The following is a 95,013-nucleotide window of genomic DNA, read 5'->3' as shown; positions in this document are numbered from 1 at the left end:
AGAAAAAGTAAGTGCGACTGAATTGAAAGCAACGGTTTCAAAAGAAGCAAAAGATCTTGTATTTACAAACAAATACACTCCGAGCTAAGAAAGTTCTTGAAGGTAAAGATCTTGAAGCTGGTAAATATAGCTTTGTTCTGAAAGAAGGCGATAAAGAGCTTGAAACAGTGACAAACGCTGCTGATGGAACGGTGACCTTCTCACCAATCTCATATGATGAGAGCCAAGTGGGAACTCACAAGTACACTATCTCAGAAGTTGTTGGATCTGAAGCAGGAATCACTTACGATAAGACAGTTCAAGAAGTTGAAGTAACGGTTGAAAAAGTAAGTGCAACTGAATTGAAAGCAACGGCTTCAAAAGAAGCAAAAGATCTTGTATTTACAAACAAATACACTCCAGCCAAAACTTCAGTTTCTGTGACGAAAAAATGGGATGATAAGGACAACCAAGATGGTAAACGCCCATCTTCTGTCACAGTTAAATTGCTTGCAGACGGTCAAGATACTGGTAAAACACTTGAACTCAATGCCGCAAACGGTTGGACTGGAAGCTTCACAGACCTTGATGCTGATAAAGGCGGCACACCTATTAAGTACACAGTAGTAGAAGTAACTGTTCCTGGTTACACTTCTAAGGTTGCTGGTGGCGCTGCATCAGGATTCACTATCACAAATAGCTATTCACCAGAAACAGTTGATGTAAAAGCAACTAAGAACTGGGATGACGCTAATAACCAAGACGGCAAACGTCCGACTAAGATTACAATCAATCTTTTAGCAGACGGTCAGAAAGTCGCATCAAAAGAAGTTCAAGCAGCCACAGACGGAACTTGGACTGCTACATTCGAAAAATTAGCAAAATATAAAGCTGGTAAAGAAATCAAATACACTGTAACAGAAGAAGCCGTAGCAGAATACGAATCAACTATTACAGACTTTACCATCACAAACAAATATGCACCAAAAGAAATCGACTACAAGGTAACAAAAGTATGGAACGACGCGAACAACCAAGACGGCAAACGTCCTGAGTCCGTAACGGTTCAACTTTTCAAATCTGTAGATGGATCTAAACCAGTAGCCGTTGAAGGTAAGAAATTGACCTTGACAGCTAAGGATAAGACAGACGCTAACACTTGGGTAGCATCCTTCACCAATCTTCCACAATACGAAGCTGGAAAAGAAATCACTTACTCAATCAAGGAAGTGGATGTACCAGCTGGTTATGAATCCTCTGTGACTGGTCAAGTAGTGACAAACACCTATAATCCAGATACAGTTATCCTTTCAGGAACTAAGGTGTGGAAAGATAACAACAACCAAGACGGCAAACGTACAACATCTGTGAAAGTTCAAATTCTTAACGGCGACAAAGTCGTTCAAGAAATTGAAGTTTCAGAAAAAACTGGCTGGAAGTTCGAATCTAAAAAACTTCCTAAGTATGAGAATGGTAAAGAAATCAAGTACACTGTCAAAGAAACTGCTATGACAGAATACAAAGCAACCATCACTACAGATAAGGATGGCAAGTACACCATTACCAATGAATATACACCAGAAAAAATTGCTGTAAGTGGACAAAAGACTTGGATTGATAATAACGACCAAGATCGTATCCGTCCAGCATCTATCACTGTCGCTCTTCTTGCCAATGGTAAAGAAACTGGCAAGACAGCAATCGCAACAGCTGAAACAGGTTGGAAGTATGAATTCACTGAACTGGACCGTTACCAAAATGGTAAAGCAATCGAGTACACAGTCAAAGAAGTTGGTGTTCCTACAGGTTACACAGCTACTGAAACTGGTATGAATGTGACCAACACCCACACACCAGAGAAAACCGCTGTAAAAGGTCATAAGATCTGGAAAGATGAAGATAACAAAGATGGCATCCGTCCAGCATCTATCACCGTAAAACTTCTTGCAGATGGCAAGGAAACTGGTCAGACAGCTACAGTGTCAGAAACAAGTGGCTGGACTTATGAGTTTACAGGTCTTGATCGTTATCAAGAAGGTAAGGAGATTGCCTACACTGTTGAAGAAGTGAATGTTCCAGATGGTTATACAGCTTCAGTAGAAGGTTACAACATTACAAATACGCACACTCCTGAAAAACCAACACCTGGCAAACCAAATGAACCAGGAAAACCAGGACAAAAACCTCAACTTCCTAACACTGGTGAAAAAGCATCTAATGTAGCAGTAGTTGCAGGACTTGCTTTGATGTCAGTGACTAGTGGATTGTACTTTGTAAGCCGTAAAAATAAATAATCTAGCGTGAGAAAGATAGTTTCCATTTGTTTTTCTTAGGTTTAATCTGTGATAAAAAGGCCAGAGGATTCCTCTGGTCTTTTTTAGATATAAGAGTAAAAGAAAGACCCAGCATTTAATACTGGGTTGGTAATTATTTTACCATCATCAATTCGACAATCATTGCTATATAGATGATTAAGGTAAGGAGAAAACCGGCTCTCCAGAAGAATTTGATGAATTTAGGGTAATAAAAACTTCGTTTTTTGACAAGGAAAAAGATTACAAGGAGGATTGCTAGGAGAGAAAGTGCGACACCAAGTCGCGGTAGAAAGTTGTGGGTAAAGGCTTTAGCAGTAATCAGATAGTACTCAAATACCAAAAGTGGAAAAGCTAGATCCGCGAAATTAAATCCTATTTTCCTAAGTCCGAAAAGCTTGGTGACAATAAAGCAAACCACCAAGGTTAATATCAATAATAAAATAGATGCTATTTTCATTAAAATCATACCCATATTGTATCATAAAAAAACGCTAAAGGAAATGAGAAACAAGGGAATTTGTAGGAAAGTCAGGCTTTTGAGATTGTAGGTGTTTTTTGTTATAATGGAAGTTATGAAATCTTATAATACCTTGAATGATTATTATCGAAAACTTTTTGGAGAAAAGACTTTCAAAGTTCCTATTGATGCGGGATTTGACTGTCCCAATCGGGATGGAACTGTAGCTCATGGTGGTTGTACTTTTTGTACAGTTTCAGGTTCGGGAGATGCTATCGTGGCACCGGATGCTCCTATCCGCGAGCAATTTTATAAGGAAATTGACTTTATGCACCGCAAGTGGCCAGAAGTTAAAAAGTATCTGGTTTATTTTCAAAACTTTACCAACACCCATGAAAAGGTGGAAGTGATTCGGGAGCGATATGAGCAGGCTATCAACGAGCCAGGTGTAGTAGGGATCAATATCGGAACACGGCCAGACTGTTTACCCGATGAAACCATCGAATATTTGGCTGAGTTGTCGGAGCGTATGCACGTGACGGTTGAATTGGGCTTGCAGACTACTTTTGAAGCAACCTCTGACCTGATTAACCGTGCCCATTCTTATGAATTGTATGTGGAAACGGTCAAACGCTTGAGGAAATATCCTAAGATTGAGATTGTTTCCCATTTGATTAACGGTTTGCCCGGTGAGACTCATGAGATGATGGTCGAAAATGTCCGTCGCTGTGTTACGGATAATGATATTCAAGGAATTAAACTGCACTTGCTTCACCTCATGACCAATACACGGATGCAGCGAGATTACCACGAAGGACGCTTGCAACTGATGAGTCAGGATGAGTATGTCAAGGTCATTTGTGACCAACTAGAAATCATTCCCAAGCATATCGTCATCCATCGAATTACAGGAGATGCGCCTAGAGATATGCTGATTGGTCCCATGTGGAGCCTCAATAAATGGGAAGTTTTGAATAGCATAGAGAATGAGATGCGACGCCGCGGAAGTGTGCAAGGATGCAAGGCTGTAAAACAGGAGTTTAAAAATGAAAAGACCACTTGAGATGGCACATGATTTTTTGGCGGAAGTTGTGACAAAAGAGGATATCGTAGTGGATGCGACCATGGGCAATGGCCATGATACCCTTTTTCTAGCCAAGTTAGCCAAGCAAGTCTATGCCTTTGATATTCAGGAGCAGGCTTTGGAGAAGACGCAAGAGCGTTTGGATCAGGCTGGAATGAAAAATGCCCAGTTAATCTTGAAAGGTCATGAGACACTAGACCAGTTTGTGACAGAAGCTAAGGCAGGGATTTTTAATCTTGGTTATTTACCTTCTGCTGACAAATCCGTCATCACCCAACCTCAGACTACTATCGAAGCCTTAGAAAAGCTGTGTCACTTGCTTGTCAAAGGGGGACGGATTGCAATTATGATTTACTATGGTCATGAAGGAGGAGACACCGAGAGGGATGCTGTATTGGATTTTGTTAGCCAGTTGAACCAACAAGAGTATACAGCTGCCATTTATCGGACTCTCAACCAAGTTAATAATCCACCGTTTTTAGTTATGATTGAAAAATTAGAAAGGTATAGACATGGATAAACAATACCTTCGTGAGAAGCTTGAGGCAATGCGCCAAAATTTTGTCGAGTCAACGCATCACGAGCGAGCAGTCGGGGTGCTCGACGAAGCACATATGAGCAAGAAAATGCTTAAAATCAAGAAAAAATTAGTGGCTCTTGAAATGGAACGATGCCAGAAAAAAATTGAGCACAAAGACTGTTCTAAGATTGATCAGAAAATCCAAGAGCAAAAGGAGATTTTTGAATCTTGTTGTAAAAAAGATTAAGGAGGAATTGTGTGGAATTACTCATTTACTTGATTCTATTTTTATTTGTCTTAATCATTTCAACTACGACCAATAAACTTCTCCCTTTTTTGCCCCTTCCTCTTGTGCAAATCCTTTTGGGGGTTGGGATTGGTTTATTCGTTCCCGATGCGGACTTTCATCTCAATACAGAGCTGTTTCTGGCCATGGTTATTGGTCCCTTACTTTTCCGGGAGGCAGAAGAAGCGGATATTACGTCCATTTTGAAGCATTGGCGGATTGTCGTCTTTCTGATCTTTCCTGTGATTTTTATCTCGACCTTAAGCTTGGGGGGCATGGCTCACTTCCTTTGGATGACTCTTCCTTTAGCTGCCTGTTTAGCAGTTGGAGCGGCACTTGGGCCAACAGATTTGGTTGCCTTTGCATCTCTTTCTGAACGTTTTCGTTTTCCTAAACGGGTTTCTAATATTCTAAAAGGGGAAGGGCTCTTAAATGACGCTTCTGGGTTGGTTGCATTTCAGATGGCCCTGGCTGCTTGGACAACAGGAACTTTTTCTTTCAGCCAAGCTGGGACTTCCCTAGCACTTTCCATCCTTGGTGGTTTTGTAGTCGGTTTTGTGACGGCTATGGTCAATCGTTTCTTGCATACCTTTTTACTGAGTGTGCGAGCGATAGATATAGCCAGTGAACTATTGCTAGAGCTAAGTTTGCCACTCATGACCTTTTTCATCGCAGAAGAGTTTCATGTTTCAGGGATTATCGCAGTAGTGGTTGCAGGTATTTTGAAGGCTAGTCGATTCAAAAAAATTACGCTCCTTGAGGCTCAGGTTGACACCGTGACGGAGACCGTCTGGCACACCGTGACCTTTATGCTAAATGGATCAGTCTTTGTTATCCTGGGAATGGAATTAGAGTTGATAGCAGAGCCAATCTTGTCTAATTCTCTCTACAATCCCCTTCTTTTACTGATTTCGGTTGTCGTTCTGACCTTCTTGCTTTTTGCGATCCGCTTTGTCATGATTGCTGGTTTTTACTTTGTGAGGACGCGTCGACTTAAGAAAAAAATTCATAAGTACATGAAAGATATGCTTCTTTTGACCTTCTCTGGTGTCAAAGGGACAGTATCTATCGCGACCATTCTCCTCATACCAAGTCATTTGGAGCAGGAATATCCTTTATTACTCTTCCTTGTAGCAGGCGTTACACTGTTGAGCTTTTTAACGGGTTTACTAGTCCTCCCTCACTTATCTGAGGAACAAGAGGAAAGCAAGGACCATTTGATGCATATTGCGATTCTGAATGATGTGGCTGCAGAATTAGAAAAAGAGCTGGACCATCACAAGAACAAACTTCCTCTTTATGCAGCTATTGATAATTATCATGGTCGGATTGAAAACCTCATCCTTAGTCAGGAAAATAAAAGAGTCCAAGAGGACTGGGAGTCCCTCAAGCTTCTTATCTTGAGTATTGAGAGTGACGGTTTGGAGCAAGCCTACGAAGAAAATAGAATCAGCGAGCGTGGCTATCGAGTTTACCAACGTTACCTAAAAAACATGGAGCAGAGTATCAATCGGAATTTCGCTTCTAGAGTGACTTATTATTTCCTTGTTTCTTTACGGATACTGCGCTTTCTACTCCATGAAATGTTTACCTTTGGCAAAACTTTCCGTAGTTGGATGAATGAAGAATCTCGTAAACTACTAGCAGTTGACTATGATCAGATTTCAGAGTTGTATTTGGAAAATACAGAGCTGATTATCGAGAGTTTGGAAAACCTCAAAGGGGTTTACAAGAGTTCTCTGATTAGTTTTATGCAAGAGTCTCGTCTACGCGAGACGGCCATTATCGGAAGTGGTGCCTTTGTTGAGCGGGTTATCAATCGCATCAAGCCAAACAATATCGATGAAATGCTACGAGGCTACTATCTCGAACGTAAGGCAATCTTTGAATACGAAGAAGCTAAACTGATAACAGCCAAGTATGCCAAAAAACTACGCCAAAATGTGAATAATTTAGAGAATTATTCTCTGAAAGAGGCTGCAAATACTTTACCTTATGATATGCTAGATTTAATCAGAAGAACTTAGATGATGAAGAAAATGACGGAGGATGGAAGATGAAAAAGTGGTGGAAAGAGCTGATGGACAGGCCCTTATTGAAAGCTTTTTTGCATTATTATCAAGCATCTGATAGTGAGTTGACCAGTGTTGCGGTTGCCTACTATTGGTTGATTTCAATCTTTCCTTTGCTAATGATAATGGTCAATATTTTGCCTTATTTTCAGATTCCGGTCTCAAATTTCTTACTTACGATCAAGGAATTTTTGCCTGATACGGTGTATGATGTGGTCGCCAAGATTGTCCGAGAAGTTCTGACTCAACCATCAACTGGTTTGTTGAGTTTTGCCGTTTTATCTGCACTCTGGACCTTTTCAAAATCAATGGATTTCCTTCAAAAAGCCTTTAATAAAGCCTATGGAGTGACCAAGAGTCGAGGGATTATCTCCCATCAGTTGATGAGTTTGCTTGTTAGCCTTGGCTTGCAGATTCTTTTTGCCCTAGCCTTGTTTTTGAGTATGTTTGGTCGCATGTTGCTCAACCTCCTCAAAACTTACTGGCAATCAGACAGCCCGCTATTTTCCTACCTGCAAGATTTTACAGGCCCTCTGGTCTATGCCTTGATCTTTGCCATTCTAGTCATGATTTACTATTTCCTTCCAAAAGTAAAAACACCACGAATCCGCTATGTTTTACCAGGAAGTATCTTTGTTTTGCTAACTCTTATCGGTTTATTGAATATCTTTTCTGTTTATTTTAATAACTATGTTAATCACCTAGTTGATGTCCGTTTTTTCAGTTCCATTATCGTGGTAGTCATGATGTTCTGGTTTATTCTTATTGCTAAGATTTTGATTATCGGAGCAGTTATCAATGCCAGTGTTCAGAGTTTGAAAGATCCAAAGTTTAGTATGGAATGATTAGAAAAATCCCTATTAGGTTTCCTAATAGGGATTTTCTTAATAGATAAACATGGCATCACCGAAACTGAAGAAACGGTAGCGTTCTTGAATAGCGTGCTGGTATGCATCTAGGACTAATTCACGGCCTGCAAAGGCAGAAACCAACATGACGAGAGTTGATTTTGGCAGATGGAAGTTGGTTGAAAAGGCGTCCACAACCTTCCATTCGTAACCAGGTTTGATAAAGATATTGGTCCAGCCAGAATCAGCCTGGATTTGCCCGTCAAACTTGGAACCAATAGTCTCTAACGTGCGGATAGAGGTGGTTCCGACAGCGATGACGCGTCCACCATTTTCCTTAACAGAGCGAAGAGTGGCTGCTGCTTCCTCAGAAAGTTGGTAGAATTCGGAGTGCATTTCGTGTTCGTCCAGATTGTCCACAGAAACAGGTCTAAAAGTTCCTAAACCAACGTGGAGAGTCAAATAAACCAAATGGACACCCTTGGCTTGGATTTCTGCTAGCAGTTCTCTGGTGAAGTGGAGGCCAGCAGTCGGTGCTGCAGCAGAGCCACTTTCTTTAGCGTAGACGGTTTGATAACGTTCACGGTCATCCAGTTTTTCATGGATGTAGGGTGGTAGTGGCATTTCACCTAGACTTTCCAAGACTTCTAGAAAAATTCCTTGGTATTCGAAGCGGACAATGCGGCCTCCGTGGGTCAATTCTTCCGTAACGACAGCGCTGAGGCGACCATCGCCAAAGTTGACACGAGTGCCAACTTTGAGGCGTTTGGCAGGTTTAGCCAGAACTTCCCACTCATCACCACTAGTATTTTTGAGTAGGAGAAGTTCCACATGGCCTCCTGTCTCTTCTTTTTGGCCATAGAGGCGGGCAGGAAGAACGCGGGTGTCATTCATAACGAGTGCATCTCCAGGTTCCAGCATATCAATAATGGAGTGGAAGTGTTTATCCTGCATTTCTCCCGTTTCCCGGTTTACGATGAGGAGCTTGGAGGCATCTCGTTTTTCAAGGGGTGTTTGGGCAATCAATTCCTCTGGTAAGTGGAAATCAAAATCAGCTGTATTCATTTTTTCATCATTCTTTCTAAGTTCTAATCTTATCCATTATAACATGTTTCAAGTTTGGGCGCTCTTTTTTTAGAAATTAAATCGTTTTCACTTGACAAAAATTGGTCTATACCATATAATGAATATAGTTTAAAACGGAGGATGAAAAGATGAAAGTTATTAAAGTTGAAAATCAAGTTGAAGGTGGAAAAGTTGCTTTTGAGATTTTGAAGGAAAAATTGGCCAATGGTGCTCAAACATTAGGACTTGCGACAGGGAGCAGTCCGCTTGAGTTTTACAAGGAAATCGTTGAGAGTGACCTTGATTTTTCAAATCTAACCAGTGTAAACCTTGATGAGTATGTAGGACTTGACGGAGACAATCCTCAGTCTTACCGCCACTTTATGCAAGAACACTTATTCAACCAAAAACCATTTAAAGAGAGTTTCTTGCCTCGTGGGATTAAGGACAATGCTGAAGCAGAAGTAGAACGCTACAATCAAATTTTGGCTGACCATCCAGTTGACCTCCAAATCTTGGGAATCGGTCGCAATGGACATATCGGATTTAATGAACCAGGAACTGCCTTTGATAGCCAGACACACCTTGTAGACCTAGACCAGTCTACCATCGAAGCCAATGCTCGCTTCTTTGACAAGATTGAAGACGTCCCAACCCAAGCCATTTCAATGGGAATTAAAAACATCTTGGATGCCAAGTCAATTATTCTCTTTGCTTACGGTGAGTCGAAAGCAGAGGCCATTGCTGGCACAGTATCAGGCCCAGTGACTGAGAACCTCCCAGCAAGTAGCCTACAAAACCACCCTGATGTGACTATTATTGCGGATGCTGAAGCGCTCAGCTTGCTTGAAAAGTAAAATGACAAGAACCACTTGCTCTTTGGAGTGAGTGGCTTTTTACTTCAAATGTTCACTATCCTGCTAAAGTGGTATAATATAGCTATACGGGGAGGCTCGAACTTTGATTTATATAATCGGTTTTATTTGTTTTTTACTTTTAATGTTTCTGTTTAGTCGCTTAATTCAGCAATCAAAGAATCCTTCGGGCTTTCTAGGAAAACGAATGATGAAATTGTGGGATCGAGCCTATCTCCCCATGTTTGTATGGGCAATTCGTCATCTAGATAGGACATTTTACCCTGTAATCTTAGATGTAGGAGTTGGGAATGGTCGTTCAACCATCCTGCTGAAAGAAACTTTTCCGCAAAGTACCATAACTGGAATCGATATTTCAGATACTGCAATAGCTCAAGCCAAACAGGTAGAGATGACTAATCTAAATTTTGAACGAAGAGACGTTAGGGAGACAGGCTTTTCTGATGAAAGTGTTGATTTAATCACAGCCTTTCAAACTCATTTTCATTGGCAGGATCTAGAGGCTTCTTTTATGGAACTTCGAAGAATACTCAAATCAGACGGGATGCTCTTACTGGTTTGTGAATATAACAAGTTGTCTTACTTTTTACCAGAGGTTCAAAGCGAAGAAGCATTTAGACGATTCTTGTTATCGGTAGGGTTTGAGCTCGTAACTAGTCAAAGAAAGGGATCATGGATCCTTTATAAAATTGTTAAAAATTAATGGAGGTACATCATGAAACAATTATTTTTATGTTCATACTTTGCTGGAGTCAAAAAGCTTTTTAGCGATTATGCAAAGGAAAAGAATCTAGAAAACAAGGTTTTATTTATTCCTACCGCTGGGAACAAAGAGGATTATACTGCCTATATCGATGAGGCTCAGCAAACATTCAAAGATTTAGGATTTGAGATAGAGGTTCTAGATATTGCTTCTTGTGATCGAGAAACTGCACAGGCAAAGATTTTCCAAAGTAAGATTCTTTATATCTCAGGCGGAAATACCTTTTATTTATTGCAAGAATTAAAGAAAAAGCAACTTCTATCTCTCATCAAAGAGCAAATAAGAGATGGGCTGATCTATGTGGGAGAATCAGCAGGGGCTATCATTACAGCCAAGGATATTGACTACAATAAACTCATGGACGACAAGACGGTAGCGACAGAGTTATCTGATACAACGGGATTGGATGAAGTGGATTTTTACATCCTTCCACATTATGGTGAGGAACCTTTTACTGATAGTAGCAAAAATACCTTTGAAATGTATAAAAAGCAGCTTGAATTGCTACCGCTTCATAACCACCAAGCAATTATCGTTAACGATGAGCAAATAGATATCTTGACAATAGAATAAAAGTGTGGTTGGAAGAACATTGATATTTTACCACTAAAACGATTAGCGGTTGATAATTCACTTAGTGGGAATCTGCCATGGATAGATTAATTTTATGAATTCAAGAAGGGAAAAGTTATGAAAATAAAAACGTTAGATAAAATAGGTGGGATTGTTTTCTTGTTTCTAACGATTGCTACCATTGTCGTTTTTTTATCAGATACGAGCTTCTTTGAGTGGGCGTTTACTAGACACCAGAATACTCTGAGTTGGTATATTCGCCCTCTCTTTATTATTCCAATTGTAATGGGAGCTTATAAAAAATCCTATAGCCTGATTTTCTTTTCTATATTTTGCCTATTTACTAGCATGTTTTGGTTCCCAAAGCCGGAAATAGTTGATGTAAAAGTAATTGAGTTTTTGAATTTTGAGAAGACTTATTTTACGAGCGGATGGAGTATTGAAAAAGTTATCATTCTGGCGACGATTCTAGCATTTTTTACGGCGATTATATCCTTAACATGGAGTAGACGTTGGTATGGATTATTAGCAACAGTAGTGATCGGAGCGTTTCTGAAGGTTGCCCATAGTCTTTTATTTAGTGGAGGAAGTGGTATATCGATTGTAAAACCAGCTGTTTTGGGCTTGATTCTCTGCATCTTAGTGATTTATTTCATCTTCAAAAGAAGAAAGTAAAAATAATAGAAGTTTATGGTTGCTTTTCTCTTGACAATTATTCACTTTGTGTGTAGAATGGAATAGATCTTGAACTTGAAGGGAGTGAAAAAAATGTCTAAAACAGTAGTACGTAAGAATGAATCTCTTGACGATGCACTTCGTCGTTTCAAACGTGCGGTTACTAAAGCTGGTACTCTTCAAGAAACACGCAAACGTGAATTCTATGAAAAACCTTCTGTAAAACGTAAACGTAAATCAGAAGCAGCTCGTAAACGTAAAAAATTCTAATTTGAAATGAAAGGCTAGACTTGTCTAGCCTTTTTTCTTTCCAAATAAATACTGTAAATCCTGCAAAAAAAGGAAACTTCCTACCACAATTTGATATAATAGTAGGGAGAACTCGATTGAAGGAGGAAATTATGTCGGTTTTAGTAAAAGAAGTCATTGAAAAGCTCAGATTAGACATTGTTTATGGTGAAGGCGATTTACTTGAAAAAGAAATCAATACTGCGGACATTTCTCGACCAGGTCTTGAAATGACAGGCTATTTTGATTACTATACTCCGGAGCGACTTCAGCTGTTGGGAATGAAGGAATGGTCTTATTTAGTCTCCATGTCTTCTCACAACCGTTATAAGGTGTTGACCAAGATGTTTCAACCAGAAACACCAGTGGTTATTGTTGCGCGTGGTTTAGTAGTTCCAGAAGAAATGTTGAAAGCTGCCAGGGAATGTAAGATTGCGATTTTAACCAGTCGAACAGCTACTAGTCGCCTGTCAGGAGAATTATCTAGCTATTTGGATTCTCGTTTGGCAGAACGGACCAGTGTTCATGGTGTCTTGATGGATATTTATGGCATGGGTGTCTTGATCCAAGGGGATAGCGGTATCGGTAAGAGTGAAACTGGTCTGGAACTTGTGAAACGTGGACACCGTTTGGTGGCAGATGATCGTGTAGATATTTTTGCAAAAGACGAAATGACCCTTTGGGGAGAGCCAGCTGAAATTTTGAGGCATTTACTTGAGATTCGTGGAGTGGGGATTATTGATGTGATGAGTCTCTACGGAGCAAGTGCAGTTAAGGATTCTTCACAAGTTCAACTAGCAGTTTATTTGGAAAATTATGATACGCATAAGACCTTCGATCGCTTAGGAAATAATGCTGAAGAAATCGAGATTTCTGGTGTAGCCATTCCACGTATCCGCATCCCAGTAAAAACAGGACGCAATATTTCTGTTGTCATTGAGGCGGCTGCCATGAACTACCGTGCTAAGGAAATGGGCTTTGATGCGACACGTTTATTTGAAGAACGCTTGACAAGTCTGATCGCTCAAAATGAGGTGAAAAATGATTAATCCAGTCGCATTTGAAATCGGTCCTTTTTCTATTCGTTGGTATGCTTTGTGTATTGTGGCTGGTTTGGTTTTGGCAGTCTACCTTGCCATGAAGGAAGCTCCTAAAAAGAAAATCCTGTCAGATGATATTTTGGATTTCATTCTGATTGCTTTTCCAGTTGCGATTTTAGGTGCTAGACTATACTACGTACTCTTTCGCTTAGATTATTACCTGCAAAATCCAGGTGAAATCATTGCCATCTGGAATGGTGGTTTGGCCATTTATGGAGGTTTGATAGCGGGCGCTATTGTCCTTTATATCTTTGCAGATAGAAAGTTGATCAATACTTGGGATTTCTTAGATATTGCAGCACCGAGCGTCATGGTTGCCCAGAGTTTAGGACGCTGGGGGAACTTCTTTAACCAAGAAGCCTACGGTGCAGCAGTAGATAGTCTGGATTATTTGCCAGGCTTCATTCGTGACCAGATGTACATTGATGGTAGCTACCGTCAGCCGACCTTCTTATATGAGTCGGTTTGGAATCTGATTGGATTTGCTTTGATTCTGATTTTTAGACGAAAATTAAAGGGAATCAGACGTGGTCATATTACGGCATTCTACTTGATTTGGTATGGCTTTGGTCGTATGATTATCGAAGGCATGCGGACGGATAGTCTCATGTTCTTTGGTCTGCGAGTTTCCCAGTGGTTATCAGTTGTTCTTATCGGACTCGGTATTTTTTTCATACTTTATCAAAATCGAAAGAAAGCCCCTTTCTATCATACTGAGGAGGAAAAATAAATGTTAGAAGTTGCATATATACTTGTTGCGATTGCTTTGATTGTCTGTTTAGTCTATTTGACAATCACGATTCAAAAAGCCGGTCGTATGATTGATGAGACAGAGAAGACCATCAAAACATTGAGCTCAGATGTGGACGTTACCTTGCATCAGACTAATGAATTGTTGGCTAAGGTTAATGTGTTAGCAGACGATATTAACGACAAAGTTGCGACTATTGATCCACTCTTTACGGCGGTGGCGGACTTGTCTGAGTCAGTATCTGACCTCAACCAACATGCACGTGTCTTAGGCAAAAAAGCTTCATCTGCTGGTTCAAAGACCATTAAAACAGGTGCAGGCTTGTCCGCTCTTCGTGTCGCAAGTAAATTTTTCAAAAAATAAAAAAGGAGAAATCTTATGGGAAAACTATCCTCTATCCTTTTAGGTACGGTTTCAGGCGCGGCTCTTGCTTTGTTTTTGACGAGTGACAAGGGTAAGCAAGTTTGTAGTCAAGCTCAGGATTTTCTAGATGATTTGAGAGAAGATCCAGAATATGCTAGAGAGCAGGTTTGTGAGAAACTAACTGAAGTGAAGGAACAGGCAACGGACTTTGTTCTGAAAACAAAGGAACAAGTAGAATCTGGTGAAATCACTTTTGATAGTGTCCTTGGCCAAGCTAAAAACTGTGCTCGACAAGCGACAGAAGCGTCAAAGGAAACCTTTAACAACCTCAAGGAGCAGTGGCAGGAGCAGTCAGAAACTCCAGACGTCGCTGAAAGCCAAGAAGAAATTATCATTGATATTACTGAAATATAATGCATCACCATCTCTGGTTTTTGGAGATGGTGATTTTTATCTGCAAGCCTGTCTTTGTGGTATAATAAGTACTATGCAGAAAAAACCAACGTCCGCCTATGTGCATATTCCCTTTTGCACACAGATTTGTTATTATTGTGACTTTTCAAAGGTCTTTATCAAGAATCAACCAGTAGATAGTTACCTGGAGCATTTGCTAGAGGAGTTTCGTTTTTATGATATCCAAAAGTTACGAACTCTCTACATTGGAGGTGGGACGCCAACGGCTCTGTCCGCTCCGCAATTAGAAGTACTCTTAGATGGCTTGACTAAAAACTTGGACTTGTCAGTTTTGGAAGAGTTGACTATTGAGGCCAATCCTGGTGATCTGGACGCGGATAAAATCGCGGTTTTGAGGCATTCGCCAGTCAATCGTGTTTCCTTAGGTGTGCAGACTTTTGATGACAAAATGCTGAAAAAGATTGGGCGCAGTCACTTGGAGAAGGATATTTATGAAAATATCGACCACCTCAAACTGGCCGGTTTTGACAATATTTCCATCGATTTGATTTACGCTCTACCTGGTCAAACTATGGATCAGGTCAAGGACAATGTCGCTAAGGCTATCTCGCTTGATATTCCTCATATGAGCCTTTATAGCTTGATTTTGGAAAACCATACGGTCTTTATGAACCGCATGCGACGAGGGAAGTTGCCCCTACCCAAGGAAGAGTTAGAAGCAGAGATGTTTGAGTACATCATCGCAGAACTGGAGCGAGCTGGTTTTGAGCATTATGAGATTTCCAATTTCTCTAAGCCTGGCTTTGAAAGTCGCCATAATCTCATGTACTGGGATAATGCCGAGTATTATGGTATCGGTGCGGGTGCTTCAGGTTATGTGAACGGGGTGCGTTACAAAAACCACGGCCCTATCCGCCACTATCTCAATGCGGTAGAGGCAGGAAATGCTCGGATAACAGAAGAACACCTGAGTCAAAGGGAGCAGATGGAAGAAGAAATGTTCCTAGGCCTCCGGAAAAAATTCGGGGTTTCTATGGCGCGATTTGAGGAAAAATTTGGACGGTCCTTTGATGGACTTTATGGCGAAATCATCAGAGACTTGGTTCAACAAGGACTCATGCAGATCGACGGTGATCGTGTCCGAATGACAAAGAGGGGTCTCTTCTTGGGAGACACTGTAGCAGAACGATTTATTTTGGAGTAGTACAATGGGCTTAACTTATCAAATGAAAATGAAAATTCCTTTTGATATGGCGGACATGAACGGTCATATCAAACTTCCAGATGTGATTTTGCTGTCCTTGCAAGTATCAGGTATGCAGTCCATTGAGCTGGGAGTCAGTGACAAGGACGTCTTGGAATGTTACAATCTGGTCTGGATTATTACAGACTATGCGATTGACGTGGTTCGCTTGCCTCGCTTTGCTGAGGAGATTACGATTGAAACAGAAGCATTGACTTACAATCGTCTTTTTTGCTACCGCCGTTTCACTATCTATGATGAAGCAGGTCAAGAAATCATTCGCATGGTAGCAACCTTTGTTCTCATGGACAGAGATAGTCGTAAAGTTCATGCTGTCGAACCGGAGATTGTTGCGCCTTACCAGTCTGAGTTTGATAAAAAACTCATCCGTGGGCCAAAGTATGCTAACCTAGAAGACCCGATCAGTAAAGACTACCATGTTCGTTTTTACGACTTGGATATGAATGGTCATGTCAATAACAGCAAATATCTGGATTGGATTTTTGAGGTTATGGGAGCAGACTTTTTGACCAAGTATATTCCAAAGAAAATCAATCTCAAATATGTAAAAGAAGTGCGACCAGGTGGCATGATTGCTTCAGCTTATGAACTCAAGGGACTAGAAAGCAAGCATGAGATTATCAGTGATGGCGAGATAAATGCCCAAGCTATGATTACGTGGCAAGAAATTGAAGGCAATTAGAAAGGGCGATATGGCTTATAAAGGTTATTTAATTGATTTAGACGGAACCATTTACAAGGGGAAAGACAGAATTCCCGCGGGTGAGGCTTTTGTCCATGAGTTACAAAAAAGAGAAATTCCCTACCTCTTTGTGACCAATAATACAACCCGAACTCCTGAGAGTGTTCAAGAGATGTTGGTTCAGAATTTTAATATCAACACGCCTCTATCGACTGTATACACAGCAACCTTGGCAACCATCGACTATATGAATGACTTAGGACTGGAAAAGACAGTCTATGTCATCGGCGAAGCGGGGCTCAAGGAAGCTATCAAGGCTGCTGGTTATGTGGAAGACAAGGAAAGTCCAGCCTATGTGGTAGTTGGACTGGACTGGCAAGTTGACTATGAAAAATTTGCGACAGCAACTCTAGCCATTCAAAAGGGGGCTCACTTTATCGGAACCAACCCTGACCTCAATATCCCGACGGAACGAGGTCTCTTGCCTGGTGCTGGTTCACTAATTACACTTCTTGAAGTCGCTACACGGGTCAAACCAGTATATATCGGAAAACCGAATGCGATCATCATGGAAAAGGCCGTGGAACATCTGGGTATAGATCGAGAAGACTTGCTCATGGTCGGGGATAACTACTTGACTGATATTCGAGCAGGGATTGACAATGGCATTCCAACGCTCTTGGTGACCACAGGTTTTACCAAAGCAGAAGAAGTGGCGGACTTGCCAATCGCACCAACTCATGTAGTTTCTAGCCTTGCGGAGTGGAATTTTGATGAAAACTAAACTGACCTTTTGGGGAAGTATGCTCTTTCTCCTCTCCCTGTCTATTCTCTTAACCATTTATCTGGCATGGATTTTCTATCCTTTAGAAATTGAGTGGCTGAACTTAGCGAATCGAGTCTATCTAAAGCCCGAAACCATTCTGTATAACTTTCATATCTTGATGAATTACCTGACCAATCCCTTTAGTCAGGTCTTGGAGATGCCAGATTTTCGTTCATCAGCTGCAGGCTTACACCATTTTGCGGTGGTGAAGAATCTCTTCCACTTGGTTCAGCTAGTTGCCCTAGTGACATTACCAAGTTTCTATTTCTTTGTTAGAAAGATTGTGAAAAAAGGATTTCTACCCCTATATCGTAAAAGTATCTTGGCTCTAGTGCTACTGCCTCTAGTCATTGGGCTTGTAGGAGTGTTGATTGGTTTTGAGCAATTCTTTACTCTTTTCCATCAGATTCTCTTTGTGGGAGATGATACCTGGCTTTTTGATCCAGCAAAGGATCCCGTTATTTGGATTTTGCCAGAGACTTTCTTTCTCCATGCCTTTGTACTTTTCTTTGTTTTATATGAAGGAATGTTTGGTTTCCTTCTTGCTAAAGCTTCAAGGAAATAGTGGAAAAAGTTCTGTATTTTTAATAAAAAACGAGAGAAGTTGCCCTGCTCCCTATTTATTGTTAGGTTATCCTAAAGATAAGCTTGTAAAACAGGTAATTTTTACAGAAAACAGTCTATTTTCTATGAAAAAATAGGCTTTTTTTCTAAAAATACCTAGTCAAGCGCTTTATTTTTTTGTATAATAGAAATAGCAAGTATAGATAAAAGAAGAGAAAAGCATGATTACACTATTTTTATCGCCGAGTTGTACATCATGTCGTAAGGCAAAGGCTTGGTTAGAGACGCATAAAGTGCCCTTTCAAGAGCATAATATTATGACTAGTCCTTTAACAAGAAAAGAATTACAACATATTCTTTCCTTGACCGAAAATGGTACTGATGACATCATTTCAACTCGTTCAAAAATCTTTCAAAAATTAGATATTGATGTAGAGAGTATCTCGGTATCGGAGTTGCTTCAGTTGATTGAGCAATATCCTAGTCTTTTGCGTCGCCCAATTATTACAGATACCAAACGCATGCAGATCGGTTTTAATGAAGATGAGATTCGTGCTTTTCTCCCTCGTAGTTATCGTAAACAAGAATTGAAAGAAGCAACATTGAGAGCTGGTATTGGATAGATGAACAAACAGTATAGTTACCCACTAGATTTGTCGTGGAGCACTGAAGAACTTGCTTCAGTGCTTTCTTTTTTTAATGATGTTGAAGCTGCTTATGAAGATAAGGTAGAAGCAAAAAAACTGCTAGATTCCTATAAGGAATTTAAGTCTGTGGTTCCAAGCAAAAGTGAAGAAAAGCGCCTAGGTCGCGAATTTGAGACGGTTAGCGGTTATTCCTTCTATCATGCGGTTCAATTAGCAAAAGAAAAAAGAGAAGGGAAGATTTCTCTTGGAAACTAAATTTGAATTTGCCAAACAGATTGTGCAGGAAGCTGCTGCCTATATTTTGGCTCACATGAAAGAAGATTTGCAGGTTGAGCGCAAGTCTTCGCCTACAGACTTGGTGACGCGTTTGGACAAGGAGGTTCAGGAACTCTTGGTTGAACGGATCAAGTCCTCCTATCCTGAGGACTTGATTTGCGCGGAAGAGGGTTGTTTACGTGCTGCAGTCGGTCAAGGTTCCGTTTGGGTGATTGATCCCATTGACGGGACCAATAACTTTGTCGCCCAGCAGGAAGATTTTGCCGTGATGTTGGCTTATTTTGAGAATGGTGTGGGCAAATTTGGCATCATCTATGATGTTATGAAAGGTGATTGTTACCATGGTGGTGGTGCCTTTCCTCCTTGTCGCAATAATGAGCCCTTACCGCCTTTTAAAAAGAAGCCCCTCAGAGAATTCCTGGTTGCTGGTAACTCAGGTATGTTTGAAAGCAATGAGTGGGGCCTGGCGGATTTGGGGCGAGCAGCGTTGGGAGTTCGTGTCTACGGCAGTGCGGCCATTAGTTTTGCCAAGGTTTTATCGGGTCGTCTTCTGACTTATATTACCTACTTACAGCCATGGGATTACGCTGCGGCCAGTATCTTAGGGGAAAGTCTGGGTTATCGTCTTCTTACAGTATCAGGTGAGCCCGCTGATTTTAAAACGCGTCAGCCTGTCATGATGGTGCCAATCGAGATGCAAGAAGTGATTCAGTCTTATATCTACGAAAGGAAAGAGAACTAAATGCAATTTCCAGAAGGATTTGTTGAAAAATATGAAGCGATACTAGAAGATGAGGCAAGAGACTTTCTTGCCTCTTTTAAGCGGGAAGCGGTTTCGGCTTTTCGAGTCAATCCCTTAAAAGAAAGTCAATTGTCGTTTGCGGATGCTATTCCCAATACACCTTGGGGGTATTATGGTAAAGTTTCTGGGAAATCTCCAGAGCACGCGACAGGTCTTGTTTATTCGCAAGAGCCTGCAGCCCAAATGGTGGCCCAGGTAGCTCAACCAAGTCCTGGCATGAAGGTCTTGGACTTGGCGGCAGCACCAGGTGGAAAATCCACTCAACTAGCAGCTTATCTGGTTAATCAAGGAGTCCTTGTCTCCAACGAAATTTCAAGTAAGCGGGCTAAGATTTTAGTGGAAAATATGGAGCGATTTGGAGCGACAAACGTTGTCGTAACCAATGAATCTGCTGACCGCTTGGCCAAGGTTTTTAAAGGTTACTTTGATGTGATTGTCCTTGATGCACCTTGCTCGGGTGAAGGGATGTTTCGTAAGCAGCCAGATGCCATGGATTATTGGAGTACCGATTATCCTAGCCAATGTGCTAGTCTCCAAAGAGAAATTTTAGAAGATGCAGTGACCATGCTTGCAGAAGGTGGCCGTTTAGTCTATTCGACCTGTACTTGGGCACCAGAGGAAAATGAAGAAATCGTCCACTGGTTGCTGGATACTTATGAATTTGAATTGCTTCCAGTCGAGCATGTGAACGGTATGGTAGCAGGAATTGATCTTCCTGAAACGGCGCGGATGTATCCTCATCATTTCAAGGGAGAAGGTCAGTTTGTTGCCCACCTGCAGTTTAAGGGAGAAAATCCAGCACCCAAATTCAAAGCTAGCAAGAGCAATCTCAGTCGGGAACAGCAGAACTTGTGGCATGATTTTGCCCAAAAACATCTCAAAAGGTCCTTAACTGGTATCTTGCAGACTTTTGGAGATCAACTCTATCTCTTGCCAGAGATGCTACCTGATCTAGGGAAACTCAAAATTGCCCGAAATGGGCTCCATCTGGGGACGTTTAAGAAGAAACGTTTTGAACCAAGCTTTGCTCTCGGTTTGGCCTTGAAACCAAACCAAGTAAAACAAAGTGTCGAAATCAATGATGAGGACTTTGTAAAATATGTGGCTGGTGAGACCGTTCAATTGTCTGAAGCTCGACCAAATGGCTGGTACCAAGTTGTGGTTCAAGGAAACGGATTAGGCTTTGCCAAGGTAACGGGAAATGTTTTGAAAAATTATTATCCAAAAGGGCTCAGATTCAAGTGAAAAAGCTAGTCAAAGAGCCTATTCTATGTTATAGTGGAAGTATGAGTTTTTTCTGATAGTCTTTCATTATTGCTTATATTATACGATGGAATTGTCCGCTCCTAAGAATGTCTAGATAAAATAAAGCGGGACAATCATTGATGATAATTGGATGATCAGGACAAACGGAAGAAATCAGAACATTTATCATTATGTTCAAGGAGAATAACAGTGAAAAAAAGAAAAAAGCTCGTCATGTCTCTTGCAGCTCTTTTGATGGCAGGTTCTCTAGCAGGATGTGCTAGCTGGATTGATCGTGGAGAATCCATGACAGCTGTTGGTTCAACAGCTCTTCAACCTCTTGTTGAAGCAGCAGCAGATGAATTCGGTTCTAGAAACATCGGAAAAACAGTCAATGTTCAAGGTGGAGGATCGGGTACAGGACTTTCCCAAGTCCAGTCTGGAGCAGTTGACATCGGGAACTCTGACGTCTTTGCAGAGGAAAAAGAAGGAATCGATGCTTCGGCTCTAGTAGACCACAAGGTTGCAGTGGCTGGTCTTGCAGTGATTGTAAACAAAGAAGTGGATGTTGAAAATCTCACAACCGAGCAACTTCGCAAAATCTTTACAGGTGAAGTGACCAACTGGAAAGAAGTTGGGGGCAAAGACCTGGCAATTTCAATCATCAACCGAGCAGCAAGTTCTGGTTCACGAGCGACGTTTGATACGGTCGTTATGAATGGCCAAGCGGCAATGCAGAGCCAAGAACAGGATTCTAACGGGATGGTCAAGTCCATTGTATCCCAAACTCCTGGAGCCATTTCTTATCTAGCCTTTGCCTATGTAGATGATTCCGTGAAAAGCATGAAACTGAATGGGTATGAACCTACGTCTGAAAATGTAACGACCAACAACTGGCCTTTGTGGTCTTATGAACATATGTACACACTCGGTCAGCCAAATGAGTTAGCTGCTGAATTCCTGAACTTCGTCCTCTCAGATGAAGCCCAAAATGGGATTGTTAAGGGAATGGGCTATATCTCTATCAATGAAATGAAAGTCCAAAAGGATGCTTCAGGTACCGTTACAGCAGTAGAAGGAGGTCAATAATGAATCAAGAAGAATTATCTAAAAAATTACTCTCTCCTTCAAAGAACTCTCGCCTTGAGAAGTTTGGTAAAGGTTTGACCTTCACTTGCCTTTCTTTGATTGTCATCATTGTGGCGATGATTTTGATTTTTGTAGCCCAAAAAGGCTTATCGACCTTCTTTGTCAATGGGGTCAACATCTTTGATTTCCTCTTTGGACAAACTTGGAATCCTTCTGGGAAACAATTTGGTGCCCTTCCGATGATTTTGGGTTCCTTTATTGTGACGATTTTATCAGCCCTCATCGCAACACCCTTTGCTATCGGAGCTGCAGTCTTTATGACAGAAGTATCACCAAAGGGGGCAAAGATTTTGCAACCGGCTATTGAACTCCTCGTCGGGATTCCTTCAGTCGTCTATGGATTTATCGGTTTGCAAGTCGTGGTGCCTTTTGTTCGTAGCATCTTTGGTGGAACTGGTTTTGGGATCTTGTCAGGGATTTTCGTTCTCTTTGTCATGATCCTACCAACTGTAACCTTTATGACAACAGACAGTTTGCGTGCTGTTCCTCGTCATTACCGTGAAGCCAGTTTGGCTATGGGAGCCACTCGCTGGCAAACCATCTGGCGTGTGACCTTGAAAGCAGCACGTTCAGGTATTTTCACTGCAGTGGTCTTTGGGATGGCGCGTGCCTTCGGTGAAGCCCTTGCCATTCAGATGGTGGTCGGGAACTCAGCAGTTATCCCAACTTCGTTAACAACACCAGCTGCGACCTTGACATCTGTTTTGACAATGGGAATCGGAAATACCGTTATGGGAACGGTTGATAATAACGTTCTCTGGTCACTGGCCTTGGTCTTGCTCTTGATGAGTTTGGCCTTTAACAGTGTGATTAAATTGATTACGAAAGAAAGAGGAAAGAAAAACTATGCACGCTAAGAAATTAGATAAACTTGCAACAGCTGTCCTCTATACCATCGCGGGTATCATCGTTGCCATCTTGGCATCCTTGATTCTCTATATCTTGGTGAGAGGGTTACCGCATATCTCTTGGTCTTTCTTGACTGGGAAATCCTCCTCTTATCAAGCAGGTGGGGGTATCGGGATTCAGCTCTATAATTCCTTCTTCCTTTTGGTCATTACCTTGATCATTTCTGTTCCTCTGTCTATTGGAGCTGGCGTTTTCCTCGCTGAGTATGCCAAAAAAGGACCTGTGACAAATTTTGTCAGAACCTGTATTGAAATCTTGTCTTCTCTACCATCAGTCGTTGTAGGTCTCTTTGGTTACTTGATTTTTGTAGTCCAGTTTGAGTATGGATTTTCAATCATTTCAGGTGCCTTGGCCTTGACGGTCTTTAACCTCCCTCAGATGACTCGAAATGTTGAGGACAGTTTAAAACACGTTCACCATACACAACGTGAGGCTGGTCTGGCCCTTGGAATTTCTCGTTGGGAGACTGTAGTTCATGTTGTCATTCCAGAAGCCCTTCCAGGTATCGTAACGGGTGTTGTCTTGGCATCTGGCCGTATCTTTGGTGAGGCCGCCGCTCTTATCTATACGGCAGGACAATCCGCTCCAGCCCTTGACTGGTCTAACTGGAATATCCTCAGTGTTACCAGTCCTATCTCAATCTTCCGTCAAGCAGAAACCTTGGCGGTCCACATCTGGAAGGTCAACAGTGAAGGAACCATTCCTGATGCTACCATTGTATCTGCTGGTTCTGCCGCTGTGCTCCTCATCTTTATCTTGATCTTTAACTTTGGAGCACGCAAACTCGGAAGCTATTTACACAAGAAATTAACCGCTGCCTAAAGGAGAAGCCATGTCAAAATATAACTGGGATGAAAAGCATATCATCACCTTCCCTGAAGAAAAAGTGGCCCTCTCTACTAAGGATTTACATGTTTACTATGGTAAAAATGAATCCATTAAGGGCATCGATATGCAATTTGAAAAAAATAAAATTACGGCCTTGATTGGTCCTTCTGGATCTGGGAAATCTACTTATCTTCGCAGTCTCAATCGGATGAATGATACCATTGATATTGCCAAGGTCACAGGTCAAATCCTCTACCGAGGGATTGACGTCAATCGTCCAGAAATCAATGTCTATGAGATGCGCAAGCATATCGGAATGGTCTTCCAACGTCCAAATCCATTTGCCAAGTCTATTTACCGCAACATCACTTTTGCTCATGAACGTGCAGGTGTTAAGGACAAGAAAGTACTTGATGAAATTGTAGAAACCTCTCTAAGACAGGCTGCCCTTTGGGATCAGGTCAAAGACGACCTCCACAAATCAGCCTTGATGCTTTCTGGTGGGCAACAACAACGTCTCTGTATCGCTCGCGCCATCTCTGTCAAGCCAGATATCCTCTTGATGGATGAACCGGCGTCAGCCTTGGATCCGATTGCGACAGCCCAGCTGGAAGAAACCATGTTGGAATTGAAGAAGGACTTTACCATCATCATCGTTACCCACAGTATGCAACAGGCTGCGCGTGCAAGTGACTACACAGGATTTTTCTACTTGGGTGATTTGATTGAGTATGATAAGACATCCAATATTTTCCAAAATGCCAAGCTACAGTCTACCAATGACTATGTAACGGGACACTTTGGTTAGAAAGGAAGCAGTATGACAGAACCGATTTTGCAGGTTAAAGACCTGTCCGTTTATTACAATAAAAAGAAGGCTTTGAATAGTGTTTCCCTTTCTTTCCAACCTAAGGAAATAACAGCCTTGATTGGTCCTTCTGGATCAGGAAAGTCCACCCTGCTCAAAGCCATCAACCGCATGGGCGATCTAAATCCTGAGGTGACAACAACTGGAACAGTGATTTATAATGGTCACAATATCTACAGTCCGCGTACCGATACGGTTGAATTGCGTAAGGAAATCGGTATGGTCTTTCAACAGCCCAATCCTTTCCCTATGTCTATCTATGAAAATGTTGTCTACGGCCTACGTATCAATGGGGTCAAGGATAAACATGTTTTGGATGAAGCAGTAGAAAAAGCTTTGCAACGTGCTTCTATCTGGGATGAGGTCAAGGATCGCTTGCATGATTCAGCCATTGGTCTCTCAGGTGGCCAACAGCAACGTGTTTGTGTTGCCCGTGTCTTAGCAACCAGTCCCAAGATTATTCTCTTGGATGAACCGACTTCAGCTTTGGATCCTATCTCGGCTGGTAAGATTGAGGAAACCTTGTATGGTCTGAAAGATAAATACACCATGCTCTTGGTAACACGTTCGATGCAACAGGCCTCTCGTATCTCTGATAAAACAGGATTTTTCCTAGATGGGGATTTGATTGAGTTTAACGATACGAAGAAAATGTTCCTAGACCCACAAAACAAGGAAACAGAAGATTATATTACAGGAAAATTTGGATAAGGAGTTGAATGATGTTACGATCTCAATTTGAAGAAGATTTGGAGAAATTGCACAACCAGTTCTATGCCATGGGACAAGAAGTGCTCTCACAAATCAATCGTACAGTGCGTGCCTTTGTCACACATGACCGTGATTTGGCAAAAGAAGTTATTGAGGAAGATGCAGAAGTAAATGGATATGAAGTGAAACTCGAAAAGAAATCATTTGAAATGATCGCGCTTCAACAACCTGTTTCTCAAGACCTCCGTACTGTATTGACCGTTCTTAAGGCAGTATCAGACCTGGAACGCATGGGAGACCATGCAGTGTCAATCGCAAAAGCAACTATTCGTATGAAGGGGGAACAACGCATTCCTGCAGTTGAAGAAGAGATCAAAAAGATGGGACGCGATGTGAAAAACTTCGTCGAAGCGGCTCTAGATCTCTATCTGAACGGTTCGGTGGATCAAGCCTACGAAGTAGCAGCGATGGACGAAAAAATCAACCATTACTTTGATAGCATTCGTGATTTGGCTACAGAGGAAATTAAGAAACATCCTGAAGCCATCGTTACAGGTCGTGATTACTTCCAGGTCATTTCCTTCTTGGAACGTATCGGAGACTACGCTAAAAATATCTGTGAATGGGTTGTTTACTTTGAAACAGGGAAGATTGTCGAGCTATAAGAAACGGTTTAAATATACAGAATAAAAGGCTGATTGTGATAAATCAGTCTTCTTTTTATGAAAAGAATTATTTTACATTCAAAATCTCTAAAAGGGTTGACAAGTATTTTTAAAAGAGTTATAATTATTCAGAAATAATAGAAAGGTCGTTTATTTATGAAAATTAAGAAATGGATATTAGTTGTGTGTAGCATGCTGGCCAGCATGGTTTTGGTAGCTTGCCAGTCAGGAACGGATAGCTCCCAGTCTGCTGTGGACGCTATCAAACAAAAAGGAAAGCTAGTCGTTGCGACCAGTCCAGACTATGCACCATTTGAATTCCAATCCTTGGTAGATGGTAAAAACCAAGTGGTTGGGGCAGATATTGATATGGCTCAAGCGATTGCGGATGAGCTTGGGGTTAAACTTGAAATCTCTAGCATGAGTTTTGACAACGTTTTGACCAGCCTTCAAACTGGAAAGGCTGACTTGGCCATTGCGGGAATTAGTGCCACAGATGAGAGAAAGGAAGTCTTTGACTTTTCAATCCCTTACTATGAAAACAAGATGAGTTTCTTGGTTAGAAAAGCCGATTTAGACAAGTACAAGGATCTTTCAAGCCTTGCAAGTGCCAATATCGCAGCTCAAAAGGGAACCGTTCCAGAAACTATGGTGAAGGAACAATTGCCAAATGCCCAATTGACATCCTTGACCAATATGGGGGAAGCAGTTAATGAATTGCAGGCTGGGAAAGTGGATGCTGTTCATATGGATGAACCAGTTGCTCTTAGCTACGCAGGTAAAAACTCAGATCTTGCCGTTGCAACTGTTAATTTGACAATGAAAGATGGCGAAGCCAATGCTGTTGCTATTAAGAAGAATCAATCAGACTTGAAAGCAGTAGTCGATAAGGTTATCCAAAAACTAAAAGATGACGGAACCTATCAAAGCTATCTAGAAAAAGCAGCGAAACTAACAGAAGTTGAACAATAAGAAAAGAGCAGAGTTGGACTTTAATCCAATTCTGCTTTTAGGTATTCTAATAACTCTTCTAGATTTTCGAGAGAGACTTTGGCAAACTGATAAGGACAGGCGTCCAAATAAGCCTTCTCAAAAAAGTCTAGTTTGAGTGAGCTGTGTTTTAAACTGGTGATTTTAGGATAGTCTCTCAAATCAAGCAAAAGACCATCATGTAGAGGATAGTAAGGCAAGGGACAGGTGTTTTTTTCAAGTAGCTCCTTCATCCGAGTCTGATAGTTCTCTTGAAGGGTAAGACGGGCCAGTCGATTTTTTTCAAATAGCTGGCTATCGATGTAAAGAGAGAGAGCCTTTTGCATGATGAGATTGCTGTCATAGTCTAGGATATTTTTGTAGGAAACAAAGGCCTTTTTTAGGGCATTTGGGAGAATGAGAGCGGTAATACGAAGGGCTGGAAAGAGGCTGGTTGAGAAGGACTTGATATAAATGACCCGATCCTCAGTGTCCAGATAGTGGAAGGTCTGCCCTTTTTTAGGGTCTAAATCTCCTAGATAGTCATCCTCTACGATGTAAACACCATACTGGTTTGCTAGATCTAGAATAGCCCTTTTTTCCTGATCAGAATAGGAATGACCTAGGGGATAGTGGAAGCGAGGAATGGTATAGAAAAACTTGATTTTTCCAGATTTAAACTGTTCTTCCAGTTCTTCAAGGTTAATGCCATCAATTCGGCGTTCAATGGTCTGGTAGGCTAATCCCTGAGCGACCAAGAGGCGGTTCATCCGGTGGTAAGTCGGCTGTTCAACCAAAATCTCAGCTCCCTCGCTCGGAAAGTTAATCTGAGAAAGGATAAAGAGAGCTTGCTGGGTGCCAGAAGTTAGAACCAGTTGGTCGGGTTTGCAGTAGAGGGCTTGGTCAAAGAGGAGTTGATGGACAGATTGTCTGAGTTCCTCAAGGCCTTCTTGGTTATCATAGTAGTTGAAGAGGTAGTTTTCTCGGCCTATCAGGGTTTCGTTGACGCAGAGTCGGAAGTCGTCATAGGCACTAGCATGCTCGTCAGTGACTTCAATTTCCAAGTCTTGGTGCTGTCCTTGTTCTAGAACATAGTAGCCACTTTGGGGTTTGGCATAGAGGTATTGTTCATGGCGTAATTCCAGCAGGGCTCGTTGGATAGTGTCCTTGCTACAGTGAAAGTCTTGGCTCAGTTGACGGATAGAGGGAAGCCGGCTACCTGTTGGAAATTTTCCTGATTCGATACCTTTTTTGAGAAAGGAAACGACTGCTTGGTATTTACTTTCTTTCTTCATTCCAGACCTCCCTTGATTTTGTTACATTGTACCTTTTTTTTGCTTCCTTTGCAATGGGAAAAGTATTTCTCCCTTTCACAACTAGGAGCAAATGTGGTATACTTAGAAAGTATGATGATTCATTGAAAAGAAGTTAAGAAAGAGAATGGATAGAAAAGTGCAGGAACCGGTTAAATTATTTCAATACAATACTCTAGGTGCCCTAATGGCAGGTCTCTATGGTGGAACCATGACAGTGGGAGAATTACTGGAACATGGTGACCTCGGTTTGGGAACCCTTGATTCGATTGATGGGGAGTTGATTGTCCTTGATGGCAAGGCTTATCAAGCCAAGGGGTCTGGTCAAACGCCTGAAATCGTCGAGGTGGCAGCGGATGCTCTTATTCCCTATGCAGCAGTGGTCCCTCATCAGGCAGAAGTGATTTTTCGTCAGCGCTTTGAGATGACGGATAAGGAATTGGAAAAGCGAATTGAGTCCTACTATGATGGGGAAAATCTTTTTCGTTCCATCAAGATTCATGGTGAATTTTCACAAATGCATGTGCGGATGATTCCCAAATCCACACCTGATACCAAGTTTGCTGATGTCGCGACTCACCAACCTGAATATAGCCGTGAAAATGTATCGGGAACTATTGTTGGATTTTGGACACCAGAGATTTTCCATGGAGTGAGTGTTGCAGGCTACCATTTGCATTTTATCTCAGATGATTTGACCTTTGGTGGGCATGTGATGGACTTTGTTATCAAAGAAGGAATGATCGAGGTTGGGGCAGTCGACCAGTTGGACCAACGTTTTCCAGTCCAAGATCGCCAGTATTTATTTGCGAAATTTAACGTTGACGAGATGAAGAAAGATATTGATAAGTCAGAATAGGAGAAAAAGATGACAGTACATATTATCCTCACCATGATCGCTTTAGTTCTCATTCTAGTAGGTGGAACTTGGTATGCCAAAAAACGGTTTAAAATCTCTCTTGCAGTGATGGGCTTGGGGGCAATCGCATTTTTTGTTTCTTCTCAAGTGTTAGAGAAGATGGTTCATCTTCTGGTACTCCATCCGCAAAAAGATGGAGCCATTCCGCTCATGCAGGAGCAGCCTTTCTTATACGTCCTTTATGGAATCGCTATGGCAGCCCTCTTTGAGGAAACAGCTCGTCTTGTCTTTTTTAAATGGTTGGAGAAAAAGAGAAAGTTGGAAGATAGAGATGCTTTGGCTTATGGTTTGGGACATGGGGGCTTGGAAATGCTCTATCTCGGAATGGGAAGCTTGATCAGTCTTTTGATTCTCTTTTCACTCATCCAGTCTTCAAATACTGATGTAGCCAATCTCCTTCCAAAGTCTACACTCGAAACGGTTCAGTCTCTTTCTGTATGGCAGGTTTATCTACTAGGGGTTGAGCGTGTGCTTGCTCTGGTTCTCCAAATTAGCCTTACTGTCTGGGTCTATCAAAGTGTCCGTCAAAAGAAATGGATCTATCTCATTGCTGCCTATGGATTACATGCCTTGTTCGACTTAGCTCCAGCTCTATCTCAAGTGGGCTGGATTGCAAATCCACTTCTAGTGGAGGGCATTCTTCTTGTAGAAGTACTTGCCTTTGTCTGGCTTACAAAATCTACATTTTGGAAAAAATCATCATAAAAAGAGGTTCACCTCTTTTTTTATGCAATGCTTTGATACTTCCATTTTTCGGTTCGTCAAAAGCCTTTAAAAATGGTATAATGAAATGACTTTACAAAAGGATGAGAGATATGACATTAGTAACTAAAATACAAGAACAATTAGAAGGAATTGATATTCGTTTCAAGGAACCCTTGAAGACCTATACCTATACCAAGGTCGGAGGTCGAGCGGATTATCTGGTTTTGCCACGCAATCGCTATGAGATGGCGCGTGTCGTTCAATTTGCCAATCAAGAGAATATTCCTTGGATGGTGCTAGGAAACGCCAGCAATATTATCGTTCGTGACGGTGGAATTCGTGGATTTGTCATCTTGTGTGACAAGCTCAATAACGTTTCAGTTGATGGTTATACCATTGAAGCGGAAGCTGGGGCCAACTTGATTGAAACGACACGTATTGCCCTTCGTCATAGTTTGACTGGTTTCGAGTTTGCCTGTGGCATTCCAGGGAGCGTCGGTGGAGCAGTCTTTATGAATGCGGGTGCCTATGGAGGAGAGATTGCTCATATCTTGCAGTCTTGTCAAGTTTTGACCAAGGGAGGGGAAATCGAGACCTTATCTGCCAAGGAATTGGCTTTTGGTTACCGTCATTCAGCTGTTCAAGATTCTGGAGCTGTTGTTTTGTCAGCTAAATTTGCCCTATCTCCAGGAAATCATCAGATTATCAAGCAAGAAATGGAACGCTTGACGCACCTACGTGAACTTAAACAACCTTTAGAATATCCATCTTGTGGTTCAGTCTTTAAGCGTCCAGTCGGGCATTTTGCAGGTCAGTTGATCTCAGAAGCTGGCCTGAAGGGCTATCGAATCGGTGGTGTGGAAGTATCTGAGAAGCATGCCGGTTTTATGATCAATGTTGCTGACGGAACGGCCAAAGACTACGAGGACTTGATCCAATCTGTTATCAAAAAAGTCAAGGAACACTCAGGTGTCACTCTTGAAAGAGAAGTCCGAATCTTGGGTGAGAAGGAATAAGGTTGGGGTAGAAAAGTTGCTGCTATAACCATTGTAAAGGGGGTGAAAGCCTATCGTGAGTGAAGATGTATGTAGGCAGTTTAATCTCCTACACGAGGTAGTAGCGGCCTGACAGAGCCATGATCTGTTAATTTATGAAAAAGAAGGAATTTATGACAATTGAAAAAACCAATTATTGAATTCAAAAACGTCTCTAAAGTTTTTGAAGACAGCAACACCAAGGTTCTCAAAGACATTAACTTTGAGTTGGAAGAAGGGAAGTTTTACACTCTTTTGGGTGCATCTGGTTCAGGAAAATCAACCATTCTAAACATCATTGCAGGTTTACTGGATGCGACGACAGGGGATATTTTACTGGATGGGGTGCGGATCAATGACATCCCAACCAACAAGCGAGACGTCCATACGGTCTTCCAATCCTATGCCTTATTTCCACATATGAATGTGTTTGAAAATGTTGCCTTTCCACTCCGCTTGCGTAAAATCGACAAGAAAGAAATCGAACAACGCGTAGCGGAAGTTCTCAAGATTGTTCAGTTGGAAGGTTACGAGAAGCGTTCCATCCGTAAACTCTCTGGTGGACAACGCCAGCGTGTAGCCATTGCCCGTGCTATCATCAACCAACCCCGTGTGGTCTTGCTGGACGAGCCCTTGTCAGCGCTGGACTTGAAATTGCGAACAGACATGCAGTACGAACTGCGTGAATTGCAACAACGATTGGGAATTACCTTTGTCTTTGTCACTCATGATCAGGAAGAAGCTCTGGCTATGAGTGACTGGATTTTCGTTATGAATGATGGCGAGATTGTTCAGTCTGGAACGCCTGTGGACATCTATGATGAGCCAATCAACCACTTTGTTGCCACCTTTATCGGTGAGTCAAATATCTTGCCAGGAACCATGATTGAAGACTACTTGGTTGAGTTTAACGGCAAACGCTTTGAAGCGGTCGATGGGGGGATGAAGCCAAATGAGCCTGTTGAGGTTGTCATTCGTCCAGAAGACTTGCGCATTACCCTTCCTGAAGAAGGCAAGCTCCAAGTCAAGGTGGATACTCAGCTTTTCCGTGGGGTTCATTACGAGATTATCGCCTATGACGAGCTCGGAAATGAATGGATGATCCACTCGACTCGTAAGGCCATTGTGGGTGAGGAAATCGGTCTGGACTTTGAACCAGAAGACATCCACATCATGCGTCTCAACGAAACCGAAGAAGAGTTCGATGCTCGTATTGAAGAATACGTAGAAATCGAAGAGCAAGAAGCAGGTCTGATTAACGCGATCGAGGAGGAAAGAGATGAAGAAAACAACCTCTAAACTCTTTGTAGTGCCCTATATGCTTTGGATCGCCCTCTTTGTTCTCGCACCCTTGGTCTTGATTTTTGGACAATCCTTTTTCAACATCGAAGGCCAGTTTAGTTTAGAAAACTATAAATCCTACTTTGCGTCACAAAACTTGACCTATCTCAAAATGAGCTTCAACTCTGTGCTCTATGCTGGGATTGTGACCATGGTGACGCTTCTCATCAGCTATCCAACAGCTCTCTTTTTGACCCGTCTCAAGCACCGTCAACTCTGGCTCATGCTGATTATCTTACCAACCTGGATCAATCTGCTTCTTAAGGCCTATGCCTTTATAGGAATTTTTGGTCAGAATGGGTCTATTAACCAATTCTTGGAATTCATCGGAATTGGTTCGCAACAGTTGCTTTTTACGGATTTCTCCTTTATCTTTGTCGCAAGCTACATCGAGCTTCCATTTATGATTTTGCCGATTTTCAACGTCTTGGACGATATGGATAACAATCTTATCAATGCCAGTTATGACTTGGGGGCGACCAAATGGGAAACCTTCCGCCATGTTATCTTCCCTCTATCGATGAATGGAGTGAGAAGTGGGGTTCAATCTGTCTTTATCCCTAGTTTGAGTCTTTTTATGTTGACACGTTTGATTGGGGGGAACCGCGTGATCACGCTGGGAACGGCTATTGAGCAGAACTTCCTGACCAATGACAACTACGGTATGGGTTCTACCATCGGTGTGATCCTCATCCTGACCATGTTCATCACCATGTGGGTGACCAAGGAAAGGAGAGAACGATGAAAAAATTTGCCAATCTCTACCTAGCCTTTGTCTTTATCATCCTTTATTTGCCAATTTTTTACTTGATTGGCTATGCCTTTAATGCTGGTGATGATATGAACAGTTTTACTGGTTTTAGCTTGAGCCATTTTAAAACCATGTTTGGTGATGGTCGTCTCATGTTGATCCTCACTCAAACCTTTTTCTTGGCCTTTCTATCAGCCTTAATTGCGACCATTATCGGGACTTTCGGAGCTATCTATATCTACCAGTCTCGTAAGAAATACCAAGAAGCCTTTTTATCACTGAATAATATCCTCATGGTTGCGCCTGACGTTATGATTGGTGCTAGCTTCTTGATTCTCTTTACCCAGCTTAAGTTTTCACTTGGCTTTTTGACGGTTCTATCTAGTCACGTGGCTTTTTCGATTCCTATCGTAGTCTTGATGGTCTTGCCTCGTCTCAAGGAGATGAATGATGACATGATTCATGCGGCTTATGATCTTGGTGCTAGCCAGTTTCAGATGTTCAAGGAAATCATGCTTCCTTACCTGACTCCGTCTATCATTGCAGGTTATTTCATGGCCTTCACCTATTCGCTAGATGACTTTGCCGTAACCTTCTTTGTGACAGGGAATGGCTTTTCAACCCTCTCAGTCGAGATTTATTCTCGTGCTCGTAAGGGAATTTCGTTAGAGATCAATGCCCTGTCTGCACTTGTCTTTCTCTTTAGTATTATCCTAGTTGTAGGCTATTACTTTATCTCACGTGAGAAGGAGGAGCAAGCATGAAAAAACTCTATTCATTTTTAGCAGGAATTGCAGCGATTATCCTTGTCTTGTGGGGAGTTGCTCATCATCTAGACAGTAAAATCAACAGTCGAGATAGTCAGAAATTGGTTATCTACAACTGGGGAGACTACATTGATCCCGAACTCTTGGAGCAATTCACCGAAGAAACAGGGATCCAAGTCCAGTACGAGACCTTTGACTCTAACGAAGCCATGTATACCAAGATCAAGCAGGGTGGGACAACCTACGACATTGCCATCCCAAGTGAATACATGATCAACAAGATGAAGGACGAAGACCTCTTAGTTCCTCTTGATTATTCAAAAATTGAAGGAATCGAAAATATCGGACCTGAGTTCCTCAACCAGTCTTTTGACCCGGGCAACAAATTCTCCATCCCGTACTTCTGGGGAACCTTGGGAATTGTTTACAATGAAACCATGATAGATGAGGCGCCTGAGCATTGGGATGACCTCTGGAAACCAGAATACAAGGATTCCATCATGCTCTTTGATGGGGCGCGCGAGGTGCTGGGACTCGGGCTTAACTCACTTGGTTACAGCCTCAACTCTAAGGATCCTCAGCAGTTGGAAGAAACAGTGGATAAGCTCTATAAACTGACTCCAAATATCAAGGCCATTGTGGCGGACGAGATGAAGGGTTACATGATCCAGAACAATGCTGCTATTGGTGTGACCTTCTCAGGAGAAGCCAGCCAGATGTTGGAGAAAAATCCTAATCTCAAGTATGTCGTTCCGACTGAGGCTAGCAATCTCTGGTTTGATAACATGGTCATTCCAAAAACCGTGAAAAACCAAGATGCAGCCTATGCCTTTATCAACTTTATGTTGAAACCCGAAAATGCTCTGAAAAATGCCGAGTATGTAGGCTACTCAACACCAAACCTACCAGCCAAGGAAATGCTCCCAGAGGAGACTCGTGAGGACAAATCCTTCTATCCAGACGCTGATACCATGAAACACCTAGAAGTTTATGAGAAATTTGACCATAAATGGACAGGAAAATATAGCGACCTCTTCTTACAATTTAAAATGTATCGGAAGTAGAGGTTAGCAGTTATGAAACGAATCAGTTAAGCTGGTTCGTTTTTGTGTTGGTAACTATAATTAAAAACAACTTATAAAAGTTTGACCCTAACTATGCTTTTTTGTATAATAACATATGAGAAATACAAATTTAATTAAATATAATGAGGTGTTAAATTTTATTATGGATTTAAAGTTAAACGATATTTTGAATATAAGTGAACAAAATCAATGGAAATTCAAGGTAAAATTTAATAATTGGACGGGCGAAAATCCAATTCAGACCTATTTGAGAGACGAAGAAATAATTAATAACTACAACTTATTTTGGAGAACAAATAAGCGATATTTCAATGTTGGAGATATTGTCATAAATTTCATTAAGATTGATAATAACAAATGGTTATTAACTACTATAAAAGAAGTGAGTAAGGAACTTTTTGTTACTGGAGGACAAAATTATGAAGGAATTGAACTAAAGGAATATTCAGCCCTTTTTGGTCGTCTAATTATTCGGTACAGAAAAGAATCTAGAGGTTCAGTTCTAAAGTATACAACTTGTAAGGAAAAACTTGTGATAGAGCAATTGTTATCAGATTCATTTGGAGGAGAAGAATTTCCAGGATATGATAATATTTCTTTATCTTACAAAGAATTAGAATTGAGTTTACGTTTGAGAAAAAAAGATTGGATAACTGCTTTAGAAAATCAAAAAGCTGTTTATCTTATTACGGATAAGCAGAATGGTAAATTATATGTAGGCTCAGCAACTTCAAACTATGGTATGCTTTTACAACGTTGGCAATCCTATGTGGATAATGGACATGGTGGCAATAAAGAACTTAGGATTTTGGTTGAAAAACAAGGGTTGAATTACGTTAAAGAAAATTTTCAATACTCTGTATTGGAAAACTATAACGGTAAAATAGATGATAAGTTTGTTTTAAAACGTGAATCCTGGTGGAAAGAAGTTTTAAAATCTAGGGAACATGGTTATAATGCGAACTAGGAGGGAATATGAATAATCTGAATGATTGGGAAAAAGCTCGTCGAGAAGAAGAATTGAATCAAGAGCTAAAAAGACAGAATAACTTGTTGGAACAACAGAGATGGGAACAGCAATTTTCTAACCAAAAACAACAGGCAGCACTAGATGAACAAAATCGTCTTGCTTGGAAGCAGAATGAGGCATTACAGGAGAGAAATGAACTAGAACGTCAGCGCCAATGGGATGAGAAATTTAGACATGAAAGAGAGTTAGAACTACGTAAAGAGCAACAATATAAAGATAATATATTTGATTTAAAAAAACTGTGGGCCAAAGCTGAAACTGAAGATGAGAGAGGAAGAATTCAGATACTCCTAGCAGAAGCAGAAGCTGACTGGAATGAGTATTTGTTGGAGAAAGAAAGAGAAGCAGAAAGACAACGATTAGCTACAGAGCAATTTCAATTAAAACAACAGCAAGAAATAGAACAGAATGAATTATTAGAGCGTCGTAGACAGAAAATAAGTAGAATAAAGTGGTTTTTCGGAATAGCTATAAGCTTACTTTTATTAGTGATAATTGGAACTTTTTTCATAGGTATGAGCAGGTCTAAATCATCTCATAACAGTACTAAGCAATCAACTCAATCATCTAATTCAGCAACCTCCACAAGTTCTACAAAGCAAGCTTCTCTTGGTGGAAATAAATCTAAAGATAAACAAACTTCATCTACAAGTTCTGCCTCTTCTAGTTCACAGGTATCAAAAGTATATATTGGAAACTACATTGGTCGAAAAGTCTCGGCTGCTATAGATGAATTGAAGAGTAAAAAAATTACTGAGGATCATATAAAAGTTGAAGAAGAGGAAAGTGATGAATATTCTCCTGGTACAATTTTACGTCAGAGTTTGTTAGAGGGGACTTTATATGATTTGAATGATTCATCAGATATTACTTTTACTGTTGCAAAAGAGCGAACTAGTGCTACAATGCCAAATTATGCAGGTTCAAGTTTAGAGTTTACAAAAAATAATTTAACTAACATTGTAGGTATAAAAGAAGCTAATATTGAAGTAGTAGAAGTTTCCAGTGCTCCTGAGGGTACTGCTGAAGGAACAGTAGTATCTCAAACCCCAAAAGCTGGAGAGAAAGTTGATTTGAAACGTACACGAATTAAAATTTCAATTTATAAGCCCCAAAATACTCAAACATCACAAAGTAGATCTAGATAAATTAAGAGGTTAATGCAGAAGTTTATGATTCGTTGTCATCAACCTTGACGAACTCCTCCAAAAACGATATAATAAGAAAGTTGAGAATTGATTTTCAATCAACTTAGCCCAGAGAATTGGCGGTGCTGCGAGCCATCTAAGCTAGGAAATCATGCTACTCAATCAGACAATTGCATAAGAACAAGAGAATGACAAGTTCATTGAATGAAGGTGGTACCGCGGTTTTTCGCCCTTCGTGATATGGACTTGTCTTTTGATTTTTGGAGGTGTTTATGAAGACATTTCTTGTCAAACAAAAGTTTCGTCTTGGAGGCGAACGCTTCGATATCAAGGATGATAGAGGAGTAGTGAACTATCAGGTGGAGGGATCATTTTTCCAAATTCCTAAGACCTTTACCATCTATGACGCCTATGGTGAGCAAGTCAGTGAGATTAGTAAAGAATTTTTCACTTTGCTTCCTCGCTTTACTATCCAGTTACGAAACGGTTCCAATTTCGTCATTCGCAAGAAGTTGACCTTCTGGCGAGATAAGTATGAGTTTGACAATCTAGGGCTTCGTATCGAGGGCAATATCTGGGATTTGAATTTCAAATTGCTGGATGACCGCGACCAAGTGATTGCCGAGATTCGGAAAGAAATTTTCCATTTGACCTCAACCTACACCGTAACCGTCTATGAAGACTCGTATGCAGATTTGGTCATTTCCCTTTGTGTCGCGATTGACTATGTGGAGATGCTGGAAAGCCAATCAAATTAAACAAGTAAATAAGGAGATATTATGAAACAACTATCTAGTGCTCAAGTTCGCCAAATGTGGCTAGATTTCTGGGCAAGCAAAGGTCACTCTGTAGAACCATCAGTGAGCTTGGTTCCAGTAAACGACCCAACTCTTTTGTGGATTAACTCTGGGGTAGCAACCCTTAAGAAATACTTTGACGGAACCATTATCCCTGAAAATCCACGTATTACCAATGCGCAAAAAGCTATCCGTACTAACGATATTGAAAATGTAGGGAAAACTGCGCGTCACCATACCATGTTTGAAATGTTGGGGAACTTCTCAATCGGAGATTACTTCCGCGATGAAGCCATCACTTGGGCTTATGAGCTTTTGACAAGTCCTGAATGGTTTGATTTTCCAGCTGATAAACTGTACATGACCTACTATCCAGACGATAAAGATTCTTACAACCGCTGGATTGAAGTAGGAGTGGATCCAAGCCACTTGATTCCAATCGAAGATAACTTCTGGGAAATCGGTGCTGGACCCTCTGGACCTGATACAGAAATCTTCTTTGACCGTGGAGAAGCCTTTGACCCAGAAAACATCGGTATTCGCCTGCTTGCAGAAGATATCGAAAACGACCGTTACATCGAAATCTGGAACATCGTTTTGTCACAATTTAACGCTGACCCAGCCGTACCTCGTAGTGAGTACAAGGAATTGCCACACAAGAACATTGATACGGGCGCTGGTTTGGAGCGTTTGGTGGCCGTTATTCAAGGGGCTAAGACAAACTTTGAAACAGACCTCTTCATGCCAATCATCCGTGAAGTTGAGAAATTGTCTGGTAAGGTTTATGACCAAGATGGCGACAACATGAGCTTCAAGGTCATTGCTGACCATATCCGTTCTCTTTCATTTGCCATCGGTGATGGTGCCCTTCCTGGAAATGAAGGTCGTGGTTATGTCCTTCGCCGTCTCCTCCGTCGCGCGTCTATGCACGGTCAAAAATTGGGCATCAACGAGCCTTTCCTTTACAAACTCGTTCCAACTGTTGGAAAAATCATGGAAAGCTACTACCCAGAAGTGCTTGAAAAACGGGACTTTATCGAGAAAATCGTGAAGAGCGAAGAAGAGTCATTTGCTCGTACCCTTCACTCAGGTCAACACTTTGCAGAAACCATTGTAGCTGACTTGAAAGCTAAAGGACAAAGCGTTATCGCTGGTTCAGATGTCTTCAAACTCTACGATACATACGGATTCCCAGTTGAATTGACAGAAGAAATCGCTGAAGAAGCTGGGATGACTGTAGACCGTGAAGGTTTTGAAGCAGCCATGAAAGAGCAGCAAGAACGTGCGCGTGCGTCAGCTGTCAAAGGTGGCTCAATGGGAATGCAAAATGAAACCCTTCAAAACATTACAGTGGAAAGTGTCTTCAACTACAATGCCAGCCAATTGCCTTCTAAGTTGGTGGCTATCGTAGCTGAAAACGCTGAAGTAGAAGCTGTGTCAGAAGGAACTGCCTCCCTGTTCTTTGCGGAAACTCCATTCTACGCTGAAATGGGTGGACAAGTAGCGGACCATGGTCAAATCTTGGATGCTGCAGGAAACCTTGTTGCTACAGTGATAGATGTTCAAAAAGCGCCAAACGGACAAGCTCTTCACACGGTTGAAGTTCTTGCACCACTTGCTTTGAACCAAGAATACACCTTGGCCATCGACACCAATCGTCGTCACCGTGTCATGAAAAACCACACAGCAACTCACTTACTCCATGCGGCCCTTCACAATATCCTTGGAAACCATGCGACACAAGCAGGATCTCTGAACGAAGTCGAATTCCTTCGCTTTGACTTCACACACTTCCAAGCAGTAACTTCTGAAGAATTGCGCGCCATTGAACAACAAGTCAATGAGAAAATCTGGGAAGCAATTGCTGTAGAAACTGTTGAGACAGATATTGATACCGCTAAAGAAATGGGAGCTATGGCCCTCTTTGGTGAGAAGTATGGTAAAGAAGTCCGTGTTGTTACTATCGGTGACTACTCTATCGAGCTTTGTGGTGGTACCCACGTTGGCAATACTTCTGAGATTGGTCTCTTCAAGATTGTCAAAGAAGAAGGAATCGGTTCAGGAACTCGCCGTATCTTGGCAGTGACTGGTAAGGAAGCCTTTGAAGCCTATCGTGAACAAGAAGACGCTCTGAAAGCAGTCGCAGCAACCTTGAAAGCACCTCAACTCAAAGAAGTACCTCATAAGGTTGAAGGACTTCAAGAACAACTTCGTCAGCTCCAAAAAGAAAATGCTGAGTTGAAAGAAAAAGCAGCGGCAGCGGCAGCAGGTGATGTCTTTAAGAATGTTCAAGAAGCAAACGGTCACCGTTACATTGCAAGCCAAGTTTCTGTATCAGATGCAGGTGCCCTTCGTACCTTTGCGGACAAATGGAAACAAAAAGACTACTCTGATGTGCTTGTCCTAGTTGCCGCTATTGGTGACAAGGTCAATGTCCTCGTAGCAAGCAAGACTAAAGATGTACACGCAGGAAACCTGATCAAAGAATTGGCTCCAATCGTCGATGGACGTGGTGGTGGTAAACCAGACATGGCCATGGCAGGAGGAAGCAACCAAGCAAAAATCCAAGAACTCTTGGATGCAGTAGCTGGTAAATTATAAGACAATAAAGATCTATCCATTTGGGTAGGTCTTTTTGTGCATACAAAAAAGCCAAATCCGGTTGGATTTGACTTGTAACTGATAGGTTTATTTTGTTGCCCAGACACTGACTGAACCCGCGGCTACCGGAAATTCTCCATAACCTTCAGCATCAATTGTGACTTGGTCTTGGTGATTTCCAAGTAAATCTACAAAGGTTTGGTTAGCCCATTCTTGACCAACAAACATAGACTTGCTGTTTTCTTGGTCATTTGAGATAAGGACAGCGATTGGGGATTGATGTTCAGCACCTGAACGGACCCATCCGATACAGTGAGTATCATCAAAGTAGTCTGTTTGCTCTCCATAGGCCAAGTCTTTTCGGATGGCTAGGAGACGATCAAGAACTTCTTTGAAATCTTGTTGAGCATATTGCCCTGAAATACCGTAATAATCTCCGTAAAAGACACATGGAAGCCCATCTTTGCGTAATAGAATAAGAGCATAGGCTGCTGGTTTGAACCATTCTTCAACAGTAGACTCAAGGGCTTGTCCTCGTTGAGTATCATGGTTGTCAACGAAAGTGACAGCCTTGTCAGGCTTGAGTTCAACCAAGCTATCAGTAAAGATAGTACGGAGGTCGTAGCTTGCTCCAGCTTGACTGGCTTCAAAGAGATTCTGGTGGAGACGAACATCGACAAGGTCAAAACGTTCCTCTGTTTTTTCGAGATAGTCTAGGTTGGCTTCTTTATCTGGATTCCAAAATTCACCAAAAACATAGAAATCTTGACCATATTTTTCCTTCATATCACGGATGAAATTGCGCATAAAGAAAGAGTCGATGTGTTTGACGGCATCTAAACGGAAACCAGCAATACCAGTCGTTTCCATGAACCAGTCAGCCCAGTCATAGATATTTTGGATGACTTCAGGATGCTTAAAGTCTAGGTCAGCGTACATGAGGTAGTCGTAGTTTCCGTTTTCATTATCGACCAATTCCTCATTCGCCCAACCTTTATTGTCTCCTTGTATCAGGTAAATGCCAGACTTACGACGTTTGGCATCATAGTCTGTGCCAGTAAAGTGGTACCAGTGCCAGTGGAAGTCATTGTAGGTGTCTTGGCGACCATCGAAGGTGAAGTGGGTCCAGCCATTGATAGTAAATGGCTCACTTAGTTGAACGGTACGATCCTCAGGGTCCACTTCAATAACCTGAAAGGCTTCCATGTGATCGGCAGCAGCCTTGTGATTGAGCACCACATCGGCCATAGGTTGAATTCCCTGAGCCTTTAGGGATTGAATGGCTTGAAGATAGTCTTCTTTAAACCCATACTTGGTGCGGACAGTCCCTTTTTGGTGAAATTCACCTAGGTCAAATAGGTCATATACCCCATAACCCACATCTTTTTCATTTGTAGCCTTGAAGGCTGGTGGCATCCAGACGTGGCTAATTCCCAGATGGGCTAGGTGCTCTGCATCATTTGTCAGTCGCGTCCAGTGTTGGCCGTCGTGAGGCAGATACCATTCAAAGTACTGCATAAGTGTCTGATTTTGCATTGTTTTTCCTCTTGCTTATCAATGTTGTGTTTTATTCTACCATAAAGTTTAGAACTAGGCAAACGTTTGCGCAATTTTCTATACTCATTTCTAGAATTGTCTATTTTTAGCGAATAGAATCTCTCCTTCCATTATAAGGGAAAAGATGTTTTGGTGAAAAAGTAAATGGAATAAACTTGTTTTAACAAAAATGGCACTTAGTAAACTAAAGTAAAAATGGATAAGCGGTTTCTTTTTTGAGAATTGTCATAAAATTTGCTATAATAGTAGCTATGAATAGAATTAGGGTCAGCAGACGTGTTGAAAAAAAGCTAGCTAAGGGTCTAGTTCTTTTGGAAGCAAGTGATTTAACAGATATTGATCTGACAGATCAGGCAGTAGAAGTTCTTAGTCAAGACGGGAAGTTTTTAGGGAGTGCCTATCTTTCTCAGCAGAACAAAGGCATCGGCTGGATGGTCAGTAAAGAAAAGGTTAGCTTTAACCAAATCTTTTTTGAAGCTCTGTTTCGTAAGGCCAAGGAAGTTAGAAAGCCTTATTATCAGGATGACCTGACTACTGCCTTTCGCCTTTTTAACCAAGAGGGGGATGGCTTTGGCGGTCTGACTGTTGATCTCTACGGAGATTATGCTGTCTTTTCGTGGTACAACTCCTTTGTTTACCAGATTCGGAAGTTGATAGTAAAGGCTTTTAAGGAAGTTTTTCCTGAGGTCCTGGGGGCTTATGAGAAGATTCGTTTTAAAGGTCTAGACTACGAGTCTGCCCATGTTTATGGTGAGGAAGCGCCAGACTATTTTACTGTTCTTGAGAATGGCGTGCTCTATCAAGTCTTTATGAATGATGGCTTGATGACAGGTATTTTCCTAGACCAACATGAGGTCCGTGGGAGTTTGGTTGATGGTCTAGCCATGGGCAAATCCTTACTCAATATGTTTTCCTATACGGCTGCCTTTTCAGTTGCTGCAGCTATGGGAGGTGCCAGTGAGACGACTTCTGTCGACTTGGCCAAACGGTCCAGAGAGCTATCAGAAGCTCATTTTCAGGCAAATGGACTCAGCACGGACAATCATCGTTTTATCGTTATGGATGTCTTTGAATATTTCAAGTATGCCAAGCGAAAGGGTTTGACCTATGATGTGATTGTTCTAGATCCGCCGAGCTTTGCACGGAATAAAAAACAAACATTCTCTGTAGCTAAGGATTATCACAAGCTGATTTCTCAGAGTCTTGAGATTTTAAATCCGGGAGGGATTATCATTGCCAGTACTAATGCTGCCAATGTTTCCCACCAGAAATTTACAGAACAAATTGATAAAGGTTTTGCAGGAAGAAGGTATCAGATCTTGAACCAATATGGTCTTCCAGCAGACTTTGCCTATAATAAAAAAGATGAAAGCAGTAATTACCTCAAGGTGATTAGTATGAAGGTTAGTAAATGAAATTAGTCGTCTCAGTAATGCCAAGAAGTTTAGAAGAAGCGCAAGAACTGGATGCCACTAGGTATGAAGATGCCGATATCATTGAGTGGCGTGCGGACTTTCTTGCAAAGGACGCTATTTTACAGGTAGCACCCGCTATCTTTGAGAAATTTGCAGGACGCGAACTGGTCTTTACCCTTCGGACTCGCGCTGAGGGAGGAGAAATCGAACTTTTCTCAGAAGAGTATGTTCAAATTATCAAGGAAGTGGCGCAACTCTATCAACCAGACTATATTGATTTCGAGTACTACAGCTACAAGGATGTTTTTGAGGAAATGTTGGATTTTCCAAATCTCGTATTGAGCTATCATAATTTCCAGGAGACACCTGAAAATATGATGGAAATCCTGTCGGAGTTGACCAGTCTCTCTCCAAAGGTGGTCAAGGTATCAGTTATGGCCCATACGGAGCAGGATGTTTTAGACCTGATGAACTACACACGAGGATTTAAGACACTCAATCCTGAGCAAGAGTACGTGACCATTTCCATGGGGAAAATGGGCAAGGTATCGCGCATTACTTCAGATGTGACGGGTTCAAGTTGGTCATTTGCTAGTCTGGATGAAGCGAGTGCCCCAGGTCAGATTTCATTGGCTAACATGAAAAAAATCAGGGAGATTTTGGATGAAGCTTGATGGCTATACACGTTTAGCTGCAGTTGTTGCCAATCCCATCAAACACTCTATTTCACCTTTTATCCATAATAGGGCCTTTGAGGCGACAGCTACCAATGGTGTCTATGTGGCTTGGGAGATTGAAGCGGGTGACTTGGCAGAAACAGTCGCCAATATTCGCCGTTACCAGATGTTTGGAATTAACCTGTCTATGCCTTACAAGGAGCAAGTGATTCCTTATCTGGATGAGTTGAGCGATGAGGCTCGTTTGATTGGGGCGGCCAACACAGTTGTTAATCAAGACGGAACGTTAATTGGATATAATACAGATGGCAAGGGATTTTTTAAGAGCTTGCCTTCTTTTACAATCTCGGATAAGAAAATGACCATTCTGGGCGCAGGTGGTGCGGCCAAATCAATCTTGGCACAAGCCATTTTGGATGGCGTCAGTCAAATTTCAGTTTTTGTTCGTTCAGTTTCTATGGAAAAAACAAGACCTTACCTAGATAAGTTGCAGGAACTGACAGGCTTTAAAGTGCACTTGTATGCTTTAGAAGATGTTTCTGAACTGCAATCAAGGATTGCCGATTCGCACTTACTAGTCAATGCCACCAGTGTGGGCATGGATGGCAAATCATCCCCAGTTCCTGAAAGCATAGTCTTACCAGAAACTCTCTTGGTGGCAGATATTATTTACCAACCCTTTGAGACGCCATTTTTGAAATGGGCTAGAAGTCAGGGCAATCTAGCCGTCAATGGCCTGGGGATGTTACTCTATCAAGCTGCTGAAGCTTTTCAACTGTGGACAGGTAAAGAAATGCCAACAGACGAGATTTGGCAGTCCTTAACAGAAAAATATAAATAGTGAAAAGGAGACCCTACTATGAAAATCAGAATCGATATTCCGCATCATCCTTATGATATTCAAATTGAAAAAGGTTGTCTATCGCAAGCAGGTCAGTGGTTGCGAGAACTCTGGCAACCGCAAAAAGTGGTTATCGTGACTGATAACCATGTAGCTTCTCTCTATGCAGAGAAGGTTAAACTCAGCCTAGAAGATGCTGGTTTTCAGGTAGCAGTATTTGACTTTTTAGAAGGCGAAGAACGAAAAAATTTAACAACTGTTCAGAAGGTCTATGAATTTTTAGTCAAGCAAGGTCTGACTCGTAGCGATGGAATCGTGGCTCTAGGTGGTGGTGTCGTTGGGGACCTGGCTGGTTTCGTAGCCTCTACCTATATGCGGGGGATTCACTTTGTTCAGATTCCGACTAGTTTGACTGCTCAGGTTGATTCTTCTATCGGCGGAAAGACAGGTGTCAATACTCCTTTTGCTAAGAATATGGTGGGGACCTTTGCCCAACCGGATGGGGTTCTGATTGACCCGCTTGTCCTTGAAACACTCGGGAAAAGAGAGTTGATTGAAGGGATGGGTGAGGTTATCAAGTATGGCTTGATTGAGGATCCAGAACTTTGGGCTCTCTTAACGAACCTGGATGGTTCTGTTGAGAGTATACTGGAACATGCGGAGACTTTGATTGAACATTCTTGTCAGGTGAAGCGCAAGATGGTGGTTGAGGATGAGTTGGATAACGGTGTTCGCCTTTACCTCAATTTTGGGCACACTATTGGCCATGCTATCGAAGCAACGGCCGGTTATGGCAAGGTCATGCATGGTGAGGCCGTGGCCATGGGAATGGTGCAGATTTCCAAGGTTGCTGAGGAAAAAGGTCTTATGCCAGAAGGAATAACCCAGTCCATTAGAGAGATGTGCCAGAAATTTGGTTTGCCAGTTGACTATGAGAACTGGGATGTTAAAAAGCTCTATCAGGCTTTGACTCATGATAAGAAAGCGCGTGGCAACACCTTGAAACTGGTCTTGGTACCAGAGCTTGGTTCAGCGACCATTCACCCAGTTTCTCTGGAAGAGATGAAAGACTACTTGGTAAAATAAGGAGAATGTATGAGATATTTAACTGCAGGAGAATCACATGGTCCTCGATTGACGGCTATCATTGAAGGAATTCCAGCTGGACTTCCTTTGACAGCTGAGGATATTAATGGAGACCTTAAACGCCGTCAGGGTGGCTACGGTCGTGGTGGTCGTATGAAGATTGAGAGTGACCAGGTTGTCTTTACTTCGGGCGTTCGCCACGGGAAGACGACAGGGGCTCCTATTACCATGGATGTCATCAATAAGGACCACCAAAAATGGTTGGATATCATGTCTGCGGAGGACATTGAAGACCGCCTTAAAAGCAAGCGGAAAATCACTCATCCTCGTCCAGGTCATGCTGATTTGGTTGGGGGCATCAAGTACCGTTTTGACGATTTGCGAAATTCTTTGGAGCGTTCATCAGCTCGTGAAACAACCATGCGAGTAGCAGTTGGAGCAGTAGCCAAACGTCTCTTAGCTGAACTGGATATGGAGATTGCCAATCATGTCGTGGTCTTTGGTGGCAAGGAAATCGATGTACCTGAAAATCTGACAGTGGCTGAGATTAAGGAACGAGCTGCCCAGTCTGAAGTTTCTATTGTCAACCAAGAACGAGAACAAGAAATCAAGGACTATATTGACCAAATCAAACGTGACGGTGATACCATCGGTGGGGTTGTGGAGACAGTCGTCGGAGGCGTTCCAGTTGGCCTTGGATCCTATGTTCAATGGGACAGAAAATTAGAAGCCAGATTGGCCCAAGCAGTTGTCTCTATTAATGCCTTTAAAGGGGTGGAATTTGGTCTTGGCTTTGAAGCTGGTTACCGAAAAGGCAGCCAGGTCATGGATGAAATTCTCTGGTCTAAAGAAGACGGCTATACTCGTCGTACCAATAATCTGGGTGGCTTTGAAGGTGGTATGACCAATGGGCAACCAATTGTTGTTCGTGGAGTTATGAAACCCATTCCCACTCTTTACAAACCACTTATGAGTGTGGATATCGAAACCCACGAACCTTACAAGGCAACCGTGGAGAGAAGTGATCCGACCGCCCTTCCAGCTGCAGGTGTGGTCATGGAAGCCGTTGTAGCAACGGTTCTGGCGCAAGAAATCCTTGAAAAATTCTCCTCAGATAATCTTGAAGAATTAAAAGAGGCAGTTGCCAAGCACCGAGACTATACAAAGAACTATTAAGGAGTCCTCATGGCAAAAAACATCTATATCGCAGGTCTTGGTTTGATTGGTGCTTCGATGGCGCTCGGTATCAAGCGTGATCATCCTGATTATGAAATTTTGGGTTATAATCGCAGTCAGGCTTCGAGAGATATTGCCTTGGAACGGGGGATGATAGACCGTGCGACGGATGATTTTGCCAGTTTCGCTCCTCTAGCAGATGTTATCATTCTGACCTTGCCAATCAAACAGACCATTGCTTTTATTAAGGAGCTGGCAGATTTAGACTTGAAAGAAGGCGTCATTATCTCGGATGCAGGCTCAACCAAGTCAGCCATTGTGGAAGCAGCGGAGGAGTATTTGTCTGGCAAACCTGTTCGCTTTGTCGGGGCCCATCCCATGGCTGGTAGCCACAAGACAGGGGCTGCCTCTGCGGATGTTAATCTCTTTGAAAATGCCTATTATATATTCACACCATCAAGCTTGACTAGTCCAGATACGCTTGAGGAAATGAAGGATTTGCTCTCAGGACTTCATGCGCGCTTTATCGAGATTGATGCCAAGGAGCATGATCGGGTGATTTCTCAGATTAGCCATTTTCCGCATATTCTGGCTTCCAGCCTCATGGAGCAGACTGCGGTCTATGCTCAGGAACATGAGATGGCAAGGCGCTTTGCGGCGGGTGGTTTTCGAGATATGACTCGCATTGCGGAAAGCGAGCCAGGTATGTGGACTTCCATTCTCTTGTCCAATCGTGAGACTATTCTAGAGCGAATTGCGGATTTCAAGGAGCGCCTAGATGAGGTTGGACAAGCCATCAGCAAGGGAGATGAAGAGCAAATCTGGAACTTTTTCAACCAAGCGCGTGCGCAACGTCAGGCCATGGAAATCCATAAGCGTGGTGGTGTGGACAGTTCTTATGACCTCTATGTCGATGTTCCCGATGAAGAAGATGTTATCTTGCGGATTTTGGAATTACTTCGTGGGACTTCTTTGGTTAATATCCACATCAACGAAGAAAACCGTGAAGATGTTCATGGGATTCTACAAATTTCATTTAAAAATGCTCAAGATTTAGAACGAGCTGAACGCTTAATTACAGAAAATACAGACTATACAGTCGTCATCAAATAAGGAGAAAATCATGTCAAATATTTACGATAGTGCAAACGAACTTAGCCGCGGGTTACGTGAATTACCAGAATACAAGGCGGTTAAGACAGCAAAAGATGCCATCCAAGCTGATGAACAAGCTAGCAAGATTTTTGCAGACTACCTCGCTTTCCAGCAAGAAATCCAAGTCATGGCGCAAACGGGACAAATGCCAGACGCCTCTTTCCAAGAAAAGATGCAGTCTTTCAGCAAACAAATCCAAGAGAACGCTCTTTTGTCAGATTTCTTTACCAAACAGCAACAATTGTCCATTTACCTTTCGGACATTGAAAAAATTGTCTTTGAACCTATTTCAGAATTATTGAAATAGTATTTTATCTGTATAAAAGCCAGAAATTTCAGGAATTTCTGGCTTTTTTGTGATAAAATAAGAAAAAGTATTGCAAGTATGAGGTCAACTATGAAACTAAAAACAAACATTCGCCACTTACAAGGCAGTATCCGGGTTCCAGGTGACAAGTCTATCAGCCATCGTTCGATTATTTTTGGTAGTTTGGCTGAGGGAGAGACCAAGGTTTATGATATTCTGCGTGGAGAGGATGTGCTCTCAACCATGCAGGTCTTTCGTGACCTTGGTGTTGAAATTGAGGACAAAGATGGGGTTATTACCATTCAAGGTGTGGGCATGGATGGCTTAAAAGCTCCTCAAGATGCTCTTGATATGGGAAATTCTGGCACCTCGATTCGCCTGATTTCAGGTGTCCTGGCTGGTGCAGACTTCGAAGTAGAAATGTTTGGAGATGATAGTCTTTCTAAACGTCCTATGGACCGTGTGACGATTCCATTGAAAAAAATGGGCGTTAGCATTTCGGGGCAAACTGAGCGAGACCTGCCTCCTCTTCGCCTCAAAGGGACGAAAAATTTAAGAACGATTCACTATGAGTTGCCAATTGCCTCTGCCCAAGTCAAGTCAGCCTTGATGTTTGCAGCATTGCAGGCTCAGGGGGAGTCCGTTATTATCGAGAAAGAATGTACTCGTAACCACACCGAAGATATGCTTCAGCAATTTGGAGGCCATTTAAGTGTGGATGGCAAAAAGATCACAGTCCAAGGGCCGCAAAAATTGACAGGACAAAAAGTGGTTGTTCCAGGAGATATTTCCAGTGCAGCCTTTTGGCTAGTCGCAGGTTTGATCGTTCCAAATTCTCGTGTAGTGCTGCAGAATGTGGGCATCAACGAAACGCGTACTGGTATTATTGATGTCATTCGCGCCATGGGAGGAAAATTAGAAATAACTGAGATCGATCCAGTTGCTAAATCAGCAACCCTAACTGTCGAGTATTCTGACTTAAAAGGAACAGAGATTGGTGGATCCTTGATTCCCCGTTTGATTGATGAATTGCCTATTATTGCCCTTCTAGCGACCCAAGCCCAAGGTGTAACAGTTATTAAGGATGCTGAAGAACTCAAGGTCAAGGAAACTGACCGCATTCAGGTGGTGGCAGATGCCTTAAATAGCATGGGAGCGGACATCACTCCTACAGCAGACGGGATGATTATCAAAGGGAAATCAAGACTTCATGGCGCTAGAGTCAATACGTTTGGTGACCATCGAATCGGAATGATGACAGCCATCGCAGCCCTCTTGGTTGCGGATGGAGAAGTGGAACTTGACCGTGCTGAAGCCATCAATACCAGCTATCCTAGCTTCTTTGAGGATTTGGAGAGCTTGATTCATGGCTAAGGTATTACTCGGATTTATGGGGGCAGGCAAGTCGACAATCGCTAGAGGGTTGGCCCCAGACTACATTGATATGGATTCCTTAATCGAGGAACGTTTGGACATGTCCATTGCGGATTTCTTCGTTGAAAAAGGAGAAGTGGCCTTTCGTCAAGTAGAGTCAGAAGTCCTAGCTGCCTTACTAAAAACGGACCGAGTTGTGTCAACTGGCGGAGGGGTTGTCATTTCTCGAAGAAATCGTGACGTGCTCAAGCAAAATCCTGATAACATCTACCTAAAAGCAGATTTTGAAACCCTCTACCAACGTATCGCAGCTGATAAGGACAATCAGCGCCCACTGTTTCTAAATAATAGTAAGGAAGAACTGGCAGCTATTTTCCAAGAAAGACAGACATGGTATGAGGAAGTAGCTAGTCAAGTTCTGGATGTGACCAAGTTAAGCCCAGAGGAAATTATAGAGGAACTGAGATGAAAATTGCCTATCTAGGTCCCAAGGGATCTTTTTCGCATCATGTTGTGCAGACAGCATTTCCCAAAGAGGAATTGCAGGCTTTTGCCAATATCACAGATGTCATCAAGGCCTATGAACAGGGTTTTGTGGACTATTCTGTGGTACCAGTTGAAAACTCCATTGAAGGTAGTGTCCATGAAAGCTTGGATTACCTTTTTCATCAGGCTCGCATCCAAGCAGTTGCAGAAATTGTTCAACCCATTCATCAGCAGTTGATGGCAGTTCCAGGTCAGTCAAAAATTGAGAAGATTTTTTCCCATCCTCAGGCTCTGGCTCAAGGAAAGAAATTCATCGATATGCACTATCCAGAGGCCAAAATTGAGGTAACAGCCAGTACCGCCTATGCAGCTCGCTTTATTTCAGAGCATCCAGACCAGCCATACGCAGCTATTGCTCCTAAAAGTTCAGCTGAAGAATATGGATTGGAATTGATTGCAGAGGATATTCAGGAAATGGAAGCCAATTTCACACGTTTTTGGGTGTTAGGGGCAGAGATACCGAAGATTCCTTTGAACTCACAAGCTGAAAAAATGAGTTTGGCCTTGACCTTACCAGACAACCTACCTGGTGCTCTTTACAAGGCACTTTCGACTTTTGCTTGGAGAGGGATTGACTTAACAAAGATTGAAAGTCGCCCCCTTAAAACAGCCTTGGGAGAATACTTTTTCATTATCGATGTAGACTATAGTGACAAAGAACTGGTTCATTTTGCCAGACAAGAACTAGAGGCCATTGGGATCAAGCACAAGATTCTGGGAACTTACCCGATTTTTACCATAACTGATTTAGAAAAGGAGAGTCAATGAGCAAAGAAAATCCTTTAAGTCATCACGAGCAGTTACGTTATGACTATCTCTTCAAAAATATTCATTACCTCAACGACCGTGAACGGAGGGAGTTTGATTATCTGCAACAAAAAATGACAGGTCCCAAGTCTGAAGTTCACCATTTCTACCAAGAGGAAAAAGAAGAAACTTGGGGTAGAGATATTGATCTTCCGACTTATGGCAGTAGAAGTCGATCTAAGAGACGTGAAAAGGTAGCTCCTCTGCCTAAAGTCAAAAAGAAAAAAAGAAGAATTCGCTTCAAACGAATACTGACTTGGTTCTTGCTGTTGATTACATGTGTGGCTGCAGGGATGATTTTCATGTTTCTTCGAGGATTCCAGTCAGCGGCCAATCCAACAAATAAGCCAGCTGACGCCAAGGCGGCTCAAGTAGAGGTCTTTAACGGTCAGGATACCAAAGACGGTGTGAATATCCTAGTCATGGGGACAGATGGCCGTATCGGTCAAAATAGTGCAGAAACCCGTACCGATACGATCATGGTGCTGAATGTCAGCGGATCGGATAAAAAGATCAAGCTAGTCAGCTTTATGCGTGACAACTTAGTTTATATCGACGGGTATAGTAAGATTGTAAATGGCCAGAAACAAATGGATAACAAACTAAATGTTGCCTATGAACTTGGGGAACAAGAAGGGCAAAAAGGGGCTGAAATGGTCCGCAAGGTTCTAAAAGACAACTTTGATTTGGATATTAAGTACTATGCTCTAGTTGACTTCCAGGCCTTTGCAACAGCCATTGATACCCTCTTCCCTGACGGAGTAACGATTGATGCCCAATTCTCAACATTGAATGGTCAACCTTTGACAGAAGCCACAGTTGGAGATGACCTTCATGCAACAGAGACAGAGTCCCCAACTCAAACCATCAAAGTTGGAAAACAGCAGATGAATGGATCCACCTTGCTGAACTATGCTCGTTTCCGTGATGATGATGAAGGGGACTATGGTCGTACCAAGAGACAACAACAAGTCATGTCAGCAGTTCTTGAGCAAATCAAAGATCCAACCAAACTCTTCACAGGTTCTGAGGCACTTGGAAAAGTCTTTGGCATGACATCAACAAATCTACCGTATAGCTTCTTGTTGACCAATGGCTTATCTGTTCTAGAAGGTGCTCAAAATGGAATTGAAAGACTCACCGTCCCAGAACTTGGTGATTGGGTAGATGCTTATGATGTCTATGGAGGGCAAGGACTTCTTGTCGATCAAAATAAATACCAAACCAAACTTGCTCAAATGGGGATGAGATAAAAGGCTATAAATGAAAATCAAAGTTTGATTCACTAGTGAAATGGTGGTCTGAGCTTTGGTTTTTCTTACTATCTGATAGATTTTTAAGGCTTTTTTATGGTATAATAAAATGATATAACTCGTTATTGGACAGAAGAGGAGAGATATGAGTGATTTGAAAGCGATTCAGGCTCGTAGCCTGGAAATGGCTGAATATTTCGTCGCATTTTGTAAAGAACATGATTTGTTGTGCTACCTCTGTGGAGGAGGAGCTATTGGCGCCCTTCGTAATAAGGGCTTCATTCCTTGGGATGATGACTTAGACTTTTTCATGCCCCGCAAGGACTATGAAAAATTAGCAGAACTGTGGCCCCGTTATGCAGATGAGCGTTATTTCTTGTCAAAGAGTAACAAGGATTTTGTAGACCGTAACCTTTTTATTACCATTCGTGACAAGGAAACCACCTGTATCAAGCCTTATCAGAAAGATTTGGATTTGCCCCACGGTTTGGCCTTGGATGTGTTACCTTTGGATTATTATCCTAAAAATCCGGCTGAGCGTAAGAAACAGGTTCGTTGGGCCTTGATTTATTCACTCTTTTGCGCCCAAACTATCCCAGAAAAGCATGGTGCAGTCATGAAATGGGGAAGTCGCATCTTACTCGGCCTGACTCCAAAATCTCTACGTTATCGCATTTGGAAAAAAGCTGAAAAAGAAATGACCAAGTATGGTCTGGCTGAGAGCGATGGAATTACGGAATTATGCTCAGGTCCCGGCTACATGCGAAACAAATACCCAATCGCATCCTTTGAAGACAATCTTTTCTTGCCATTTGAAGGAACAGAGATGCCCATCCCAGTCGGCTATGATGCCTATCTCAGAACTGCTTTTGGGGACTATATGACACCACCACCAGCGGACAAGCAAGTACCGCATCATGATGCTGTCATAGCTGATATGGATAAGTCTTATACAGAATACAAGGGAGAATATGGAGCATGATGGGAGAAAAAATAAGCGTTATCGTTCCGGTCTACAATGTAGAAGCCTATCTGGAGCGATGTGTGGAGTCGATTCTTCAACAGACTTATGCCCATTTTGAGTTAATCTTAATCAACGATGGTTCTACTGATTCCAGTGGACAGATCTGTGATCGCTTAGCATCTCAGTATGAGAATATCAAGGTTTATCATATCGAAAATGCTGGTGTTTCAAATGCTAGAAATATGGGAATTCAGCTAGCGACGGGTTCTTGGGTTACCTTTATTGATAGCGATGATTTCGTTACCCAGGATTACCTAGCTACTTTAGCAAGTGCAGTTGAAGGGTTGAATGTAGGCTTTGTAATTGCTCCTCTGCACCATATCAAAAACGGCATTGTAACTGATATACCTCCACATTCTGGAAAAACAGAACTCTGGTCAACAGAAGAAACCATGAAGGAACTATTGATGACTACCAGAACGTCATTTTTTCCAGTCGCAAAACTGTTTAAGAGAGACCTGCTTGCGGATGAAAAGTTTAATACAAATTATCACCTAGCTGAAGATGCCCTATTTTTAACTGAATTGCTACTAAAGACAAGATGCAGTAGCGTATTTATTGACAAACCTGTTTATTATTATGATCATCGTGAGGGAAGTGCAACAACATCTGTTAATCGACATGTATTTGACACAATAGAAGCTTATCAGCAAATAATCGCTCAAGTTTCGCAAGCCTTTCCTAATTTAAAATACGAATTAATAAACAGAGAATGTTGGTCGTACATCACAGTTTACGATAAAATTATCTTTACTTCACGTGAAGAGTATCAAAAGGAGAAAGCCGAGCTGAGGACTTGGATTGTTCAGCATCGACGCGAAATATGGAAGGATGCTTATTTCACTACTTTTCGCAAGGTAGCGATCCTTTCACTTGTCATTTCTCCATGGCTATATAAGAAAATTGTTGGATTAAAAAACTAATATCATGAGAAGGAGTTGAAAATGAATTTTTCAAAAATGGATGAATACTTTGAAAAATCAAAACTATGGATTGCGTATCTATTTGTTTTCATTTCGATTTTAAGTATGAGTTCACTGGTTTATAAGATAGCAAATCCCCTCTATAAGGGATTGTCAGCGATTGTAGTGCTTTATATTTGCTATACTTTATTGTTTAAGTGGAAAGAAATCACAGTAGATCGTAAATTTCTATCCTTATTTGGACTATTAGCTGGAAGCCATCTGCTATCTGCTATTTTCAATCGCTCTGGACATCTGATTGGAAATGTGATTGAAATCCTCTTCATGGTAACCTATGTTTTATTATTTACCATGTTACAATCAGGGCAACTTAAAAAATTATTTGACTGGATTGCCTATACGGTTCAAATTGTATCTTTTTCTTCAGCAATTTTTGCGTTTGGTTTATTGGTAAGTAGAGTCCTTATCCTATTTAAGATTGGCGAACAATCTTATTACTATGGTGTCATGAATGGACGTCTGTGGGGAATTGTTAATCCTAATGCTAGTGCGATATTTTCATACATTAGCATTATTTTGGCTATGTATTTGATCCATAAAGGAAGTAAGTATTCTGTTTATCTTAAACTGAACAATGTGATTCAATTAGTTTACTTCGCTACGATGCAAAGTCGAGGAGCCTTACTTTCTTTACTTCTCATGATTGGACTCTATAGTTTCTTTGCTACTAGAGGAAGTATCGTTAAACGATTCCTCACTTTTATAGTTGTTGGTTTGCTGATTACTGCAACTAATATTGGATTAAGCTATGTAACTTCAATCTATATTTCATCTGAAACTACGACTGTCTTAGATTTAAACAAAGGACAATCCTATGCTGAAACAGATTCGTCTGTCGCTAAGAAGAATGGTGAGCTCCATCTGATTGAAACAACACCAAGTGGTAGAACCTATATCTGGAAAAATGCCATCAAGATGGGAAGTACAAAACCAATTTTTGGTTATGGTGTACGAAATGTTCCAGATTACTATACAGAATATTTCAGTAAATTTGAGATTCAAAACTCCCTTATCGGTGGGAATTTCCATAACATTTTTGTGACCATATTTGTCAGTTCGGGAGTTCTAGGTTTGGTATCCTTCCTTCTTGTACTGGCTTATGTCATCAAGCGCTTTTTAACGTATTTGATTGTTTCAAAGAAAAATACTGATAAATTGATCATGATCCTTTTCTTCGGTATCTTGTTTGGTCAATTATTTGAAAGTCAGATTATGTATTCAACCAACTTTATTAATATCATCTTCTGGCTAGCGATTGGCTATGGACTCGTAGTCTGCAAACGGGATGAAGGAGTTCGGTACCAAGAAGTAACAGATGTCAATGAAATTCAAGAGATGGAACTTGGAATCATGGAGTATATTCATGAAGTTTGTCAGAAAATTGGGGTTAAGTATTTCTTAGCATATGGAAGTCTAATTGGTGCTGTTCGCCATCAAGGATTTATCCCTTGGGATGATGACATGGATATCTGCATGTTACGAGAAGATTATGAAAAATTGCAAGACTACCTTATCGCTAACCCTGATGAACGTTACGAGGTCATGTCTTATAAAAACAATCTCAACTATGTCTATCCCTTCATGAAAGTGCAGGATAACCATACCTACTTGCTAGAAGAAGATGTTCGCATCGATTCCAATATGGGAATCTATGTAGATATTTTCCCTGTAGATGGCTACGAGGATGACGTAGAATTTAAAAACAAGATGACGAAACTGATAAAGAAACGTCAATTGAGTTGCTACACCTTTAAAGGCATTACTAATACGAAAAGTGTACTGAATTCACTGCTACGCTATGTGTCAGTTATTATTTTCTATTTCACCAATACGAACAAATACGTTGCCCAGATTGAAGAGCTTGCAAAATCCCGTAAAGTCTCAGATTATGAGCAAGTGGATTATCTTATCTACAAAGATATGAACAAACCAGTGTGGAGACGTGAATGGCTGGAACAAGCTACTACTGGAACATTTGAAGGTAAGGAATTTACCATTCCGAAAAATTATCATGAAATTTTGACCTCAGACTACGGAGACTATATGCAATTGCCACCGGTTGAACAAAGAGTATCTCATCATGATTTTAAATTATGGAAGATTGTTAAAAGGTCTAAATGACGGGATTGAAATTAAGAAACGTTTAAAAATATAGTCAAATTTAGGAGAATAAAACCTATGTCTGAAAGAACTTTAACTCTTGAAGAAATCAAGCAAGTAGAATTGGATATTTTAAAGTATCTACATGAGCTTTGTGAACAACATCAAATCAAATACTTTATTGATTTTGGAACCTTACTAGGAGCTGTACGCCATAAAGGATTTATCCCTTGGGATGATGATACAGATATTTCCTTGGCGCGTGATGAATTTGAAAAACTGTATAAGGTTTTACAAAATGAAAATCATCCCTACTACAAATTGATTTCATTCAGAGAAACAAAGGGATACCCATACAGTTATATGAGAGTCTATGATGTAAGGACTCGTCGAGATGCTAACCTCGTAGACCCAACGGTCGTATTGGGAACTTGTGTTGACATTTTTCCATATGATGGTGTCGTAACACAAGAAAGTGACCGTAAGAAAATGAGGCTCTACAAATATTTGATTCGTCTTTCTTCTTTGAATTTTAAAGGGATCAAGTCTGAGAATGGGGGACTTAAAAACCTCCCTCGTTATATGGGATCAGCTATTTTCCGCTTAACTTCCCCACAGCTATGGAATCAAAAATTAGAGAGCCTTGCTTTGAAGTATAGTGTAGATCAAGCAACAGATCTTACTTGTACTATCTATGACCCTTATTATCCAAATGGTATAAAAAAAGAATGGCTCTATGATTTGATTGATATACCTTATGAAAACATTGTGGTCAAGGTTCCGAGAAAATACCATGAAATACTTGTCTACGAATTTGGAGAAAACTATATGACTCCACCCCCTATTGAGCAACAAGTTCCAGGAGGGGATAAAAACTACTGGATTGATTAGATTAGTAAAAGTTGCTTATTGTTTAAGATAAAGGAGTGTTCAAGGTGAAAAATAAATGGTTATTAAAATCAGTTAGATATAGTGTTCTCGCATTCTTTCTATTACTGATTCAGTTATCGCAAGGAGTAGATGCAGATACTATCTCTGCAGGTTCGGGCAATCGTATCCATTTCATAAATACTAAAGCAAAATCTGGAAGTGATGCCATCCTTCTGGAAAGTAATGGTCATTATGCTTTGATTGATATGGGAGAAGACTATGATTTCCCTGATGGAAGTGACCCACGCTATCCAAGCCGCTGGGGAATTTCCATGAGAAATAATCAAGTATTGGAAGATCGCTTGATTCGCCACCTGGATCAAATAGGTGTAAAAAAATTAGATTTTATTCTAGGAACTCATGTCCATAGTGATCATATCGGCGGAGCAGATGAGATACTTAATCGTTATCAAGTTGATAAGTTTTATCTGAAAAAATATTCAGATGATCGGATCACCTCACACTGGGGACTTTGGGATAATCTTTTTAATTATGATAATGCTTTGAGAGCGGCTCAAAAACGAGGGGTTACTCTTATTCAGAATATTACAGATGAGGATAGTCACTTTAAATTAGGTGATATGGATATCCAACTCTATAACTATAAGAATGAATATGATGCTGATGGGAATCTGAAAAGAGTTCGAGATGATAACTCCAACTCCATTGTTTCAGTGGTGACTGTGGCAGGAAAGAGGATCTATCTTGGTGGAGATTTGGATAATGCCGAGGGAGCAGAAGATAAGTTAGGTCCAGTTATCGGCAAGGTTGATATGATGAAATGGAACCACCATTATGATGCGACAATTTCAAATACGATTAATTTCCTTGAAAACTTATCACCAAAAATGGTTATTCAGACAACTGGTGGAGATATTAATGTTGCTTCAACCAGAGAATACCTTCAGAAGAAAAATATTCAGGTTCTTCATGCTGCTAGCCAAACTCAAGATGCTACCGTTTTTGATATTAGCGATAAAGGATTTGCTAATGTTTCAAATACCTTCCCTGATATCCCTGTAGTTGACGAAAAATGGTATCAAGAAGATGGTTATTGGAAATATCGTTTGACTGACGGAGAAATGGCTATCGGCTGGAGAGAGATTGGCGGAGCCACTTACTTCTTTAACGGAAAAGGACAAATGCAAGCAGGTCGCTGGCTTCATCTTAACGACGACTGGGGAGAAAATGCCAAAGGGAATGATTACTATCTGAACCAAAATGGTAAAATGCAAACTGGTGGTTGGTTCAAACTAGATGACTCTTGGTATTATATCCAATCAAATGGTGCTAGACGATTTAGCGAGCTCTCTGAAATTGGAGGGAAAAAGTATCTCTTTGCGGCAGATGGGAAGATGCTAACGGGACATCAAGTCTATAATGGCAAGAAGATGTTCTTTAGCGAAAGTGGTGCACTCCAAGCAGCAGGTAAGCCTTCAACTTGGCAAAAGATTGATTCAGATTGGTATTTCTATGATGAGGATGGGCTAAAGACTGTCGGTAAAAAGAATATCAATGGAAGCACGTACTACTTTAATCAAGAAGGTGTCATGCAAACTGGCTGGACCTTTGTTGATGGTCACTGGAATTATTTTGCAAGTTCTGGAGCTATGAAAACTGGCTGGGTCAAGGATCAGGAAACATGGTATTATCTGGATAAAGATGGCATCATGTTAACTGGAAGCCAAGATATCAATGGTGTTCGTTACTATTTGAATGCTAGTGGTGCCATGCAGACTGGCTGGAAGTGGCAAGAAAATAGCTGGTACTTCTATACGAACTCAGGTGCTATGAAAACTGGTTGGTTGAAAGATAAAGAATCATGGTATTATTTGGATCCAGAAACAGGTATCATGGCTGTAGGCTCTAAAGAAATTGACGGTAAGAACTATTTCTTCAGCTCTGCAGGTACTATGCAAGTTGGATGGCAGTGGTCAAATGATTCTTGGCATTATTACGCTACGTCTGGCGCAGTCCAAACTGGTTGGTTGAAAGATGGTGATGCTTGGTACTATCTTGAAGGAAAAGAAGGCATTATGCTGGTCGGCCTTCATCAAGTAGATGGTAAGCAATATTACTTTAGCAGATCTGGAGCCATGCAAACTGGCTGGAAATGGTCTGATAATCATTACCGTTACTTTGAATCAAATGGAGCCATGAAAACTGGTTGGATAAAAGACAAAGGCGTCTGGTATTATCTAAATCCTGAAGATGGGATCATGTTGGTTGGCCTTCATAAAGTAAATGGTGATCATTATTACTTTGATGAATCAGGAGCTATGCAAACAGGTTGGAAACAGTTTGATGGTAATTGGTACTATTTCCAAGCTGATGGTTCTTTATTGAAGAACGCAACAACACCTGATGGTTATAAAGTAAACGAAGAAGGTATCTGGAAACAGGTTGTTGCTGCTGTAAATAGCGAGGCAGTTAAGCCAGAACAGAAACAAGAATCTAATTCCTCTATTGTTGAACAATCTAAACAAGATTCAAACCTAGAAGCCAACGCTTCTGAAAAGAAGGAAAAAGAATAAAGAAGAAATCCCCTACTGGCAACTAATTTATCAGTAGGGGATTTTTTAATTTCGTTTTAATTTAGCAAGTACAAGGTTCAGTGCATAGTGGAGTGTTTTGTCTTTGGCGATAAAGAGGGCCAAGAGATAATAGATACCACAAGTTGCTACGGTGGAAAGAACCATGAGAATCATATTGAAGTTTACTGTGTAGGAATTGATTTGGAAAATCATTTTGAAAATATAGAAGATTGGGATAAAACCAAGGGATATGAGGCTATAACGTGTTAAGGTTATAAAAATTTCTTTTAAACTAATCAGTTGGTGTTTCTTGATAAAATGAATTTCAAGTAAAACTACGATAGTTTCTGCGATAATGGTCGTAGCGATGTAATACTCAGGTGCAAAAATATTATTGAAATACAAGATGCTATTTAATAGTATATTGGCGCCACCACCGAGGAAGTAAAAGGCAGTTAAGCGATTTTCATGGTCGTTGATAAAGATAATCTGTTTACCAAGAATCAATTCAATAGCCCAGATGATGGTACGAAAAGCGAAGACGCTGGTTACGATACCTGCTTCAAGATACTTTTCAGAAGAATAAATAACAGTTGCGTACCGTCCCAATATCATAATCCCGATACTAGTTGGAACCATAAGGAAATAGAATAAGGATGCCGCTTGATTCACGAGATAATTGTAGGACTTGTAATCCTTTTTACCGAGATAGTAGCCAAGGCGCGGAATACTTACGTTGATAGCTCCACTCAAGACACTGGCAATCAGCATGACGATACTATAGGCAATTGTATAATAGGAAATATAGTTTTCATCCGGTCCCTTGGTGATAAACATTCTATCTAGCAAGGTATAAAGCATATTAGCGTTTGCTAAGAGAAGCATAGTGAAGAGCGGTTTAGAAGCTTTAGCTAATTCGACGAATCCAATTTTAACAAAAGAAACTTCTCTCTTAATCCAAAGAAAACTGAGCAGGTAGTTGAGGATAGTGGTCGCTGTCATAACGATAGCATAAGGAACGATATCATCTGCCGTTTTAACGAAGGCGAAGATAGCGACCAGCATGGTAATTCGAATAATTAACGTTTTGTAGAGGATGAAGGCATAGTTTTCATAAGCCTCGTTCATCCATTCGATATTGAGAAATTGGAAGAGTGCTTGGGCCCCTAGGATGTAGTAGAGGACTTTCAGGTTCTCAATGCTGGTGTCAAAGAAGATAATGAGGAAGTAGATACCAGTGGTCAGGAGAGAGGTAAAAACCGAGATATAAAACAACTTAGAAAAGACGTAGTTGATTTTATTCTTGTCATCCTTGACCTTACTGATAGCTCGAATCCCGTAGTTGTATATCCCAAAGGCAGCTAGTGGAATAACAAAGCTAGCCCAGGTATTGGCCGTATTGAAATAACCGTAATTGGATTTGCTGAGAATCCGCGTCAGATAAGGGTTGGTTATCAGTGGAAAAACGATATTGAGAACATTGACCAGTAAGCTAGCCAAGGCATTTACTTTTATATTTTTCATTGAACTTTCTTTCTTAAATCTAAAATCATATCTAGTATTATATCATATTCTCGCTTCATTCTTTTGATAAAATCGTAAAAATCTAGTATAATAGATAGACTGAAAGTATGAGGTTACTAGATATGAAGATGAAACAAATTAGTGATACAACACTGAAAATCACAATGACTTTAGATGATTTGATGGACCGAGGAATGGAGATTGCAGACTTTCTCGTTCCTCAGGAAAAAACCGAAGAGTTTTTCTATGCTATTTTAGATGAATTGGATATGCCTGACAATTTCCTGGATAGTGGCATGCTGAGTTTCCGCGTGACGCCAAAACCTGATAAGGTCGACGTCTTTGTGACCAAGTCCAAGATTGACCAGAATCTGGATTTTGAAGATTTGGCGGACTTACCAGACATGGAAGAATTAGCCCAAATGTCGCCGGATGAATTTCTCAAAACCTTGGAAAAGAGCATTGCAGATAAGACCAAGGACGATATTGAGGCCATCCAATCTCTAGAGCAGGTCGAAGCAAAGGAAGAAGAGCAAGAGCAAGCGAACAAGGAGACTGAGAGCAAGAAGGAACCTTATATCTACTATATCTTGCGTTTCGCAAATCTTGCTGACCTAGTTGCTTTTGCAAAGACTGTTAACTTCCAGATGGAAACATCTGAACTCTATAAGATGAATGACCACTATTATTTGACAATCTTAGTTGATGTGGAGAATCATCCTAGTCCATATGCAGCCTGGCTCTTGGCTCGTATGCGTGAATTTGCTGACGACAGTGATATCAGTCGTTCGGTTTTACAAGAGTATGGTCACATCTTGATCAATCACGACGCTGTGTTCGGTCTTCAAAAAATGAATTCATAGTTTTTAGAAATCAATTTTTACTTATCAGAAAAGGCGAATCAGATGATTCGTTTTTTTCTTTTCTTTTCTTTTCTTTTCTTTTCTATCTATAAATAGTGGTTTTCTTGGATAGGAATTTTCACAAAATTCTGTTATAATGGCTATATCAGAAAATTTCTAGGAGACAAACATGACAGTTAAAATTGCTTTACTTGGATTTGGTACCGTTGCAAGTGGCGTACCTTTCCTCCTAAAGGAAAATGGAGAAAAAATTATCCAGTCAGCTCATTCAGAGATTGAAGTAGCCAAGGTATTGGTCAAGGATGAAGATGAAAAGAACCGCTTGCTTGCAGCAGGAAATGACTTTAACTTTGTAACCAATGTAGATGATATTTTAGCAGACAAGGACATTACTATCGTAGTGGAATTGATGGGGCGTATCGAACCAGCTAAAACCTTTATCACTCGTGCCTTAGAAGCTGGGAAACACGTTGTTACTGCCAACAAGGACCTTTTGGCTGTCCATGGCGCAGAATTGCTAGAAATCGCAAAAGAGCACAATGTGGCACTCTACTACGAAGCAGCAGTAGCTGGTGGGATTCCAATTCTTCGTACGTTGGCAAATTCGCTGGTTTCTGACAAAATCACTCGTGTCCTTGGCGTGGTTAACGGGACTTCTAACTTCATGATGACCAAGATGGTCGAAGAAGGCTGGTCCTACGAAGATGCTCTTGCTGAAGCACAACGCCTTGGGTTCGCAGAAAGCGACCCGACAAATGACGTAGATGGGATTGATGCTGCCTACAAGATGGTCATTTTGAGCCAGTTTGCCTTTGGGATGAAGGTTGCCTTTGCCGATGTAGCTCACAAGGGAATCCGCAACATCACACCTGAGGATGTGGCTGTAGCTCAAGAGCTTGGTTATGTAGTGAAATTGGTTGGTTCTATCGAAGAAACTCCTTCAGGTATTGCCGCAGAAGTGACCCCAACCTTCCTACCTAAAGCACACCCACTTGCTAGTGTGAATGGCGTGATGAACGCTGTCTTTGTTGAATCCATCGGTATCGGTGAGTCTATGTACTACGGACCAGGTGCTGGTCAAAAACCAACTGCAACAAGTGTTGTAGCAGATATTGTCCGTATCGTTCGTCGCTTGAATGATGGTACCATTGGTAAAGACTTCAACGAATATAGCCGTGAACTTGTCTTGGCTAATCCTGAAGATGTCAAAGCCAATTATTACTTCTCAATCTTGGCTCCAGACTCAAAAGGTCAGGTCTTGAAGTTGGCTGAAATCTTCAATGCCCAAGAGATTTCCTTCAAGAAAATCCTCCAAGATGGCAAAGAGGGTGACAAGGCGCGTGTAGTGATTATCACTCATAAGATTAATAAAGCACAGCTTGAGAATGTTTCAGCTGAGTTGGCCAAAGCTTCAGAATTTGACCTCTTGAATACCTTCAAGGTGTTAGGAGAATAGGATGAAGATTATTGTACCTGCAACCAGTGCCAATATCGGTCCAGGTTTTGACTCGGTCGGTGTAGCTGTTACCAAGTATCTTCAAATTGAGGTCTGTGAAGAGCGGGATGAGTGGTTGATTGAACATCAGATTGGCAAATGGATTCCACACGATGAGCGCAACCTTTTACTCAAGATTGCTTTACAAATTGCACCTGACTTGCAACCAAGACGTTTGAAAATGACCAGTGATGTTCCCTTGGCACGTGGTTTGGGTTCTTCCAGCTCGGTTATTGTTGCTGGGATTGAACTAGCTAATCAATTGGGCAAGCTCAACTTGTCAGACAATGAAAAATTGCAGCTGGCGACCAAGATTGAAGGGCATCCTGACAATGTGGCTCCAGCTATCTATGGAAATCTTGTTGTTGCGAGCTCTGTTGACGGAGAAGTTTCAGCCATTGTGGCAGACTTCCCAGAGTGTGATTTTCTAGCCTACATCCCAAACTATGAATTGCGTACCAGAGACAGCCGCGGTGTCTTGCCTAAAAAGTTGTCCTACAAGGAAGCTGTTGCGGCAAGTTCGATTGCCAATGTTGCAGTTGCAGCCTTGTTGGCAGGAGACATGGTGACTGCTGGTCAGGCGATTGAGGGAGACCTCTTCCACGAGCGCTATCGTCAAAGTCTGGTTCGTGAATTTACGACGATTAAGCAAGTAGCCAAAGAGAATGGTGCCTATGCAACCTATCTTTCTGGAGCTGGTCCGACAGTTATGGTTCTGGCTTCTCATGACAAGATGCCCAAGATTAAGGCTGAATTGCAAAAGCAGTCTTTCAAAGGCAAACTTCATGATTTGAAGGTGGATACCCAAGGTGTTCGTGTAGAAGCAAAATAAAGAATAGATGATAGGATGGGGAAACACTCGATTCGAGGGTTTCCTATCCTTTTTTTGAAAAGAAGTCTATACTCAATGAAAATCAAAGAGCAAACTAGGAAGCTAGCCGCAGGTTGCTCAAAACATGGTTTTGAGGTTGTAGATGAAACTGACGAAATTAGCTCAAAACACTGTTTTGAGGTTGTGGGTAGAACTGACGAAGTCAGTCACATATATATTCTAAGGTGACGCTGACGTGGTTTGCAGAGATTTTCGAAGAGTATTAGTTAAAAACTTGATAGAGGAGAAACGAAGATGGCAGAAATTTATCTAGCAGGTGGTTGTTTTTGGGGCTTAGAGGAGTATTTTTCACGTATTTCTGGAGTGCTAGCAACCAGTGTTGGCTACGCTAATGGGCAAGTCGAAACGACTAATTATCAGTTACTCAAAGAAACAGACCATGCAGAAACGGTTCAAGTGATTTATGATGAGAATACAGTATCACTAAGAGAGATTTTACTTTATTATTTCCGAGTCATCGATCCTTTATCGATTAATCAACAAGGGAATGACCGTGGTCGCCAATATCGAACAGGTATTTATTACCAAGATGAAGCAGACTTGCCAGCCATCTACACAGTGGTGCAGGAGCAGGAGCGCATGCTTGGTCGAAAGATTGCAGTGGAAGTGGAGAGACTTCGCCACTACATTCTGGCTGAGGACTACCACCAAGACTATCTTAAGAAAAATCCTTCTGGTTACTGTCATATCGATGTGACCGATGCTGAGAAGCCATTGATTGACGCATCCAACTATGAAAAGCCTAGTCAAGAAGTGTTAAAAGAAAGTTTGTCAGCAGAGTCTTACCGTGTTACGCAAGAAGCTGCTACAGAGGCGCCGTTTAGTAATGCTTATGACCAAACTTTTGAAGAAGGGATTTATGTAGACATCACGACGGGTGAGCCACTCTTTTTTGCTAAGGATAAGTTTGCCTCAGGTTGTGGTTGGCCAAGTTTTAGTCGTCCGATTTCTAAGGAATTAATTCACTATTACAAAGATCTGAGTCATGGAATGGAGCGAATCGAGGTTCGTTCTCGGTCAGGCAATGCTCACTTGGGTCATGTTTTCACAGATGGACCTCAGGAGTTAGGTGGTCTGCGTTACTGTATTAATTCTGCTTCCTTACGCTTTGTAGCCAAGGATGAGATGGAAAAAGCAGGATATGGCTATCTATTACCTTACTTAAACAAATAAAACGGAGATGGTGGGACTTCCCACTTTCTTCATTTCCAGAATAAGAATAGAAGGGACTTATGAAACACTTACTATCTTACTTCAAACCCTACATCAAAGAATCAATTTTAGCCCCCTTGTTCAAGCTACTAGAAGCTGTTTTTGAACTCTTGGTTCCCATGGTGATTGCAGGGATTGTTGATCAGTCCTTGCCCCAGAGAGATCAAGGGCACCTTTGGATGCAGATTGGCCTGCTCCTTATCTTTGCAGTGATTGGTGTTTTAGTGGCCTTGATAGCCCAGTTTTACTCAGCCAAGGCAGCGGTTGGGTTTGCCAAAGAACTGACAGACGACCTTTATCGTCATATTCTTTCCTTGCCCAAGGATAGCAGAGACCGTCTGACAACTTCGAGCTTGGTGACTCGCTTGACTTCTGATACCTACCAGATACAGACTGGGATCAATCAATTCCTGCGCCTCTTTTTGCGAGCGCCTATTATCGTCTTTGGGGCTATCTTTATGGCCTATCGCATCTCGGCTGAGCTAACTTTCTGGTTTTTAGTTATGGTTGTCATTCTGACCATTGTCATTGTCGGTCTCTCTCGACTGGTCAATCCTCTCTACAGTAGTCTCAGAAAGAAAACGGACCAGCTGGTTCAGGAAACGCGCCAGCAATTGCAAGGAATGCGAGTTATTCGTGCTTTTGGCCAGGAAAAACGAGAGTTACAGATTTTTCAAACCCTTAACCAAGTTTATGCCAGATTGCAAGAAAAGACAGGCTTCTGGTCTAGTTTATTAACACCTCTGACCTATCTGATTGTTAATGGGACTCTCCTCGTTATCATCTGGCAGGGCTATATTTCTATTCAAGGAGGTTTACTTAGCCAAGGTGCTCTTATCGCCCTTATCAACTACCTCTTGCAGATTTTGGTGGAATTGGTTAAGCTCGCCATGCTGATCAATTCCCTCAATCAGTCCTATATCTCAGCCAAGCGAATCGAGGAAATCTTTGCCGAAGCTCCAGAAGATATCCATTCAGAGTTAGAAGAAAAACAAGTTACCAACGATCAGGTTTTACAAGTCAAAGAGTTAACCCTTACCTATCCTGATGCGGCTCAGCCTTCTCTTAGAGATATTTCCTTTGATATGAAGCAAGGGCAAATCCTTGGTATCATTGGGGGTACTGGTTCTGGGAAATCAAGCTTGGTGCAAGTCTTACTTGGACTTTACCCAGCAGACAAGGGAAGCATTGCCCTTTATCGAGATGGATGTAGTCCTCGTAATCTTGAGCAGTGGCGGTCTTGGATTGCCTATGTTCCCCAAAAGGTCGAACTCTTTAAGGGAACCATTCGTTCCAACTTGACATTGGGTTTCAATCGAGAAGTATCTGACCAGGAACTCTGGCAGGCCTTGGAAATTGCGCAAGCTAAGGATTTTGTCAGTGAAAAGGAAGGACTTTTGGATGCCACTGTTGAGGCAGGAGGGCGAAATTTCTCAGGCGGACAAAAACAAAGGCTGTCTATCGCACGAGCAGTCTTGCGCCAAGCTCCATTTCTCATCCTAGATGATGCGACCTCGGCACTGGACACCATCACTGAGTCCAAGCTCTTGAAAGCCATTCGAGAAAATCTGCCAAATACGAGCTTAATCTTGATTTCTCAACGGACTTCGACACTCCAGATGGCTGACCAGATTCTCCTCTTGGAAAAAGGTGAGCTCCTAGCTGTTGGCAAGCACGAGGATTTGATGAAGACTAGTCAAGTTTATCGTGAAATCAATGCATCCCAACATGGAAAGGAGGACTAGCATGAAACGACAAACTGCAAACCAGACGCTCAAACGTTTAGCCGTAGATTTAGCAAGCCATCCCTTCCTCCTTTTCCTAGCCTTTCTAGGAACTATTGCCCAAGTTGGCTTGTCAATTTACCTACCTATTCTGATTGGACAAGTCATTGACCAAGTCCTTGTGGCTGGTTCTTCACCAGTTTTTTGGCAGATTTTCATCCAGATGATTTTGGTAGTCATAGGAAATACTCTGGTACAATGGGCCAATCCTCTTCTTTATAATCGCCTAATCTTCTCTTATACTAAAGATTTACGAGAGCGAATCATTCATAAGCTCCATCGTTTACCGATTGCTTTTGTGGATCGGCAGGGCAGTGGAGAGATGGTTAGTCGTGTGACTACAGATATAGAACAGTTGGCAGCTGGCTTGACCATGATTTTTAACCAATTTTTCATTGGCGTCTTGATGATTTTGGTTAGCATTTTAGCCATGCTTCAAATTCATCTCCTCATGACCCTCTTGGTCTTGCTGTTGACGCCCCTGTCCATGGTGATTTCACGCTTTATTGCCAAACGGTCCTATCATCTCTTTCAGAAGCAAACAGAGACCAGGGGGATTCAGACTCAGTTGATTGAAGAATCGCTTAGCCAGCAGACTATTATCCAGTCCTTCAATGCTCAAACAGAGTTTATCAAAAAACTGCATGAGGCGAATGCCAACTACGCAGGCTATTCTCAGTCAGCCATCTTTTATTCATCAACGGTCAATCCTTCAACTCGCTTTGTTAATGCACTCATCTATGCTCTTCTTGCTGGAGTGGGAGCCTATCGTATCATGATGGGATCCACCTTGACCATCGGGCGTTTAGTGACTTTTTTGAACTATGTTCAGCAGTACACTAAGCCCTTTAACGATATTTCTTCAGTACTAGCCGAGTTGCAAAGTGCTCTCGCTTGTGCAGAGCGTGTCTATGCTGTTTTAGAAAGTCCTGAGGTTGTTGAAACAGGTAAGGAAGTCTTGACCAGCGACCAAGTCAAGGGAGCTATTTCCTTTAAACATATTTCTTTTGGATACAATCCTGAGAAGATCTTGATTAAGGATTTGTCTATCGATATCCCAGCTGGTAGCAAGGTAGCTATCGTTGGTCCGACAGGTGCTGGTAAGTCAACTCTTATCAATCTCCTCATGCGTTTTTATCCCATTAACTCGGGAGATATCTTGCTAGACGGTCGTTCCATTTACGACTATACCCGAGCGTCATTGAGACAGCAGTTTGGCATGGTGCTCCAAGAAACCTGGCTCAAGCAAGGAACCATTCATGATAATATTGCCTTTGGAAATCCTGATGCCAGTCGGGAGCAGGTGATTGCTGCTGCAAAGGCAGCCAATGCAGACTTTTTCATCCAACAGTTGCCACAGGGATACGATACTAAGTTGGAAAATTCAGGGGAATCTCTCTCTGTCGGTCAAGCTCAGCTCTTGACCATCGCCCGAGTCTTTCTAGCTATCCCAAAGATTCTTATCTTAGACGAGGCGACATCATCCATCGATACACGGACAGAAGTGCTAGTTCAGGATGCCTTTGCCAAACTCATGAAGGGGCGCACAAGTTTTATCATTGCTCACCGTTTGTCAACCATTCAGGATGCGGATTTGATTCTTGTCTTGGTAGATGGTGACATTGTGGAACATGGCAATCATCAAGAGCTCATGGCTAGAAAGGGCAAGTATTACCAAATGCAAAAAGCAGCAGCTTTTAGCTATGAATAATCCTTTCTATTTTGAAATCTTATGGACAAAAAAGGTTGCCTTCGGGTGACTTTTTTGTTACAATAGCTAGAAAAATCAGGGTCTTAGAAGGAGAAAACAATGAAAGTCTATCAGCATGTAAATATCGTGACTTGTGATCAAGATTTCCATGTTTATTTGGATGGTGTCTTAGCCGTTAAGGATTCCCAAATTGTCTATGTCGGTCAAGAAAAGCCAGAGATTTTAGAGCAAGCTGAGCAGATTATAGACTATCAAGGAGGCTGGATTATGCCTGGTTTGGTCAATTGCCATACCCACTCTGCTATGACAGGCTTGCGAGGGATCCGGGATGATAGTAATCTCCATGAATGGCTCAATAACTATATTTGGCCAGCAGAAGCAGGATTTACTCCCGATATGACTACCAAGGCAGTCAAAGAAGCTCTGACAGAGATGCTCCAGTCAGGGACAACAACCTTCAACGATATGTATAATCCTAATGGTGTGGATATTGAGAGAATTTATCAGGTAGTTAAGGCATCTAAGATGAGTTGTTATTTCTCACCGACCCTCTTTTCTTCAGGGACAGAAACAACTGCTGAGACCATAAGTAGAACACGGTCCATCATAGAGGAAATCTTAGGATATGAAAATTCAAATTTCAAGGTTATGGTAGCTCCACATTCTCCCTACAGTTGTAGTAGAAACTTGCTGGAAGCGAGCTTAGATATGGCAAAAGAGCTGGACATTCCCATCCACATCCATGTGGCGGAGACCAAGGAGGAATCAGGAATTATCCTGAAACGTTATGGCAAACGCCCCCTCGCCTTTCTAGAAGAACTGGGTTACTTAGATTATCCGTCTGTTTTTGCTCATGGGGTCGAACTAAACGAACAAGAAATTGAACGTTTGGCAACCTCCCAAGTGGCTATCGCCCACAATCCTATCAGTAATCTAAAACTGGCCTCAGGAATCGCTCCAATCATCCAACTCCAAAAAGCAGGAGTAGCAGTGGGGATTGCGACTGACTCGGTTGCTTCCAATAACAATCTAGATATGTTTGAGGAAGGACGGACAGCAGCCCTCCTTCAGAAAATGAAGAGTGGAGATGCCAGCCAATTTCCTATCGAAACAGCTCTCAAAGCTCTAACGATAGAAGGTGCTAAGGTTCTTGGAATGGAAAATCAGATAGGAAGCCTAGAAGTCGGTAAGCAAGCAGATTTCCTCGTTATTCAACCAAAAGGGAAAATCCATCTCCAACCTCAGGAAAATATGCTCTCTCACCTAGTTTATGCAGTCAAAGCCAGTGATGTTGATGATGTTTATATCGCTGGAGAACAGGTTGTCAAGCAAGGCAAAGTTTTGACAGTCGAGATTTAAAAAAATTTCAAAAAAAGTTTGCAAAAATCTTGCATTCTTTTTTTGCATATGCTATACTTATATACGGTTTGAAAAAACTGCCTAAGACAGTAGGGGAGCTCGACTCATAAAGATCCTACCGAGGACAAAACGTATCATGTAAAAAGAAGCGTATTGTACTTTCGTGTCTAGGTTTGGGCGCGTTTTTCTTTTGGAAAAATTCCCCAAGCAAAATAATTACGGAGGTGAACACACTAATGAGTGAAGCAATTATTGCTAAAAAAGCGGAACTAGTTGACGTAGTAGCTGAAAAAATGAAAGCTGCTGCATCTATCGTCGTTGTAGACGCTCGTGGTTTGACAGTTGATCAAGATACAGTTCTTCGTCGTGAGCTTCGTGGAAGCGAAGTTGAGTATAAAGTTATTAAAAACTCAATCTTGCGTCGTGCAGCTGAAAAAGCTGGTCTTGAAGATCTTGCATCAGTATTTGTTGGACCATCTGCTGTAGCATTTTCTAATGAAGATGTTATCGCACCAGCGAAAATCTTGAACGACTTTGCTAAAAACGCTGAAGCACTTGAAATCAAAGGTGGTGCAATTGAAGGCGCTGTCGCATCTAAAGAAGAAATCGTTGCTCTTGCAACTCTTCCAAACCGCGAAGGACTTCTTTCTATGCTCCTTTCTGTACTTCAAGCGCCAGTGCGCAACGTTGCTCTTGCAGTCAAAGCGGTTGCAGACAACAAAGAAGACGCAGCTTAATCTTAAGCTACGCAGCGTAGCATAGCTACGGAAAAACTATTATAAAATTTAAAACTTATTTGGAGGAAATAACAATGGCATTGAACATTGAAAACATTATTGCTGAAATTAAAGAAGCTTCAATCCTTGAATTGAACGACCTTGTAAAAGCTATCGAAGAAGAATTTGGTGTAACTGCAGCTGCTCCTGTAGCTGTAGCTGCAGCTGGTGCTGCTGATGCTGGTGCTGCTAAAGATTCATTTGACGTTGAATTGACAGCTGCTGGTGATAAAAAAGTTGGCGTTATCAAAGCTGTACGTGAAATCACTGGTCTTGGACTTAAAGAAGCTAAAGAACTTGTTGATGGTGCACCAGGTGTCATCAAAGAAGGCGTTCCAACTGCAGAAGCTGAAGAAATCAAAGCTAAATTGGAAGAAGCTGGAGCTTCAGTTACTCTTAAGTAATAGAGCAACTACATTAGTAGCTTAAAAATATGATTAAACCGCTATTCTTAGGAGTAGCGGTTTTTCTTTATAATTGAAAAGAGAAAATTTATAAAGTGTCTCCAGTTGTTCCATAAGATTTTCATCATAAAGTTCTGGAGTTTGATTAGAGAACCATGTTAATCAAACTCCAACGCTCGATAAAGCGATGATGTATCTGTGGAAGGAGATTATGTTTGCTAAGGTATTTTTTGCAGAAATAGTGGTACAATATCCTTAGAATAGTTCAAAATTTATCTTTGCTAGGGGAAAGGGAGATTGAACTCCCTGATGCATCCGTCTTAGTATGGGATTAATGTCCTATAAAAAGGAAATGTTATAAAGGTGATATTGATGGAAAGATATGAATTTACAGCGACAACAGCAAAATCAGATATAATAATTGGTATCCTTTTTCCCATGTTCCTCATGCTTCCTGTATTGGGAATACAGTTGGCTATATTCTATTTAAAACTGAATGATTTTTTTAAATCACAACCTCTTTTTCTTTATACGATAGTATTAGTGTTTTTTGGTATTAGTTTTCTTTTAATTAAAAAAATACAAGGTAGTCTAGTGAAGAATTTTGTCGTAGAATTATCTGGAAGAAATATTAGGATTTGGTGTGATGGAAAGGAGATTGTATCAGGAGAAGTTGTTTTCTGTAGGATAAAAAATAAGGAGCCTAAACTGGGGGCGAGAGCCTTAAATGTAGACATAGACACCAAGGGGGATAACATTAAATTTCGAGTTCGGTCTAAGGAATATGAAAGTTTATCATCTTCTACTTGGAATCCTCTGGGGACAAGCAAACCCTCTGATGTAGAAACGTTATTATCTTTGGGCAAAAAAATAAAAAATGCTATGGAAGAAGAAGTTTTGATAGAAGATGAAGCTTCAAAAAAACCTCGATCGTTTTGATTTAAAATGGGTAAACCTACTTGAAATTATAGTCTGATACGAAAGATTTAGTATGTCATTTTTTCCAAAAGTTACTAGAATTTTGATAGAAATTCAATTTTCTTCTTGACCCTGACCTTGGGTAAGGGATTATACTAATAGTAGATAAGAAAGGAGATTACTATGAAAATCAATATGATTCGTTCAGATAAAGTTTATCAAGAGATGCTAGAGCTACCCTTAGAAAAGAGAGAAGGTTGCTTTCGAGCCAAAATATTAGCACCTTTTGCAACGAAATACCAAACTCAACACATTCCTTTAAAAGCGAAGTATCCTGGAGGATTTGATGCTCTGTTTCTACTTGGCTTTATGAATCAGTTGCCTGCAACTCTCTCGGAAAAGGATAGACCGGCTATCGACGCTCTAAGTTCTGATCAACTCTGGCAAAATTGTCAAGATACCATCAAGAGGAGTATTGGTCTTTTTGAGCAAGCTGGCTATGATTTAGAGGTTGAGGATTACCATTTTACTATTTTATTGGGCAACCCTGAAAAGGCCATGTTACAGCTCAATAAGGGTTATAGCGGAGATGGTGGAATTCCAGGTTATCTCATGCTTAGTCTGCTACCGAATGACTATACTTTGCCACGTGTGCAAGCGGCTCTGGCCCACGAGTGCAATCATAATGTCCGCTTCCAATTTATCAAATGGAACCAGCAGACGACACTAGCAGACTGGGTAGTCAGTGAAGGATTGGCAGAGTCTTTTGCAGCTGAGCTTTATGGCAAAGATCTCATCGGATCTTGGGTCACTTCAACCAGTCCAGAGCAGTTAGAAGAGATTAAGCCCATCATCTCAAGTCAGCTTCAGCTAACAGGGATGGCGGAAATGGCTCCTTATCTTTACGGTGATGAAATAGCTGAGATACAGGGTCAGATACCAGTTGGAATGCCTTATGCTGCGGGCTATACTTATGGTTATCATCTGATACAAGCTTATCTGAAAAAGACTGGCAAGAGCATTATTGAGGCTACTGTGACATCAACGGAAGAGATTCTAGAGGCGACTAAAGATTTTTGGAAATGACACTTTTGCTTGAAAATCTGCCAGAGTCTGATATAATGAAAGTAATTTTTGGAGGTAACTATATGCACTATAAAAGAGTTGAATTAAAAGTCACAAATCAGGGTATCCATGAGCGCAAGATTTTTCAAGGAGTTAAAATTTTCAGTCGGAGCAAGCTGTCCAAAGATCAGAAAAGCATTCTGACGCAGAAGCTTTACCTGACATCGAAGCAAAATATTGTTTACTATCAACGGAAAGATATCAATTATGACCAGAACTGGCATCATCATAAGGACTATTATGAACTAACTTTTGGCCATATAGATAGAGAGACTGTTTTTAAGGTTTGTCAAGATTTTGACGAACTAAGTCCTTTTCTGGAAAATGAGCTGCTGGAGAAGTTAAAAGAAAAGCAGTCAACAGGCAAATTTTTTGAAAAATTAGATATATAAAAATCCGGCTGCTTTTATAAGCAGTCGGATTTCTTTGAGTTATAGTTTGATAATCTTTCATAAGGAAAAATAGATCTATTTTTATCATGAACAGCTTTTGTTAGAAGCTGTGGAAACGGTATAGTTGAAATCTATGAAGAATAAGTGTATAATCAAGAAAAAATGATTGAGTGCTCACTCAATTTTTTTTAGATGTGTAAGGAGTTCATACAATGGTTGTTCAAGCAATACAATATAGTCGTTTCGGTGATGAAGAAGTGTTAGATTTAGTGAACATTAAATCTGATTCTTTGAAAGTGAATCAAGTTAGGGTAGAAGTTTATGCAGTTGGTTTAAATCCTATTGATTATAAAACTTTTGAGGGTGCAAAGCCACTTCGTTTTCTATCTTTTATGACGAAACTAAGGAAGCCAAGTCATTGGTTTGAGTCAAAATCATCTCTTTTTCCAAGAGGTATTGGTCGGGATTTTGCTGGAGTTATCACAGAAGTTGGTGAAGGAGTAAGTCGGTTTGCAGTAGGGGATAAGGTTTTTGGAACAATGATCAGTGACCCTGGATTAGGCACCAAGAAGGGAGCTTTGGCAACAGAAATTTGTGTCAATGAATCGGAAATTGTATTGAAACCAGAGATGATTGATATGAACCATGCAGCTACTATGGGTGTAGCCTCTCTAACAGTGGGAGGTGCTTTTAGAAAGATTGAGCTAAACTCTAAAGATGTTGTAGTTATTTCAGCAGCAGCAGGTGGTATTGGAAGTATCGCAGTACAGTATGCAGTTGCTAAGGGTGCAACGGTTATCGGAATTGCAAGTAAGAAAAATTCAGAATACCTGAAGTCCTTAGGTGCCATACCAGTAGCTTACGAAGAGAACATCCAGAATGCTCTTCTATCAGCAAGTCCAAAGCCAATTACAAAATTCTTGGATTGCTATGGAAGTGATTATGTTAAATTGGCTTTCAGTTTGGGATTGAAGGGCACGGCTATTGGAACGCTAGTACCTTCACCATATGTTATGATAAGAGGAGCTCAGTTCACGGGTCCGAGACATTCCACATATGATGATTTTAGAGTTCTAGCGGAAATGGTCTCAGATGGGAGGGTTCGGCTGAATATTGATCAGGTTTATGATTTTTCTCTAAAGTCTGTTAGACAGGCATATCGTAGTCTGAAGTCGGGACACACTCGAGGTAAGAAAGTCGTAAAAGTAAGAGGGTAGTAGGGAGGTGCTAGTGATGGAAAGTTTAGAACAAAAGTATGCTCAGACATTAGAAAATAGCAATTTGAGTTTAAAACAACGTCAAGTGTTATTATCAAGTCTAAAGTTATTTTCAGAAATTGGTTTCGAGAATACAACAGCAAGCCTTATTTCTAAGGAGGCTGGAGTTTCAGAAGGGACTGTTTTTAGTTACTTTAAAACTAAGGAAGGCATCTTAGAAGCTATTCTGTCAACTTTTCTCGAACAAGTCATTCCAGATGTAATTGCTGATTTTTCTGAGAAGAAATTTACAGCAAACCAAGAGTCTTTTCCACTATTTTTGAGAAGCATTGTTCGAGATAGACTAGTTTTCATTCAGAAGAATCAAATGCAAGTTAAAATTCTCTTAAGTCGTTCTTTTATTGATAAAACTATTTCTGACCAGTTAGGGAATGTTATTATTCACTCTATCATTAAGCCAATTAGTCCAGTTCTGAATCAGTTTAAAGAAAATGGTGTTATCCGAGATTGGTCAAATGAAAGAATTGTTCGCTATATTTTAGCTTTGAGTCTTTCTTATGCTCTTCCAATGATGTTGAATAATAATGAGGACCTAGACATAGATGAAGCAGTAAATGAAATAGTTGAATGCCTGTCTTTTACATTAGTAGAGGTAAAATAAATCTTGATTTTAAGCTTACTATTTTAAATGGTGAGCTTTTTTGAAGCCAACATAAAAATCCCCAATCATAACGATTGAGGATTGAGCAAATGAATTTTAAACAATACCTTGGGCAATCATAGCGTTTGCTACATTTTCAAAGGCAGCAATGTTAGCTCCTGCAAGGTAATCAGTACCAAGACCGTATGTTTCAGCGGTTGTTTTAGCTGTGTTAAAGATGTTTGTCATGATGTCTTTGAGACGTCCATCAACTTCTTCACGGGTCCATGAAAGGCGAAGGCTGTTTTGGCTCATTTCAAGCGCTGATACAGCTACACCACCAGCGTTGGCAGCTTTGGCAGGTCCGTAAAGGATTCCGTTTTCTTTGTAGACTTTAATCGCATCAAGGTCACTAGGCATGTTAGCACCTTCTGATACGCAGATAACACCTTGAGCAACCAAACGTTTAGCAGCTTCACCGTTGATTTCATTTTGAGTCGCACATGGAAGAGCGATATCGTAGTTTCCAGCGTAAGTCCATACAGAACCTTCATGGTAAGTAGCAGTGGCTTTTTCAGCAGCGTATTCAGTCAAACGTGCACGACGGTTATTCTTCACATCTGCTAGAAGGTCGAAGTCGATACCATTTTCATCAATGACATAACCATTTGAGTCAGATACAGAGATAACAGTTGCACCAAGTTCAGTCGCTTTTTGAAGAGCGTATTGGGCTACGTTACCAGAACCTGAAATAACCACTTTCTTACCAGCAAAACTGTTACCATTAGCTTTGAGCATTTCTTCAGTATAGTAAACCAAACCGTAACCAGTTGCTTCTGGACGAATCAAGCTGCCACCGAATCCAAGAGGTTTACCAGTCAAGACACCCGCATCAAATTGGTTAAGACGTTTGTATTGTCCGTAAAGGTAACCAATTTCACGTCCTCCAACACCGATATCGCCAGCTGGGACGTCAAGAGATGGTCCGATGTATTTTTGCAATTCTGTCATAAAGCTTTGGCAGAAGCGCATCACTTCAGCATCAGTCTTTCCTTTAGGATCGAAGTCTGCTCCCCCTTTACCTCCACCGATTGGAAGTCCAGTCAAGACGTTTTTAAAGATTTGTTCAAATCCAAGGAATTTCAAGATCCCTTGGTTTACAGTTGGGTGGAAACGAAGTCCGCCTTTATATGGTCCAACAGCTGAGTTGAATTGAACACGGTAACCACGGTTCACTTGGACTTTTCCATCACGGTCAACCCAAGGAACACGGAAAGAAATCACGCGCTCAGGCTCAGTGATACGTGCCAAGATGTTTTCTTCGATATACTCAGGATGTTTTTCAAATACAGGTTCCAAAGTGCTGAAGAATTCTTCAACCGCCTGGAGAAATTCAGCCTCATGCCCGTTACGAGCTTTCACAGTTGCAAACACGCTTTGGATATAGTCTTTAGCAGATGTCATATCGTTCTCCTTTTGTTGTCATATTTTATTACATGAGCCATTATAGCAGAAATTTTTTTCACTGTAAAGAAAAAAACGAAAATTTTCTAAAAATTCTTTCAATTTACATTCAGTCAATACTAAGAGCATTATCAAAAAACGAACGTTTTCTCTAGAAATAACTTTCTCAAAGAGAAAATCTTAAAGTATGGTATAATATTAGAAATAAAAGGAATCTGGAGGATCAGAATCATGGTATCAACGAAAACACAAATAGCTGGCTTTGCGTTTGACAATTGCTTGATGAATGCAGCGGGTGTGGCTTGTATGACGATAGAGGAACTAGAAGGGGTCAAAAACTCAGCAGCAGGAACATTTGTCACAAAGACTGCGACCTTGGACTTTCGTCAGGGCAATCCTGAGCCACGTTACCAGGATGTTCCACTTGGTTCTATCAACTCTATGGGCTTGCCAAATAATGGCTTAGACTATTATCTGGACTATCTTTTGGATTTGCAGGAAAAAGAGCCAAACCGTACTTTCTTCCTATCTCTAGTTGGCATGTCTCCAGAAGAAACACATACCATCTTGAAAAAAGTACAAGAGAGTGAATTCAAAGGACTGACAGAGCTCAATCTCTCTTGTCCAAACGTTCCAGGAAAACCTCAAATTGCCTATGATTTTGAGACAACAGACCGGATTTTGTCAGAGGTATTTGCCTACTTTACCAAACCTCTTGGGATCAAATTACCACCTTATTTTGATATTGTTCACTTTGATCAAGCGGCAGCTATTTTTAACAAATATCCACTCAAGTTTGTTAACTGTGTGAACTCTATCGGAAACGGCCTTTATATAGAAGACGAGTCTGTCGTTATTCGTCCTAAAAATGGTTTTGGTGGGATTGGTGGAGAGTATATCAAACCGACTGCTCTCGCTAATGTCCATGCTTTCTATCAACGCTTAAATCCGCAAATCCAAATCATCGGAACGGGTGGTGTTCTAACGGGTCGTGATGCCTTTGAACATATCCTCTGCGGTGCTAGTATGGTGCAAGTAGGAACGACGCTCCACAAGGAAGGCGTTGGTGCTTTTGAACGCATTACCAATGAACTGAAAGCTATTATGGCGGAAAAAGGGTACGAGAGCCTAGAAGATTTCCGTGGGAAATTGCGCTATATTGATTAAGTTTAATAAAAAATCAGAAGAAAGGAGAGAAGATGCTAGCCATTGAAGACAGTCAGAAGTTGACTTTATCAAATCTATCTAGCTTGAACCTATTTACAGGGACAGATCAGGGCCAGTTTGAAGTTATGAAGAGTCAAGTGTTGAAGCAGATTGGTTATGATCCAGCTGATCTCAATTTTGCTTACTTTGATATGAAAGAAGTAGCCTATAAAGACTTAGAGTTGGAGTTGGTCAGTCTCCCTTTCTTTGCGGATGAGAAAATCGTGATATTAGACCATTTTGTCGATATTACAACAGCCAAGAAACGTTTTTTAACAGATGATGAGCTCAAGTCGTTTGAGGCATACCTTGATAACCCTTCGCCAACAACCAAGTTGTTGATTTTTGCAGAAGGAAAGTTGGATAGCAAAAGACGGCTGGTCAAATTGTTCAAACGAGATGCGACTGTCTTTGATGCTATTGAGGCTAAGGAGCAAGAACTGCGCCAGTATTTCCAAAAATGGGGTCAGACACAAGGTCTGCAGTTTGTGGGGCAATCCTTTGAAAATCTACTTTTCAAGTCTGGTTTTCAATTTAGTGAAATCCAGAAAAACCTCCTTTTTTTACAGTCTTATAAGTCAGACGGCGTGATAGAGGAGAAGGACATTGTCGAAGCTATACCAAAGACCTTGCAGGACAACATTTTTGATTTGACTCAGTTTATCTTGGGCAAAAAGATTGACCAGGCCCGTGACTTGGTTAGAGACTTGACCTTGCAAGGGGAGGATGAGATCAAGCTCATAGCGGTCATGTTAGGACAGTTTCGAACCTTTATCCAGGTGAAGATTTTATCAGAAGCTGGTCAGACGGAATCACAGATTGCAAGCAGTCTGGGAACTTACTTGGGGCGCAATCCTAATCCTTATCAAATCAAGTTCGCATTAAGAGATTCGAGAGGGATTTCCTTGGCCTTTCTTAAACAAGCAATTTCTTATTTAATTGAAGCAGACTATCAGATTAAAACAGGGGTCTATGAAAAGGGCTACCTTTTTGAGAGAGCGCTGTTACAGATATCTAGCCAAGCGTATTGAGCAAAAAACTTGAAAAAAGAGGATGATTGCGTTATCATTTTCTTATAGAAAGAAAAAGAGGTATTACAGATGGCTATTATCTTACCAGACCTTCCATACGCGTATGACGCCTTGGAACCATACATCGATGCTGAAACAATGCACTTGCACCATGACAAGCACCATCAAACCTACGTCAACAATGCCAATGCTGCTCTTGAAAAACACCCTGAAATCGGTGAAGACCTTGAAGCTTTGCTTGCTGATGTAGAATCTATCCCAGCTGATATCCGCCAAGCGCTTATCAACAACGGTGGTGGACACTTGAACCACGCTCTTTTCTGGGAATTGATGACTCCTGAAAAGACTGCTCCTTCAGCAGAACTTGCAGGAGCAATCGATGCAACATTTGGTTCATTTGAAGAGTTCCAAGCAGCCTTTACAGCAGCAGCTACAACACGCTTCGGTTCTGGCTGGGCATGGTTGGTTGTCAACAAAGAAGGGAAGCTTGAAGTGACTTCAACAGCCAACCAAGACACACCAATCTCAGAAGGCAAAAAACCAATCTTGGGCTTGGACGTTTGGGAACATGCTTACTACGTGAAATACCGCAACGTGCGTCCTGACTATATCAAAGCTTTCTTCTCAGTCATTAACTGGAACAAGGTAGACGAGCTTTACGCAGCAGCTAAATAATAAAATATGGAGGGAAGAATTGTTCTTCTCTTTTTAAGGTTATAAAGCAGAAGTCTGACAGAATCGTCAGACTTTTTTCATTTTCAGGATATTCGTGCCAACTTGTAGAAAATATGGTAAAATAGAGTGTTAAGTAATCATGGAAAAGGAAGACTATGCGTAAAGAAATTGCACCTGAATTATACAATTATAACAAGTTTCCTGGCCCAGAATTTCAGGTAAATGGGGATAAGGTTGAGACTGAAGGGATTGCTTTTACCTTGGTTGAAAATATCAAGGAGGCTTTCGATGTGACCGTCTTTAATCAGCGCTTTTCAGAAGTGTTGACCAAATTTGATTATGTCGTGGGGGACTGGAGCAATGAACAGCTTCGCCTACGTGGCTTTTACAAAGACGACCGAACAGAGGAAAAAAATGAAAAGATTAGCCGCTTACAGGACTATCTTTTGGAGTACTGTAGTTATGGTTGTGCCTATTTTGTCCTAGAAAATCAAGCACCGAAGCGGGCTTCATTTGACAAGAAAATGCGTAAAAAGGAAGAGGAAAACCTTTCTAGAAGAAGCAAGAAACCTTCGCAAAACAAGAGAAAACCAAATACGGATAAGCGAAATAGACGTCGTCATAAGGACCAAAAGTCTCAGAAAGAGGACAAGGGACGGCGCCATTTTGTCATTCGTCAGAAATAGCTAGAGAATAAGGAGAAGAGATGAAACCGTCTATTTATAGTTTAACACGTCAAACCATGCAAGAATGGGTATTAGAACAAGGAGAAAAGAAATTCCGAGCAGACCAAATCTGGGAATGGCTTTACCGTAAACGTGTCCAGTCATTTGAAGAAATGACCAACCTTTCCAAGGATTTGATTGCCAAGCTCAATGACCAGTTTGTGGTCAATCCATTGAAACAACGGATTGTACAAGAGTCAGCTGACGGTACTGTTAAGTATCTTTTCGAGTTGCCAGATGGCATGTTGATTGAGACAGTACTCATGCGTCAACACTACGGTTTGTCAGTCTGTGTGACCACTCAGGTCGGCTGTAATATTGGTTGTACCTTCTGTGCATCAGGCTTGATCAAGAAACAACGCGACCTCAATAACGGTGAAATTGTAGCGCAGATCATGTTGGTTCAGAAATACTTTGATGAGCGTGGTCAGGACGAGCGTGTCAGCCATATTGTTGTCATGGGAATTGGTGAACCATTTGATAACTACAACAATGTTTTGAATTTTGTTCGTACCATCAATGATGACAAAGGGATGGCTATCGGTGCTCGTCACATCACTGTTTCAACCTCAGGTTTGGCCCATAAAATTCGTGACTTTGCTAATGAAGGCGTACAGGTTAATCTGGCTGTTTCTCTTCACGCACCCAATAATGAATTGCGCTCAAGCATCATGAAGATCAATCGTGCTTTTCCGATTGAAAAGCTCTTTGCAGCTATTGAGTACTATATCGAAACAACCAATCGCCGTGTGACCTTTGAATACATCATGCTCAATGAAGTCAACGATGGTGTTGAACAAGCCTTGGAATTGGCTGAATTGCTCAAGAACATCAAGAAATTGTCTTATGTAAACTTGATTCCTTATAATCCAGTTAGTGAACATGACCAATATAGCCGTAGTCCTAAAGAGCGCGTGATGGCCTTCTACGATACCCTCAAGAAAAAAGGGGTCAACTGTGTTGTCCGTCAAGAGCATGGTACAGATATTGATGCAGCTTGTGGACAATTACGCTCGAATACAATGAAACGTGATCGCCAGAAGGCAGTCGCAGCGGTAAATCCATAAAATGACTAAAAAAAGAGAATTAATCTTAAGATTGGGAGTGGCTGTTTACGGCCTATGCATTATTTGTTTTTGTTTTACTCCCCAACCTCAACTTCCTACAGGAGTGGAAACTCCAGGTATTCAAACTTTTGGACGCCTGGTTTTTCTTTTAACTCCCTTAAACTCCCTTTGGAATCTGGGTGAAGTGACCAGTTTGGGACAAGTCATTTGGATCTTTTTGCAGAACATCTTGAATGTCTTCTTGCTCTTCCCTCTGGTCTTTCAACTGATCTATCTCTATCCAAACTTGCGGCAAACGAAAAAAATCATCCTTCTCAGTTTTCTACTGAGTCTAGGAATCGAGTGTACGCAGCTGATCTTAGACTTTTTCTTTGATTTTAATCGCGTCTTTGAGATTGATGATTTGTGGACCAATACCCTGGGTGGCTATCTGGCTTGGGTCCTCTATAAAGGACTGCATAAAAACAAGATAAGGAATTAGAATGAGTATTTTAGAAGTTAAAAATTTGAGTCACGGTTTTGGTGACCGTGCAATTTTTGAAGATGTGTCCTTCCGTCTCCTCAAGGGAGAGCATATCGGTCTAGTTGGTGCCAATGGTGAAGGGAAATCAACCTTTATGAGTATCGTGACTGGTAAGATGTTACCAGATGAAGGGAAGGTGGAGTGGTCCAAATATGTGACTGCTGGCTATCTGGACCAGCATGCTGTTCTAAAAGAAGGCCAAACCGTTCGTGATGTGCTCCGTACGGCCTTTGATGAGCTTTTCAAAGCAGAAGCACGTATCAATGACCTCTACATGGAAATGGCAGAAGAAGGAGCAGATATCGATACGCTGATGGAAGAAGTTGGAGAACTCCAAGACCGTTTGGAGAGTCGTGATTTTTATACTTTAGATGCCAAGATTGATGAAGTAGCGCGTGCCCTCGGTGTGATGGACTTTGGCATGGATACAGATGTAACAGCCTTATCAGGTGGACAAAGAACCAAGATCCTTCTGGCTAAACTTCTCCTTGAAAAACCAGATATCTTGTTGCTTGACGAGCCAACCAACTACTTGGATGCTGAACACATTGACTGGCTCAAGCGTTATCTCCAAAACTATGAGAATGCCTTTGTCCTTATTTCGCACGATATTCCTTTCCTCAACGACGTAATCAATATCGTCTACCATGTGGAAAATCAACAGTTGACGCGTTACTCTGGTGACTACTACCAGTTCCAAGAAGTCTATGCCATGAAGAAATCTCAGTTGGAAGCGGCCTATGAACGTCAGCAGAAAGAGATTGCGGACCTCAAGGACTTTGTCGCTCGAAACAAAGCGCGTGTCGCAACACGTAATATGGCCATGTCCCGTCAAAAGAAACTGGACAAGATGGACATCATCGAACTTCAAAGCGAGAAGCCAAAACCATCCTTTGATTTCAAACCAGCTCGTACACCTGGGCGCTTTATCTTCCAAACCAAGGACTTACAGATTGGTTATGACCGTCCACTCACCAAGCCTTTAAATCTCACCTTTGAACGCAATCAAAAGGTTGCTATTATCGGAGCCAATGGTATTGGGAAAACAACCCTCTTGAAGTCTCTCTTGGGAATTATTCCACCCATTGCTGGAGAAGTTGAACGTGGCGACTACCTTGAACTTGGTTACTTTGAACAGGAAGTAGAAGGTGGGAATCGCCAAACTCCTCTTGAGGCTGTATGGAATGCCTTTCCTGCACTTAACCAAGCAGAAGTTCGTGCAGCCCTTGCTCGTTGTGGCTTGACAACTAAACATATCGAAAGTCAGATTCAGGTCTTGTCAGGTGGGGAACAAGCCAAGGTGCGTTTCTGTCTCTTGATGAACCGTGAAAACAACGTTTTAGTACTGGACGAGCCGACCAACCACTTGGATGTGGATGCCAAGGATGAACTCAAACGGGCTCTCAAAGAATACAAGGGATCTATCCTTATGGTCTGCCACGAACCAGACTTTTATGAAGGTTGGATGGACCAAATCTGGGACTTTAATAAGCTAACTTAAAAGCACTAAAAAAGGCCAAGTCATTAGACTTGGTCTTTTTAACTAGTAATTTAAATAGCTTTCAATTTCAGATTTTTCAATTTCATGCCCATATTTGCATACAGGACAAGAAACATAGTAAGATTTTCCATATGGGAAGAGTGGAATCCAGTAGAGTGTGAACTTGCGTCCAGTTTCTACAATTTCCCAAGTGTCTGTATTGTTGCAGTGACCACATTCGATTGCAGTTTGCGTATGTCCCAAATCTTTCTGATAACCTTTAGAACCCCAAAATAGAATCATATCATCGTCTCCTTATCTGTTGATGGCTTATTTTTTGCTGAAGTCGTAGTCTTTCACCACTTCGATACTATCAATGGTGATAGCAGACGTTGGTTTGTCTTTCTCATCTTTTTCAGCTTTGGCAATCTTGTCAACAACGTCCATGCCATCGATGACTTGACCAAAGACAGGGTGTTTGCCGTCTAGACTTGGATTTCCACCTTCTTTATAGGCTTCGATGATTTTCTTTGGATACTTGCTGGTAGGGAGTTTAGCAGAAATATCTGTTGAGTTTTGGTTGATGAAGAACTGGCTACCGTTGGTGTTTGGTTGACCAGTATTAGCCATAGCAAGGGCTCCTCGGATATTGTATAGGTAAGGAGAGATTTCATTTTTGAAACCAGTTCCCTTGTCCTTTGTTTTATCCTTATCATGCCAGATAGATTGGCCGCCTGTACCATCTCCCTTAGGATCTCCAGTTTGGACCATAAAGCCATCAATGACACGGTGGAAGGTGATGCCGTTATAATAGCCTTCCTTAGCGTGAGTAAGGAAGTTTTCAACCGCAAGAGGTGCTAGTTTTGGAAAGAGTTTGATGCGGATATCGCCTTGATTTGTATGTAAAATGACCTCGGCTTCATCTTCGGCAACTTCTTTAGAAAGTTGAGGGAAGTTGGCATTTTCATTAGTTAGTGCGTCATTCAAATCTTTGGCAGCCTGAGCAGCTGCTTTTGAGCTTTCTTCTGCTGCAAGACTAGAGTCGACATAGTCATCACCACGGAGACCACGTTGGATACTAGTACATCCAGCAAGGGCTATAGTTGATAGTAAAAGAAGGGTTGCTAGTTTTTTCATTGTTAACCTCTCAAAAATTCATTTCTACCATTGTACCCTAAAAGGGAGGTGATTTCAAATTTTAAAATGAGGTTATTTTGCTAATACATGTAATTTTATAGCTTGACTTACTCCATTTTGTTCATTAGAGTATGTTACTGCATTTGCACAGTCTTTGACATCTGTAGGAGCATTTCCCATTGCAATACCGAGACCTGCGGTTTCAATCATGGGAATATCATTATAATTGTCACCCAAGGTCATAATCTCCTTGAGAGGAATTTGATAATAGTTAGCCAATTCTAACAGAGCCTGTTTTTTAGACACTTGATTATGTGTGACTTCAAGATAGTTATCCTTGGAGAGATAAAAGTCGGTTTGAGGGAAATCCATAATGGATAAGATGTTTTGTAGTTTCTGTATAGTGTCTGCTTTATCAATTAATAATAGTTTATGAACAAGAGTATGTTCCTCTCTTATAAAATCTGTTATAGATGTAACTTTTGGACTTTCTCCAGTAATGTTAGCTTCGATTTGTACCCATTTATCTAAAGTATTAACAAACCAATCTTGTCCAGAATAAACATTGATAGAAACTGTCGGAAATTCTCTTTTTAAAAAATCATGAAGAAATGCCAATTCTTTTTTATCAATAGAATGCTGACTTAGAACCTCATCCCCCTTACTGATTAGGGCACCATTATAGCATGCAATTGGAAAGTCGGAAATTCCTAGTTTTCTAGAAATTGGAGCAATACCGAGAGGAGAGCGAGCAGAAGCTAAGACAAAAGGGATTTCTTTTTGTTTTAAAATTGGCATCAGTTCAGGCAAATAAGAGTCTATCTGGTGATTTTTGTCTAAAATTGTTCCGTCAATATCGCTTATAATCAATTTAATATTTCTCATAGCTTCCTCCCTTTTAAAATAGAATAGTTGTTTTGCCATCTAAAGATCGCTGAATTTCTATATCGGGTTCTTTGTCTGTAATCCAATAATCAAAATCAGCTAGTTCAGACAGAATAAAGTGAGAGTGTTTACTTACTTTACTGGTTTCAGCCAGTAAGACACGAGTTTTGCTTGTTTTAAATGCTCTCTTTTTCATTAGAACATCTTCTTGGTCTTCAAAACTAACTTGACCATCTGAAAGACTTGCAGCTCCAAAAAAAGCTAAATCAAACTTAATAGAGTTTAAAATGTCCGATTCTTCTAGAGAGTAATAGAAACGATTCTTTTTATGAAACTTTCCGCCTAGAATGTGAAAATCGACATTTTCTTTTCCTCCTAGAATAAGCGCATTATCTAATGAATGACTGAAAATACTAACTTCTTTCTCAAGTATTTTAGCTAATTCTAGTACAGTTGTTGAAACATCAAAGAATAGTAGGTCTCCATTAGAAATGAGTTCCTTTGCTAGAGAGGCGATTTTCTCTTTTTCTTTGGAAGATTGTTCTCTCCTGTCTTTAAAGCCTAGTATAGGCTGTTTCTTTATTGATAGCAATCCTCCGTGAGTTCTTTGTGCTCTATTTTCCTTTGCAAGAATAGAAAAATCTCTGCGGACGGTATCTTTGGATACTTGGAAATAGTCAACCATTTCTTTTGCTGAAAGACTTCCTCTCTCTTCTAAAAGTGTTATGATTTCTTCTAATCGTTGTGCTTGGTACATAAATTCACCTGCTTTCTGATTCTATTTTACTCTTTTTTGCAAGTCAAATCAAGCGTTTATAAGTTTTTTTAATTTAAAATCAATTTATTTAAGTTTTTTGGGGCGAATCTGAAAAAATCAAAACTCTGTCAAGTTTTTTTCTTGACACCTTTCAGAAATCTGCTATAATAGAACATGTGCTAAATAGCTCAGCTATTTCACCGAAATAAAAAATAAGAAAAGAGACATTAAAAAATGGCAGTTAAAATCCGTTTGACTCGTATGGGTTCTAAGAAAAAACCTTTCTACCGTATCAACGTAGCAGACTCACGTTCACCACGTGACGGACGTTTCATCGAAACAGTTGGTACTTACAACCCACTTGTTGCTGAAAACCAAGTAACTTTGAAAGAAGACCGCGTTCTTGCATGGTTGGCTGATGGAGCTCAACCTTCAGATACAGTACGTAACATCCTTTCAAAAGAAGGCGTATTGAAAAAATTCCACGATTCTAAATTCTCAAAATAAGTTTAAAGTAGGTTGACAGATGGATACGATTGAAAATCTCATTATTGCGATTGTGAAACCTTTGATTTCACAACCTGATGCCTTAACTATTAAGATTGAAGACACACCAGAGTTTTTGGAGTATCACTTGGATCTTGACCAAAGCGATGTCGGTCGTGTTATCGGTCGTAAGGGTCGCACTATCTCAGCGATAAGAACGATTGTCTACTCTGTCCCAACTGAAGACAAAAAAGTAAGAATCGTTATCGATGAAAAATAAAAAAAGCGGGACGGATGTCTCGCTTTTTTGTGAGGAGGAGAAAATGAAAGATTTAACGTTTAGACAATTACAAGCCTACTTACTCGAACATTACCAGCAGTCTCGAACTGAGGAAGGCCTCTTTATCAAGTTAGTGGAGGAAGTCGGAGAAGTAGCCGAGGTCTTGAATGGGCGCTCCGGTCGAAAAGAGGGCGTTCAGGACTCAAACGAGGAACTAGCCAGAGAACTAGCTGATATCATTCATTACACCGTCGCAATTGCAGCTATTAATGACATAGACCTAACCAAAGCCATCTTTGAGAAAGATAAAAAAGCAGCCATTAAGTACCAACATGAACGTGATTTAGAAAAGTTTTTAGATGCTCAAAGCTGATTGCAGTCACTGTTCTTCAACTTGTGAAAATCCCTGGAACGTGATAAAATAAAGGATAAGGATTTTTAATAAATCATTGTTATAGAATGAGTGGATTTCTTTATGAAGAGGATTGAAGTAACTACAAAAATTGGCAGTCTCTCTGTTACTTATCAAAAGCAAAAGAAAGTGCTAGTTTGTCTAAATGGAGCAGATTTGATACCAAGTTATGAGAATTATTCACTTATACTTGAAAAACTTCCTCCTACAATTGGTTATTTGACAATTGATTTTCCAAACACAGGTAGGAGTCCGATTCATGACCAAGCTGGAAAAAAGCTGGATAATCTTGTAGATGCAGTTTATGAAGTACTTGAAGAATTGGCGATTTCTGAATATATACTTTGTGTTCATAGTTTGAGTGGAATTTTAGCTTGCAAATTGCTCAACAAACCAATTAAGTGTCAGGCTTTAGTAGCGATTGAACCGACAACTAAAAAAGTCATGTTTGCTGATTTTTCAGAAACTCCTTATCCAGAAATGGAAGAGCAGATGAGGTTGATTGACGAGTATGGTCCTGAACTTTATTTGAAGAATTTAACTCAAGCAACATTTAGCTCTGAAATGAATAAAGTAATCTGGGAAATAATTCAAGAAAAAGGCTTAGAGTTGGAAAAGCAAAATCCAGGATTTCAGATATCTGGAGAGATTACTGAGGAAGATTTTGAGGATGTATCAATAGCAGATTGTATCCCTGTATTTATTTTCTGTCAGGCTTATAGAGAAAAAGAGTACAGAGAATCAGAATATTGGACTTCACATTCTAAACTCATTTTAGGAGGGAATCACCATTATTTACAATGGTCAGAATCAGAAAAGATTGCAGCTATCATTCGAGAATTGTCAGAATAAGATGGAAAGAAGGAGAGTACAGGAGACAAGATGAACTACTTTAATGTTGGGAAAATCGTCAATACGCAGGGATTGCAGGGTGAGATGCGAGTCTTGTCTGTGACGGATTTTGCCGAGGAACGTTTTAAAAAAGGAGCAGAGCTGGCTTTATTTGATGAAAAAGACCGGTTTGTTCAAACAGTGACCATTGCTAGCCACCGTAAGTATAAGAATTTTGACATTATCAAATTCAAAGATATGTACCATATCAATGCGATAGAAAAGTACAAAGGTTACAGTCTCAAGGTCGCTGAGGAAGATTTGAACGATTTAGATGATGGTGAATTCTATTATCACGAGATTATCGGTTTGGATGTTTACGAGGGAGATAACTTGATAGGAACTATCAAGGAAATTCTGCAACCAGGTGCCAACGATGTCTGGGTAGTCAAACGAAAAGATAAGCGTGATTTGCTTCTACCTTACATTCCGCCAGTAGTTCTCAATGTTGATATTCCAAACAAGCGGGTTGATGTGGACATCTTAGAAGGGTTAGACGATGAAGATTGATATTTTAACCCTCTTTCCTGAGATGTTTTCTCCGCTGGAGCACTCTATAGTTGGGAAGGCTCGTGAAAAAGGGCTCTTGGATATCCAGTATCATAACTTCAGAGAATACGCTGAAAAGGCTCGTCATGTTGACGATGAGCCCTACGGAGGCGGTCAGGGGATGTTGCTCCGTGCCCAACCCATTTTTGATGCTTTTGATGCTATTGAAAAGAAAAATCCGCGCGTCATTCTCCTAGACCCAGCTGGAAAGCAGTTTGACCAGGCTTATGCTGAAGATTTGGCTCAAGAGGAAGAGCTAATCTTTATCTGCGGCCACTATGAAGGGTATGACGAGCGCATCAAGACCTTAGTAACCGATGAAATTTCCCTAGGAGACTATGTCTTAACTGGAGGAGAATTGGCGGCCATGACTATGATTGATGCGACTGTTCGCCTGATTCCAGAAGTGATTGGCAAGGAATCTAGCCACCAAGATGATAGTTTTTCTTCTGGCCTTCTTGAATATCCTCAGTATACACGCCCTTATGACTATCGAGGCATGGTCGTGCCAGATGTGCTCATGAGTGGACATCATGAGAAGATTCGCCAGTGGCGACTTTACGAAAGTCTAAAGAAAACCTACCAGCGCAGACCGGACTTATTAGAAAACTATCAACTGACAGCCGAGGAAGAAAAGATGCTGGCTGAAATCAAAGAAAAAAAAGAATAAAGGAGAACCTTATGCAAGTAATCAAACGTAATGGAGAAATTGCTGAATTTGATCCAGATAAAATTTACCAAGCTGTCCTAAAAGCAGCTAAAACAGTTTATGTTTTGACTGATGACCTACGTCAAAACCTAGCGCAAGTTACTAAGAAAGTCGTTTTGGACTTGGAAGAAGCAAAAGTAGAACGTGCTACTATCAGCATGATCCAATCAATGGTAGAGCACCGCTTACTTGGAGCTGGCTACATTACCATCGCAGAACACTATATCTCTTATCGTTTGCAACGCGATTTGGAGAGAAGTGGTTATGGCGACCATATCGCAGTTCACCTTCATTTTGAACAAATCCGTTAAGAAAAAGAGTGGGATGAAAAGAACATCTCACTCTTTCTTAAATAGACTTTTCTGAGCTTTTTGTACAGTTGAGGGAACAAAACGAAGTCGTTTAATATCACTGATACGAATGATTCGGGTCACGTTTTTTGAAAAATTTTTGATGATAATTTGTTGGCGATTAGCATCGTGTTTGACAATATCACCCGTAAAACTTGTCTCGGCAAGTATGACATGAACAGCCGTCTTTTTATGGATGGCTTGTTCAATCATAGCAGTGAGGGAGTTATCCTCGATTTGAGGATGATCATCATTCCCATTGAGAAAACCATGTAGTTTATCTAGAACTAGTTGGAATGCCTGTCTCATAGAATCCTCCCTTCTTACATATCCACATTATATAAAATTTTTTTAAAAACTACAAGATTTTTCGAATAATCTAATGAAAACTAAAAAGGAGAACAAAATGGCAGAATTTACATTTGAAATCGAAGAACACTTACTGACCTTGTCCGAAAATGAAAAAGGATGGACCAAGGAAATCAACCGCGTCAGCTTTAATGGAGCCCCTGCAAAGTTTGACATTCGCGCTTGGAGTCCGGATCATACTAAAATGGGCAAGGGAATTACTCTTACAAATGAAGAATTTCAGATAATGGTTGATGCCTTTAAAGGTGGACAATAAAAAGAATCTTGAGTGGGACTCAAGATTCTTTTTTTATGACACAATATAGTCACAGAGAGAAGTCTTAGCCAATTGAATAAAAGTCTCTCTAAATTCTTCGGGTGGTGTTGGATTATCCTTACGAATCCACACTTCAATGAATGAAATCGCCATGGCCGTAATGATATAGGCCATGTCCTCTTCACTAAAATTATATTTCAGCTGGTAGTTAACATTTTTTAGTACCCACTGAGAATATTTTTCACGTAGAAACTCCCTCCAACAAGTGGTGGCTTGAGAATTGTACAAGGTACCGACGACTTCTCGCTTTTCATAGATGAGAGGGAGAATGTGGTCTGCTAAGAAAGTGATGGGATTGCCATCTCGTTCAGGACAGTAGTTGTTAAAATTATTAAAGATCTGTTGATCAGTCTCCTTGTGGATATAATCGATAATATCTTCGAAGTTATTAAAGTGCTTTTGATAAATCGCTTGGCGGGAAATACCAGCTTCTGCAGCAATCTCAGTCATGGTAAAAGAAGTCCGCTGAGGGTTTCTCCTTGCAAGAGTGATAAAAGCACCTAAGATTAACTCTCTAGTTTTATTTGCCATAGCTTTACCTTCCTATCTATAAATATTAAAAATACTAGATTTAGTATTACCCCAAGTTTTCCTTTAGCATAAATAAACTGAATAGATGATTATTCGAAAGCCTTTATAAGACTATTATATCATAGATTCATTATAAATAACAGATTATTACGGGGAGCTAGTACTATTTGCAAACTCCTATTATATCAGTATTTTCAGACAATTATTAGGATAGTCACTTTTTATATGGTATCATGAAATAATATATCAAAAAAGTTGACATCGTATAAATAAATAACAAGGTGAATTGCAAGGGTTTAATAAAAATATTCAATGATATGTAGTATAATAGTCATGGATAATATTTTGCTATATTTCCATCTGACCAAGAGTAATGATACTCCTGCTAAAGATTGAATTGAATAAATATTTCAAAATACTATAATAGTGTACTCATTTTCCAAAGCAAGTGTTACAAGTATGTTATCGTGTAACAAATCATGCGATTGAAAGGGGTGTTGCCTACTGGGAGAAGAAGATGCACTATTCAATCAATTTCAATCATTTAGAAAGGAAAGTCATGAAATTTAAGAAATTGTGGCTCTATATTTTAACGCCACTACTCGTTTTATTGGGTTCTGCTGCTTTGACAAATACAGTTCAAGCACAAGAACTTAAAAATGTCATTACCAAAGTAGGAATTTGGGAGACTGATAATGGTAAGTTTGTGACACCAGATGCTAAAGGAGTTTACAACCTATCACCACAAAATCAATCTTACGAAAACTATAAGTTTGCTGCTGATTTTGATTTGAGCGCTTATGATGGAAAACTGAAGGATGGTGATACCTTTACATTCACTATTCCAGCTCCATTATCTGTTCGTGCTGAAACCTTTGAACTCAAAGATAAAGAGACTGATACTGCTGTAGGTGATGCAACAGTTGTTTCTAATGGTGACAACCAAGGTGGTAAAGTTACTATTACTTTGAAAAACCTTGCTGAGTACCTTAAGAAAAAAGGTGGTACAGAAGTTCGTGGTGTTTCAGGTACCTTCTACGTAGCTTTCAGCTCTAAGAAAGAAACAGAAGAAGAATCAATTCAACTTGATAAGACAGAAACAAAAGATGATGTCAATTTTAAGATGAAGTTCAAAAAAGGTGGAGAACAGGACTATTCTAAGGGTATTGGTAAAACAAACATTAGCAAAGTTAATGGTACTATCAATAAAGAAAAATGGGAATCAGCTCTCCTTGGAAAATCAGGAGATTATGTTCACAAGTGGAATCTTCGTGTAAACCCTAAACAAGCTGAGTACAACAAGATTGTAGTTCGCGACTGGGTTGACAAAGACTACTCTCCAATGCAAATCATCCCTGAATCAATCGTGGTTACAGCTGGTTACTACAACAAGGTATACGCTTTAGTTGACGATGTAACTCTTGAAGCAGGTAAAGACTACGAAATCAAGTGGAATGATTCTTACACTGAGTTCACTATTACCTTTAATAATGCTAAAGCTATCCGTGCTACAAACGGTAAAGCAGCAGCATTCCGTATCGTCTATAACACAACAGCGCCAGCTGACGGAACAAAAGTTCAAAACAATGCTGAAATCACAGCTGATGATAAAGTTCTTCCAGTGAGCGATGATCGTACTGAAACTATTACAAAAGTTATTGGTAACTCAACAGTTACATCAGGTGGTACTATCCAACTGAAAACTGGTTACCGTATTACGCTGTATAAAGTAGATGAAAAATCACTTGACCGTCTTGCAGGAGCTAAATTTAAAATCACTCCTCCAGAAGGTGCAATTACAGCTAAAGAAGAAATAGTAACAACAGACGCTAGTGGTGTTGCCCAGTCTAAAATCTACACTGATGAAGACGTTAAAAAGGGTGAATTCACCATCACTGAAGTTGAAGCTCCTAAAGGTTACCAATTGGATTCTACTCCAATCAAAGTAACTGTTGGTCAAGAAGGTGTTATCAAAACAGTCACAAACAAACGCAACAACACAAAAGCTCAGATCCAAGCAATTAAAAAATTGACTGGTCGTGCGATGAAAGCTGGCGAGTTTGAATTTGACTTGTTTGATGATAAGACAAATAAAGTTGTTGAAACAGTGACAAACGATCAAGACGGAAACATTAAGTTTGCTGAATTGACATTTGACAAGGCTGGTACATACAACTATCACATCGTTGAGAAAAAAGCCAATAAAACAGAAAAAGGTGTTACTTATGATGCTAACCCTGTTGGCGTTACAGTCACTGTAACAGCAGACTCTGAAGGGAAATTGGCTGCAGCTGTGTCTTACGAAAGTGATGATAAGACTTTCGAAAACACTTACGCTGCTGAAAAAACTTCAGCTTCTCTTGAAGTGACTAAGAAGTTGACTGGCCGTGAGTTGAAAGCTGATGAATTTGAGTTTGTCTTGAAGAATGATGCAGATGGTTCAGAACTTCAAAAAGTGAAGAACACTGCTGACGGTAAAGTAACATTCGCTCCAATCGAATATACTAAAGCTGGTACATACAACTATACCATTGTTGAAACAAACGCTGGTAAGACTGTTGATGGTGTGACTTACGATAATCTTGAAGTTAAAGTCACAGTAGAAGTTACAGATGACGGCGAAGGAAAACTTCATGCGAATGTGACTTACCCAGCGGACAAAGAATTCAATAACAGCTATGGAACTTCAAAAGCAAAAGCAGCTCTTGAAGTGACTAAGAAGTTGACAGGACGTGAGTTGAAAGCTGATGAATTTGAGTTCACTTTGAC

98 protein-coding genes, 1 pseudogene and 1 other annotated feature are annotated in these 95,013 nt (G+C 40.9%); of the genes and pseudogenes, 87 read left to right on the top strand and 12 right to left on the bottom strand.

What is annotated here, in order from left to right; all coding sequences use genetic code 11:
- Positions 1-77: 77 nt before the first annotated feature.
- A pseudogene (locus HMPREF1516_RS06625) lies at positions 78-2,273 on the top strand (Cna B-type domain-containing protein); the annotation flags it as partial.
- A gap of 133 nt (positions 2,274-2,406) precedes the next feature.
- Here HMPREF1516_RS06625 and HMPREF1516_RS06620 read toward each other — a convergent pair.
- Positions 2,407-2,766: a DUF3397 domain-containing protein gene (locus HMPREF1516_RS06620; protein ID WP_033585581.1), complete on the bottom strand. Its 360-nt coding sequence runs from the start codon at positions 2,764-2,766 to the stop codon at positions 2,407-2,409.
- Positions 2,767-2,857: 91 nt separating this feature from the next.
- On the opposite strand from HMPREF1516_RS06620, the gene HMPREF1516_RS06615 reads away from it, so the two are divergent.
- From HMPREF1516_RS06615 to HMPREF1516_RS06595, 5 genes are read left to right on the top strand one after another with little or no spacing between them, the layout of a single operon-like run.
- Positions 2,858-3,814 carry a TIGR01212 family radical SAM protein gene (locus HMPREF1516_RS06615; RefSeq protein WP_033606112.1) on the top strand — a complete coding sequence of 319 codons (957 nt, stop codon included), beginning with the start codon at positions 2,858-2,860 and terminating at the stop codon, positions 3,812-3,814.
- A complete protein-coding gene (locus HMPREF1516_RS06610) occupies positions 3,798-4,355 on the top strand; it encodes a tRNA (mnm(5)s(2)U34)-methyltransferase (protein ID WP_000828419.1) in 558 nt (185 codons plus the stop codon). The genes HMPREF1516_RS06615 and HMPREF1516_RS06610 overlap by 17 nt, the downstream gene beginning before the upstream one ends.
- The gene (locus HMPREF1516_RS06605) at positions 4,348-4,602 is read left to right on the top strand and encodes a hypothetical protein (RefSeq protein ID WP_000361094.1); all 255 of its coding nucleotides are present in this window, start codon (positions 4,348-4,350) and stop codon (positions 4,600-4,602) included. Before HMPREF1516_RS06610 ends, HMPREF1516_RS06605 begins: the two co-directional genes overlap by 8 nt.
- 11 nt (positions 4,603-4,613) lie before the next feature.
- Positions 4,614-6,668 carry a cation:proton antiporter gene (locus HMPREF1516_RS06600; RefSeq protein WP_033606111.1) on the top strand — a complete coding sequence of 685 codons (2,055 nt, stop codon included), beginning with the start codon at positions 4,614-4,616 and terminating at the stop codon, positions 6,666-6,668.
- Between the two features lie 29 nt (positions 6,669-6,697).
- Positions 6,698-7,558, top strand: a complete 861-nt coding sequence (locus tag HMPREF1516_RS06595; RefSeq protein ID WP_033606110.1) for a YihY/virulence factor BrkB family protein — start codon at positions 6,698-6,700, stop codon at positions 7,556-7,558.
- A gap of 39 nt (positions 7,559-7,597) precedes the next feature.
- Here HMPREF1516_RS06595 and queA read toward each other — a convergent pair whose 3' ends face one another.
- Entirely contained in the window at positions 7,598-8,626 is a 1,029-nt protein-coding gene (queA, locus tag HMPREF1516_RS06590; RefSeq protein WP_033606109.1) for a tRNA preQ1(34) S-adenosylmethionine ribosyltransferase-isomerase QueA, read from the bottom strand.
- Positions 8,627-8,775: 149 nt separating this feature from the next.
- Between queA and HMPREF1516_RS06585 the strand changes: the two genes are divergently transcribed.
- The 24 genes from HMPREF1516_RS06585 (at position 8,776) to HMPREF1516_RS06470 (ending at position 26,836) form a co-directional block, all read left to right on the top strand.
- Positions 8,776-9,483, top strand: coding sequence for a glucosamine-6-phosphate deaminase (locus tag HMPREF1516_RS06585; protein WP_000864599.1), 708 nt, complete (start codon positions 8,776-8,778; stop codon positions 9,481-9,483).
- A 103-nt stretch (positions 9,484-9,586) separates the two neighbouring features.
- Positions 9,587-10,204, top strand: coding sequence for a class I SAM-dependent methyltransferase (locus HMPREF1516_RS06580; protein ID WP_033606108.1), 618 nt, complete (start codon positions 9,587-9,589; stop codon positions 10,202-10,204).
- A 12-nt stretch (positions 10,205-10,216) separates the two neighbouring features.
- Positions 10,217-10,837, top strand: coding sequence for a Type 1 glutamine amidotransferase-like domain-containing protein (locus HMPREF1516_RS06575; protein ID WP_000811173.1), 621 nt, complete (start codon positions 10,217-10,219; stop codon positions 10,835-10,837).
- A 117-nt stretch (positions 10,838-10,954) separates the two neighbouring features.
- Positions 10,955-11,512: a hypothetical protein gene (locus tag HMPREF1516_RS06570; protein ID WP_000695593.1), complete on the top strand. Its 558-nt coding sequence runs from the start codon at positions 10,955-10,957 to the stop codon at positions 11,510-11,512.
- Positions 11,513-11,605: 93 nt separating this feature from the next.
- The gene (gene rpsU, locus HMPREF1516_RS06565) at positions 11,606-11,782 is read left to right on the top strand and encodes a 30S ribosomal protein S21 (RefSeq protein WP_000048054.1); all 177 of its coding nucleotides are present in this window, start codon (positions 11,606-11,608) and stop codon (positions 11,780-11,782) included.
- A gap of 131 nt (positions 11,783-11,913) precedes the next feature.
- Entirely contained in the window at positions 11,914-12,849 is a 936-nt protein-coding gene (gene hprK, locus HMPREF1516_RS06560; protein WP_000115137.1) for an HPr(Ser) kinase/phosphatase, read from the top strand.
- Positions 12,842-13,630 carry a prolipoprotein diacylglyceryl transferase gene (gene lgt / locus HMPREF1516_RS06555; protein ID WP_000609724.1) on the top strand — a complete coding sequence of 263 codons (789 nt, stop codon included), beginning with the start codon at positions 12,842-12,844 and terminating at the stop codon, positions 13,628-13,630. The genes hprK and lgt overlap by 8 nt, the downstream gene beginning before the upstream one ends.
- Positions 13,631-14,014 carry a DUF948 domain-containing protein gene (locus HMPREF1516_RS06550; protein WP_000895025.1) on the top strand — a complete coding sequence of 128 codons (384 nt, stop codon included), beginning with the start codon at positions 13,631-13,633 and terminating at the stop codon, positions 14,012-14,014.
- A 15-nt stretch (positions 14,015-14,029) separates the two neighbouring features.
- Positions 14,030-14,428 carry a YtxH domain-containing protein gene (locus tag HMPREF1516_RS06545; protein ID WP_000517393.1) on the top strand — a complete coding sequence of 133 codons (399 nt, stop codon included), beginning with the start codon at positions 14,030-14,032 and terminating at the stop codon, positions 14,426-14,428.
- Positions 14,429-14,501: 73 nt separating this feature from the next.
- Positions 14,502-15,632: a radical SAM family heme chaperone HemW gene (hemW, locus tag HMPREF1516_RS06540; RefSeq protein WP_033606107.1), complete on the top strand. Its 1,131-nt coding sequence runs from the start codon at positions 14,502-14,504 to the stop codon at positions 15,630-15,632.
- A 4-nt stretch (positions 15,633-15,636) separates the two neighbouring features.
- Positions 15,637-16,374, top strand: coding sequence for an acyl-[acyl-carrier-protein] thioesterase (locus tag HMPREF1516_RS06535; RefSeq protein ID WP_000524793.1), 738 nt, complete (start codon positions 15,637-15,639; stop codon positions 16,372-16,374).
- Between the two features lie 10 nt (positions 16,375-16,384).
- Positions 16,385-17,158: a TIGR01457 family HAD-type hydrolase gene (locus tag HMPREF1516_RS06530; RefSeq protein WP_000323540.1), complete on the top strand. Its 774-nt coding sequence runs from the start codon at positions 16,385-16,387 to the stop codon at positions 17,156-17,158.
- Positions 17,148-17,765 (top strand): TIGR01906 family membrane protein, encoded by a 618-nt coding sequence (locus HMPREF1516_RS06525; protein ID WP_000850614.1) that lies wholly within the window; start codon positions 17,148-17,150, stop codon positions 17,763-17,765. Before HMPREF1516_RS06530 ends, HMPREF1516_RS06525 begins: the two co-directional genes overlap by 11 nt.
- 220 nt (positions 17,766-17,985) lie before the next feature.
- Positions 17,986-18,387: a Spx/MgsR family RNA polymerase-binding regulatory protein gene (locus HMPREF1516_RS06520; protein ID WP_002875821.1), complete on the top strand. Its 402-nt coding sequence runs from the start codon at positions 17,986-17,988 to the stop codon at positions 18,385-18,387.
- Entirely contained in the window at positions 18,388-18,666 is a 279-nt protein-coding gene (locus tag HMPREF1516_RS06515) for a UPF0223 family protein (RefSeq protein WP_001041960.1), read from the top strand. It abuts the gene before it with no gap.
- The gene (locus HMPREF1516_RS06510) at positions 18,656-19,429 is read left to right on the top strand and encodes an inositol monophosphatase family protein (protein ID WP_025169597.1); all 774 of its coding nucleotides are present in this window, start codon (positions 18,656-18,658) and stop codon (positions 19,427-19,429) included. The genes HMPREF1516_RS06515 and HMPREF1516_RS06510 overlap by 11 nt, the downstream gene beginning before the upstream one ends.
- A complete protein-coding gene (locus HMPREF1516_RS06505; protein WP_001160243.1) occupies positions 19,430-20,734 on the top strand; it encodes an RsmF rRNA methyltransferase first C-terminal domain-containing protein in 1,305 nt (434 codons plus the stop codon). It abuts the gene before it with no gap.
- Between the two features lie 210 nt (positions 20,735-20,944).
- Positions 20,945-21,823, top strand: a complete 879-nt coding sequence (locus HMPREF1516_RS06500; protein WP_000746360.1) for a phosphate ABC transporter substrate-binding protein PstS — start codon at positions 20,945-20,947, stop codon at positions 21,821-21,823.
- Positions 21,823-22,740, top strand: a complete 918-nt coding sequence (pstC, locus tag HMPREF1516_RS06495; RefSeq protein WP_001070950.1) for a phosphate ABC transporter permease subunit PstC — start codon at positions 21,823-21,825, stop codon at positions 22,738-22,740. The genes HMPREF1516_RS06500 and pstC overlap by 1 nt, the downstream gene beginning before the upstream one ends.
- The gene (pstA, locus tag HMPREF1516_RS06490; RefSeq protein ID WP_000543048.1) at positions 22,730-23,614 is read left to right on the top strand and encodes a phosphate ABC transporter permease PstA; all 885 of its coding nucleotides are present in this window, start codon (positions 22,730-22,732) and stop codon (positions 23,612-23,614) included. Before pstC ends, pstA begins: the two co-directional genes overlap by 11 nt.
- A 10-nt stretch (positions 23,615-23,624) precedes the next feature.
- On the top strand, positions 23,625-24,428 hold the full coding sequence (gene pstB / locus HMPREF1516_RS06485) for a phosphate ABC transporter ATP-binding protein PstB (RefSeq protein ID WP_000049851.1): 804 nt from the start codon (positions 23,625-23,627) through the stop codon (positions 24,426-24,428).
- Between the two features lie 12 nt (positions 24,429-24,440).
- Positions 24,441-25,199 (top strand): phosphate ABC transporter ATP-binding protein PstB, encoded by a 759-nt coding sequence (gene pstB, locus HMPREF1516_RS06480; RefSeq protein WP_000138669.1) that lies wholly within the window; start codon positions 24,441-24,443, stop codon positions 25,197-25,199.
- A gap of 11 nt (positions 25,200-25,210) precedes the next feature.
- Complete coding sequence (gene phoU, locus HMPREF1516_RS06475; RefSeq protein ID WP_000946475.1) at positions 25,211-25,864, top strand: phosphate signaling complex protein PhoU; 654 nt, start codon at positions 25,211-25,213, stop codon at positions 25,862-25,864.
- A gap of 156 nt (positions 25,865-26,020) precedes the next feature.
- Positions 26,021-26,836 (top strand): ABC transporter substrate-binding protein, encoded by an 816-nt coding sequence (locus HMPREF1516_RS06470; RefSeq protein ID WP_002878473.1) that lies wholly within the window; start codon positions 26,021-26,023, stop codon positions 26,834-26,836.
- Between the two features lie 20 nt (positions 26,837-26,856).
- Here the strand turns inward: HMPREF1516_RS06470 and HMPREF1516_RS06465 are convergent, their stop codons facing one another.
- Complete coding sequence (locus HMPREF1516_RS06465; RefSeq protein ID WP_033585616.1) at positions 26,857-28,128, bottom strand: aminotransferase-like domain-containing protein; 1,272 nt, start codon at positions 28,126-28,128, stop codon at positions 26,857-26,859.
- Between the two features lie 145 nt (positions 28,129-28,273).
- On the opposite strand from HMPREF1516_RS06465, the gene budA reads away from it, so the two are divergent.
- From budA to alaS, 11 genes are all read left to right on the top strand, one after another.
- A complete protein-coding gene (gene budA, locus HMPREF1516_RS06460; protein WP_000375405.1) occupies positions 28,274-29,005 on the top strand; it encodes an acetolactate decarboxylase in 732 nt (243 codons plus the stop codon).
- 9 nt (positions 29,006-29,014) lie between these two features.
- Entirely contained in the window at positions 29,015-29,770 is a 756-nt protein-coding gene (locus HMPREF1516_RS06455) for a YhfC family intramembrane metalloprotease (protein ID WP_000215871.1), read from the top strand.
- 110 nt (positions 29,771-29,880) lie between these two features.
- Positions 29,881-30,786 carry a UDP-N-acetylmuramate dehydrogenase gene (gene murB, locus HMPREF1516_RS06450; protein ID WP_000177101.1) on the top strand — a complete coding sequence of 302 codons (906 nt, stop codon included), beginning with the start codon at positions 29,881-29,883 and terminating at the stop codon, positions 30,784-30,786.
- A gap of 159 nt (positions 30,787-30,945) precedes the next feature.
- The gene (locus HMPREF1516_RS06445; protein WP_033606106.1) at positions 30,946-32,103 is read left to right on the top strand and encodes an ABC transporter ATP-binding protein; all 1,158 of its coding nucleotides are present in this window, start codon (positions 30,946-30,948) and stop codon (positions 32,101-32,103) included.
- Entirely contained in the window at positions 32,084-32,890 is an 807-nt protein-coding gene (locus HMPREF1516_RS06440; protein WP_000754120.1) for an ABC transporter permease, read from the top strand. The genes HMPREF1516_RS06445 and HMPREF1516_RS06440 overlap by 20 nt, the downstream gene beginning before the upstream one ends.
- Complete coding sequence (locus HMPREF1516_RS06435) at positions 32,887-33,660, top strand: ABC transporter permease (protein WP_000712716.1); 774 nt, start codon at positions 32,887-32,889, stop codon at positions 33,658-33,660. The genes HMPREF1516_RS06440 and HMPREF1516_RS06435 overlap by 4 nt, the downstream gene beginning before the upstream one ends.
- Positions 33,657-34,727 carry an ABC transporter substrate-binding protein gene (locus tag HMPREF1516_RS06430; RefSeq protein WP_033606105.1) on the top strand — a complete coding sequence of 357 codons (1,071 nt, stop codon included), beginning with the start codon at positions 33,657-33,659 and terminating at the stop codon, positions 34,725-34,727. Before HMPREF1516_RS06435 ends, HMPREF1516_RS06430 begins: the two co-directional genes overlap by 4 nt.
- A 163-nt stretch (positions 34,728-34,890) precedes the next feature.
- Complete coding sequence (locus HMPREF1516_RS06425; RefSeq protein WP_033606104.1) at positions 34,891-35,715, top strand: GIY-YIG nuclease family protein; 825 nt, start codon at positions 34,891-34,893, stop codon at positions 35,713-35,715.
- Between the two features lie 8 nt (positions 35,716-35,723).
- On the top strand, positions 35,724-36,926 hold the full coding sequence (locus HMPREF1516_RS10230; protein ID WP_033606103.1) for a PASTA domain-containing protein: 1,203 nt from the start codon (positions 35,724-35,726) through the stop codon (positions 36,924-36,926).
- Positions 36,927-37,198: 272 nt separating this feature from the next.
- Positions 37,199-37,684, top strand: a complete 486-nt coding sequence (locus tag HMPREF1516_RS06415) for an LURP-one-related/scramblase family protein (protein ID WP_000847087.1) — start codon at positions 37,199-37,201, stop codon at positions 37,682-37,684.
- A gap of 21 nt (positions 37,685-37,705) precedes the next feature.
- Positions 37,706-40,324, top strand: a complete 2,619-nt coding sequence (gene alaS, locus HMPREF1516_RS06410; protein ID WP_033606102.1) for an alanine--tRNA ligase — start codon at positions 37,706-37,708, stop codon at positions 40,322-40,324.
- An 87-nt stretch (positions 40,325-40,411) separates the two neighbouring features.
- On the opposite strand, the gene HMPREF1516_RS06405 is transcribed toward alaS, so the two are convergent.
- The gene (locus tag HMPREF1516_RS06405) at positions 40,412-41,860 is read right to left on the bottom strand and encodes an alpha-amylase (RefSeq protein ID WP_001181083.1); all 1,449 of its coding nucleotides are present in this window, start codon (positions 41,858-41,860) and stop codon (positions 40,412-40,414) included.
- A gap of 272 nt (positions 41,861-42,132) precedes the next feature.
- Here HMPREF1516_RS06405 and HMPREF1516_RS06400 point away from each other — a divergent pair, with 272 nt between their 5' ends.
- The 16 genes from HMPREF1516_RS06400 to HMPREF1516_RS06325 all read left to right on the top strand — a co-directional run bounded on the left by HMPREF1516_RS06400 (position 42,133) and on the right by HMPREF1516_RS06325 (position 60,089).
- On the top strand, positions 42,133-43,296 hold the full coding sequence (locus tag HMPREF1516_RS06400; RefSeq protein ID WP_033606101.1) for a class I SAM-dependent rRNA methyltransferase: 1,164 nt from the start codon (positions 42,133-42,135) through the stop codon (positions 43,294-43,296).
- Positions 43,293-43,970 (top strand): type I 3-dehydroquinate dehydratase, encoded by a 678-nt coding sequence (gene aroD, locus HMPREF1516_RS06395; protein ID WP_000780372.1) that lies wholly within the window; start codon positions 43,293-43,295, stop codon positions 43,968-43,970. Before HMPREF1516_RS06400 ends, aroD begins: the two co-directional genes overlap by 4 nt.
- Complete coding sequence (locus HMPREF1516_RS06390; RefSeq protein ID WP_033606100.1) at positions 43,960-44,814, top strand: shikimate dehydrogenase; 855 nt, start codon at positions 43,960-43,962, stop codon at positions 44,812-44,814. Before aroD ends, HMPREF1516_RS06390 begins: the two co-directional genes overlap by 11 nt.
- Before the next feature lie 18 nt (positions 44,815-44,832).
- Positions 44,833-45,900, top strand: coding sequence for a 3-dehydroquinate synthase (gene aroB / locus HMPREF1516_RS06385; RefSeq protein WP_033606099.1), 1,068 nt, complete (start codon positions 44,833-44,835; stop codon positions 45,898-45,900).
- Positions 45,901-45,909: 9 nt separating this feature from the next.
- Entirely contained in the window at positions 45,910-47,076 is a 1,167-nt protein-coding gene (gene aroC / locus HMPREF1516_RS06380; RefSeq protein WP_033606098.1) for a chorismate synthase, read from the top strand.
- 9 nt (positions 47,077-47,085) lie between these two features.
- On the top strand, positions 47,086-48,189 hold the full coding sequence (locus HMPREF1516_RS06375) for a prephenate dehydrogenase (RefSeq protein ID WP_033606097.1): 1,104 nt from the start codon (positions 47,086-47,088) through the stop codon (positions 48,187-48,189).
- 10 nt (positions 48,190-48,199) lie between these two features.
- Complete coding sequence (locus HMPREF1516_RS06370) at positions 48,200-48,538, top strand: YlbF/YmcA family competence regulator (RefSeq protein WP_033606096.1); 339 nt, start codon at positions 48,200-48,202, stop codon at positions 48,536-48,538.
- Between the two features lie 90 nt (positions 48,539-48,628).
- On the top strand, positions 48,629-49,912 hold the full coding sequence (gene aroA, locus HMPREF1516_RS06365) for a 3-phosphoshikimate 1-carboxyvinyltransferase (RefSeq protein ID WP_033606095.1): 1,284 nt from the start codon (positions 48,629-48,631) through the stop codon (positions 49,910-49,912).
- Complete coding sequence (locus HMPREF1516_RS06360; protein ID WP_033606094.1) at positions 49,905-50,381, top strand: shikimate kinase; 477 nt, start codon at positions 49,905-49,907, stop codon at positions 50,379-50,381. Before aroA ends, HMPREF1516_RS06360 begins: the two co-directional genes overlap by 8 nt.
- Positions 50,378-51,226 (top strand): prephenate dehydratase, encoded by an 849-nt coding sequence (gene pheA, locus HMPREF1516_RS06355; RefSeq protein WP_033606093.1) that lies wholly within the window; start codon positions 50,378-50,380, stop codon positions 51,224-51,226. The genes HMPREF1516_RS06360 and pheA overlap by 4 nt, the downstream gene beginning before the upstream one ends.
- Positions 51,223-52,518, top strand: a complete 1,296-nt coding sequence (locus tag HMPREF1516_RS06350; protein WP_033606092.1) for an LCP family protein — start codon at positions 51,223-51,225, stop codon at positions 52,516-52,518. The genes pheA and HMPREF1516_RS06350 overlap by 4 nt, the downstream gene beginning before the upstream one ends.
- 145 nt (positions 52,519-52,663) lie before the next feature.
- Positions 52,664-53,500 carry a LicD family protein gene (locus tag HMPREF1516_RS06345; RefSeq protein WP_001281443.1) on the top strand — a complete coding sequence of 279 codons (837 nt, stop codon included), beginning with the start codon at positions 52,664-52,666 and terminating at the stop codon, positions 53,498-53,500.
- Entirely contained in the window at positions 53,497-54,465 is a 969-nt protein-coding gene (locus HMPREF1516_RS06340) for a glycosyltransferase family 2 protein (protein ID WP_033606091.1), read from the top strand. Before HMPREF1516_RS06345 ends, HMPREF1516_RS06340 begins: the two co-directional genes overlap by 4 nt.
- Positions 54,466-54,486: 21 nt before the next feature.
- A complete protein-coding gene (locus tag HMPREF1516_RS06335) occupies positions 54,487-56,646 on the top strand; it encodes a LicD family protein (protein WP_033606090.1) in 2,160 nt (719 codons plus the stop codon).
- 57 nt (positions 56,647-56,703) lie between these two features.
- Complete coding sequence (locus tag HMPREF1516_RS06330) at positions 56,704-57,516, top strand: LicD family protein (RefSeq protein WP_033606089.1); 813 nt, start codon at positions 56,704-56,706, stop codon at positions 57,514-57,516.
- A gap of 44 nt (positions 57,517-57,560) precedes the next feature.
- Positions 57,561-60,089 carry an MBL fold metallo-hydrolase gene (locus HMPREF1516_RS06325; RefSeq protein ID WP_033606087.1) on the top strand — a complete coding sequence of 843 codons (2,529 nt, stop codon included), beginning with the start codon at positions 57,561-57,563 and terminating at the stop codon, positions 60,087-60,089.
- Between the two features lie 45 nt (positions 60,090-60,134).
- Here the strand turns inward: HMPREF1516_RS06325 and HMPREF1516_RS06320 are convergent, their stop codons facing one another.
- Positions 60,135-61,613 carry an oligosaccharide flippase family protein gene (locus HMPREF1516_RS06320; protein ID WP_000789717.1) on the bottom strand — a complete coding sequence of 493 codons (1,479 nt, stop codon included), beginning with the start codon at positions 61,611-61,613 and terminating at the stop codon, positions 60,135-60,137.
- Positions 61,614-61,735: 122 nt separating this feature from the next.
- Between HMPREF1516_RS06320 and mecA the strand changes: the two genes are divergently transcribed.
- The 14 genes from mecA (at position 61,736) to HMPREF1516_RS06245 (ending at position 76,422) form a co-directional block, all read left to right on the top strand.
- The gene (gene mecA / locus HMPREF1516_RS06315; RefSeq protein ID WP_033606086.1) at positions 61,736-62,476 is read left to right on the top strand and encodes an adaptor protein MecA; all 741 of its coding nucleotides are present in this window, start codon (positions 61,736-61,738) and stop codon (positions 62,474-62,476) included.
- Positions 62,477-62,645: 169 nt separating this feature from the next.
- The gene (locus HMPREF1516_RS06310; RefSeq protein WP_033606085.1) at positions 62,646-63,932 is read left to right on the top strand and encodes a homoserine dehydrogenase; all 1,287 of its coding nucleotides are present in this window, start codon (positions 62,646-62,648) and stop codon (positions 63,930-63,932) included.
- A gap of 1 nt (position 63,933) precedes the next feature.
- A complete protein-coding gene (gene thrB, locus HMPREF1516_RS06305; RefSeq protein ID WP_000692410.1) occupies positions 63,934-64,803 on the top strand; it encodes a homoserine kinase in 870 nt (289 codons plus the stop codon).
- 294 nt (positions 64,804-65,097) lie between these two features.
- A complete protein-coding gene (gene msrB, locus HMPREF1516_RS06295; RefSeq protein WP_000818195.1) occupies positions 65,098-66,036 on the top strand; it encodes a peptide-methionine (R)-S-oxide reductase MsrB in 939 nt (312 codons plus the stop codon).
- Between the two features lie 59 nt (positions 66,037-66,095).
- On the top strand, positions 66,096-67,820 hold the full coding sequence (locus HMPREF1516_RS06290) for an ABC transporter ATP-binding protein (protein ID WP_000681719.1): 1,725 nt from the start codon (positions 66,096-66,098) through the stop codon (positions 67,818-67,820).
- A gap of 1 nt (position 67,821) precedes the next feature.
- Entirely contained in the window at positions 67,822-69,570 is a 1,749-nt protein-coding gene (locus HMPREF1516_RS06285) for an ABC transporter ATP-binding protein (protein ID WP_000828811.1), read from the top strand.
- A 99-nt stretch (positions 69,571-69,669) separates the two neighbouring features.
- Positions 69,670-70,929, top strand: coding sequence for a TRZ/ATZ family protein (locus HMPREF1516_RS06280; RefSeq protein ID WP_033606083.1), 1,260 nt, complete (start codon positions 69,670-69,672; stop codon positions 70,927-70,929).
- A gap of 62 nt (positions 70,930-70,991) precedes the next feature.
- Positions 70,992-71,127 (top strand) — a sequence feature (ribosomal protein L10 leader region).
- A 38-nt stretch (positions 71,128-71,165) separates the two neighbouring features.
- Complete coding sequence (rplJ, locus tag HMPREF1516_RS06275; RefSeq protein WP_001287266.1) at positions 71,166-71,666, top strand: 50S ribosomal protein L10; 501 nt, start codon at positions 71,166-71,168, stop codon at positions 71,664-71,666.
- 74 nt (positions 71,667-71,740) lie between these two features.
- Complete coding sequence (gene rplL / locus HMPREF1516_RS06270) at positions 71,741-72,109, top strand: 50S ribosomal protein L7/L12 (RefSeq protein WP_001196962.1); 369 nt, start codon at positions 71,741-71,743, stop codon at positions 72,107-72,109.
- Between the two features lie 372 nt (positions 72,110-72,481).
- Positions 72,482-73,048: a hypothetical protein gene (locus tag HMPREF1516_RS06265; protein ID WP_033606081.1), complete on the top strand. Its 567-nt coding sequence runs from the start codon at positions 72,482-72,484 to the stop codon at positions 73,046-73,048.
- A 162-nt stretch (positions 73,049-73,210) separates the two neighbouring features.
- Positions 73,211-74,113 carry a DUF2268 domain-containing protein gene (locus HMPREF1516_RS06260; protein ID WP_000700627.1) on the top strand — a complete coding sequence of 301 codons (903 nt, stop codon included), beginning with the start codon at positions 73,211-73,213 and terminating at the stop codon, positions 74,111-74,113.
- A 62-nt stretch (positions 74,114-74,175) separates the two neighbouring features.
- Complete coding sequence (locus HMPREF1516_RS06255; RefSeq protein WP_002878245.1) at positions 74,176-74,544, top strand: EXLDI protein; 369 nt, start codon at positions 74,176-74,178, stop codon at positions 74,542-74,544.
- Positions 74,545-74,756: 212 nt separating this feature from the next.
- Positions 74,757-75,761, top strand: coding sequence for an NADP-dependent oxidoreductase (locus HMPREF1516_RS06250; protein ID WP_000261425.1), 1,005 nt, complete (start codon positions 74,757-74,759; stop codon positions 75,759-75,761).
- 16 nt (positions 75,762-75,777) lie between these two features.
- On the top strand, positions 75,778-76,422 hold the full coding sequence (locus HMPREF1516_RS06245) for a TetR/AcrR family transcriptional regulator (protein WP_000444593.1): 645 nt from the start codon (positions 75,778-75,780) through the stop codon (positions 76,420-76,422).
- A gap of 96 nt (positions 76,423-76,518) precedes the next feature.
- Here the strand turns inward: HMPREF1516_RS06245 and gdhA are convergent, their stop codons facing one another.
- On the bottom strand, positions 76,519-77,865 hold the full coding sequence (gene gdhA, locus HMPREF1516_RS06240; protein ID WP_000199511.1) for an NADP-specific glutamate dehydrogenase: 1,347 nt from the start codon (positions 77,863-77,865) through the stop codon (positions 76,519-76,521).
- Positions 77,866-78,096: 231 nt separating this feature from the next.
- On the opposite strand from gdhA, the gene HMPREF1516_RS06235 reads away from it, so the two are divergent.
- From HMPREF1516_RS06235 to HMPREF1516_RS06205, 7 genes are all read left to right on the top strand, one after another.
- Complete coding sequence (locus HMPREF1516_RS06235; RefSeq protein WP_033606080.1) at positions 78,097-79,032, top strand: dihydroorotate oxidase; 936 nt, start codon at positions 78,097-78,099, stop codon at positions 79,030-79,032.
- Between the two features lie 32 nt (positions 79,033-79,064).
- A complete protein-coding gene (gene holA / locus HMPREF1516_RS06230; RefSeq protein ID WP_033606079.1) occupies positions 79,065-80,102 on the top strand; it encodes a DNA polymerase III subunit delta in 1,038 nt (345 codons plus the stop codon).
- A 69-nt stretch (positions 80,103-80,171) separates the two neighbouring features.
- Positions 80,172-80,777 carry a superoxide dismutase SodA gene (gene sodA, locus HMPREF1516_RS06225; RefSeq protein WP_033606078.1) on the top strand — a complete coding sequence of 202 codons (606 nt, stop codon included), beginning with the start codon at positions 80,172-80,174 and terminating at the stop codon, positions 80,775-80,777.
- Positions 80,778-80,932: 155 nt separating this feature from the next.
- On the top strand, positions 80,933-81,463 hold the full coding sequence (locus HMPREF1516_RS06220; protein WP_033606077.1) for a YutD family protein: 531 nt from the start codon (positions 80,933-80,935) through the stop codon (positions 81,461-81,463).
- A gap of 20 nt (positions 81,464-81,483) precedes the next feature.
- Positions 81,484-82,569: a 23S rRNA (adenine(2503)-C(2))-methyltransferase RlmN gene (gene rlmN / locus HMPREF1516_RS06215; protein WP_000804762.1), complete on the top strand. Its 1,086-nt coding sequence runs from the start codon at positions 81,484-81,486 to the stop codon at positions 82,567-82,569.
- Position 82,570: 1 nt separating this feature from the next.
- The gene (locus HMPREF1516_RS06210) at positions 82,571-83,050 is read left to right on the top strand and encodes a VanZ family protein (protein WP_033606074.1); all 480 of its coding nucleotides are present in this window, start codon (positions 82,571-82,573) and stop codon (positions 83,048-83,050) included.
- A 1-nt stretch (position 83,051) separates the two neighbouring features.
- Positions 83,052-84,593, top strand: a complete 1,542-nt coding sequence (locus HMPREF1516_RS06205; protein WP_033606072.1) for an ABC-F family ATP-binding cassette domain-containing protein — start codon at positions 83,052-83,054, stop codon at positions 84,591-84,593.
- A 42-nt stretch (positions 84,594-84,635) separates the two neighbouring features.
- On the opposite strand, the gene HMPREF1516_RS06200 is transcribed toward HMPREF1516_RS06205, so the two are convergent.
- From HMPREF1516_RS06200 to HMPREF1516_RS06185, 4 genes are all read right to left on the bottom strand, one after another.
- Positions 84,636-84,875, bottom strand: coding sequence for a zinc-ribbon domain-containing protein (locus tag HMPREF1516_RS06200; RefSeq protein WP_084647652.1), 240 nt, complete (start codon positions 84,873-84,875; stop codon positions 84,636-84,638).
- A 27-nt stretch (positions 84,876-84,902) separates the two neighbouring features.
- On the bottom strand, positions 84,903-85,709 hold the full coding sequence (locus HMPREF1516_RS06195) for a peptidylprolyl isomerase (RefSeq protein ID WP_033606071.1): 807 nt from the start codon (positions 85,707-85,709) through the stop codon (positions 84,903-84,905).
- A gap of 72 nt (positions 85,710-85,781) precedes the next feature.
- On the bottom strand, positions 85,782-86,594 hold the full coding sequence (locus tag HMPREF1516_RS06190) for a Cof-type HAD-IIB family hydrolase (protein WP_033606116.1): 813 nt from the start codon (positions 86,592-86,594) through the stop codon (positions 85,782-85,784).
- 13 nt (positions 86,595-86,607) lie between these two features.
- Positions 86,608-87,351 carry a DeoR/GlpR family DNA-binding transcription regulator gene (locus HMPREF1516_RS06185; RefSeq protein ID WP_007522213.1) on the bottom strand — a complete coding sequence of 248 codons (744 nt, stop codon included), beginning with the start codon at positions 87,349-87,351 and terminating at the stop codon, positions 86,608-86,610.
- Between the two features lie 234 nt (positions 87,352-87,585).
- On the opposite strand from HMPREF1516_RS06185, the gene rpsP reads away from it, so the two are divergent.
- The 7 genes from rpsP (at position 87,586) to HMPREF1516_RS06150 (ending at position 90,989) form a co-directional block, all read left to right on the top strand.
- Complete coding sequence (gene rpsP / locus HMPREF1516_RS06180; protein WP_000268760.1) at positions 87,586-87,858, top strand: 30S ribosomal protein S16; 273 nt, start codon at positions 87,586-87,588, stop codon at positions 87,856-87,858.
- A gap of 19 nt (positions 87,859-87,877) precedes the next feature.
- Positions 87,878-88,117, top strand: coding sequence for an RNA-binding protein KphA (gene kphA / locus HMPREF1516_RS06175; protein WP_000379617.1), 240 nt, complete (start codon positions 87,878-87,880; stop codon positions 88,115-88,117).
- A 43-nt stretch (positions 88,118-88,160) separates the two neighbouring features.
- Entirely contained in the window at positions 88,161-88,490 is a 330-nt protein-coding gene (locus HMPREF1516_RS06170; protein ID WP_033606114.1) for a MazG nucleotide pyrophosphohydrolase domain-containing protein, read from the top strand.
- Positions 88,491-88,592: 102 nt separating this feature from the next.
- The gene (locus HMPREF1516_RS06165) at positions 88,593-89,381 is read left to right on the top strand and encodes an alpha/beta hydrolase (protein WP_033606069.1); all 789 of its coding nucleotides are present in this window, start codon (positions 88,593-88,595) and stop codon (positions 89,379-89,381) included.
- Positions 89,382-89,411: 30 nt separating this feature from the next.
- On the top strand, positions 89,412-89,930 hold the full coding sequence (rimM, locus tag HMPREF1516_RS06160) for a ribosome maturation factor RimM (protein ID WP_033606068.1): 519 nt from the start codon (positions 89,412-89,414) through the stop codon (positions 89,928-89,930).
- Positions 89,920-90,639, top strand: coding sequence for a tRNA (guanosine(37)-N1)-methyltransferase TrmD (trmD, locus tag HMPREF1516_RS06155; protein ID WP_033606067.1), 720 nt, complete (start codon positions 89,920-89,922; stop codon positions 90,637-90,639). The genes rimM and trmD overlap by 11 nt, the downstream gene beginning before the upstream one ends.
- Positions 90,640-90,650: 11 nt before the next feature.
- Complete coding sequence (locus HMPREF1516_RS06150; RefSeq protein ID WP_033606066.1) at positions 90,651-90,989, top strand: ATP cone domain-containing protein; 339 nt, start codon at positions 90,651-90,653, stop codon at positions 90,987-90,989.
- A 27-nt stretch (positions 90,990-91,016) separates the two neighbouring features.
- Here the strand turns inward: HMPREF1516_RS06150 and HMPREF1516_RS06145 are convergent, their stop codons facing one another.
- The gene (locus HMPREF1516_RS06145; RefSeq protein WP_001248069.1) at positions 91,017-91,337 is read right to left on the bottom strand and encodes a hypothetical protein; all 321 of its coding nucleotides are present in this window, start codon (positions 91,335-91,337) and stop codon (positions 91,017-91,019) included.
- A 97-nt stretch (positions 91,338-91,434) separates the two neighbouring features.
- On the opposite strand from HMPREF1516_RS06145, the gene HMPREF1516_RS06140 reads away from it, so the two are divergent.
- Positions 91,435-91,653, top strand: a complete 219-nt coding sequence (locus HMPREF1516_RS06140; RefSeq protein WP_000807426.1) for a YdbC family protein — start codon at positions 91,435-91,437, stop codon at positions 91,651-91,653.
- A 33-nt stretch (positions 91,654-91,686) separates the two neighbouring features.
- On the opposite strand, the gene HMPREF1516_RS06135 is transcribed toward HMPREF1516_RS06140, so the two are convergent.
- A complete protein-coding gene (locus HMPREF1516_RS06135) occupies positions 91,687-92,244 on the bottom strand; it encodes a TetR/AcrR family transcriptional regulator (protein ID WP_002878417.1) in 558 nt (185 codons plus the stop codon).
- Positions 92,245-92,803: 559 nt separating this feature from the next.
- Between HMPREF1516_RS06135 and HMPREF1516_RS06130 the strand changes: the two genes are divergently transcribed.
- Positions 92,804-95,013 (top strand): Spy0128 family protein (locus HMPREF1516_RS06130; RefSeq protein WP_033606065.1); only part of this gene is annotated, 2,210 nt, incomplete at its 3' end.

Source organism: Streptococcus sp. CM6 (assembly GCF_000526095.1).
GTDB lineage: Bacteria > Bacillota > Bacilli > Lactobacillales > Streptococcaceae > Streptococcus > Streptococcus oralis_BW.
The sequence above is the reverse complement of the archived record's forward strand: the minus strand, read 5'-3'. Positions and strand labels throughout refer to the sequence as shown.

Bases quoted from the DNA above. Each gene is read 5' to 3' on its own strand.
- HMPREF1516_RS06620 (WP_033585581.1), bottom strand. From the start codon at position 2,766: ATGGGTATGATTTTAATGAAAATAGCATCTATTTTATTATTGATATTA.
- HMPREF1516_RS06615 (WP_033606112.1), top strand. From the start codon at position 2,858: ATGGAAGTTATGAAATCTTATAATACCTTGAATGATTATTATCGAAAA.
- HMPREF1516_RS06610 (WP_000828419.1), top strand. From the start codon at position 3,798: ATGAAAAGACCACTTGAGATGGCACATGATTTTTTGGCGGAAGTTGTG.
- HMPREF1516_RS06605 (WP_000361094.1), top strand. From the start codon at position 4,348: ATGGATAAACAATACCTTCGTGAGAAGCTTGAGGCAATGCGCCAAAAT.
- HMPREF1516_RS06595 (WP_033606110.1), top strand. From the start codon at position 6,698: ATGAAAAAGTGGTGGAAAGAGCTGATGGACAGGCCCTTATTGAAAGCT.
- queA (WP_033606109.1), bottom strand. From the start codon at position 8,626: ATGAATACAGCTGATTTTGATTTCCACTTACCAGAGGAATTGATTGCC.
- HMPREF1516_RS06585 (WP_000864599.1), top strand. From the start codon at position 8,776: ATGAAAGTTATTAAAGTTGAAAATCAAGTTGAAGGTGGAAAAGTTGCT.
- HMPREF1516_RS06575 (WP_000811173.1), top strand. From the start codon at position 10,217: ATGAAACAATTATTTTTATGTTCATACTTTGCTGGAGTCAAAAAGCTT.
- HMPREF1516_RS06570 (WP_000695593.1), top strand. From the start codon at position 10,955: ATGAAAATAAAAACGTTAGATAAAATAGGTGGGATTGTTTTCTTGTTT.
- rpsU (WP_000048054.1), top strand. From the start codon at position 11,606: ATGTCTAAAACAGTAGTACGTAAGAATGAATCTCTTGACGATGCACTT.
- hprK (WP_000115137.1), top strand. From the start codon at position 11,914: ATGTCGGTTTTAGTAAAAGAAGTCATTGAAAAGCTCAGATTAGACATT.
- lgt (WP_000609724.1), top strand. From the start codon at position 12,842: ATGATTAATCCAGTCGCATTTGAAATCGGTCCTTTTTCTATTCGTTGG.
- HMPREF1516_RS06550 (WP_000895025.1), top strand. From the start codon at position 13,631: ATGTTAGAAGTTGCATATATACTTGTTGCGATTGCTTTGATTGTCTGT.
- HMPREF1516_RS06545 (WP_000517393.1), top strand. From the start codon at position 14,030: ATGGGAAAACTATCCTCTATCCTTTTAGGTACGGTTTCAGGCGCGGCT.
- hemW (WP_033606107.1), top strand. From the start codon at position 14,502: ATGCAGAAAAAACCAACGTCCGCCTATGTGCATATTCCCTTTTGCACA.
- HMPREF1516_RS06535 (WP_000524793.1), top strand. From the start codon at position 15,637: ATGGGCTTAACTTATCAAATGAAAATGAAAATTCCTTTTGATATGGCG.
- HMPREF1516_RS06530 (WP_000323540.1), top strand. From the start codon at position 16,385: ATGGCTTATAAAGGTTATTTAATTGATTTAGACGGAACCATTTACAAG.
- HMPREF1516_RS06525 (WP_000850614.1), top strand. From the start codon at position 17,148: ATGAAAACTAAACTGACCTTTTGGGGAAGTATGCTCTTTCTCCTCTCC.
- HMPREF1516_RS06520 (WP_002875821.1), top strand. From the start codon at position 17,986: ATGATTACACTATTTTTATCGCCGAGTTGTACATCATGTCGTAAGGCA.
- HMPREF1516_RS06515 (WP_001041960.1), top strand. From the start codon at position 18,388: ATGAACAAACAGTATAGTTACCCACTAGATTTGTCGTGGAGCACTGAA.
- HMPREF1516_RS06505 (WP_001160243.1), top strand. From the start codon at position 19,430: ATGCAATTTCCAGAAGGATTTGTTGAAAAATATGAAGCGATACTAGAA.
- pstC (WP_001070950.1), top strand. From the start codon at position 21,823: ATGAATCAAGAAGAATTATCTAAAAAATTACTCTCTCCTTCAAAGAAC.
- pstA (WP_000543048.1), top strand. From the start codon at position 22,730: ATGCACGCTAAGAAATTAGATAAACTTGCAACAGCTGTCCTCTATACC.
- pstB (WP_000049851.1), top strand. From the start codon at position 23,625: ATGTCAAAATATAACTGGGATGAAAAGCATATCATCACCTTCCCTGAA.
- pstB (WP_000138669.1), top strand. From the start codon at position 24,441: ATGACAGAACCGATTTTGCAGGTTAAAGACCTGTCCGTTTATTACAAT.
- phoU (WP_000946475.1), top strand. From the start codon at position 25,211: ATGTTACGATCTCAATTTGAAGAAGATTTGGAGAAATTGCACAACCAG.
- HMPREF1516_RS06470 (WP_002878473.1), top strand. From the start codon at position 26,021: ATGAAAATTAAGAAATGGATATTAGTTGTGTGTAGCATGCTGGCCAGC.
- HMPREF1516_RS06465 (WP_033585616.1), bottom strand. From the start codon at position 28,128: ATGAAGAAAGAAAGTAAATACCAAGCAGTCGTTTCCTTTCTCAAAAAA.
- budA (WP_000375405.1), top strand. From the start codon at position 28,274: ATGGATAGAAAAGTGCAGGAACCGGTTAAATTATTTCAATACAATACT.
- HMPREF1516_RS06455 (WP_000215871.1), top strand. From the start codon at position 29,015: ATGACAGTACATATTATCCTCACCATGATCGCTTTAGTTCTCATTCTA.
- murB (WP_000177101.1), top strand. From the start codon at position 29,881: ATGACATTAGTAACTAAAATACAAGAACAATTAGAAGGAATTGATATT.
- HMPREF1516_RS06440 (WP_000754120.1), top strand. From the start codon at position 32,084: ATGAAGAAAACAACCTCTAAACTCTTTGTAGTGCCCTATATGCTTTGG.
- HMPREF1516_RS06435 (WP_000712716.1), top strand. From the start codon at position 32,887: ATGAAAAAATTTGCCAATCTCTACCTAGCCTTTGTCTTTATCATCCTT.
- HMPREF1516_RS06430 (WP_033606105.1), top strand. From the start codon at position 33,657: ATGAAAAAACTCTATTCATTTTTAGCAGGAATTGCAGCGATTATCCTT.
- HMPREF1516_RS06425 (WP_033606104.1), top strand. From the start codon at position 34,891: ATGGATTTAAAGTTAAACGATATTTTGAATATAAGTGAACAAAATCAA.
- HMPREF1516_RS10230 (WP_033606103.1), top strand. From the start codon at position 35,724: ATGAATAATCTGAATGATTGGGAAAAAGCTCGTCGAGAAGAAGAATTG.
- HMPREF1516_RS06415 (WP_000847087.1), top strand. From the start codon at position 37,199: ATGAAGACATTTCTTGTCAAACAAAAGTTTCGTCTTGGAGGCGAACGC.
- alaS (WP_033606102.1), top strand. From the start codon at position 37,706: ATGAAACAACTATCTAGTGCTCAAGTTCGCCAAATGTGGCTAGATTTC.
- HMPREF1516_RS06405 (WP_001181083.1), bottom strand. From the start codon at position 41,860: ATGCAAAATCAGACACTTATGCAGTACTTTGAATGGTATCTGCCTCAC.
- HMPREF1516_RS06400 (WP_033606101.1), top strand. From the start codon at position 42,133: ATGAATAGAATTAGGGTCAGCAGACGTGTTGAAAAAAAGCTAGCTAAG.
- aroD (WP_000780372.1), top strand. From the start codon at position 43,293: ATGAAATTAGTCGTCTCAGTAATGCCAAGAAGTTTAGAAGAAGCGCAA.
- HMPREF1516_RS06390 (WP_033606100.1), top strand. From the start codon at position 43,960: ATGAAGCTTGATGGCTATACACGTTTAGCTGCAGTTGTTGCCAATCCC.
- aroB (WP_033606099.1), top strand. From the start codon at position 44,833: ATGAAAATCAGAATCGATATTCCGCATCATCCTTATGATATTCAAATT.
- aroC (WP_033606098.1), top strand. From the start codon at position 45,910: ATGAGATATTTAACTGCAGGAGAATCACATGGTCCTCGATTGACGGCT.
- HMPREF1516_RS06375 (WP_033606097.1), top strand. From the start codon at position 47,086: ATGGCAAAAAACATCTATATCGCAGGTCTTGGTTTGATTGGTGCTTCG.
- HMPREF1516_RS06370 (WP_033606096.1), top strand. From the start codon at position 48,200: ATGTCAAATATTTACGATAGTGCAAACGAACTTAGCCGCGGGTTACGT.
- aroA (WP_033606095.1), top strand. From the start codon at position 48,629: ATGAAACTAAAAACAAACATTCGCCACTTACAAGGCAGTATCCGGGTT.
- HMPREF1516_RS06360 (WP_033606094.1), top strand. From the start codon at position 49,905: ATGGCTAAGGTATTACTCGGATTTATGGGGGCAGGCAAGTCGACAATC.
- pheA (WP_033606093.1), top strand. From the start codon at position 50,378: ATGAAAATTGCCTATCTAGGTCCCAAGGGATCTTTTTCGCATCATGTT.
- HMPREF1516_RS06350 (WP_033606092.1), top strand. From the start codon at position 51,223: ATGAGCAAAGAAAATCCTTTAAGTCATCACGAGCAGTTACGTTATGAC.
- HMPREF1516_RS06345 (WP_001281443.1), top strand. From the start codon at position 52,664: ATGAGTGATTTGAAAGCGATTCAGGCTCGTAGCCTGGAAATGGCTGAA.
- HMPREF1516_RS06340 (WP_033606091.1), top strand. From the start codon at position 53,497: ATGATGGGAGAAAAAATAAGCGTTATCGTTCCGGTCTACAATGTAGAA.
- HMPREF1516_RS06335 (WP_033606090.1), top strand. From the start codon at position 54,487: ATGAATTTTTCAAAAATGGATGAATACTTTGAAAAATCAAAACTATGG.
- HMPREF1516_RS06330 (WP_033606089.1), top strand. From the start codon at position 56,704: ATGTCTGAAAGAACTTTAACTCTTGAAGAAATCAAGCAAGTAGAATTG.
- HMPREF1516_RS06320 (WP_000789717.1), bottom strand. From the start codon at position 61,613: ATGAAAAATATAAAAGTAAATGCCTTGGCTAGCTTACTGGTCAATGTT.
- mecA (WP_033606086.1), top strand. From the start codon at position 61,736: ATGAAGATGAAACAAATTAGTGATACAACACTGAAAATCACAATGACT.
- HMPREF1516_RS06310 (WP_033606085.1), top strand. From the start codon at position 62,646: ATGACAGTTAAAATTGCTTTACTTGGATTTGGTACCGTTGCAAGTGGC.
- thrB (WP_000692410.1), top strand. From the start codon at position 63,934: ATGAAGATTATTGTACCTGCAACCAGTGCCAATATCGGTCCAGGTTTT.
- msrB (WP_000818195.1), top strand. From the start codon at position 65,098: ATGGCAGAAATTTATCTAGCAGGTGGTTGTTTTTGGGGCTTAGAGGAG.
- HMPREF1516_RS06290 (WP_000681719.1), top strand. From the start codon at position 66,096: ATGAAACACTTACTATCTTACTTCAAACCCTACATCAAAGAATCAATT.
- HMPREF1516_RS06285 (WP_000828811.1), top strand. From the start codon at position 67,822: ATGAAACGACAAACTGCAAACCAGACGCTCAAACGTTTAGCCGTAGAT.
- HMPREF1516_RS06280 (WP_033606083.1), top strand. From the start codon at position 69,670: ATGAAAGTCTATCAGCATGTAAATATCGTGACTTGTGATCAAGATTTC.
- rplJ (WP_001287266.1), top strand. From the start codon at position 71,166: ATGAGTGAAGCAATTATTGCTAAAAAAGCGGAACTAGTTGACGTAGTA.
- rplL (WP_001196962.1), top strand. From the start codon at position 71,741: ATGGCATTGAACATTGAAAACATTATTGCTGAAATTAAAGAAGCTTCA.
- HMPREF1516_RS06265 (WP_033606081.1), top strand. From the start codon at position 72,482: ATGGAAAGATATGAATTTACAGCGACAACAGCAAAATCAGATATAATA.
- HMPREF1516_RS06260 (WP_000700627.1), top strand. From the start codon at position 73,211: ATGAAAATCAATATGATTCGTTCAGATAAAGTTTATCAAGAGATGCTA.
- HMPREF1516_RS06255 (WP_002878245.1), top strand. From the start codon at position 74,176: ATGCACTATAAAAGAGTTGAATTAAAAGTCACAAATCAGGGTATCCAT.
- HMPREF1516_RS06250 (WP_000261425.1), top strand. From the start codon at position 74,757: ATGGTTGTTCAAGCAATACAATATAGTCGTTTCGGTGATGAAGAAGTG.
- HMPREF1516_RS06245 (WP_000444593.1), top strand. From the start codon at position 75,778: ATGGAAAGTTTAGAACAAAAGTATGCTCAGACATTAGAAAATAGCAAT.
- gdhA (WP_000199511.1), bottom strand. From the start codon at position 77,865: ATGACATCTGCTAAAGACTATATCCAAAGCGTGTTTGCAACTGTGAAA.
- HMPREF1516_RS06235 (WP_033606080.1), top strand. From the start codon at position 78,097: ATGGTATCAACGAAAACACAAATAGCTGGCTTTGCGTTTGACAATTGC.
- holA (WP_033606079.1), top strand. From the start codon at position 79,065: ATGCTAGCCATTGAAGACAGTCAGAAGTTGACTTTATCAAATCTATCT.
- sodA (WP_033606078.1), top strand. From the start codon at position 80,172: ATGGCTATTATCTTACCAGACCTTCCATACGCGTATGACGCCTTGGAA.
- HMPREF1516_RS06220 (WP_033606077.1), top strand. From the start codon at position 80,933: ATGCGTAAAGAAATTGCACCTGAATTATACAATTATAACAAGTTTCCT.
- rlmN (WP_000804762.1), top strand. From the start codon at position 81,484: ATGAAACCGTCTATTTATAGTTTAACACGTCAAACCATGCAAGAATGG.
- HMPREF1516_RS06210 (WP_033606074.1), top strand. From the start codon at position 82,571: ATGACTAAAAAAAGAGAATTAATCTTAAGATTGGGAGTGGCTGTTTAC.
- HMPREF1516_RS06205 (WP_033606072.1), top strand. From the start codon at position 83,052: ATGAGTATTTTAGAAGTTAAAAATTTGAGTCACGGTTTTGGTGACCGT.
- HMPREF1516_RS06200 (WP_084647652.1), bottom strand. From the start codon at position 84,875: ATGATTCTATTTTGGGGTTCTAAAGGTTATCAGAAAGATTTGGGACAT.
- HMPREF1516_RS06195 (WP_033606071.1), bottom strand. From the start codon at position 85,709: ATGAAAAAACTAGCAACCCTTCTTTTACTATCAACTATAGCCCTTGCT.
- HMPREF1516_RS06190 (WP_033606116.1), bottom strand. From the start codon at position 86,594: ATGAGAAATATTAAATTGATTATAAGCGATATTGACGGAACAATTTTA.
- HMPREF1516_RS06185 (WP_007522213.1), bottom strand. From the start codon at position 87,351: ATGTACCAAGCACAACGATTAGAAGAAATCATAACACTTTTAGAAGAG.
- rpsP (WP_000268760.1), top strand. From the start codon at position 87,586: ATGGCAGTTAAAATCCGTTTGACTCGTATGGGTTCTAAGAAAAAACCT.
- kphA (WP_000379617.1), top strand. From the start codon at position 87,878: ATGGATACGATTGAAAATCTCATTATTGCGATTGTGAAACCTTTGATT.
- HMPREF1516_RS06170 (WP_033606114.1), top strand. From the start codon at position 88,161: ATGAAAGATTTAACGTTTAGACAATTACAAGCCTACTTACTCGAACAT.
- HMPREF1516_RS06165 (WP_033606069.1), top strand. From the start codon at position 88,593: ATGAAGAGGATTGAAGTAACTACAAAAATTGGCAGTCTCTCTGTTACT.
- rimM (WP_033606068.1), top strand. From the start codon at position 89,412: ATGAACTACTTTAATGTTGGGAAAATCGTCAATACGCAGGGATTGCAG.
- trmD (WP_033606067.1), top strand. From the start codon at position 89,920: ATGAAGATTGATATTTTAACCCTCTTTCCTGAGATGTTTTCTCCGCTG.
- HMPREF1516_RS06150 (WP_033606066.1), top strand. From the start codon at position 90,651: ATGCAAGTAATCAAACGTAATGGAGAAATTGCTGAATTTGATCCAGAT.
- HMPREF1516_RS06145 (WP_001248069.1), bottom strand. From the start codon at position 91,337: ATGAGACAGGCATTCCAACTAGTTCTAGATAAACTACATGGTTTTCTC.
- HMPREF1516_RS06140 (WP_000807426.1), top strand. From the start codon at position 91,435: ATGGCAGAATTTACATTTGAAATCGAAGAACACTTACTGACCTTGTCC.
- HMPREF1516_RS06135 (WP_002878417.1), bottom strand. From the start codon at position 92,244: ATGGCAAATAAAACTAGAGAGTTAATCTTAGGTGCTTTTATCACTCTT.